Source organism: Idiomarina zobellii, from assembly GCF_900100855.1.
In the GTDB taxonomy this organism is placed as follows: domain Bacteria; phylum Pseudomonadota; class Gammaproteobacteria; order Enterobacterales; family Alteromonadaceae; genus Idiomarina; species Idiomarina zobellii.
Genome location: NZ_FNCB01000002.1, coordinates 1 through 115343, shown reverse-complemented (window position 1 = coordinate 115343; position 115343 = coordinate 1). Strand labels below are relative to the sequence as shown.

The following is a 115343-nucleotide window of genomic DNA, read 5'->3' as shown; positions in this document are numbered from 1 at the left end:
CAACAGGGTATGCGACGGAAGATTATGGCAACTGGGGCAGTTGGTCTCTGATGGTTTTCTTCTACCTTATGTTCATTGGGGGGTGTACCGGCTCTACGGCCGGAGGCATGAAGATATTCCGTTTCCAGTTGTCACAATTACTGCTCAAAAAGCAGTTTAGTCAGCTTATTCATCCAAATTTAGTCAGAGTAGAGACCTACCAGGAACGAAGAGTTAACGACTCTTTGCTTGGCTCTATGGTGGCGTTCTGCTTTATGTACTTTTTACTTATAGCGGTTATTGCGTTAGGTCTGTCATTGTTTGATCTCGATTTTCTAACCGCTATTTCTGGTGCTGCATCCGCTGTGGGGAACGTTGGTCCGGGGCTTGGCGAAATTATTGGACCCGCAGGTAACTTTTCAAGCCTGGACGGTGGTGCCAAACTATTGCTGATATTTGCTATGTTAGCGGGGCGTTTGGAAATTATGACGGTGCTTATTTTATTCCACAGACATTACTGGAAGCACTAAAATAAATTTCAGCGAACACTTGCACGCTGAAACCACATGAATTAAATTAAACGCATGTTTAAATCATGCGTTTATTTATATCATGGCAGCACGCATTACGACTCAACAAAAAATACTCAACGCCGCTGAAGCGCTGTTTGCGCGAGACGGCTTTGAACAGACCTCTTTACGGCAGATCACCCACGAGGCGGGAGTGAATCTGGCTTCCGTAAACTATCATTTCGGCTCAAAAAAGGCGCTGATACAGGCAGTCATTGCCCGTTACCTAAGTGTTTTTATGCCTGCTTTAGAGGAACAGCTAAACGAAGCTGAAGCCCAAAAAGACTTAAAAACACAGGCGTTATTTGAGCGTTTCAAACTTCCGCTTGCTAAGTTGACTCAAATCAACAAGCGCGGTCCCGATACTTTTTTACGATTACTGGGCTTTGCTTATTCTGAAATACAGGGGCACTTGCGTAAGTACACTCAGCAAGAGTACGGCAATGTATTACAACACTTACTGCAGCTTTTAAAGCGCACAAATCCGCATTTAGACGAGCAACAAATGTTTTGGCGTCTGCATTTTGTGTTGGGCTCTGTGGTCTTTGCTCAGGTATCCGGGCAAGCACTTATAGAAATAGCGCAGGCTGAGTTTAATCAGCAAATTGGCGCACAAGATGTTATTGACCAACTTATTCCGTTTGTGTCTGGCGGGCTCGAAAATTCGTAAATAAACTGTCGTAAGACTGAGATTTGACTACACTTTCATTGTGATGGTGCACTGGAGATAACCATGGAAATTCTCATTTTGTTGTTGGTTTTAGTAGTACTGGTATTTGCAGTCGGAGATATCCGTCGCAGCCTTATTACAAAACCTGTTTTTGCTATCTTTAAGCGTATTTTGCCACCAATGTCGGATACCGAGCGAGAGGCTATGGAAGCTGGTGACGTATGGTGGGATGGCGAGCTGTTTAAAGGTCGCCCAGACTGGCAGAAGCTGCTGGATATGCCTCAGCCGAAGCTTACTCAGGAAGAGCAGGACTTTATCGATAACCAGTTGAATACGTTGCTGGATATGATCGATGACTTCAAAATTGTGCAGCAAGACAGAGACTTGCCAAAACAAGTATGGGACTTTCTGAGAAAAGAACGTTTCTTCGCCATGATCATTGGTAAAGAGCATGGTGGTTTAGACTTTTCTCCAGCGGCTAACTCGTACATTGTGTCGCGTATTGCCAGCCGTTCAATTAGCGCCGCAGTGTCGGTTATGGTGCCTAACTCACTAGGCCCGGGCGAATTGCTGACGCATTATGGTACTAAAGAACAAAAAGAGTATTGGTTGCCTCGTTTAGCCGATGGTACCGATATTCCATGCTTTGCCTTAACGGGCCCTGAAGCCGGGTCTGATGCAGGCTCCATTCCGGATGAAGGCATTATCTGCAAAGGTGAGCATGAGGGCGAAGAAGTTGTTGGTATTCGTCTGAACTGGTCAAAGCGTTACATTACTCTGGCTCCTTCAGCCACGGTTCTGGGTCTTGCGTTTAAACTGTACGACCCGGAAGGTTTAATGGGCGACAAAAAAGACATAGGCATTACTTGTGCGCTTATTCCAACCAGTCACAAAGGTGTGGAAATTGGCGACCGCCACTTTCCATTGAATCAGGCGTTTTTAAACGGTACTACTTACGGTAAAGACGTATTTATTCCGCTGAAATGGATTATCGGTGGTGAAGACTACGCCGGTAAAGGTTGGCGTATGCTGGTCGAATGTTTGTCAGCGGGGCGCGGTATTTCACTGCCGGCACTGGCAACAGCATCGGGTCATGTTACTCAGCGAATGACGGGCGCATACGCCTATGTACGCCAACAGTTTGGTCTGCCTATTGGTATGTTTGAAGGCGTACAGTCATCAATGGGTAAAATTGGCGGTACGAACTATATTCTCGAATCAATGCGCCGCTTAACAATTTCATCGCTGTGTCAGGGTATGAGTCCATCGGTAGTAACGGCAATGACTAAATACCACATGACAGAAATGGGTCGTGAGGTTATTGAGCACGCTATGGATATTCATGCCGGTAAGGGCATTCAGTTGGGGCCACATAACTACCTGGGGCAGAACTACATGGCAACGCCGGTCTCTATTACGGTAGAAGGGGCTAACATTCTAACCCGTAACCTGATGATTTTTGGTCAGGGGGCGACTCGTTGTCATCCTTATGTGCTGAAAGAAATGCAAGCTGCCGCAAACCCGAATGAAGACGAAGGTATGCGAGAGTTTGACGGCTTGTTGATGAAGCACATAGGCTTTGCGGCCAGCAACGTATTTGGAAGTCTGTGGTTGGGTCTGACAGGCGCACGTTTTGGTGAGTCTCCGGTTAGCGGTGAAACGGCTCAGTATTACCGTAAACTTGGTCGTATGAGTCGCGGTTTAGCATTAGCCTCAGACATTTCAATGTTGATGATGGGCGGTGACTTGAAGCGTAAAGAAATGATTTCAGCTCGTCTGGGCGACGTTTTAAGTCATTTATATATGGGCTCTGCGGTGTTGAAACGCTTTGAAGACGAAGGCCGTCAGGTTGCTGACTTACCTTATGTGCACTATGCATTACAGCACCACCTGCATAGTATTGCTGAAGCTTTCTATGGTTTCTTCGACAACTTCCCGAACCGTGCCGTCGCCTGGATGATGCGTTTAGTGATATTCCCGCTGGGTAATCACTTTAAGAAGCCAAAAGATAACACCTTGCAGGAAATTAGCCTAAGCATGATGGAGCCGGGCGTCACGCGTGATCGCCACACCTTCCTGTGTTACTGGAAAGACGACAAGAACGACCCAACCGGTCACATGGAAAAAGCGTTTTTGTCCATGCTGGAAATGAAGTCGGTTTACAAAACGCTTCGCAAGGCTCAGAAACGCGGTGAATTGTCGGCTAACCTAAACGGTCAGGAACTTGCCGATGCCGCTTTAGAAAAGGGCTTAGTGGATAAAGACACTGCTGAGAAACTGGCAGAAACCGAAGAGCTGAGACTGCTTGCTATTGGGGTCGACAGTTTCGCGCCGGGCATTCTGGAAAACAATCAGTTTTACACGGCAAAAGGTGACTTGAGAAAAGCGGCGGTCAGAGACTGACCACCGCATTCATTTCAACTTAATAAAGTGTTCGACGTTTGTCTTTTAAGTTGAACACTGGGTCCACAAAAGAGCGCTGTTGAGCGCTCTTTTTCGTTTCTGCGCTTGCACTCGCTGTTGCCGGACAACTGCCTGTTTCAATATAGCTGTATGCAGCACCGGTCAGCGGATCTTGCTCGCTTCCCCAATCCGCAATAATTTGATCCTCAACCTCACAGGTAGGAGCCAAGCCGTCGTAATACTGACCCTCACCCTCAGCGTTTACTGTTTCAAAGTTAATAGCGAAAGTCACTTTGTCGCACAATTGTTCAGGCTGCTGGCCGACAGGTTTACCACAGGTATCTTCACCAATAGTGACAACATTCACGTAAGGTTTTAAAGAGTTAATGATAATTTCCGAAGAAGAGCAGCTGCTGCCAGTCGTTAAAACATAGACCGTATCTAAGTCGAGCTGCTGCGTGCCGTCGACTAAGCGAAACTGAAGGGTTTCGTTTTTATCGCTGTTTTGCTCATTAAAGCGGTAAGTTAAAAAGGTTTCGCCCAGTACGTTATTGCCCGCTGCCTGACTGGAGGTTTGATTGGCGTAACGAATTAAGCCACCACCGTTGTAACGCACATCGATAATTAAATGATCAACGCCTTCGTTAGCGAACAAGTCAAAAGCTTCGTTTAAGTCGCTGCCAGTACGATTAATGAAGGAGTCGAGAGTGAAGTAACCGGCGGTTTCTCCGTTATCGAGCGCTGTGGTTTGTGCGCCCATCACAGTGTTGGTTTCAACTTCAACTTTGCTCAGAACATCGGTTTGCTCGGTGCCGTCAGGCTTTTCCCAGGTGAGTGTTTTACTAATGCCTTCTTCGTTTGGTCCTAGGGCATCATCAAATTCACCGCTGGCGATTAGCTCAGCAACTGGCACATCGTCAATGGCTATTAGTTCGTCGGCGCGTTCTATGCCCGCCGTAGCAGCCGGAGAGTCGTTATAAACAAAGCGAATTTTCACGCGAGTATCGCTTATTTGCTCCATTGAAAAACCGAAACCGTAGTAGGTGGCGTTAACGTATAGCTGTTCGTATTCCTCTTCCGTTAAAATATAGCTGTACCGGTCTTCAGGAACACGTAACTCTTCGAGAACAGCGTAAACATCGTCAAAAGCTTCCGGGTCAATACTGTCCTGTAGCTGGTCTGCCCAAAAATAGTCCTCTTTCATGTAATTGAAAAAGCGTTGGTTTTGGTCTTCGACAGAGCAGGTGGCGTAGTTTGAGTCATCAGAGCCACCACAAGCGGAAAGCGTTGCGGCTATGCCAATAAGCAATAAGGATTTTTTAAAGGTCATACTGCGTCTCGCGTGTTGTAAAAATGTTAACTAACAATTTAGCACGGAAAACGAAAAGATGAACACCCAGCGTGGCGCTTTTTACCGCATCGTGGCACACTGCCGACACTGACTACTGACCGTTAAACACAGACGGAGAACAACGACGTTATGGCACAAGTCATGATAGACATTAAGGGCACCGAGCTAACGCCAGAAGACAAAAAGCTGTTGGCACAACCCTCTGTTAATGGACTGATACTGTTTACACGCAATTTTGAGTCGGTCGAGCAGTTGGTTCGTTTAACTCAGGAAGCTCGTATGGCTGCCGCTAAACCTCTACTTATTGCGGTTGACCACGAAGGCGGACGTGTACAGCGTTTCCGGGATGGCTTCAGCGCTATTCCGGCAATGGGCTCACTGCGTCGCATTGAAAGCGCCGATGAGCGCCATCGTGCGGCACGAGACTTAGGTTGGTTAATGGCAGCAGAAGTACAGGCTGTCGGCATAGATATTAGCTTTGCGCCGGTGCTAGATGTTGATGACTGTAGCGAAGTGATTGGCGACCGGGCATTTTCTGATGTCCCTTCAGAGATTTCTGAACTCGCCTCTGCGTTTATTGAGGGCATGCATGAAGCCGGTATGGCCTCTACCGGCAAACATTTCCCGGGGCATGGTTCGGTGCAGGCTGACTCTCACATTGCCATTCCAGAAGACGATCGCACACTGGAGCAAATTCGGGCACATGACTTAAAGCCGTTTTTGTCATTAAGCCAAAAACTTGAAGGCATAATGCCGGCACACGTTATTTACCCGAAAATTGACCCACAGCCAGCTGGCTTTAGTGAGTTTTGGCTACAACAAATACTGCGTAATGAACTGCAATTTAACGGCACCATTTTCAGTGATGACTTGTCGATGCAGGGCGCGACTGTCGCGGGCGACATGCAGCAAAGGGCGTTAGCCGCATTGAATGCAGGCTGCGATATGATACTGGTTTGTAATGACAGAGCAGGGGCTTTACAGGTACTCGACGCAGAGCTTCCGGCAACCGAGCCAGAAAGTGCTCAGCGTGTTCAACGTATGCTGATGAGCGAGTCTGCTGTTGGTCTGGAAGAGTTGAAGCGCACCGAGCGCTGGCAACAAGCACAGCGCTGGCTTTCAGTGGTTAATTAAGCTTCGTAAGGAATGGGGTCTTCAACGCCGTTGGCAGCGAAGGCCTCTAAACGTTCCACACAGGCACCACACTTACCACAGGCCTTGTCACGGCCGTTATAGCACGTCCAGGTTTGGCTGTAGTCCAGGCCCATTTTCAGGCCATCGGCTAAAATGGCGTTTTTATCGACGTCTAAATACGGAGCATGAACCGCCACCGGTTCGTAGTTGGCCATTTTACTGACCACATCCATTTGGCGCACAAACTCCGGGCGACAGTCCGGGTAAATGGCGTGGTCGCCTGAGTGAGCGCCGTAATACACCGCAGAAGCTTCCTGAGACACCGCATAACCAATGGCTAGCGACAACAAAATCATATTGCGGTTAGGTACCACCGTCGACTTCATCGACTCTTCTTCGTAGTGTCCCTCGGGAATTTCAATGTCGTCGGTTAATGAACTGCCGGACAGTAGTTGGTTAATGGCAGTAATATCGACTACTTTATGCGGAATTCCATGCTGTTTGCAGACGTTAGAAGCAACTTCTAGCTCCTTCACATGGCGCTGACCGTAGTTAAACGACAGTGCCAGCACCTCATTACCTTCCTGCAATGCTTTGTGCAGCACCGTAAACGAATCCATTCCACCTGAATAAATAACAACGACCTTTTGCGACATGCTGTAACTCTCCGTATAATCTGCGGTCTATCCACCTTAATAGAAGCCATTTTAACGAAAGCTATGTCTTATCGCATCAACGAAATTTTCGAGACTCTACAGGGCGAGGGCACCTTTACTGGTGTGCCATCCATATTTGTGCGCTTGCAAGGCTGCCCAGTGGGTTGTCCGTGGTGCGACACCCAACATACCTGGGAAACCAACGACAGCGACAAAGTCAGCACCAACGAGATGATGGCAAAAACCGAAGCCTCGTCAAAATGGGCAGAAATGGCCGCTGAAGACATAGTAAAACGCTTTGAGCAAGAAGGTTACGCCGCCAAACACGTGGTCATAACCGGCGGCGAGCCCGCTATGTTCGACTTGCTGCCGCTAGGTGAAGCCTTAGAAGCCAAAGGTTACCAACTGCAAATAGAAACCAGCGGCACCTTCGAGCTAAAAGTGACCAACAACACCTGGGTAACCGTGTCGCCTAAGTTAGACATGCCCGGCGGCTACCTGGTGCGCCCAGACTGCATGGCACGCGCTAACGAAATAAAACACCCGGTTGCCATGCAAAAACACATAGACGCTTTAGATTCACTGCTAAAACGTTGCCCACCCAAAGCCGACGCTATTATTTGCCTACAACCCATAAGCCAGCGCCCACGCGCCACCGAGCTTGCCATGCAAACCTGCATTGAGCGCAACTGGCGCTTGTCTGTGCAGATGCATAAATATCTTAATATTGAGTAAGACATTGACTACTTGTGCTCTGACCCTCTGAAAGTCGATCTATACTTCCTGTCCTAACTCGCCAAGCAAGGCAAATTTTGACAGGAGGTTTTATGAAACGGAAATTCATTTCACGCAGTCGCGGTCAGGGAATGACCGAATACATCATCATTGTTGCGCTTATTGCTGTTGCTGCAATTGGCGTCTACTCACTGTTCGGCAAAGCCATACGTAACCAAGTTGCTGGCCTGGCTCAGGAAATGACAGGACAGTCATCTAGTCAACAACTCAACAGAGCCAGACAGTCATCCCGCCGTGCAGGTACCGTTGCTAACACTGATGTAAACCTCGGCAATTATGACGAGGCGACCGAACAGGGCGACAACTAAAATGTTGGGCTTTCGAAAGAAGCAAACAGGGCAAACGTTGGTCATGATGACCGGCGTTTTGCTCTTGGTCGCAAGTTTACTGTTTGCTGTGACCGATATGGGCAAACACGCACGCCAACAGTTTTATCTGCAAAGTGTCGCCGACAACGCTGCATATAGTGCCGCAGTAGCCATGTCGCGACAGATGAATTTCATGGCCCTGACAAACCGAGCGCTTATTGGCAACCAAGTTGCAATTGCCCAGTGGGTTGGCCTGGCAAGTTATTTGGCCATGCTGGAACGCACTGCAGAAAACCTTGAAACCATTACCTCGTTTATTCCTTACGTAGCTCAAATAACCCGAGCTATATCGATGATTGTTGAACGCATTGAGGAGAGCTTTGCGGAAGTGGCTAGTCGGTTGGTTGCGTTTCAAACCTTTGTCATTCGGGGTATATCGTTTGCCCAAAGAGCACTGGATGCAAATTTTGTTATACAGCTACCTTTACTGATAAATGATGTGGTTTCAGAGCACTCCGAAGAATTAAATTGGAATGCTTTCCATGGTGGAGGAGTTCTACCCTTTCCCAGTTTGTGGTCGTTAAAAGCAGACTATAAGTCTACTGAAAATGAAGAAAACTCTCAGTTCCTTGAACGCCTGACTATAAAAAGCTTAGACCCTTTTAGCCTAACCAGAAGTTATGACTGGGTCGATTTATATAGCTTTAAAGTAGCTAAAAGCGGTGGAACAGAAGTAACCAGAAATAATAACGGTGGTTGGGATTGGCATGGACTTGATTCGGTGTCGCTTCATACGAGACGGTGGTTAATTGGTGGCTTCCGTGAAACGCTTCCTATGGGGTGGGGAGCAAAAGCCCAAGATCAGCGCAGATACCGTCGGTCAAATTATGGCGGAGCTTTTTCGGTTAACTCTATGTCCTCCAGTTTTGGGCTCTCTCAAATGGGATCTCTTAACGTGGAGCAGGATAGTTTTGGCTACATGAGGTTAAATAATTTACTAGTTTCTAGCATGGATTCGGTGATAGTGAAAATCGATAACGGAGAGCAAACTGCTTATGCCAAGGCGATGACCAAATTCACTAGGCCTAAGCATATATTTCCTCGCTCCGACTCAAGAGTCGAAATGGATAACTTATTTAACTCACTTTGGGAAGCTAGCTTGAAGCCTCTGAGTAGCATAGATAAGGCGGTGTTTGGTGGACAAGAGTTTATCTAGATATGTATTTGGCCAAAGTGCTACAGAATGCTTAGTGGCTCTTAGTTTACTTGTCGTTATTTTAGGATCGCTTAGTGGTTTATTAGTTCCAGCATCAGAAGACAGTGAGAAGTTGTTAAAACTATCCAGGCAGGTTGTGTGGGAGAAAGTTAGAGATCGTGAAAAAACTCAAGTAAGCGGGAACTATCGACTAAACAACTATTTGGGCAGTGTTATTGGACTTATTGATGACTTAGTTCCAGTTGAACTAGAAGGTACAAACTTAAGAATGACAAAGACAAACTATATTCCGAAGTTCGGGATGGTTCGACTGACTGATAGTTGGGAGCCTAAACATCGAGATGGCCTAGTAAAGCGTCCTGCTTCACTAGTAATTAACAACGTACTTTCTGGAGAGGTTATGGAAACAATTCAAGACGGTCTTGGAAGAGCCTTTTTAGCAAAAGAGTTAGAGTCTGACTCGTTAATATTTGGTCACATCGATCCAGATGTGGTTCCGGAAAGCTCGATAAGAGAGAGGTAGTTATGGATTTACCAGATGTATTTGATGATTGGTCGTGGAGCCAACAGTCAATCAGTTCCCTTGAAAGTATAGTTGCTTACCATCTTGAGGCTCCAAGTGAACCTAACTGGGATAAAATTGAGGCAGAATATCCTGGCTGCATAGGTGCAGAAACTTCCATGTGGATGTGCCTTCAAGAAGATTCCCATCTGACATTATTCGAGCCGACTGAGGGACGCTGGATATTGGCTTCAGTGCCATTAGTTTTCAAAGAAAACTCTATAGAAGGGCCAATGATGCCGCTGCACTTTGTGGAGCGTGACGATGAGAAAGTATGGGCCTATTACTCCCTTTTTAATATGCAAGGCACTAAATCGTTTATGCGCTTTGAGCACGGTAAAAATGTCGAGTCTGTCAAATCATCTGAAACAGAGGAAGATATTTGGTTGCTTAAAGGTGATTTGGGCAAGCTTACCTTCTCGCAGCAAGGCGAGTTAGTAATTGTTACGCATGCCGTGTCAGCTGATTCAACAGTTTACTCTGAGAACCTTCGTGATGAACAAACAGACGTTAAAAGAGACAAGCGGCCGTCCTTTTTTGATGACTGGTCATGGTCTCAAAAATCGATAAGTGCTCACGAAGAAATAATGGGGTACCACCTAGATAATCCTCAATATCCAGATTGGGAAGAAATTAGAAAAGACTATCCATGGTGTGTAGGTGGTGATGTTGTTCCTTGGATTTGCGACATCGACGGTGTGGAGTGGACTTTCTACGAAGGAAAAAATGGTCAGTGGGTGTTAGTTGCTAATAACGACTATATAGGGCCTGACGTAGTAGAAATGCCGAACATGAGGATATACCAAGAATCGAATGAAAAAGAAGATATCCGAGTGTACTTATCCCCTGGAGATATGGAGCTTTCTCAACAAGGACTGCTTTTTGTGAATAATCAAAAAATTGAGTCTTTCGAATCTTTTAAAGTAGATAACGATGTGTGGAATTTGCGGAATAACTTGGGAAGAGTAACTTTTACCCCAGCTGGAAAGTTTGTGGTAGTTGTTCATAGCGTTCCAAAAACAGCGAATTAACTTAGCGATAAAATAACGAGCAAACTAAGAGGGAACTAAGAGGGAACTTATGATTGCTGATATTCCAACAGGGTTTGATCAGTGGCAGTGGACGCAAATGCCAGTAGCAAATAATACCGGTGCGAAAGCCTACTTTTTACAAAATCCGAAAATACCAGACTGGGAACTTCTAAAAGACTTTTATCCATATTGCGACCGCAATAAGTTCGATTTTTGGTTATGCCAAATTGAGAATAAAAACTGGACCTTTTTTAAAGGAACAGATGACACATGGGTTCTTAGTAAAATTATTACTACGGATATTGAAGGGGCTAAGTTAGTTGGCCCATTTTTCGTGTTGTCGCAGACCGAACAAAATGGCAAGGAAGTTTGGGTTTATGTATCGCACTACAGTCTGGGTGATGTGCAAAAGATCTTAAAACTTAAATACAGCCAGAAGATACGTTCTTTTCGCTCCATAGAGATGCCGAATGATCTGTGGGAGTTTAAGGACGGCTTAGGTCGGTTGGTATTTTCTCAGCAAGGCGAATATGTCGTTATGGTTCATGTGATATGACTGCGTATCAACGCGGACAGGCATCGGTTGAATGGATGCTTCTTTCGATACTCGTCATGTTAGCGCTGGTTGTTGTAGAAGATAACTGGTCAGTTATTGATTATTTAATAGAGACAGGGAATAGAGTCAGGGAGTTTTACGATTTTATCTGGCGTCATTTAGTGCTCATTCCAGGAGGGGGTTCGTGAGTAAAAAAGCAAAAGGGATATTTGCAGTCATTTTTAGTTTAATTATTTCTTTAATTACTGTTTTCATGATTAATGAATACCTCAACACGGAAACTCAACGCCGTGTGGAGCAAGCATCAGCTGATACTCACTCTGTTGTGGTTTTCGCTAACGATTTAACTGCAGGAACAATTGTATCGGCAAAAGATTTGTTGGTTCGGCAATATCCTAGCCATCTAATTAATCATAATTGGTTCTTACAGAACGAAGCCGGTCTCATTATTGGTCAGGAACTTAGAGTAGATGGAAGTAAAGGAGAGCCTGTATCAAAGCGAGGTTTATTAAACCAGCAAAATACCGGTTTGTCGCGTCAGCTGCCCGATGGGCATTATGCAATTACAGTTAGCACCGATAACCTGGGGCTTCACAATGCTTTATTGAAGCCTGGAGATGTTGTTGATATCGCATTTGTGGGTGAACACTTTGAAAGCGGTATCGCGACCGAGTCGTTCGAGAATATTGAGGTGTTCGATATTCATGGGCTTAACGATGGCTATGGAAGCTACGCGTTGACTTTACTTATCAAGCCAGACGATGTTGACGAATTTACCCGGGCTATGGGCAGTGGAATGCTGGTCTGGGCAAGAAGTTCGTCGAGTTCGAGAGAAGATGTTTGGAACACGGAAAGTTTAACTTCAAAGGTGATGTCATGGACGGCATATTAAAGTACACACGAGCGCTAACTTGTCTGTTTTTAGTTTTATCGGCTTTTAATGTTCTAGCTAATAATATTGATAACCACGTTATTGAGCTTGGTGGTTCGACTTCAATTAATATTTCGCCAGGGACTAACGTGCTCGTTAGCGACGAAAATATCATAAAAGCGAAGCTCCTCAGTAATGAGCAAATTATTCTTAAAGCGGTGAGTGTAGGCAGTACAGATGTCTGGCTTAAGCATGGTGACAAAAGCAAAAAGATTTTAGTAACTGTCGCCCCCTCGAATAAAGGGGTATTGAAAGAGCGAATTAAAGCATTGTCTGCGGTTGAGAATGGGCTTCATTTAGAAGAGCGCAATGGTCTTATGGTCCTTTCAGGTTCGGTTTCTTCCAAAGCCTATAATCTCATTAAGGCGTTAGCTCAGGGGGAGTCGAATATAATGAACTTGACCTCGATGCAAGAGAGTGAAGAGCCGATGCTGACGTTGCGAGTAAATATACTCGAAACAAAGCGACAAGCTTTGGAAGATATTGGCATTCGCTGGCAAGGAGCATCAGAGGGGCCATCTATATCAAGCGCAGTTTCTGGTTTATTTGATTGGGAGCTTGATATCGCATCCCAGCTTATGTTTATGAAACGCCATGGTTTAGCGAAACTTTTGGCCAACCCAACGCTCTCTACTCAGAGTGGCGAGAAAGCCAGTTTTTTGGCCGGCGGTGAGCTTCCCATTCCTCAAGTTGTTGCCCAGGGTATGCAAGATGTGACTTTCCGTGAGTATGGCATTCGACTCATAGTTGAACCTGTTGTTTTAAAGGATGGGCGCATTAAAACAAAGTTAAGTGCCGAACTGAGTAATATTGATCCTGCGGTTTCTGTGGCGGGAGTACCCGGTATTTTGACCAGACGCACTGAATCTGTGTTTCTCTCTGAAGACGGCGACACTATGGTTCTGTCTGGCTTATTAAACGTGGATAAATCTAACCAGTCGGATGAAATGCCGGGTTTAGGAGAGCTTCCGGGGTTGAATCGAGTATTCGGGAGTCAGCAACACCGGGAGCAAACAACAGAGCTTGTGGTTATGGTTACTGCTGAAAAAATGTCATCGGCTGACAAACGACGTTTAGATAAAGAGCAAAAACGGGAAGAAAGAAATAACTGGTTCAAGGACGAGTCAGTATTACAACTAAGGGAGCTGGTTCATGAAAATACAACAAGCCATTGAAACTCTGCGAAACCGTCTTGATGTTCGCGACAGTCAAATTGAAGCATTGGACGAAACAGGGCTGCGTGAGTATGCGCGTCGCTTTCTACAAGAAGTCTCTGACTTCGACCCCAGAGTCATTGAAGACGCTATTGCTGAAGTTATTGGTTTAGGGCCTATAGAAAGGCTTTTAGCCGATGATTCCGTCAGTGAAATAATGGTCAACCGTTACGATAAAATCTTTGTCGAACGCAGCGGTAAATTACAAAAAGCGGTTGAGGTATTTACCTCAGAAGATGCACTAAGAAGAGCAATTGATCGCATTGTTTTGCCGTTAGGCCGACATATTGATGATGCTTCTCCTATGGTCGATGCCCGTTTGCCTGATGGCTCTCGTGTTAATGCTGTTATATCGCCCCTGGCGACAAAAGGTGCTTGTCTTACTGTTCGGAAATTTTCTAAACAGTCATTAGGAATTAACGATTTGGTAAACAGCGGCTCTTTGACTCAGCAAGCGGCTGACTTCTTAAAGCTGGCGGTACGTTGCAGGCAAAACATTATAGTGTCCGGGGGCACGGGAACTGGTAAAACGACGTTGCTCAATATTCTGTCGCACGAAATTCCTGAAGGGGAGCGCGTCTTAACCATTGAGGATGCTGCGGAGCTACAGTTAAATCATGACAATTTAATTGGCCTGGAGTCTCGCCCTAAGAACCAGGAAGGCACCGGCGATGTGGGTATTCGAGAATTGGTGATCAACGCTTTGCGAATGAGGCCAGATAGATTAGTGGTAGGTGAGTGTCGAGGTGCAGAAGCCTTGGATATGTTACAGGCAATGAATACCGGTCATGCTGGCTCTCTTTCCACAGTTCATGCAAATAGTGCCCGTGATGCGCTCAGACGGCTGGAAGTTATGGTTTTAATGGGTGGAATAGAGCTACCAGTCAGCGCTTTGAGGCAACAAATATCAAGTGCTGTAGATATTATCGTGCAAATTGCCCGAGCACCCGATGGACGACGGTTAGTTGTAAGCATTGATGAGCTCACGGGTATTGATGACGACGTTTTACAAATGTCGCCGTTGTTTAGTCGGGAAAGCGCAGAACATTCCTTGACCAGTAATCAAACGTTGTGTCGCTTTGCAGAGCAGCAGTCGGATGATATTCGAGAAAGCCTGTTTAAAACCCTGATGGGTGATGAATCATGTATATCGTCTTTTTAGTACTGCTTATTACTCTGACTGTATCTTGTTGGTTTTGGCTATTTTCACATGCGACACCAGACAAGTATCAGGAGTTCGAGAACAAGTTAAAGCTATCAACCGTTCGCTCTCTGGAAGACTTTTTTCTTAACCTTCCGGTTAGCTGGCTGGTTCGTGGTTACTTGCTATTGTTAGTTATTCTGCCAGTTATTGTTTGGCTTACTTCCCCGGTTTTGTGGGCTATTTGTAGTTTTGTTCTTACGTTAATTGCACCGCCTTTCATGTATCGCTTTCTTAAAAAGAAACGGTTCGAGAAGTTAGAGAAACAATTGCCCGGTATGCTCATTAGCTTGAGCAACCAAATCCGCAGCGGTGCCAGTGTCAGCACTGCTTTTAAAAGCTTTAAAGGCAGTATGCAACCTCCGCTTGGGCAAGAAGTTGATGAAATGCTTCGTCAGGAAAAAGTTGGGCGGCCTTTCATAGAGTGTCTTGATGACTGGCAACGCCGGGTCCCGATCTTTTCCGTCAAACTGGTTGCTCAAGCATTAAAGCTGGGGCTGAAAAGTGGCGGACAGCAATCCGATATATTCCTGAGGCTGGCGGAAAATATTCAACAGCAACAACATATAAAAGAGCGGCAACTGACATTAACGTCACAAGCAAGAATGCAGGCGAAGATACTCGTGTTAATGCCAGCTGGTTTGTATTTTTTATTAGGGTGGATAAAGCCTAATCACACTGCTGTTTTTACTGAGTCGTTTATTGGTATGGGAATGCTCGCTGCCAGTTTGTTATTGATGATTTTAGGCGGGTGGATGGTTAAGAAAATAATGAACCCGGATGATGATTAATGTTGTTACTTTTTATATTGATATTTTTTGTCAGTACAGTGGTGTTCTTCGGTACTTATAAATTATGGAGTTATCTTCAGTTAAGTTCTGTTCTGGACAGAGAAATAAACCACTTATGGCAAAGAGCACCGGATAAACTGAAAGTCGTTGTCGAACGTTATTTGGTTCTTAAGTTTGCAGGTAATAAAGCACACTTATCATTTTTTGTGTGGTTACTCCTGGCTACTATAAGTGCAGCTACTTCTATCACAAATAGAGAGCCTTTGGTGTTTATATTTTTTGCTCTCGTTTTATTGATGGTCTTCAACAAAAGACGAACGTTATGGCTAAAACGAAATAAAACCTTAGTGAAGGAATTACCGGACTTTTGCGACCTTATTTCTATGATGATGGCATCTGGAGTTCCGTTAATTCTTGCGTTGGAAAAAGTTGCAGACTCATGCAATGAAAGACTTTTAGCCTCTGAAATAAACGCTGTTGTACAGAGGTTACGTCGCGGCAATGGGTTTGATGCCTCAATGAAGGCTTTATCTGATGGTTGTGATGCTAAACCGATTAAAGAATGGGTAACAATGTTGGTTAAAGGGCATCAGCAGGGAGCCAGTCTTACTAAACCCTTAAGGTTTTTTGCGCACCAGCTACGTCAGGAACTGCTTAATAGCGCTGAAAAGAGAGCTCAGGAAGCACCGGTAAAGCTCTTGTTTCCATTAGTAACCTGCTTTTTTCCGGTTAACTTTTTGGTCATCTTAGGACCTATTATTTTACAAATGAGCCAGGGAGGGTTCACATGACGAAAGAGCAACCAGTCATTTTATGGACTGATGTTCGAAAAATGTCGAAATTTCACCAGAGGTTAATTGGGATGTTAGGAGAGGACCAGCCAACGTCGGATATGGCTTACTGGTTCCCTTATTGCAAATCGATTCATACCTGGGGGATGAAAGAGCCTATAGACGTTATCGCGTTAGATAAACAGCAATGCATAATGGAAGTAAGACGCTTCATCTGTCCCAACGAAGTTCATTGGTTTAAAGGAGCACACAGTCTAATAGAAACGGTGGCCAGTAGTTACTGGCCGTTAGAGTCCTGGCTAGGAAAGCCTGTCATATTTAATAAAAAGCAAGGAGCGCTTCGTGAAAATTATCACTTCGATTGCAGTATTAACCTTAATTGTTAGCCTCAGTGGTTGCAGCGCAACTGTTGCAGAGCAAAAGCAAAGCTTAAAAAGCTTTGAGAACGCTAAAAGCTGGTATTTATCTGGTGATCTCGATTCAGCTGAGCATCATTTACAGTGGCTTCACAGTAAAGGGCTGGCTAGTTCCCAAAGCTGGGCTTTACTAGGAAATATCTACTTTAGGCAATATCGCTTTGAAGCCAGTGAGCAGGCATATGTGCGTTCACTTGAGTTCGATTCATCAAATAACGATATCTGGTTTAACCTTGCTCTAAACCAGCTTAGGCAAACAACCAACACGTTAATGGATGCCCGGGTTCAGCTTAAAGAAACTGATGACCAATTAGATGGACTTCTGAAAGATCTTTTAGGCTTACAAAAACTGTCTATCGAGGATATAAAATAGGCGAGTATAAGCTCGCCTATTATCGAAAACCTTAACGCACCGAATGCTTCAGTATGCGTGACTTCTGGCGTTGCCAGTCACGCTCTTTCACCGTGTCGCGTTTGTCGTGCGACTTCTTACCTTTGGCCAGGTGTATTTCCAGCTTGGCCCAAGGGCCTTTCCAATACATGGCGGTTGCCACAATGGAGTAGCCTTCGCGCTCGGCGGCACCAATCAGTTTGTCGAGCTCTCGACGTTTTAGCAGCAATTTACGGCTACGGTCGGGCTCGCAGTATACGTGCGAAGACGCCTGGTTCAGCGGTTGTATTTCCGCACCCAGTAAATAGGCTTCGCCGTCTTTAATAATGACGTAGCTGTCGCTTATGTTCGCTTTACCGGCGCGTATACTTTTAATTTCCCAGCCTTGCAGACTAATGCCTGCCTCGAACTTGTCTTCGAGGAAATATTCATGGCGGGCTTTTTTGTTCAGCGCAATGGTATTAGACGATTGTTTTAGTTTCTTTTTGCTCATAAGGGCTATTATACCTATGCACACTGAAAAGAAAATTGCTTTAAGGGCTTCAAAGCATATCTGGTTGCGTTATTATTGCGCAGTCAAATTTTAGCGGTAGAGAAAAACATGCCCAGTATCGAAAAAAGTGCGTTAGTTTCATACAGTGCAGAGCAAATGTTCAACTTGGTCAACGACATTGACTCGTATCCGGAGTTTGTTCCCGGGTGCGCCGACTCGCGTGTGGTTGAGCAAAATGGCGACTATAAAGTAGCGTCGTTGCAAATAAGCAAAGCAGGCATTCAAAAAACCTTCACCACGCGTAATCGGTTAGTAAAGCCAGAGCGCATCGACATGGAGCTTGTTGACGGTCCTTTTAAAAAGCTGACCGGCGGTTGGGTGTTTAAACCATTGTCAGACGATGCATGTAAGGTAGAGCTCAAGTTGGACTTTGAGTTCTCCAGTCGGTTGTTAGGCATGGCCTTTGGCAAAATCTTTAGTGAAGTTACGTCAAAAATGGTCGATGCCTTTGTGAAGCGTGCAGACCAAGTATACGGAAGCTAACATGGCGAACACTCTGACGATAGAAGTGGCCTACGCCACACCCGAAAAGCAACTGATTCTGACGGTGCACCCGCAAGAGGGCGCAACGGTAGAAGAGTGTATTTTACAGTCGGGTATTAAAGAGCACTTTCCGGAGATTGATCTTAGCACTCAGAAAGTCGGTATCTGGAATAAGGCGTCAAAGTTAGATGCCACGCCGCGAGACGGCGACCGCATTGAAATTTATCGCCCACTTATTGCTGACCCGAAAGCGGTACGTAAACGCCGCGCGGAAGAAGCAAAACAGTCTGGACGAGCTGACAAAGTAACCGGTGGCAGACCGGATGCTAAGCGCAAAGCGCAGGAGTCGAAACCCGAATGAAGCTGTACATAATGCGTCATGGAGAGGCTCACTACCCGAAAGGAAGCTATTCAGACAGAGAGCGTCGCCTAACCCCGGAAGGCGAGCGTGAGGTACTCACTACAACGCGATGGCTGGTTGAGCGTCACCGTGAGGTAGACAGTGTGTTTGTGAGTCCGTATTTACGAGCGCAACAAACAGCAACGGTTTTGTTTTCAGAGCTGAAAACCAAGCACCGAGAGAATTGTGACGCAATTACGCCTGACGGTCACGCGGCGGCTGTAATTAGCTGGTTAGCGGCGGAAATAGAAACTCACGGCTATGAAACTGTAGTGTTGGTGTCTCACATGCCATTGGTTAGCTACCTGGTGCATGAGCTGGACGCCAGTGTACAACCACCTATTTTCCCAACGGCAGGCATTGCGGTTATTGAATTTTCGCCAGAAACCTTAACGGGTAAATTTCAGCAGTTAATGATTGCTGAAAAATGCGCGGGTTAATTGTCATTGACGCGAAGTAACACCAGTAACGACGCGTCGCCGCCCCATTCACGAGGAGCCTGATGAAAGGCTCTGACTAACGGGTGTTGCACTAACCAGTGTGGCACCTGTTGTTTTAATTTGCCGCTGCCGTGTCCATGCATAATGCAGCAACAATCAATGCGCTCTTTCTCACAGGCGATAAGCAAAGCGGCAAGCTCCTGGCGGGCGGTTGCCAAGTTCATTCCGTGTAAGTCGAGCAGCAACTCGGGTGTATAGTCGCCACGCCTTAGCTGTTTGGTTAAGTAAGTCGACTCACCATCGGCAGTAAATTGCATAGCGCCTTCGCTAAAATATGCTTCAAAACCGTCTGAAAAATACTGGCTGGCTTCGCGGCTGGCTGCGGCTATGTCCTGGGGACTGTTGCCTTGTCTTTGTGTATTCCGTCGCTTTAATTCAGAAACTTTGGGTGGCTCTGGTGGTCGCTTGTCCTGCTCAATAGGAGCTGCACCCTGAGCTGCCTCGCGAAAAAGCGCGATGTCGTCTTCTGACAATGAGGATGAAGAGCTTTTCTTTGCGACCATGACTAATGAAAACCGAGTGAAATTAAGGTATCTTTAACACCAATAAAGACCATCAGTATAAAACATTCGTTGTTCAGGAGACAGCCCTTGCACGTTCGAAATCGGGAACAAGCCATTGAAGAACTTCATAGTATCGATGATTTGATACGCTGGAGTGTCAGCCAACTTAACCAGTCTGACGTGTATTACGGGCATGGCACGGACAATCCTATTGATGAGACTCGCGCGCTTTTAAGCTATGCCTTGCAACTGACTACTGAACAGTTGGCCGCTATGGGACACTGCCGTGTGCTGACAAGCGAAAAGCATGAATTCATTGAGCTGTTAAACCAGCGCATTGAGCACAAAATGCCAGCCGCGTATTTAACGCACCAAGCGTATTTTGCGGGGTTACCGTTTTACGTGGACGAGCGAGTTCTGGTGCCACGCTCACCCATAGCCGAACTTATTGAGAACGGCTTCCAGCCTTGGTTAACCGAGCAACCTAAGCGTGTACTGGACCTGTGTACAGGCGGTGGTTGTATTGCTATTGCGTGCGCTTATGCATTTCCGGACGCAGAAGTAGACGCACTCGACGTGTCGACAGAAGCGCTGGAAGTGGCTGAATTCAATATTGAACAGCATGGTTTGCTGCATCAGGTAACGCCTATTCAGTCAGACTTATTTGAGGCTGTACAAAATGAAAAATACGACCTCATTGTGACGAACCCGCCTTACGTCGATGCAGAAGACATGGCCGACTTGCCGGATGAATATCATCACGAGCCTGAACTAGGTCTGGCAGCAGGCGAGGACGGTCTCATTTTGGTCGATAAAATGCTTATGGAAGCGGCGGACAAACTGAACGATAACGGACTCTTTGTTTGCGAAGTGGGAAATTCAATGCCAGCGCTGGCGCAAAAATATCCGCGCACGCCATTTACCTGGATAGAGTTTCAACATGGCGGCGATGGTGTATTTTTGCTGACCAAAGAGCAGCTTGAAGAACATAAGCAGCGTCAACTAAATAACTCAAAGTAGGGCTAGCGCATGCCGGGAAATTCGTTTGGACAACTGTTTCAAGTTACAACCTTTGGTGAAAGCCATGGTCCGTCATTAGGTGCGGTGGTTGATGGCTGCCCACCAGGCCTTGAGCTGTCTGAAGCGGACTTGCAAGAGGCGTTGGACAGACGCCGCCCGGGGCAAAGTCGTTATACAACAGCGCGTCGCGAAGCCGATGAGGTACGTATTCTTTCCGGTGTGTTTGAAGGCAAAACCACAGGTACTCCTATTGGCTTGCTTATTGAAAATACAGACCAACGCAGCCAGGACTATTCGAAAATTAAAGATACCTTCCGTCCCGGGCACGCAGACTATACCTATGAGCATAAATATGGCATTCGGGACTACCGTGGTGGTGGGCGTTCGTCAGCGCGTGAAACGGCAATGCGTGTGGCGGCCGGTGCTATTGCAGAAAAACTGTTAGCGCAGCAGGGCATTAAGATTCAGGCCGCGTTGACGCAAATGGGCGATATTAAAGCGAAAGACACAGACTGGCAGGAAGTGAGAAATAACGAGCTGTTTTGTGGTGACGTTAATGCCATCGAGCCTATGCAAGCGCTTATTAAACAGCTATTAAAAGAAGGTGACTCCGTGGGTGCCCGCATTCGAGTGCAGGCAACTGGGGTGCCGCCGGGCTGGGGAGAGCCAGTGTTTGATCGTCTGGATGCCGACTTAGCTAAGGCGCTTATGAGCATTAATGCAGTAAAAGCGGTAAGTGTCGGTGACGGCTTTGATGTGGTGACCCAAAAAGGCTCTGAGCACAGAGATGAAATGACAAAGAAGGGCTTTTTGTCGAACCATAGTGGCGGTGTTCTGGGTGGTATTTCCAGCGGTCAGCCCGTTATCGCAGACATTGCGTTGAAACCAACGTCAAGCATTTCAATCAGTGGGCAAACCATAGACAAATGGGGCAATGATCAACCCGTTGTCACAAAAGGGCGTCATGACCCTTGTGTGGGGATTCGGGCAGTACCCATTGTTGAGGCGATGACATCACTGGTATTGGTCGACCATTGGTTGCGACAGCGGGCTCAGAACGCGCAGGTAAAAACAGAAACACCCGATATCAGTCGTTAACCAGTAGCATTTAAGACGTATGCCAAACGAATTGACACATCATTATTCTCGTTTAATTGAGATATTTAACGACTGCTTTCGTACCCGTTATAACACGGTGTTGGTGGCGGGTGATGACGAGCCGTATTACGAACCGGGGAAGGGCGGCGAGCCTAATAAGATTGTATTTGCTCATGGCTTTTTTGCGTCGGCGTTGCATGAGACCGCGCACTGGTGCATTGCCGGTGAAAAGCGCCGGCAACAGTTCGATTACGGCTACTGGTACGAACCCGATGGCCGCAATGAACAGCAACAGCGCGAATTTGAACAGGTTGAACGAAAGCCTCAGGCGCTGGAGTGGCTATTTTCACTGTGTGCAGGTTTTAAGTTTGATGTGAGCGTCGACAACTTAAGTGGTGTTGAGGTCGACAGGCATGCATTTAGTGAGGCTGTCGCCAAACAGTTAGAGAGCTATCTGGCAACCGACACCTTGCCGCCCAGAGCAAAGATATTTGCAAAAGCGCTGTGTAAGGCGTTTAATTGTGAGTGGCCAAGTTGCCAAATGATTCAGGATTAACAAGGAGTTACTTATGTTTTTAAGAGCACTATTGGTTACTGTTGCTATTTTAGGGCTTAGCGCTTGTGAGACGATTGAAGGCGCAGGCCAAGACTTAGAAAAAGCCGGTGAAGCCATTCAGGACGAAGCAAACGAAGAGTAACAATGACAGCAGTAAACCGTTTAACGGTTGGCCTGGTGGTTAATCCGTACGCAGGTATTGGCGGCGCCATTGCTTTAAAAGGAAGTGATGGCGCCGATATTCGTGAAAAGGCATTAAAAGCCGGTGCAGAGCGCAAAGCAATGCAGCGTGCAGAAACCGCGTTAAAAATCCTCCAGAATTATCAAAAACAGCTCGACTTTGTCACTTGTGGTGGCGAAATGGGCGAAAATGTATTGAAGTCTCTAGGGTTTTCTTACCAAACCGTATTTAACCCGAATACTCAGGAAACGTCATCGGACGACACCAAACAAGCCGTAAAAGCGATTATTGATAAAAACGTCGATATCCTGCTGTTTGCTGGTGGTGATGGCACCGCTCGTGATGTTTACTCTGTGGTTCCTGATAACCAATTGGTTTTAGGTATTCCGGCCGGAGTGAAAATTCATTCGGGTGTTTACGCTATTAGCCCAACAGCAGCGGGGCGTGTTATTGAGAAAATTCTCAAAGGTGAGCTTTCGAGTATTCACGATTCAGACGTGATGGACATTGATGAAAGCGCCTTTAGAGAAGGCGTCGTCAAAGCGCGGCGTTATGGTGAAATGTCGGTGCCGGCCGAGCTTGAATATGTTCAAGCCGTGAAAATGGGCGGTAAAGAGAGCGATGAGTTGGTGCTTGATGACATAGCGGCAGAAGTTATTGAGCGAGTGGACGACGAACTGTTAGTGATGGGGTCGGGTTCGACCATTGCTGCCATAATGGACGATATGGGTATTGAAAATACGTTATTAGGTGTCGATCTCGTTCAAAATGAAACGCTGGTTAAAAGTGACGTTACCGAGAAAGAGTTGTTTGAAGCCGTCTCTAATGCACCCAATTCAGTCAAACTGGTTATTACGCTTATCGGCGGACAGGGGCACTTGTTTGGGCGCGGTAATCAGCAGCTTAGTCCGCGAGTTATTCGGGCCATTGGTAAAGACAATATGTGGGTTGTCGCGACTAAGGCAAAGCTGAAGTCATTAAATAACCAACCGCTTCGAGTCGACACTGGCGACAGTGAACTCGACAACGAATTGTCGGGAACAATTCGGGTCATTACCGGCTACCACGACGAAGTACTCATGCCCGTGGCAGCCGTCAGTTAATTTAAAACTGTGACTTAGGTAAATGAACGACTAAGCCGTCTAGCTCGTCAGTGACTTCAATTTGGCAGCTCAGACGGCTGTTATCCTGAGGCTCCATGACCATATCTATCATGTCTTCTTCCTGCTCAGATGGCTCAGGAATTTTATCCTGCCACTCTTTTGGAATGTAGCAGTGGCAAGTGGCGCATGACATAACCCCACCACACTCACCAACAATACCATCGATAAAATTATCGACAGCGGCTTCCATGACGTTGGTTCCGGCTTCGACATCGGCTTCAAATTGGTTTCCGTCGGCATCAACAAAATAAACTGTAGGCATGGTTAATTGGGTTTCCTGTAAATTATTTAAAAAGTGAACAACAAATTTTGTGCCAATTAGGATAAAATACCTGCCTTTTAACCACAACGCCAAACTTCAAGGTTTCTCATGTTGGAAAAACTGTTTTCGATAAAAGCCAATGGCAGCTCCATAAAGTCGGAAGTCATTGGTGGCTTCACGACCTTCCTGACCATGGCTTACATTATTTTTGTAAACCCCTCCATTTTAAGTGAAACCGGAATGGATTACGGTGCGGTCTTCGTGGCGACTTGTTTAGCTGCGGCTATTGGCTGTCTAATAATGGGCTTCTGGGCAAACTACCCCGTCGCACTAGCACCAGGTATGGGTCTGAATGCGTTTTTCACTTACACCGTTGTTTTCAGCATGGGCTATACCTGGCAAACCGCATTAGGTGCAGTATTCTTCTCAGGCTGTATTTTCTTTTTATTGTCGGCATTTCGCGTCAGAGAGTGGATTATTAAGTCCATTCCACCGACGCTTCGCTTAGCGATAGCGGCCGGTATTGGTGCGTTTTTGGCGTTAATTGGTTTGCAAAACGCCAATATCATCGTTGCTAATGACGCGACTATGGTGGCGTTAGGTGAATTAGGTGAACCGTCAGTATTACTTGCTGCGGCGGGTTTCTTTTTAATTATTGGTTTGGTTGCACGCGGAGTTCAGGGTGCTGCTCTAATTAGTATTTTAGCGGTCACTTTTATTGCCTGGTTGACAGGGTTAGTTGACTATAATGGCATTGTTTCTGCACCGCCGAGCTTAGCGCCAACGTTCCTGCAAATGGACTTAGCTGCCGCTTTTGACTTAGGGATGTTGTCGGTTATTTTTGCCTTTTTATTTGTCGACTTATTCGATACATCTGGCACGTTGTTGGCTGTTGCACAGAAGGCCGGTCTGGCGAAAGCCGACGGTCATATGCCTCGCTTAAACAAAGCACTTATGGCAGACAGTACAGCGACAGTAGCCGGTTCAATGCTGGGTACGTCGACCACCACGAGCTACATTGAATCTGCGGCTGGCGTTGCCTCTGGCGGCAAAACCGGATTAGCGGCGGTTGTGGTTGGTATTTTATTCTTATTAGCTATGTTTTTTGCGCCATTAGCGGGCATGATTCCAGCCTATGCAACCGCTGGGGCTATTATTTACGTAGCTGTATTAATGCTCTTCACGCTAAAAGACGTGAAGTGGGACGACATTACTGAAGCAGCTCCAGTAGCTGTGGTTTTATTAATGACGCCGTTGACGTTTTCAATAGCGGACGGTATTGCTTTAGGCTTCATCAGTTATGTGGTCGTGAAGCTTTTAGGTGGCAAATACAGTGACTTAACGCCTAGTGTGGTGCTTTTAGGTGCTTTATTTATCGCAAAATTCATTTGGTTAGGGTAGTAACATTATGGGATGGCATTCAAATCGCGAATTTTTTGTTTCTTGGGAAGAATTGCACCGCGCGACACGCGAGTTAGCGCGTCGGCAATTGCCAGCTGAACAGTATAAAGGCATTATCGCGGTAAGCCGTGGTGGTTTGGTTCCGGCCGCTATTGTGGCTCGTGAATTGAATATTCGTGTGGTTGACTGTGTTGCTGTCAGCTCGTACGACCATGACGAACAGCGTGACGACTTGCAACTATTGAAAGACGTTACAGCCACAGGGGACGGTGAAGGCTTCCTGGTTGTTGATGACCTTGTCGATACCGGCAACACATTGAAGTTCCTGCGTGATCGCTTGCCAAAAGCCAAGTTCGTTACCGTTTATGCAAAACCAGCCGGCATGGACTTAGTCGACGACTTTGTTGCGGACTTAGAGCAAGATACCTGGATTCACTTCCCGTGGGATATGCACCTGCACTATGTTGAGCCATTGGCAGGGCAAGAATCTTAATTAGCGTTTATAAATCGTTAAGAAACAAAAAGGCCTGATTGAATCAGGCCTTTTTAGTGTCAGGAGCTTGTGGTCGAAACTAAGCGAATTGCTTAAGGACGAAGTCAACGCACTGATCAAGATCGATTTTTTGCTTCTCGCCACCGGCTCGTGACTGGTATTCAACCTGGTTTTCATCAAGGTTACGCTCACCAACAACGACTTGATGGGGTACGCCAATAAGCTCCATGTCGGTAAACATGACCCCAGGGCGCTCTTTACGGTCATCAAATAATACATCGACGCCTTTAGACTTTAATTCTTCGTAAAGCTTCTCAGCGGCCGCCTGAACGCGTGCAGATTTGTGCATGTTCATTGGCACAATAGCAACCTGGAACGGCGCTAATGCGTCTGGCCAGCGAATGCCTCGGTCATCGTTATGTTGCTCAATAGCCGCAGCAACAATTCGCGAAACACCAATACCGTAACAACCCATGGTCAGAGTTTCGTGCTTGCCTGTTTCAGACAACACACCGACTTTCATTGCATCGCTGTATTTTTTGCCTAACTGGAAAATATGGCCAACTTCTATACCGCGCGCAATTTTCAACGTGCCTTTGCCACACGGGCTGGGGTCGCCTTCAACCACGTTCCGGATATCAACGACATCAAAATCACTAACATCGCGTTCCCAGTTGACGCCGGTTAACCACTGGCCATTTTCGTTGGCTCCACAGGCAAAGTCCGCCAGCTGTGCGGCACTTCTGTCGACTAGCAGTGGTAGCTTGCTAGCTACCACTCCAACGAAGGCAGCTTCTACACCCGTTGCTTTCTCGGTTTGAGTTAACACTTCTATGGGGGTTGCTATCTGAGGTAGTTTTTCTGCTTTCACACTGTTGAATTCATGGTCCGCGCGCAATACTAATTGAACGTACTCGGCGTCAATTTCGTCAGACGCTTTAACAATGATGGACTTAACGGCTTGCTGGCTCTCGACTGACAGAGGTTGCAACACAGCGGCTAATTCATCGCCGTGCACTTCGTGTTTAGCCATGTCTTGAGTTGCTGCAGGGCGTTCGCCTGCTGGCGCCAAAGCTTCTGCCATTTCCACGTTTGCAGCGTAGTCTGAACCGTCCGAGAAGGCGATAGCGTCTTCGCCCGAGCTTGCTAACACGTGAAACTCGTGAGAGCTATTACCACCAATAGAACCAGTATCGGCAATAACTGGACGGAAATCTAAACCTAAGCGCTCGAATATACGGCTATACGCTTGGTACATAGCGTCATAAGTTGCTTGCAGCGACTCCTGACTTAAGTGGAACGAGTACGCGTCTTTCATGATGAATTCACGCGCACGCATAACCCCAAAGCGAGGTCGAATTTCGTCACGGAACTTTGTTTGTATTTGGAACAGAGTCAACGGCAGTTGCTTGTAACTGCTGACTTCTTTGCGCACCAATTCACTGATGATTTCTTCATGAGTTGGGCCCAGTAAAAAGTCACGTTGGTTACGGTCTTTAAGGCGCAGTAGCTCAGGGCCGTAGTCATCCCAACGACCAGACTCTTGCCAGAGATCAGCAGGCTGAACCATTGGCATTAGTATTTCTAACGCATTAATGGCTTCCATTTCTTCGCGAACAACCGCTTCAACTTTACGTAAAACGCGCAAGCCTGTTGGTGTCCAGTTATAAAGCCCGGCAGCGACTTTTCGTATCATACCGGCTCTAAGCATCAACTTGTGGCTCACAATTTCAGCGTCAGACGGAGTTTCTTTTAGCGTTGATAATAAATATTGGCTACTGCGCATAGTCTGGCAATTCTCTGCAAGTTGTAGTGGTCAAAAATTAGGGCGAAGTTTAGCAGTGTCTGTTGAAGGTCAAAAGTCTTTTACAGAGTATTTTGTGCAATTTCTTCCACAAAAACCGTATTTTCTTCAACGTACCAGCGAATATTATAGTCAAAAAGCGCAGTTCCGTAGATTCTCCTGGCAGCTTTCGCCTTATGGTAGGCAGGGCGGGGGTCTTGCTGCAGTACGTCAATAATGGCTTCGCGTAGTTCTTTATTCCGGCCGGACAGTTGCTCTAATTGCCGCGCAGCTTCTTGTGAAAACTCAACGCTAAGTTGCTCTGGCTGATTATCGGCAAAACCTCCTTTAGCATCCTCTATGGCGTCGACATAAGGTATGTAAGGTTTAATGTCGACTATGGGCGTGCCGTCGACAATATCGGCACCACGCACTTTTAAGCACACGCAGGGCGTTGTTTCAACGCCAATAAGCTCGACGACAGACAGACCCAACTGGTTGGGGCGAAAAGGGGCTCGTGATGCGAAAACACCGACAGATTCATTGCCTCCCAGTCTCGGTGGACGCACTTTTTCCTGCCAGTCTGAATGTTGGTGAAACTCAAAAACAAGCCACAGGTGTGAGAATTGCTCAATGCCTTTTATTGCCTGGGCATGATCATAATCGCCAGCTAACTCAACTGTCGCATAAACGTTAGGCGTAAGCCGGCTTTGTCTGGGCACGCTGAATTTCTCAGGGTAGGGCGTTTTGATATATGCGATAGGTGTCAGTTTTTGTTGGCTTTTCATGGTTCACACTTTTACCTGGCGATAATAGCCAATTTGACCACATTATTGCGATTTTGCCTAACCTGAGATTTGTTAGTTTTTTAACTATTTGAAATTTAAAGAGTAATTATTTTGGCACGCTGATTGCTGTCTAACCGTAACCATTTGAGGTTATTACTGACTAATCATGAACTGGTGCTATCAAAAAAGGAAAAGCAAAATGATGAAGCATAAAATTTGGCCGTTAACACTGGCCTTTATTGGTTTGGTGACCCTAAGTACAGCGGCTTTTGCAAAAGAAAAGGAATTAACCGAGAGTTATATTGTTGACTTAGAAACAGAGATTCATTTGGAAGCAACGGTTGGGACAGTTGAACTAAGGCCGTCAGACAATGACGCAGTAGAAATAGAGTTGCGAGTTGAATCAGACGGAGACAGTTGGTTTACCAGTGGCGGCGATATTGATGCCGTTTTAATAAAAGGCGAAAGAAAAGGAAATAAACTCGTAGTATCGGCAACACCGGCGGACGATATGGTTCAGCATTGGGTCATTAGAGTTCCGAAAGTTAACCATCTGGACTTAGAGTTAGGCGTTGGTGAAATCAGCGGAGTATTGCCTTTTATTAACAGCGATATTGAGCTCGGCGTAGGAGACCTGGATTTAGATTTGGCCGCTGGAGACTACAAAGAGGTAACGGCGTCAGTTGGTGTCGGCGATACTCGTTTGGATAATTTTGATAACAGCAATAACGAGCGCATGATGGTAACTTCAGAGTCTACCTATGAAGGCACAGGGTCAGTTCGTGTTGATGTAGAAGTAGGTGTGGGTGACGTGCGCTTGAGTAAATTGAGTAACTAAGCGCTTAGTCGACCCACTGAATGGCTCGCCCGACGCAACTGACTTCGCTATAGCAAATGGAGTCTGCGTCGGGTTTTAAATTAAAGCATTGAGTTTCAATAACAGCATCGGCTTCAAAGCGAGCCGCATCTGCTCTTAAGGCCTTTAAAGCGTCTGACTCTGACGCAGGGGCCGCTTTATATTCTCGCTGGCAGCTTTCACCATTAACAACACTGATAACCTCATAGTTAGAGCTTGGTAAGTTGCCTTGACGGTAAATGTCAGCAGAGTGTGATGACCAATTCATAGGCGAACTTGAGCCGCCCGGAAGTATCGAGCAGCCCGTCAGTGTTAGTAATGGTAAAGCTATAAATAATGGAAAGCGCAATTTGTGTCCTTGCGTTTTTGTTTTTTTATAGCCTAATCAAGCTTTAGAGTTTGTTCAACAAAAAGCGCTACTTAATTAGGAAAGACTCTAACGGCTTACCGTTATCTAAAGCTGTTTTCATTGGCTTAGGCATTCTGCCTTGGCCAGTCCAGGTTTGCCGATTACCTTCGTCGTCAGTGTATTCGTATTTAGGAGGCTTGGGCGCGCGTTTCTTCGTGGTTTTAACGATAGGCTCGCCACCCAGTTCTTGTTCGAGAATATCCGATAGTTCAATACCAGCATCGGCCATTGCTGCTTTAAACTCTTTTATTTTTTTCGCTTTCTCTTGTTGTTCACGAAGCTTTTCGGCTTCTTCTTCTCTGCGTTTTGCGACAACCGAATCGAACTTTTCTTTTATTGATTCTAACTCTTCAATTGAAAGAGACTTTAATGCCGACTTTAAACGTCTTTCGTGACGAATAATATTTAAAAACTCACTCATATTAATTTCCCTAATTCCTATATTTAATTGCTGGGAATAATAACGCTTGATTAAAATAACAGCAATAAAATACGGCTAAAAACAGAAAAAGAGCGATAGTCGCTCTTTTTCTCTATTTAATATCTGTGTTGCTTAAGAGATATTATTGCCGTCGTTGTTGTCATCGTCATCAGAGTCATCGTCAGAGTCGTCTTTTTTATCTTTCAGAGACTGACGCTTCTCTTTCATTTCGGCTTTGCGCTTTTCTTTTTCAGCTTTCCACTTTTCTTTTCTGTCTTTTTTATCGTGCTTTCTTTTTTCCTTTTCTAATTTATGTTCTTCTTTCTCATATTTCCGTTCTTCCTTGCGTTCTTGCATTTCGGCTTTATGCTCTTCCTTACGCTGCATCATCTCAGCCTTGTGCTCTTCGCGCATAGCTTCCATCTCGGCTTTGCGCTCTTCCTTCATTGCTTCCATGTCAGCTTTCATCTCTTTCTTGTCCTGCTTCATTTCTTTTGCTTCTTCAGACTTTTGCTGAGCAAAAGCCGCTCCGTTGAAGATTAATAAAGCAGCCACGAGTGATGTTATTCCTAAATTGATGTGTTTCATAAAAGTCACCTCATTGCATTTCTTTGTATTAGGTTTAGTTCAGAAAATTTGTTTCTACAAGCCATAAAAAATAAAACACCCAGACATATAGCATGCCTGGGTGTTTCTATCTGGTGCCTTTACAAAACAATTACATATTAGGGTAAGTTGGGCCGCCGCCACCTTCTGGAACCACCCAGGTAATATTTTGACTGGGGTCTTTAATGTCACAGGTTTTACAATGTATGCAGTTTTGAGCATTTATTTGGAAAACTTGCTTTCCGTCTTCCTCAACAACTTCATAAACTCCGGCCGGGCAATAACGTTGCGCTGGCTCAGCGTATTCCGGTAAATTAACCTTAAGCGGAATATCGTCATCTTTGAGTTTTAGATGACATGGCTGATCTTCCGCATGATTCGTATTAGATAAAAATACTGAAGACAGACGATCAAAGGTGAGTTTATTGTCAGCTTTAGGATACTCAATAGGCTTAAAGTTATCGGCTTTACCTGTTGCTTTATAGTCTGGTGTCCACTCTTTAAATTTAAACGGTAGTTTTCCGCCAAACCAATTCTGGTCAACCATATTATAGGCGCCACCAAGCATTGTACCGAGCTTATGAACCGCGCCACCGAAGTTTCGTGAACGATAAAGCTCGTCGTACACCCACGACGATTCAAAACGTTCGGTGTATTGCTTCGCCTCAGTGTTTGCGTTACCGGCTTTTAGTTCGTCAAAAAGCGTTTCAGCGGCAATCATGCCAGACTTCATTGCCGTATGGTTGCCCTTAATTTTAGAGAAGTTCAATGTGCCCGCATTACAGCCAACGATTAATCCGCCGGGGAAGGTCATTTTCGGTAATGAGTAATAACCGCCTTTAGCAATAGCCCGAGCGCCATAAGAAACACGTTTGCCATTTTCAATAATTTGTTTAATGGCAGGGTGGGTTTTGAAACGCTGAAACTCCTGGAAAGGGTTCATGTATGGATTTTCATAGTTCAGGTCGACAATAAGCCCCAGGTACACCTGACCGTCTTCTGCGTGATAAAGGTAACCACCACCGTTGGCATTGCCTTCTAAAGGCCAGCCCGCGGTATGAACCACTTTACCCGGCTCATGTAACTCTTTGGGAATATCCCATATTTCTTTAAAGCCAAGGCCGTAGTGTTGTGGTGTGGCGTCTTTGTCCAGTTCGAATTGGCTAATCAGTTGCTTGCCCAAGTGTCCGCGGCAACCTTCAGCAAATACGGTATATTTTGCTCGCAACTCCATGCCGGGCATATAACCGTCTTTTTCACTACCGTCTTTGGCGACACCCATATCACCGGTTTGTACGCCTGCTACTGAACCGTCTTCGTTGTAAAGTAGCTCGGCCGCTGAGAAGCCGGGGAAAATTTCAATGCCTAGCTGTTCTGCTTGCTCAGCCATCCAGCGACACAGGTTGCCCATGCTGGCAATATAGTTACCTTTATTGTGAAAGGTTTTAGGAACCGAAAAGTTGGGTAAGCGACTGAAGTTTTCTTTGTCTTTTAGTAACAGAATATCGTCACCGGTAACCTCTGTGTTAAGTGGGGCTCCGCGATCTTTCCAGTCTGGGAATAATTCATTTAATGCACGAGGCTCAAATACTGCACCCGATAAGATATGGGCACCAATATCAGCACCTTTTTCAACGACACAAATCATCAGCTCTTGCTCGTTCTCTTGAGCCAGCTGACCGAGTCGACACGCAGTTGCTAAGCCCGCAGGACCTGCACCAACAATGACGACATCAAATTCCATGCTTTCGCGTTCCACGTGAACCTCCACTTTATTCAGGCTATTTGTATTGGTATTAGCCCGTTGTACTGCTGTAATAATTGAGTGACTTGTTGCGCTGGAACCGGCTTACTGAATAAGAAACCTTGTCCCGTTGCACACTCTCTATACAGCAGAAATTCAACTTGCTCTTCTGTTTCAATACCTTCAGCAACCAACTGGATATTTAGGTTGCGCGCTAAACTTATAATTGTTTGAGTAATTGTCGCATCATCTTCATTATCTGGTAAGTCTTTCACGAATGAACGGTCAATTTTCAGCGACGTTACCGGGAAATTCTTCAAATAAGAAAGTGACGAGTAACCTACACCAAAGTCATCAATGGCTAAGGACATACCGTACTCGCGCACGGAATGCATGAATCTTGTGTGCGACTGTATGTTTTCAATAAAGACTTGTTCGGTAAGCTCCAGTTCGACTTTACTCGGTGGTACTTTGGCTTCGTTAACTTTTTCAATGACATCGTCGGCAAAGTCCGGCAAATGCAATTGCTTACCCGAAATGTTGATAGCAATACTTAATTCGGTAAAACCAAGCTCATGCCACTGCTTTAGCTGCAAGAAGGACTCGCGCATAACGTATTCAGAAATAGGAATAATTAAGCCGGTATCTTCAGCCAGTGGAATGAATTGGTCTGGCGGAATAATAGAGCCATCTTCGTCGACCCAGCGAACCAAGGCTTCAAAGCCTGTGATACGGCGGCTACTTAACTCAACTTTCGGTTGATAGTAAACGGTGAGCTGCTGCTTATTTACGGCATGTCTCAGGCGTTTAACCAGTTCTAGTTTTTTGGTTAAGTCCTTGTGTATGGCTTTGTCGTATATTTTATAGGTGTTACGACCTTGTTCTTTTGCTTGATAAAGTGCGGTATCAGCGTTACGAATAAAGTATTCAGCGTTGAAGTCGGCGTCTTCAGCAAAGGTGATGCCAATCGAAGCGCTTATGAAGAGCTCATAAACATCAACAAAGAAGTGCGCATCTAACGCCTGCAATAAGCGTTCTGCCAGGGTAACGACTTGCTGTCGCTTTTCTGTGCACTCAATTGCGAGCAAGAATTCATCACCGCCAACACGAGCGAGTTGGCTGCTGTTAGGCGCCAGTTTATTAATACGGCGAGCAACACGCCTGAGCAGTTCATCGCCTACAGTGTGTCCCAGAGCATCGTTCACTTCTTTAAAGCGGTCGAGGTCGATAAACAGCAGGGCAGAGTTGTTTTTAGCATCACTTTTCTCAAGCCATTCACCCAAAATACGTTTTAACGCATTGCGGTTAATAAGGCCGGTGAGCGCATCGTGCTCAGCCAAATAAGCCATTTGTTTTTCAACTCGTTCGCGCTCATCTATTTCGCTGTATAGCTCAATGTTAGCGTCAGCGAGTTGCTGCGCTTTGAAGCGACTTTGACCGAGAATATAAAGTACAAAAGTAAGAGCCGCAGTAATGAATAACCCGGCCATTAAAACCGCAGTAGAAACTGAGCCTCTAAGATCACTCATGTGTTCAGCAGTTGGCCAAACAGCTAACTCCCAGCTGTTTCCGACAAGCTGTAAGCGGCGGTTGTGTGTCCACTCCGCTTTTAAAGATGAGTCTCCGGCAAATTCATAAAGTATGCCAGTGCCATTACTAATGCTAACCTGAAAACCTTCGCTGATATTGGTGCGAATGACATTGTTGAACATACTTTGAAGGCTGATAACAAAGCCGATAAAGCCCGGAGTATCAGAACGCTGAACGCGAACAAAAATGGCAATATCGCTACTGAGGCGACCAAGGTTTCCAGCGGGCCCCATCATCGCATGACGGTTGTTTTGAGACTGACCTAGTTGCGCGCGCAACGGACTGTCAGAAAACGGTGTTCCTATGAGTTCATTTTTCTGATTTTTAGGATACAAAAACTGTATTTTTTGGGTGGCATCCAGCCAAACCACGTTTTGCACGTTGGGGTAATAAAGCGTGACAATGTCGGCGTCTGAGTCGCGGCGAGAGTTTAAGCTTATTTCGCTGCGTTCCCACTCCCGCGCAAGTAACTCTGCAACGAATAGGTGTGACACAAGACTTTGGCGGATATCGCGCTGCAGGCTATAAGCCTCAGCTTCCAAAGCCTCATGTGCTTTTTCGTTTTCAGTGTATCGCAGATAGAAAAATGCTGTGAGAGTGACTGCCACCCCCACAACTGCCGCGATAACGGCTTGCCGCGACCCCTGAATAAACATCATTGCTTAGCGTAACTCCTCTCTGTCCCTGAAATATTCGAGTGCTTCAGGGTTCGCTAATGCGTCTGTATTCTTAACGGGCTCACCATGAACCACGTTACGCACAGCCAATTCGACAATTTTACCACTTATAGTACGGGGTATATCGTCAACCTGCAAAATAACGGCTGGCACATGCCGCGGCGTTGCATTTGCACGAATGGTTTTGGCAATAGTTTGCTTGAGCTCGTCGGTAAGCTCAATACCTTCGCGTAATTTAACAAAAAGAACGACGCGTTCGTCGCCATCGTATTGTTGGCCAATAGCGATACTTTCAAGGACTTGGTCTACTTTTTCCACTTGGCGATAAATTTCGGCTGTACCGATACGAACACCGCCAGGGTTAAGCACAGCGTCTGAACGGCCGTGGATTATAACGCCATTGTGCTCGGTTAACTCAGCGAAGTCACCATGCGCCCATGTGTTGTCAAAGCGAGCAAAGTAAGCGTTAAAGTAACGTTCCCCGTTGTCATCGCCCCAAAAGCTTACGGGCATACAAGGGAATGATTTCTCGCAAACTAACTCGCCTTTTTCGCCGCGTATCGGCTTGCCACTGTCGTCATAGATATTGACTGCCAGACCGAGGCCCCGGCACTGAAGCTCACCGCGATAAACCGGCAGAATAGGGCAGCCGAGCGCAAAACATGAAATGATGTCAGTACCACCGGAAATAGAAGACAAGCAAAGATCTTTTTTGATGTCCCGATAAACGTAGTCAAAGCTTTCAGGGGGTAATACTGAACCCGTGGTCAGAATGCTTCTTAGTTTTTCAAGTTGGTGACTTTCTCTGGGTTTCACACCGGCTTTTTCAAGTGCAGCAAGGTATTTAGCACTGGTTCCAAAAACAGTAATACCTTCTTCGTCAGCAACGTCCCATAAGAACTCAGGCTCTGGCGCGAACGGAGAGCCGTCAAATAAGGTTAAGGTTGCACCAACGGCTAACCCGCTGACCAACCAGTTCCACATCATCCAACCGCAGGTCGTGAAATAGAAGAGGTTGTCTTCGGTATCGAGGTCAGTGTGTAAACCGTGCTCTTTCAGATGTTGTAGTAATGTTCCTCCGGTGCCATGCACAATGCATTTAGGAACCCCGGTTGTACCGGATGAGAACATAATATAGAGCGGATCGTTAAAGTTGCGCTCGACAAACTCAATTTGGGTAGCGCTACTGTCGGAAAAATCGTCCCATGAAACGACGTTATCGCCGGTGAAGGTTTCTTGTTGGTCACTGAAGTTAACAATGACAGTTCTTTCAATGCTCGGGATTTTTTCAACGATATCGGCGGTTTTGTCTTTAATATTGAGGTTTTTACCGTTGTAGAAATAGCCGTCGACGGTAATTAAGACTTTCGGCTCTATTTGACCAAAGCGATCCAGCACGCCTTGCACACCAAAGTCGGGAGAGCAGGACGACCAAATAGCTCCTATGCTGGTGGTTGCCAACATGCCAATAATGGTTTCTATGCAGTTTGGCATCATAGCCGCAACGCGGTCGCCAGCTGTTACGCCTTGCTTACGAAGCCCCGCAGCAAGGCCTGCAACTCTTTTATACAGCTTGGCATACGTAAGTTGCTGTCGGGCACCGTTCTCACCGCGGAAAATTAACGCAATTTTATTATCTTTATGTCGCAGCAAGTTTTCTGCAAAATTAAGCTTTGCTTCGGGAAACCATTTGGCGCCAGGCATCTTTTCTTTATCGGCGACAACGGTGGAGCCTTTTTTGCCAATAACATCAAAATAGTCCCAAATCATTGACCAGAAGCTTTCATCATTATCAACAGACCACTGATAAAGGTCGTGATAATTCGCCAACGCTAAACCTTTTTCCGTGTTTACCTGTTGCAGGAAGTCGGTCATGCGGGCGTTGGCAATAGTGTCCGCTGACGGTTGCCACAATGCTTCTGAAGTCATTTTATTCCCCTCGTTTTGCTAATTCTGCAATGGCTACCTGTGAGCGAGGCCCGTGACTTAAGTGTTCACAAATACCTGCGCCCGCTGCGATTAGCTTATTCAAATCAATGCCAGTTTCTACACCCATACCGTTCAGCATGTAGACCACATCTTCGGTGGCAACATTACCACTTGCGCCTTTAGCATAAGGGCAGCCACCAAGGCCAGCAACGGCAGAGTCAATAGTCGCAACACCTAAGGGCAGGCAGGCCATGATATTGGCTAATGCTTGTCCGTAAGTATTATGGAAATGCAGAGCGAGTTTTTCCATGGGTATTTGCTCAGCTACCGCTGCCAACATTTTCTGAGCTTTAAGCGGGGTGCCTACGCCTATGGTGTCACCCAGAGACACTTCATAACATCCCATGTCATACAGGGCTTTTGCGACTTTAACCACATTATCGAGTGGCACTTCACCTTGGTATGGGCAGCCCAGCACGCAAGAAACGTAACCACGAACAGGAATGCCTTTATCTTTTGCCGCTGCAATGACAGGTTTGAATCGCTCCAGCGACTCGTCAATGCTGCAGTTAATATTCTTTTGTGTAAAGGCTTCAGAGGCAGCTCCAAATACAGCTACCTCATCCATATTAGCTGCCACTGCAGCCTCGAAGCCTTTTAGATTTGGGGTGAGGCCCGCGTAGGTGATTCCCGAGCGGCGGGTCACTTTTTCCATAACCGCTGTGCTGTCAGCCATCTGTGGAACCCATTTTGGACTGACGAAACTTGCACTCTCAATATACGAAAGACCCGCATCCGCCAGAGCTTCGATAAGAGTGACTTTAGCGTCTACAGAAACAGCGGATTCATTCTGTAAGCCGTCTCGAGGACCCACTTCAACAATTTTAATCTGCTCTGCAATAGCCATAACTACTCCGCTTCGCTAACTGCGATGAGTTCATCACCGTCGCTGACAAGGTCACCTGCGGCAAAGAATATATCTGTGACTTCGCCATCATGACCTGCGCGTATGGTGTACTCCATTTTCATGGCTTCCATAATGACAAGCGCTTGATCTTTTTCCACGGTATCACCTTTAGTCACCAGGACTTCCATAATAGTGCCGTTCATCGGCGCAACGTGTCCGCCATGCGCTGTATCATCAGAAAGGGTATCAGCGACACGGTGACGATGGAAAGTGACAGGGCCATTGTCGGTAAAGACAGTAATTTGTTGGTCGTCCGCACTGACGTAGCGTGAATAACGCATGTCACCCGCTGTTAAGGTCAGCTTGTCATCGGTCAGAGATACTTGCCAATGAATACTCTCTTCATCGATGTGTTGAGTAAACTCACCCTTTTCAGTCTCAACCAGCGCAATGGTGTAATTGTCATCATTGAATTGCAACGGAATGCTGTGCGTAGCTGCTGAATTCATTCTAAATGCGTTACCACTTTGCCACGGAGAGCTGCCACGTTGTTGCTGGCGTTGAACAATATCGAACAGCGCAGCTTCCGTCGCAATTTGCTGATAATTCACTGAGCTGTCAGGTGCCAGGGCGTCCTGATGCTGCTGAATAAACTCAGTGGTCAAATTCGTATTCACAAATTCCGGGTGCGATGCTAAACGGTGCAAGAAGTCGACATTGGTTGTCAGCCCTGTTAACCGGTATTCGCGCAATGCTTTTTGCAGACGAAGTAGGGCACGGCTTCTGTCGGTATCCCAGACAATCAGTTTGGCAATCATGGGGTCGTAGAAAGCAGAAATTTCATCGCCTTCTTCAATGCCAGTATCGATACGTACACCGTTTATTTCAGCGGGTGTGCGCAAATGGTTGATGGTGCCGGTGCACGGTAAGAAGTCGTTGTCTGGATCTTCCGCGTAAATACGTGCTTCGAACGCATGGCCGTTAACCTGAATATCGTTTTGAGCAAGCGGTAACGGTTGGCCTGAAGCGACCAATAACTGCCATTCTACTAAGTCTTGCCCAGTGATCATTTCTGTAACAGGGTGTTCAACCTGAAGCCGGGTATTCATTTCCATAAAGTAGAATTCGCCGCTTTGATCAAACAAGAACTCCACGGTGCCCGCGCCAACATAATCAATCGCCTGAGCCGCACGAATGGCAGCCTCGCCCATGTCCTTACGAGTCTTTTCAGTCAGCGCAGGTGCCGGTGCCTCTTCAAGTACTTTTTGGTGACGGCGTTGCACAGAGCAGTCACGTTCAGCCAGATAAACGGCGTTGCCGTGTTCGTCAGTAAACACCTGAATTTCCACGTGGCGTGGATTTCGAATAAAGCGCTCCAACAGCACTTTGTCGTTACCGAAAGAGGACTTGGCTTCGCGCTTAGCTGAGCTTAAGGCTTCGTCAAACTCACCCATGTTTTCGACGACGCGCATGCCTTTACCGCCACCACCGTATGCGGCTTTCAAAAGCAGTGGGAAGCCAACTTTTTCGGCCTCTGCTTTTAACGTGTCGGTGTCCTGCTCGCTACCATGATACCCAGGAACTAAGGGCACTCCGGCGTCTTGCATTATGGCTTTGGCGGCGCTTTTCGAGCCCATTGCGGCGATAGAAGCAACCGGAGGCCCAACAAAGATGATGTCATTTGCCTGGCATGCGTCGGCAAAGTCTTCGTTTTCTGATAAAAAACCATAGCCGGGGTGTATAGCCTCGGCACCGGTTTGTTTAGCTGCGGCAATAATTTTGTCGCTGCGCAGGTAACTTTCTGTGCTAGCGGCAGGGCCAATGTGAACGGCATTGTCAGCTAACTTAACGTGGCGGGCGTTGCGGTCGGCATCGGAATAAACGGCGACTGTTCGAATGCCCATTTTCTTTGCCGTTGAAATAATACGGCAAGCGATTTCACCACGGTTCGCAATCAGTAATGTGTTGATCATAATGGGACCTGTTTTTAATTCTTATTGAGCCAGGCAGCAGGGCGTTTTTCTAAAAACGCACTTAAGCCTTCCTGACCTTCATCCGATACGCGAATTTCCGCAATGGCTTTAATAGTATGTTCGCGTACGTCTTTATTAATAGGACGCGAACCAACGTTGCGAATAAGTTCCTTACAGGCCGTTACGGCTTGAGGACTGTTAGCTAACAGCGCATCGAGTAAATTATTTAGTGGTTCTTCAAAGTCGTCGACAACGTCATTCACTAAGCCTAGTTTCTGTGCTTCGTCAGCGAAAAAACGCTCTGCTGTGAGCATGTAACGACGAGACTGTCTTTCACCAATAGTGCGGACAACATAAGGGCTAATAACCGCTGGTATGAGTCCAATTTTTACTTCACTTAAGCAAAAGCTGCTGCGTGGTTGCGCCAGGACAATGTCACAACAAGCGGCTAAACCGACGGCACCGCCGAAAGCGGCTCCCTGGACTAACGCAATACTTGGCTTGCTGAGCAAATCTAAACGCTCCATTAATAAACCAAGCTCACCGGCGTCTTCAACGTTTTGTTGGTAGTTTTTATCCGCCATAGAGCGCATCCAGTTAAGGTCCGCACCGGCAGAAAAGTTTTTGCCCTCAGAGCGTAATACCAGAACGCGAGCTTGCTCACTATCTTCGACGTCTTTTAACGCTTGAAGTAACTCTGAAATCATCACATCGTCAAATGCATTGTGAACCTCAGGACGGTTCAACGTCAGGGTTGCAATGCCTTTGTCGTCAATGTTGAGGCTGGTGTATTTTGCCATGGTTCATAACCTCCGATTACATACGGAAGACGCCGAAGCGGCTGTCTTCAATCGGTGCATTTAATGAAGCGGCAAGGCTTAGTGCCAGAACTTCGCGCGTTTGTGCCGGATCAATAATGCCGTCGTCCCATAAGCGAGCAGACGCATAATACGGATGACCTTGTTTCTCGTACTGCTCAACAATTGGCTTTTTCAGCGCTTGTTCTTTCTCTTCACTCAGACTTTCGCCTTTACGGGCTAAATTGTCTTTGGTGACCTGCGCCATAACGCCTGCAGCTTGCTCACCACCCATGACCGAGATACGCGCATTTGGCCACATGAACATCATGGTTGGGTCATAAGCGCGACCACACATGCCGTAGTTACCGGCGCCATAGCTACCACCAATTAAGACGGTAAACTTAGGAACTTTCGCACAGGAAACGGCCATAACCATTTTCGCGCCGTGTTTGGCAATGCCTTCGGCTTCGTACTTTTTACCGACCATAAAGCCGGTAATGTTTTGTAAGAACACCAGTGGAATTTTACGCTGTGCACAAAGCTCAATGAAGTGGGCACCTTTTTGCGCCGACTCGGAGAACAAAATACCGTTATTCGCGACAATACCAACGGGGTAGCCGTCAATGCGGGCAAAACCTGTCACCAGCGTATTACCGTAGTTGGCTTTAAATTCATCAAAGTCAGAATCATCAACAATGCGCGCAATGACTTCGTGAACGTCATAAGGCTTACGCAAATCGGTACCAACAATGCCGTACAGCTCTTTGGCGTCGTAACGCGGTGGCTTTGATGGTTGGCGGTCCAGCTGAGTTGGCTCACCTCGGTTAAGGCGTGCTACCGAGCGGCGTGCTAAAGCTAAAGCATGCTCATCGTTGTGAGCAAAATGGTCGGCAACACCGGAAATGCGAGTGTGCACGTCGGCGCCGCCAAGCTCTTCGGCGGAAACTTCTTCACCCGTTGCAGCTTTAACCAAAGGTGGGCCTGCCAGGAATATGGTGCCTTGTTCTTTAACAATAACGCTTTCATCGGCCATTGCGGGTACGTACGCACCGCCGGCGGTACACAGGCCCATAACCACTGCAATTTGCGGAATGCCTTTGGCTGACATGTTGGCCTGATTAAAGAAAATACGCCCAAAATGTTCTTTGTCAGGAAATACTTCATCCTGGCGGGGCAGGTTAGCGCCGCCAGAGTCTACCAAGTAAATGCAAGGTAGGTGACAGCGCTCGGCAATTTCCTGAGCACGCAAATGTTTTTTAACGGTCAGGGGGTAGTAGGTGCCGCCTTTCACGGTGGCATCGTTGGCGATAATCATGCACTCGGTGCCTTCGACCTGACCAATACCAGCAACAACGCCGGCAGAAGGTACATAGTCCTCGTAGCAGTCCCATGCCGCAAACTGACCCACTTCTAAAAATGGCGAGCCAGCGTCCAATAATTTATTAATACGGTCACGAGGCAGTAATTTACCGCGAGATAAGTGGCGCTCCTGATACTTAGGACCACCGCCTTGGTGTATTTGTGCTGCTTTTTCCTGCAAGTCGTCAACCACAACCTGCATCGACTCGTAATTTGCAGTGTACTGCTCATCACGAGTGTTTACTTTACTCGATAAAATTGCCACAGCGCAGCCTCCCGTTATTTGGATTCGCTGAAGATTTCACGACCTATCAGCATGCGGCGAATTTCTGATGTGCCCGCGCCTATTTCGTACAGTTTTGCGTCACGTAACAAACGACCTGTTGGGTACTCATTAATGTAACCGTTACCGCCTAATAATTGAATGGCGTCTAAGGCTAATTGAGTGGCTAACTCAGCGGCGTATAAAATTGCGCCGGCTGCGTCTTTACGAGTGGTTTCACCACGATCGCAAGACTGGGCTACTGCGTAAACGTAAGCGCGAGCTGCATTAGTACGAGTGTACATATCAGCAACTTTACCCTGCACTAATTGGAACTCGCCAATTTCTTTGCCGAACTGCTTACGGTCGTGAATATAAGGGACGCAAGCGTCTAAGCATGCTTGCATAATGCCTAATGGCCCTGCTGCAAGAACTGCGCGCTCGTAGTCCAGACCGCTCATTAGTACAGCGACACCTTCGTTAAGCTCACCCAAAATGTTCTCTTCAGGAACTTCAGCGTTTTCGAATACCAGCTCACAGGTATTTGAACCGCGCATACCAAGCTTGTCGAGCTTTTGCGCCTGGCTGAATCCAGGGGTGTCTTTTTCAACGATAAACGCAGTAATACCCCGAGAGTTTTTCTCAGGTTCCGTTTTTGCGTAAATGACGAAAACATCGGCATCCGGACCGTTAGTGATCCACATTTTGTTGCCATTCAGAACGTATTTGTCACCTTTTTTCTCAGCACGCAGCTTCATGCTGACAACATCCGAACCGGCGTTAGGTTCGCTCATAGCAAGAGCACCAACATGTTCACCGGTACACAGCTTTGGTAAGTATTTTTTCTTCTGCTCTTCGTTACCATTACGGTGAATTTGGTTCACACAAAGGTTTGAATGTGCACCGTAACTCAGACCTACTGACGCTGAAGCACGGCTAATTTCTTCCATAGCGATAACGTGCTCAAGATAGCCCATACCCGAACCACCGTACTCTTCAGCAACGGTTAAGCCAAGTAGACCCATGTCGCCAAGCTTACGCCATAAATCGCTTGGAAATTCATTTTTCTCGTCAATGTCTGCAGCGCGTGGTGCAATTTCATCACGAGCGAAAGCATTAACTTGCTCACGGATCATGTCGGCCGTTTCGCCGAGGCCAAAATTAAAAGTGGTGTATTGACTAATCATAACGACTCCTGAGAGTGAACTTTGGATGTTGACTGCTGAATGGCTTCAAGTTCGTCCTGGCAACGTTGTTCCAGACCACTGAGTTCCGTCAGCAATACATTAATATCTTCCATTTGTTGTTTGAGTGAGACTTTCTTCTCACTGATAAGCTCAAGTACCTTTTGTAACTGCGCAGCGCTGCTGTTGTCTGCGTCATAAAGCTCAAATAAGCGACGCGTTTCAGCCAAAGAAAAGCCTAAACGTTTGCCCCGTAAAATGAGTTTTAAACGGACTCTGTCTTTATTGGTATAGATGCGCTGCTGGCCCTGTCGCTTTGGTGAAAGCAGGCCTTCGTCCTCGTAAAAGCGGATGCTACGAGTGGTAATGTCAAATTGCTTTGCCAGTTCACCAATACTGTAGGTAATTTTATTGTTCATCGGTACTTGCTTTTTGGTTGCTCTGGGATCTAAGCTTAGAGGAAGTTTACGTTAACGTAAAGTGCATTTGGAGGAAAGATGTCAAGCGATTCCATCGTTATTGTGGCGGCCAACCGCACGCCAATGGGCGGTTTTCAGGGCAGTTTGAGTGATGTGTCAGCACCCAACTTGGGCGCGACAGCGATAAAAGCAGCTCTTAGTAACAGCGGTTTAACTGCCGATGATATTTCAGAAGTTATCATGGGTAATGTATTACCCGCTGGCTTAGGTCAGGCTCCGGCTCGCCAGGCGATGCTATACGCAGATTTACCTCGCTCTACAGGCGCGACTACCATTAACAAGGTGTGTGGCTCGGGCTTGAAAGCGGCAATGATGGCGCACGACTTAATTAAGGCTGGTTCGGCCGATGTCGTTGTTGCAGGTGGCATGGAAAGTATGTCAAACGCACCTTATATGCTACCAAAAGGTCGTAGCGGTTACCGAATGGGGCATGGGCAGGTCCTTGATCATATGATGCTTGATGGGTTGGAAGACGCTTATGAGCATAAAGCAATGGGCGTTTATGCTCAGGGTACTGCTGATGAATACGGCCTTGACCGTGAAGCAATGGATGAGTTTGCCATTAATTCATTAACCAAGGCACAGGCAGCTATTAAAGATGGACTATTTGACGGTGAAATTACGCCGGTGACTTATTCGACTCGCAAAGGCGAAGTCACGGTAGACACTGATGAACAACCTGGTAAAGCGCGCCTGGATAAAATTCCACAGCTTCGCGCAGCTTTCAAAAAAGACGGCACTATTACTGCGGCTAACTCCAGTTCTATTTCCGATGGTGCGGCTGCACTTATTTTAATGCGTGAAAGTGAAGCTAAAGCCAAAGGCCTGCAACCGCTGGCGCGAGTTATGGGCCACACGACGCACTCGCAAGCTCCGTCTGAGTTTACTGTCGCTCCTATTGGCGCAATGAACTCTCTGCTTGGCAAGTTAGACTGGACAAAAGACGATGTCGACTTATGGGAAATTAACGAAGCCTTTGCCATGGTCACTATGTTGGCTATTCAGGAAATGAAATTAGACCCAGCTAAAGTCAACGTGCATGGCGGCGCTTGTGCATTAGGGCACCCAATTGGTGCAAGTGGTGCTCGCTTATTAGTAACTTTGCTGCATGCGTTGAAGCAAAAAGGCCAGAAGCGCGGCATCACCTCGCTGTGTATTGGTGGTGGCGAAGCCGTCGCTCTGGCAGTGGAAATGATGTAACTGGCGTATGCCTATATGAGTTAGCCGGCGGGCTTCAATTTGTGAACGCGCCCGGCTAACCAAACAGCAAGTACGATAATTAAAGCGCCACTAATAAGTCGGGTATAGTCGAAAGACTGCTCCCAAAATAAGACATTAACTAGAATTCCGGCAGGAATGAGCGCATTGTTCATGGTGGCAAGTTGCCCTGTGTTAACCCATTTGCTGGCCAGATTCCAGCCAAGGTAGCCGAGACCGGAGGCAATAATGCCCAACCAGAGCAAGATACCCCACTGAAGCTTAGTGGTTGGCAATAGGTTAAAGTCGGCGAAAAATAATACGCCAAGCCCGGCAATGACACTGGCGCCAAAGAAAAAGGCGGCAAACTGCTGACTTTGGGCGAGGGTTTTACCTGTGGGTAGACGTTTGTAAGCAACTTGACCTAAGGCAAAGCACGCATTGGCGGCTTGAATTAAAAAGAAGCCAGTGATGAAGTCATCGGACAATGGTTGATAGCGAATAATGGCAGCGCCACCGACAGAGACCGCTGCTGCTACCCACCATAGTAGGGGTAAGTGCTTGCGGTTGAGTATAAGCTCATCAATAAGAGTAATGTAGAGCGGCGTAAAAATAGTGAACAAAAGCACTTCAGCGACGCTCAAATACAAAAATGCGTGATACAAAAATAAATACATGGCGCCAATTTGCACGGCGCCAATAATGGCCAGCTTAGTCAGTTGAGGTAGCTGCCCACTTTTGGGCGATAAATGCCGCCAACGGAACAAGGGTAGAACGGTTAATAGTGCTAAAATCATGCGCACAAAAACAACAATATAACCGTCAACTTGTCCGGCAAGGTAAACGCCAATGAGAGAAAAACTGGCGGCCCAAAGCAAAGTAATCAGAATTAAGAGGGTCACGTTAAAGGCTCACTTAACTAAATTCGTTCATTATGATGTGAACAAAATAACACAACAAGAAGGTGAATTATGTCTAAGAAAGTGCCTCTGTACATAGATGGCGAATTTGTCGCCTCGAAGTCGGAACAGTGGATTCCTGTCACCAATCCAGCGACACAGGAAGTTATCGCCGAAGCGCCCGTTGCCACTCAAAGTGAAATGGAAGCAGCGGTTGAGAGCGCGCGCGAAGCGTTTAAAACCTGGAAAGAAGTACCTGTATCAGAGCGTGCTCGCGTAATGATGCGTTATCAAGCACTGCTTAAAGAGCATCAGGAAGAAATTGCTGAAATCCTGGCTCAGGAAACCGGCAAGACATTTGAAGACGCAAAAGGCGATGTCTGGCGCGGTATTGAAGTGGTTGAACACGCAGCTAATATCCCTTCGTTATTAATGGGCGAAACGGTTGAGAACGTTGCTCGCAAAATTGATTCATACAGCTATACGCAGCCGCTAGGCGTCTGCGCTGGTATTACACCGTTTAACTTCCCGGCAATGATTCCGCTTTGGATGTTCCCGTTGGCAATTGCCTGTGGCAATACCTTTATTCTTAAGCCGTCTGAGCAAGATCCTTTAACACCAACGCGTTTGGTCGAGCTGTTTGAAGAAGCGGGTGCTCCAAAGGGCGTTCTGCAGGTCTTACATGGTAATAAAGAGCAAGTCGACTTCTTGCTCGATCACCCCGATGTCCGTGCATTGTCATTTGTTGGTTCGGTACCTGTTGCTGAATACATTTACCGCCGTGGTACGGAAAACGGTAAGCGCGTTCAGGCGTTTGCCGGTGCGAAAAACCACTGCGTTATTATGCCGGATGCAAACAAACAGCAAGTTATCAATAACTTGGTTGGTTCGTCGGTTGGCGCCGCCGGTCAGCGTTGTATGGCAATTTCTGTCGCCGTGTTTGTTGGCGCTGCGAAAGAGTGGATTCCAGAAGTGGCTGAAGCTATCGCAAAAGTTCGCCCGGGTGCCTGGAATGACGAGAATGCAGCCTATGGTCCGGTTATTAGCCCACAGGCGAAAGAGCGTGTTGAAGCCTTAATTACTCAAGGTGAAAAAGAAGGCGCGAAGCTTTTAGTCGACGGACGCAACTGTGAAGTTGACGGCTTACCAAAAGGTAACTGGGTAGGGCCGACTGTGTTTTCTAGTGTCACACCTGATATGGAAGTGTATAAAACTGAGATTTTTGGTCCGGTTTTATGTACGACAGAAGTTGATAGCCTGGATGACGCGTTAGAGCTGGTTAATAACAACCCATACGGTAACGGTACGTCTATCTTTACGGCCAGCGGTGCGGCTGCTCGTAAATATCAGCACGAAGTTGAAGTGGGTCAGGTCGGTATTAACATTCCAATTCCGGTACCTCTGCCATTCTTCTCGTTTACTGGCTGGAAGCGTTCATTCTTCGGTGATCTCCACGCTTATGGCAAACAAGCGGTGCGTTTTTATAGCGAAACGAAAACTGTGACGGCGCGCTGGTTCGAGAGCGACATTGATGAAGTCGCCGGTCCAAATATGTCGATTAACCTTAGGTAGTAGGGGACAACGATGAACTTTGAACTGACAGAAGATCAACAAGCCTTTGTCGATACGGCAAAGGCGTTTGCTGAAAAAGAGCTGGCGCCGAATGCGGCAAAATGGGATGAAGAGCATCATTTCCCAATAGAAGTGTTTCGTAAAGCCGGTGAAATGGGCTTTATGGGCATGTACACGCCGGAAGAAGCTGGCGGCTTTGGAATGAGCCGTTTAGATTCAGCGTTAATTTTTGAACAACTGGCTGGCGGTTGTACCGCAACAACTGCAATGATGACCATTCACAACATGGTCACCTGGATGATTGGCTCGTTCGGCCAACAGTCTGTAATTGACCAGTGGGTACCAGAGTTGGTTACCGGTGAGAAGTTGGGCTCTTACTGCCTGACAGAGCCTGGTTCAGGTTCAGATGCGGCCAGCTTACGCACCAGCGCGAAAAAAGATGGCGACGAGTACGTTCTGAACGGCTCTAAAATGTTCATTTCGGGTGCCGGTGAAACCGACGTACTGGTCGTTATGGCACGCACTGGCGAAGACGGTCCTAAAGGCATTTCTGCCTTTGCAGTGCCGGCCGACGCAGAAGGTATTGTCTATGGTAAAGCTGAAGACAAAATGGGCTGGAATGCCCAGCCGACTCGCTTAGTGACCTTTGAAGACGTTCGCATTCCGGCAGAGAATTTGCTGGGTAAAGAAGGCGAAGGCTTTAAGTTTGCCATGATGGGCTTAGACGGCGGACGTATTAACATTGCGGTTTGCTCTGTCGGTACCGCACAAGCGGCGCTGAATACGGCTAAAGCTTATATGCAGGAACGTACGCAGTTTGGTAAGCCGTTGGCAGCCTTTCAGGCGCTACAGTTTAAGTTAGCTGATATGGCCACGGAGCTGGTAGCAGCACGTCAAATGGTGCGTTTAGCGGCAAGCAAAGTCGATAACAATGATGCGGATAAAACGACGTACTGTGCAATGGCTAAGCAGTTTGCGACAGACGTTGGCTTTAAAGTATGTAACGATGCGCTACAACTGCATGGTGGCTATGGTTACATTAAAGAGTATCCGTTAGAGCGCCATGTGCGTGACGTTCGTGTACACCAAATTTTAGAAGGCACGAATGAAGTCATGCGTATGATTATCGGCCGCCGTATGCTGGCGGATAACGATCGCGAAATCTTGTAAGGAGATTCCATGCAAGACGTTGTACTTTTTGAAGAACTGAGCGCCGGTGACAAAGTCATCGGCGTTGCTACATTAAATTCCGAGAAATCGTTGAATGCCTTAAGTTTGGCAATGGCGGAAAAGCTATTACCGAAGCTTAACGAATGGGCAAAGAACGATGACGTAGCTTGTGTTTGGCTGCAAGGAGCGGGCGAAAAAGCATTTTGTGCTGGCGGCGATATTGTCGCCATGTATAAAGCCATGCAGGCAGAGCCCGGTAAATTAGTAGAGGAGGTTGAAAACTTCTTTACTCAGGAATACAAGCTGGACTATCTCATTCAGACCTACCCGAAGCCTCTCATTTGCTGGGGTGACGGCATAGTGATGGGCGGCGGTATGGGCTTAATGAATGGAGCCAGCCACCGTATTGTGACCGAACGCTCGTTATTGGCTATGCCGGAAGTCACTATTGGCTTGTATCCAGACGTTGGCGCGACTTACTTCCTAAACCGTATGCCGGAAGGTTGTGGGTTATTCCTCGGAATTACCGGCGCAACCATCAATGCCAATGATGCGCTTTATTTGAACTTGGCCGATCACTTCGTTGGTCACGAGAGTAAAGACGTTATACTGACTCGTCTCAAAGAGACTGAGTGGGGCAATACAGCCGCGCTTAATAAACAAAAAGTGACTGACTTACTGAGCGCAGTAGCGAGTGACGACACAACGGCACTGCCAGCGCCTCAGGTAGAACCGCATCAGTCTCTTATTTCTGAGCTCACAGCAGGTAATGACATTGGTGACATTGCTGAACGCATTGTTAAGGATGAAACTGATGACAAATGGTTAAGCCGGGCACGGAAAAACCTGGCGAACGGTTGCCCGTTCACCTCTCATTTGGTCTGGAACCAGTTACAGCAAGGCTCTGACCTGTCGTTAGCTGACTGCTTCCGGTTAGAGTTGACGCTGTCGTGTAACTGCGCGGTTCGCGGTGACTTTGCTGAAGGCATTCGAGCTTTGCTGATTGATAAAGATAAAAATCCACAATGGCAGCACAGTTCAGTGGCGGACGTACCCGCAGAAGAGGTTGATGCATTCTTTTTACCTCCGTGGGGTGACAGAACGCATCCGCTGGCCGATCTCGATAAATAAAACGAATGAACAAGAAGGAGTGCCGACATGGCAACCGTAGGATTTATTGGACTGGGTAACATGGGTGGCCCAATGGCCAGCAACCTGGCTAAAGCAGGGCACAAAGTTAAAGCGTTCGACTTGTCAGAAGAGGCGCTAAAAGCCGTTGTCGCAGATGGTGCACAAGCCGCGAAAACCGCCGAAGAAGCTATTGATGGCGCTGAGTTTGTGGTTTCAATGTTACCGGCAGACCGCCACGTTAAAGGTGTTTATTTAGGTGACAACGGACTTATTAACAAACTGTCTAAAGACCAATTAGTTATCGATTGCAGCACAATTTCTTCAGATACAGCGATGTTTGTGGGTGAAGAACTTGAGAAAGCGGGTATCGCTTTCATTGATGCACCAGTGTCTGGTGGCGTGGGTGGCGCGAAAGCCGGTACATTAACCTTTATTTGCGGTGGTACTGAAAGCAATGTAGACCGTGCACGCACTGTATTGAACGACATGGGCAAAAATGTGTTCCGTGCAGGCGATGTCGGAGCCGGGCAAATTGCTAAAATTTGTAACAACATGCTGCTTTCTGTATTGATGGTTGGCACGTCAGAAGCTCTGCAATTGGGCAAGGCAAATGGTCTTGACCCGAAAGTTTTATCCGAAATAATGCTGGCAAGTTCAGGTCGCAACTGGACGCTGGAAGTGTATAACCCATGCCCAGGGGTTATGGAAAACGTGCCTTCCAGTAACGATTATCAAGGTGGCTTTTTGGTGGACCTAATGGCGAAGGATTTAGGTTTAGCCCAGCAAACGGCCCTGGAAAGTGGTGCCGCAACGCCAATGGGCTCGCTGACGCGTAATCTATACCACAGTTGGTCTGAACAAGGCCATGGTCGTCAGGACTTTTCCAGTATCTTTAACTATGTGGCGCCTAAGTCACAGAAGTAACTTAAGAATTGAGGAAACACATGCAAATTAAAGACAGTGTGATTGTAATTACCGGTGGCGCTCAGGGACTGGGTCTTGCAATGGCTGAAGACTTTGCCAAGCAGGGCGCTCAGTTAGCGCTTATCGACATTAACGGTGACGTATTAGGTGACGCTCAAGAACAGTGCGAAAAATTAGGCGCAGCCAAGGTTATTGGCTATGAAGTCGATATTACTGACGAAGAGTCAGTAGAAACCGTGTTTGAGCAAATTCAGCAGGAATTTAACGGCATTGATGTATTAGTCAATAATGCCGGCTTACTGCGCGACGGTTTATTGATTAAATACAAAGACGGTGAACTGAAACAAAAAATGCCTTTGCAACAGTTCCAGTCTGTATTAGACGTTAACCTAACCGGTACCTTCCTGTGTGGTCGTGAGGCGGCAGCACAAATGGTGAAAGCCGGTAAAAAGGGCGTCATTATTAATATTTCTAGTGTAGCTCGTGCTGGCAACATGGGTCAGACCAACTATTCCGCAACGAAAGCCGGTGTAGTTGCAATGACAGTAACCTGGGCGCGGGAGCTTGGTCGTTATGGCATTCGCTGTGGAGCTATTGCCCCTGGCTTTATTGAAACGCCAATGACAGCTCAAATGAAACCCGAAGCGGTCGAGCGTGCGTTGTCTATGGTGCCGTTGAAGCGCTGGGGACAGCCCAATGAAATTGCCCACAGCGCACGTTACATTATTGAAAATGACTTTTTCAGCGGTCGAGTCGTCGAAATTGACGGTGGCGTACGACTGTAAGTCGCATTAGATAAAGTAATGTAAATAGCCGAATGAAGGGCGTCTCTGTTATAGTAGTGAGTAACTAAAAAACAGAGACGCTTTTTTGTATCGGCATGCGCAAATTACCTCCCTTAAATGCACTAAAATCTTTTGAAGTGGCCGCACGCCACCTTAGCTTCACCAAAGCAGCCGAAGAGCTGTTTGTTACCCAAGCGGCAGTGAGTCATCAGGTTAAAGCGTTAGAAGACTTCCTCGAACTTAAGCTGTTTATTCGTCGAAACCGTTCGTTATTGCTGACTGAAGAAGGTCAGGAGTACTATTTAGAGCTTCGGGAAATTTTTGAACAGTTGGCGCAAGCGACCGACAAATTGCGACTGGTATCAGAGCGCGGAGCTCTGACTGTATCGGTGCCTCCCAGTTTCGCAATTTTATGGTTTGTGCCGCGGCTAAGCAGCTTTCGCGAAGCACACCCAGACATGGATATTCGTATAAAAGCAGTTGATGAAATTAGCGGTTCACTGACTGATGATGTCGACGTAGCCATTTATTACGGTGACGGTCGCTGGCCCGGAGTCAAATCCTATCAGCTTCATGAAGAATACTTATGGCCAGTGTGTTCGCCTTTATTGTTGAATAAAGCCGACATAACAGAGCCGGCAGATTTATTTAAACAAACACTGTTACATGATGAAACGCGTAATGCCTGGAAAGACTGGTTTCAGTTAGTTGGTTTGCCACAATATAAAGGCGATAACGGCCCGGTGTTCAGTCACTCGAGCCTGGCGCTGCAAGCAGCGGTACATGGGCAAGGGGTGGCCTTAGCCAATAACGTGTTAGTAAAGCCTGAAATTGACAGTGGTCATTTGGTGAGAATATTTCCCCAAGCGTTGCAGCGGAATAAAGCCTTTTATTTGGTTTGTCGTGACAACCAGGCCGAAATCGGTAAAATCGCGACCTTTCGGCAATGGCTGCTGGACATAGTGCAGCAGGAAGAAAGGGAATTTAAGGAATGATGCGTTATCAGCGGCAAAATCCAGAAGGTGCTATGAGGATTATCTTTCTGCATGGCTCTGGCGGAGGTCCCGATACTGCGTTTATGAATTATTTCGCTGAGCAATGTGTGGCTTTTGGCGCTGAAGTGGTTCGCCCGGACTTTCCGTACTGGGAAAAAGTAAGAGAAACCGGTAAGCCCAGGCCACCTAACAGAATGCCAACCCTTGTTGAGGCAGTCGAGTCTCTACTGCAAGACCTGCAGCAGGACAACAAACCGTTAGTTTTAATGGGGAAGTCGCTGGGCAGCCGGGTGATGTTGCGCGTGGCGGACAAGTTCAATGCTCAAGCGTCTATTGCATTAGGTTTTCCGTTCCACCCTCCGCAAAAACCAGAAAACTCGCGGTTGGATGAGTTAGCAATGAGCCGAGCTCCGGGGCTTATTTTACAGGGAACTCGAGACCCCTTTAGTAAACCGTTAATGAAGAAGAAAGAGCAGGGTGAATGTGTAACGTTACCTGACAACTGGTCATTGCGTTGGCTGGAAGGGGCTGATCACGGCTTTGAAGCAACTAAAGCAAAATCGGCAGACACGCCCGTTATTTGGCAGCAAGCGGCTACGGCAATTAAGGAGTTTATTTAGTGAGTCAGTTATTTTTAATCGTTGCGGCATTTTTAGGCGCAACGGGTGTTATGTTAGGCGCCTTTGCTGCGCATGGTCTTAAGTCGAAATTGAGTGAGAGTTTGCTGAGTGCTTTTGAGACCGGTGTAACCTATCAGTTTTACCATACACTAGCGCTACTAGCGTTAGCCTTATGGCTTAAACAGACAACGTCTGGATGGTTTGTGGCAAGCGGTTATTTATGGATAGCCGGTGTCATTTTGTTTTCTGGTAGTCTATACGCATTAGCGCTTACCGGTATTAAGTGGTTCGGGCCTATAACTCCCTTAGGTGGTTTGCTATTTATCGCAGGCTGGATAAGCTTGCTTATTGGCGCAATAAAGTTAGGAGCAGTGAGTTAATGAGCGGAATTATTTTATTGTGTCGCGCTGGTTTTGAAGGCGACTGTGCCGCTGAAATTCAGGATAAAGCGACCGAGCTTGGTATTTACGGATACTGCCAGACACAGCCTAATCAGGCTTATGTCACTTATAATTGTCAGGCTGAAGAAGCGGAGCATATTGCCAGAAAGCTTCCGTTGAAAGACTTGGTGTTCGCGCGCGAAATGTTCGCTTTGCTTAGCCCAATTAAATTAGCCGGCGTTGAAGACCGAGCCAGTGAGGTGATAAAAGCGTTAAAGCCGCATCAGGAAACCTTCGGTTTGGCTGGCGAGCTCCGGGTGGAAACACCTGATACAAACGAAGCTAATCAGTTATCAAAGTTTTGTCGGAAGTTCAGTGTTCCGCTTCGTCAGGCTTTGCGAAAAGAAGAGCTGTTAAGTAATAAACCGTTGGCAAAGCGTCCTTTACTGCATGTACTTTTTGTTAATTCAGCACATGCCCTGACCGGGTATTCATACAGTTATAACCAGACACCTTATGACGGCGGTATTTTGCGTCTAAGAATGCCGAAAGACGGGCCTAGCCGTTCGACGTTGAAGCTCGATGAGGCTTTTCAAGTGTTTGTTCCTGAAAGTGAGCAGGAAAAACGCATACATCCCGGTATGAAGGCCGTCGACTTAGGTGCTGCGCCAGGTGGCTGGACGTATCAGTTAGTGCGTCGGGGTATGATGGTACAGGCTGTTGATAACGGCCCTATGGCTGAGGCGTTAATGGAAACCGGGCAGGTTCAGCATATAAAAGAAGATGGCTTTAAGTTTCGCCCAAAACGCAAAAACATTCACTGGCTAGTTTGTGACATGGTTGAAAAGCCAGCACGAGTCGGTGAGTTAATGACAAGCTGGTTGCTTGAAGGCGACTGTCAGGAAGCTATTTTTAACCTGAAGTTACCCATGCGTCAGCGCTATGCTGCGGTGAAAGAGTATCTGGAGCAAATAAAAGACCAGCTACAGACACAAGGCACTAAGCCATTCGAAATTCAGGCCAAGCACCTGTATCACGACCGTGAAGAAATAACAGTTCACTTGCGCTGGCTACCGAAGCAGTAAAGGGACGAGCAGGCTTTCACCGGGAAAGCCTGCTGTAAACTGATTACAGACGGTCAATAACCGCTTGTGTAAAGTCTGTTGTGCCGTGCGAACCACCGAGATCGCGGGTGGTGCGATCACCGGACTCAATAACGTCTGCCAGAGCTTTGGTGATTTTTTCAGCTTTATCGGCCATGCCTAAGTATTCCAGCATTTGAATAGAAGCCAGAATAACAGAGCTTGGGTTAGCCAGGTTTTTACCCGCAATGTCTGGTGCAGAGCCGTGAACCGCTTCAAAGATAGCGCAGTCTTTACCAATGTTAGCGCCTGGCGCCATGCCCAAACCACCGACTAAACCTGCGCAAAGGTCAGACAGTATGTCGCCAAACAGATTGGTAGTGACAATAACGTCGAACTCTTCCGGGTTCATAACCAAGCGCATACACGCCGCATCGACAATCATCTCAGCAGATTCGATATCTGGGTATTCTTCGGCAATTTCGCGAGCTACTTTCAGGAATAAACCAGAAGTGGATTTCAAAATATTGGCTTTATGTACTGCCGTTACTTTTTTACGGCCTTCGCGACGGGCTGTTTCGTATGCAAAACGCACGATACGCTCAGCACCTTCACGCGTGATTTTGCTCATAGCCTCGGCTTCGTTACCGTCTTCTGAGATTTTCTGACCAAGACCTGAGTACATGCCTTCGGTGTTCTCGCGGATAGTAATGATATCAATATTTTCATAGCGTGCCTGAGTGCCTTTGAACGACAATACGGGACGCATATTTGCGTATAGCCCGAAGTGCTTGCGAAGGCTGACATTAATCGAGGTAAAACCTTCGCCAACGGGGGTGGTTAATGGCCCTTTTAAAGTAACACCGTTACGAGCGATAGCATCAAGTGTATTCTGTGGCAGAAGCTCGCCAGTTTTTTCTAAAGCGGTTAAACCGGCTTCTACATATTCGTATTCAAAGTCGCAACCTGCTTTGTCGAGAATGGCTGTTGCCGACTTAACAATATCGGGACCAATACCGTCGCCTGGAATAACTGTGATTGTCTTGCTCATTTAAAGAGTTCCTTCAAACCGTGTTACAACTAAATACAGGCAGTAATTCTACCACCCCTACAGTTTATGTGACTAGAAAAGCATTATTCACCAAGTGAATAGGTGCTATAAGGGAGAGTGACAATGACTCTCAAACGCTGCTATCTGCTGCACTTTTTGAGCACTCGTTGGTGTTGCGCCTAATGCTTCATAGCAAGAGTCTAGCAGCTTCTGAGCCGAATCGCTTAATTCTGCTTGTGGGTGATACACCTTAACCGCCAGAAAATGGGCAACGTAGAATAGGGCGGTTAACTTTTTGTCAGTTGTTTGTTCTGGATCAAGCAGTAAGTGTGTCTTCTCGGGCAGTTGCCAGCGAGCAACCAACTGACGACTGCGTCTAAAGTCAGCCGGATCTAACGCTGAGCCGACCCAACTACTGCAATAAAAGTGCTCGATAACCGATACTTTTGGCCATTTAGATGACTTTAATAAATCCGGATGGCGGAACAGGTCGGCACCTGACAGCAATGCTAATAGCGGAGCGGGCGTGGGAAGTTTAATACCGCTACTTTGGCTGAGCTTTTCCAGTAAGGTACACAGCAGGTTAATGCGTTGCATGAGCGCTTTATGCAACGGTATGCTATTTAGCGAAAATTGGTGCTGCAAAAAAGCCGTCGCAAGAATAATGGAAGCGCGTTTGGCGCCCAACCATAGATACGCCTGCTTAATATCCATTTTAGCGGCTTCATCATTATTAATGCGTTCATTCTCTATGACGGACTGATGCACCGACTCGCTTAAATAGGGCACTTTTCTGATTTGCTGTATCACCGCATTGAGTGAACCAGACGCATTAGCGTATCGATTAATGGCTGTAAGCAATGCTTTCGGCGTTTGCAAAGTAGAGGGTCTGGCCTCAAGTAAAAAGTCCCGGTGTTTCACTAATGACTCGAGAATGTCTGAGGCTGTTGGTTCGTTAGTTGGCTGCCACTGCTCTAGCTGCTCTGCACTCACATAAAATGGCGTATGCAGCTTATGAGGAAATGCCAATAAAAACTGACCTTTTTGATAATCCATCAGTAGTGCGGAACGCGATTTTTTAGTGTGCTTAAAGCGTTGGCCCGTGAAATAACGACAAAAGCCGGCGCTTTGCTTCATTAATGGCCAGAACTTGTATCGGAAAACACTGTTTAGTTGAGGTGCGAACTCAACTTCCGGAGGCACACGCTGTTGCTGAACCCGCGATATGAGCGCCACCCAATGCCGATAAAACGCAATATCATGTGAGTTAAAACTCAAGGGCTTCAATGCTTCTAACCAAAGCGCCTGGCGCAGTTGCTTAGAACGCCAGCAATCCACACTCTCATTAATACAGGCACTCAGACAAGCGGCTGCTAACACCCGCCGGTAATGGGTGTGCAAAGCCAGAGTTTTTCCTAACTTTAATGCGTTAACAGCCTGAGCAAGGAACTCAACGAGCTTATCGTTATTTTCGAAACGGGCCTGAGCGTAGCAGGGAAGTAATTCAGGCCAGCGATACTCTTGAAACTCTTCATCAAGCGACTTCACAAATTGATACAGCTGGCGAATGTCATGCTTGTCCATTAGCCCGTAAGCTTTAGCACAACAGTTAGCGAGCTTGTTCATTGTCGCCTCTGAGTGTTCTGGTAGTCTTGGTAAGAGTCATTACCCCAGGCAATAAGTTCATTATCTTTGAACACCAAAGGGGTGCATTCGTCTTTGGTTGTAATGCCGTCAGAAGTAACATGATGGGTACGGTAAAACAGGACTTGCATGTCGCCTTGCTCAGACGATTTAGCTTCGTTGATATCGGGAGAGCCCAATATTCGAATAACACTGTCTTTCGACATGCCTAAGTCGAGTTGACCAATTTGACGTGCATTATAGGTTTCACGTTCCTGCCATTTAAGATCGGCCGGATCAGCCTGATACAACATCAGGACTAATCCGACAATTGCCAAGTAGCTAACAGCGCCTATGGCTAAAATGACAAAAACTTTGTTCTTCATAACCCGCTTAATCAGTAACGACTTTATAGCAAGGATAGTACACCGAACCCGGTAACTTCATACGGCCCTGTTCGACGAACGCTTGCAATAATACGTCCAGTCGCTTCATTAACTGGGTTTCACCGTGAATGGTGAATACGCCTTTTTCACGAATGCGGCGAATACCGTCGTCTTTCACATTACCGGCAACAATAGATGAGAAGGCGCGACGCAAGTCAGCGGCTAACTCTTCTTTTGGCTGGTCAGGGTGCAAGTTCAACGCGGCCACATTGTCGTGTGTTGGTACAAATGGACGCTGGAAATTGTCGTCAATAAACAGTGTCCAGTTGAAGTAATAGGCATCGCCCGAGTCGCGGCGATACTGCTTCACCGAAGCCATACCGGCACTCATATGCTGAGCGACACTGGCCGGGTCTGCAATAATAATTCGGTACAGTTGACGAGCTTCTTCACCCAATGTCTCGATAATGAATTCATCTAAGGCTTCGAAATAGTCACGTGAACTTTCAGGCCCGGTTAAAATGACCGGTAAGCTTTGCTGCTGGTTTTTCGGGTGCATTAAAATGCCCAGTAAATAAAGCAGCTCTTCGGCAGTGCCTGCGCCACCGGGGAATATTACAATGCCGTGTGCACAACGAATAAAGGCTTCCAGACGCTTTTCAATGTCCGGTAAAATGACGAGTTCGTTGACAATAGGGTTAGGTGGCTCAGCGGCAATGATGCCTGGCTCTGTTAACCCTAAATACCGACCGCCACTGATGCGCTGCTTAGCGTGACCAATAGTCGCGCCTTTCATAGGACCTTTCATAGCGCCGGGGCCGCAACCTGTACAGATATTCAAACCACGAAGGCCCAGCTGATAACCTACTTCCTTAGTATACTTGTACTCTTCTTCACTAATTGAGTGACCACCCCAGCATACCACCATGTCAGGCTCTTGCATGGCCTGAACGGTACGAGCGTTGCGGAGAATATCGAAAACGACATGGGTTAGGGTGGCGCTATCTGCGTCTTTAAGCTCTTCTTCTGAATAACGCTCGCCGGTAAATAGAATGTCCCGAAGCACAGACTCCAGTAACTCGCGAATACCAACAATAAGCTCACCGTCGACAAACGCCTCTTCCGGCGGCTCAATAAGTTCGATTTTTATGCCGCGCTCTTTGCGAATGATATTAACGGAGAAATCTTGGTACTTGTCGTAAATTTCTGCGCTGCTGTCGGTTTTACTACCGGCATTCAGTACGGCAAGGCAGCAGTTTCTGAAAAGCTTATAGAGTTGGCTGTTTGAAGATTTTTTTAGTCGTTCTATTTCTAGTTGTGACAACAGAGACATTGTGCCTCTGGGAGAAATACTTGCTCTCATTATTATTTAATACTCCTTTACAAAGGGTGACCCTTGTCACCTTATATGGCACCTCATCATTAGTATCCGTCCGGTGCCAGAATAACGTTGTTTCGTCCGTTTTCTTTTGCTTGATACAGTGCTTTGTCAGCACGTTCAAAAACAGACACTGTGGTGTCGTTGTTATTTTTAAAAGACGCCACGCCTGCCGATACAGTAATGCGAATATCGTCAGTTTTAAACTTAAATGGGATATTAGCGACTTTTTCTCGGGCTAATTCCATCTTCTCTTTCACTTGATTCTCATCAAGACAAAAGATAATAGCAAATTCTTCACCGCCATAGCGACACACAAAACCATCATTTTTTAGTGTTTTGTTTAAGGTGCCGGCAATGACCTGTAGAGTTTTATCACCCGCAATATGTCCGAAGTTGTCATTGACGTCTTTAAAAAAGTCGACATCAGCAATGGCGATGGTGAGGGCGGTTTGCCCTTTTTGCCAACGTGCAAACTCCATATTCAGTCGTTCTTCAAACGCAGAGCGGTTAGGCAACTTTGTTAACGCATCCTGTAAACTGCGGAATTTTTGTTGTGCCAGCTCCCGCTTGTAACGCTCAACTTCCGCTTCTGTCTGGCGTAATTTATCTTCAAGCTCACTAGTATTTTTAGTGAAATTTTCACGCTCATGGTTTTGCAGCAAAATATGCTGCTCCAACGTAGCACCTAGTTGCTTTAACTTGCTGCCAACCGTTTCCTTCAGCTCGAAAACTTCTGAAGCACCATGAACACAGTCAGAAATATCAGATACGCCCAACTTTAGCTTTTCATTAAGGACGTCGCGCTGTTCTGCAAAATAGCCCGACGCGCCTACCGTATTGCCCAGTATGTTATTGACTGATTCGAGTGACGCATTGAGTTGCTGTAAAAAGCTCTGAGCCGACTTACGTTCTTCATTCACGCTGTTGAAAATAAGTCGCATAACTTTGAGGCTGATGGTCATCAGGGTGTCGAGGCTTTGAGGTTTTTGCAGCGCTGTTTTAACTTGTTGTAATGCTTCTGCGGAGTTACCGCTAAATTCAACTTCGCTTAACAGATCAAATAATTGAGCTTGATAGGTCTCAGTAGCAACGGCATCTGCTTTGGGTTCGTTTTTAGTGACAGCGCATTGGTGTGATAAATTCAATAAGCGATTAACCAGCGGCAAATAGTGGGTAAGCGCCATGGTCGGTTTTTCAAACGCTTTTTCAATGCTGGCCAGTTCTTTTTCAGCTTGCTTTGTTGAGGGTTCGAGTTTCGCCAAAGCGTTTGAGATAGTGTCAGTGGTTTGCTTAGTTTGCTGCTGAAATTTAATGGTGTAATTAGCAATGGCGTCACTGAGTTTTTCAATCAGCGGGTCAAGTATTGCCGCCGATGCATTTTGCTGAATTTGGCTACGAAGTTGGTGAATAATGGAGTCTAAATCGTTGTCAACACCATTAAGTGCCAGACACAACTGATTAACAAACTCAGAGTAACGTTCTGAGTCCCGACGATAATCGTCCTCAATCTGTTTTCTGGACTGAATGCTTTGCTGCAACTTCTTGCTTAGATGCTGCACCTGCTCTTGCGGCGTTTCAGGTATTGACACTACTCACCTTCTTACTTTCTTACTGACAACTCATACTAGTACGAGTCTTAGGGTGACAAAGTTTATCGGTTTCTGCATTAAATACTATTCACAGATTGTGGTAGTCTTTGCATTTATTTCCTAACAAAAAAGTCGAAAATAGCGGGGACGTACTGTGCGTAAAAGCGTATTAGCATTATCGATTCTATTAACATCTTCAGCGGCCTGGGCAGATACTGAGTATAAAATTGATCTGACTCAACCGGAGCACCAGCGAGGGGACGTTAGTATCACGTTTCCTGAAACTAATGAGCAGTTTCTGGACATTAAAATGCCTGCCTGGCGCACGGGATATTACCGTATTTTAAATTTGGCCAATGGGATTAGGGACTTTACCGCGAAAACTAATGGCCAGAACCTACGCTGGGAAAAAGTGGATAAAAGTACCTGGCGTATCCACTTACCGAAAAACGTGGGTGAAGTGACGGTGAATTATGAAATCTACGCTGACCAGCTGGGCCGCAGAAGCCGTCATATTGACGACAGCCACGCCTATTTAGACGCCTCTGCGGTGTTTATGTACGCCGACCAATGGCGTAACGAACCAGTAACGGTATCGCTAAATGTGCCTGACAACTGGCGCAGCTATTCCGGTATGGAGCGCGAGGGTGATCATAGCTTTGTCGCCGATAACTGGGATGTATTGGTCGACTCGCCAATAGAAACGGGTATTAATAAGCACTTTGCCTTTGAGCAGGGCGGGCGTGACTACGAAGTGGTGTTTTGGGGCGAAGGCAACTACGACGCTGAACAGACAGTTGCAGACCTGGAAAAATTAGTAGCTACCGGTGACTCTATTTGGAGCAGTTACCCTTATGAGCGCTACGTTTTTATGATTCACGCAACCTCCGGGGCCGGTGGTGCAACGGAACACAAAAACTCCACGGTTATTCAACGCCCACGTTATAGCTTTGCCAGTCGAGATGACTATTTGTCGTTTATGTCGACAGCCTCTCACGAATTTGTACATACCTGGAACGTGAAGGCTTATCGACCAGACGGTCTGGTGCCTTACGACTACCAAAAAGAGAACTATACAGATTTATTCTGGATAGCCGAAGGCTCAACAAGCTACTTCCAAAACCACTTACTGCTACATGCGGGAGTTATGGAACCTGACGAATACTTCGAGCGCTTGGCTAGTGGTATTGACCGTTATAAAGCTAAGCCTGGCCGCAAGGTGATGTCAGTGGCAGAGGCTTCTTTTGAAGCCTGGATTGATCAGTATGGCGACCGTGCTCACAACGACTCAGTAAGTATTTATTCGGAAGGTGCGTTAGTCTCCTGGATGCTCGATAATGCGTTACTTGAGGCAACGGACGGTGAAGTTAGTTATCGCGATGTACACAACGAACTTTACAAGCGCTTTGATGCTGACGAAAAGGGCTTTAAGGCCAGCGATGTGCTCGCAATTCTTAATGACTTAACTGGTGACTCGTGGCAGCAATGGTGGCAGAACAATGTTGAAGCACCAGCAGCCGATATTCCATTTGAGAAAATGCTGAACGATGCGGGCTTAGAGCTGGTCTACGAAGAAAATGATGAGCCAGAAAACTGGACAGGTTGGCGTGCATCGAAAGTAGACGGTGGCATGGAGTTGACTCAAGTCAGCCGCGGTAGCCCGGCATGGGAAGCCGGTTTTAGACCGGATGATGTCATTGTTGCGTACGACGGCTATACGGTTATGCAGGGTCGTTTTAAGGAAGCGCTTCAGGAGTATGAAGCGGGTGACGAAGTTAAGGTCACTTTCTTCCGCCGCAATCAATTGCATGAGAAAACGCTGAAGCTCGAGCAGGCACCGGCAACTGATGCCTCGATTAAGCCAGTAGACGCGCCTACTGCACAACAGAAAGCGCGCTTCTTACAGTGGTTGCAAATTCCGCACCCAAACGCGTAATTTGCTGAGAATTTACTGACGGGCCAAGCGTTGCATTTGCGGCGCTGGCTCGAAGTTGGAGCGAAATGGGTTGATGTCCAGCCCACCTCGTCGTGTGTAACGTGCGTATACACTCAGCTTCTTAACACCAAGAGCGAGTATGTCCTGAAAAATTCGCTCGACACATTGCTCATGAAACTCATTGTGGCCGCGAAAAGACACCAAGTAAGCTAACAAGGCCGCTTTGTTGATTTTAGGCCCTTGATAATGAATGAAGACTGAGCCCCAGTCAGGCTGGTTGGTGATTAAGCAGTTTGATTTTAGTAGGTGGCTGTGCAGCTTTTCTTCGACCTCTTTAGCATTGTCTTCAAGCTTCAACAGCTCCGGGCGATAATCATAATGTTCAATATCGATATCCTGCGAGTCTATACATTCGCCCTGAAAGTCAGCAATAGCTTCATGAGCCACACGACTTAATGGGGTCAGCTGGACAGACACGGAGTCGCCTGCACAGGCTGACAAATCTTTTTTCATAATGCTTTGAACGTCGCCCCAAGTGTCGAAACGGCTTTCATTAAAACTGTTCAGGTATAACTTGAAAGACTTTGATTCGACCAGGTTAGGGCTGGCAGCAGGCACTTCAAAATAACCGATAGCTACTTGCGGTAAGCCTTTGGCATTTAGCCATGAAAGTTCATAACCGGTCCATTGATCAACTCCGCTAAAGGGCAGTTCACCTGAAATGCCTATTGGCTCCCGGTTCAACGAGCGCGGAACAGCCTGTAACTGACTTGAGTCGTATTGGCTTGGGTATTCGGTTTGCTGGCCAAGGCTTAAATGGCCGAGTGCATCCTTTTTTGGCATTTGTGTCACTCCGTACGTACAATGAGGCCATTGTAAAATGTCTGAGTGAGCAGTACCAGATGCAGAATTTAGAAAGTGTGTTAGATAACCTCATAGAAAGCTACGTCGAGAAATTGCCGGTTCGTTATACCGAGTATGTTTCGGAGTGGGATAGTCCTATTTATGGCACTGTAATAGATGATGACACGGTAGAGTGGAGTCCCGTTAAGCAGGCGTCGCCGTTGTCTTTTGAGGACTTAGAAAAGGCTCTTGAAACAACTTTCCATGACAGTATAAAAACCGTCTTTGGACGTTGGTTTGCCGGTGATTTAGCGCTGGAATACGACGGGCATCCGGTAACTTTATTACAAGTGCAAAGCCCTGAGGACGGTGAGCGACTATTGGCAAATCTGACCGGTCATATCCTTATGAAGCGTCGTTTAAAACAACCTGAAACGGTGTTTATTGGTTTAGGTGTTGAGAATGATGACTTGTTGGTGTCTATCGATAATTCGACCGGGCAAGTTGGTTTAGAGTGGGTTGGCAAAGAGCAACATGAGTGCCTTGCTGACTCTCTGGAAGACTGGCTGATAAAGTGCCAACCAAAGGACCCTTCTTCTGCAATTGAGTGACTCGACAGTCTGTTAAAAAAAGGTTAGCTTGATGTTTATCAAGAATAACAAAGAGGTTGTCCGGGATGCAGGGGCTAACAGAGGCTACAGAGCAGGAAATACAACACGCCAGTGAACAAAGCAGTGGCGAGGTGCAGGGGGAGTTGACCTATCTGGTTGCTGAAGACCTGAAGGTTGCAGCCTCGTTACTTTTTCAGACTTACTATGACGACGAGCTGTTGCAAAAGATTTTCCGCGCCGACAAAGCGGACTATGATAAACGGTTAAGAGCCGCTATTCGGGAAGATCTCACCTCATTTTGGGAAAGCGGGCAGTCAATTATCGGCATTAGAGATGGTGGTACCTTACTGGGCGTAGCCTGCCTGACCCGACCGGGAAAAAGCTTTGGCCCCGGGCGCTTTTGGCATTGGCGCATAAGCATGTTGTTGACGGCGGGCTTTTTAAGTACTAAACAAGTCATGGAAAAAGAGCGCCGTATTCAGGAAGCGATGCCCGATGTTCCGTACCATATGCTGGCGTTTATTGCGGTGGCGCCACAGTATCAACAGCAGGGCATTGGTCATTTATTGGTGGAGGCTGCTAAGTCAGCTTTTCAGGAAGACCCGGAGTCTCAGGGAATTGCAGTCTTTGTGACTCGTGCAGACTATCAGGCCTTTTTCAAAAAGCGTGGGTATCGTCTGCAAGCGCAAATCGAATTTGAAACACTGTCCGGTGAGCTGCTGTTTTATCCAAAGGAGGAGGCTGAATAATGAGCTACTCCAGTTTTAAAGAGTTTTACCCTTACTACTTACAGGAGCATTCCGACACGCGTTGCCGAGCCTTACATTATATCGGCAGCACTCTGGTACTCATTGTACTTGCCTATGCGCTGTTCACTCAAAGCTACTGGTGGTTGCTGGCTGTGCCTGTTATTGGTTATGGCTTTGCCTGGCTTGGGCATTTTATTTTCGAGAAAAACAAACCGGCGACCTTCAAATACCCACTGTACAGCCTGATGGGCGACTGGGTTATGTACAAAGATGCTTGGGTTAACTTACTGACCGGGCACTCTAAAGGGCGGTAACTCCACACCAATTAACCGCTGATTGTGTAGTGTTAAATCGCCCTCGTAGCGGGTTTCACCGTCACTGGAAAAGCCCAGTTTAAAGGTACTGCGCCAACCTGGTTGACTGCCTTTAAACGACCAGTGCGTTTTATCTCGCCGAATGTCTAAGAACTGCAAACCTTGTTGCTTACAGTAATAAATGGCGTGTTTTTGGGCGCTTTCCGATTGCTGCCGGTGTTGCCAAAACACCCAAACCGCAAGCAGTAAAACCAGAAAGACTATGACATCGAGTAAATTCATGCGGTTACTTCACCTGCGACTTTAAACGGTTCAGTGCCTGTTGTACCGGCTCTGAAAGTTGCTGCTGCGCAATGAGAGACAGTAACTGTGGACGCACAGTTGGCAGTGCGATGATGTCCTGGAAAAGCGCATCGAATAAGGTGACGTCCAGTTTAGCAATAGCGTTGAGGTAGCTATTTAGGATTGTCGGCTCTGCCAACACACGCCATAAACGAGCCGCAATAACGACCAGTTGGTCCGCATTGGCGGTCTCAATCAGTGACGCAACTTGTTTTTGCACTCTTGGCTCATCTGACGCGCTTGCCAATGCTCTCAACGCGTCTGTTGTGAGCTCTGAATCTGCTGTGTTTATCAGCTCCAGTAACGCGTTGCGTAAGTGCGCCGGTATAGACTGATGCTCGAGCGCTGCGGCCAGAGGCGAACGCACACCGTTGGGGTAGCTCGCAAAGTGTTCAGCAATGGCCGTGCTAATATCGTTGCGCTGCATTAAACGTGCAGCTACATCATGAAGCCCTTGTAAGCCGATATTTTGCCAATTCTGACTGCCATTTGGTTTTAGCAAATAAGCTTCAGCCGCTTCAAAGTGGATAGACGGTGATAAGTTATGTTGGCATTGAACATGAGCGTGCAAAGCTGCTCGCTGTGTTTCTGAGGGCGTGAGTAAATAAGGGTTCTGCTGCAACTGCTCTTGCTGTTCCTCAGTGAGCTCGCCGGTAATCTCGTGCCCCAGCGCGTTAATCACATACTCGAGATATTGATTTCGCGCTGCCAGGTTAAGTAGACCACGCTCGTCTAATGGAAACTGCAGAAACCATAAATAGGGCGGTTGTTCAGCGCTTTTGTGTTGAAACAGAACGGCAATTTGAGCCTGACGGGCAATTGGATAAGGGTATGGCTGTTGCTGATGTTCAACAGCGTTGAACTGCTCCTGAGAGAGCTCGGTTAAGCAACGGCCAATGTCAAAGACCTGATACTCGGTTTGGCCTGCTTTTAGAAAATCGCCCAGGGTTGTAATGCTCTGCTCTGACACAAAAACTCCATTTCACTTGAATTTTGGAACGTATTAAACCACTATTGCGCCATTATAACGATTAATAACCTCATGTGGTAACGGAGTCTGATATGGAGCAGTATCAGAAAGCGGCTCGATTATTAGATAGGATTGAACGCGAGCTCAATAGTTTAGGTCTTTGGCAGTCTCACCAACCGCCGGTTCAGGCACTCGAAAGTCAGCAACCTTTTGCGGTTGATACCCTGGAATTTCATCAGTGGCTGCAATTTATCATGATACCTAAAATGTGGTCACTCATTGACGGGCAGCGGCCGCTCCCAGAAGGCACTTCTATAAGCCCCATGGCGGCTCACACCTACCGTAATGAACTCGAACAATATGAGCAACTCATAGGGCTTATTCGCGAGTTCGATGTTCTGCTAAGTGGCACTGACCCTTTGCAGGATGATCTTTAATGCGACCACCTTTGGATATTATTTATCAGGACGATGATTTAGCCGTTATTAACAAGCCCAGTGGCTTATTGGTTCACCGTAGCCGCATTGCTAGTGAGGCCCGGGAATTTGCCATGCAAATGCTGCGCGACCAAATTGGCCAGCATGTTTACCCTGTACACCGCCTCGACAGGCCTACCTCCGGACTTTTAATCTTTGCGCTCAGCAGCGAAATTGCGACCAAAATGTCGGAAAGCTTTGCCACTAGCCAGGTAGAAAAACAATATCATGCGGTTGTCCGTGGCTATTTACCTGAGGAAGGAACTGTCGATTATCCGCTAAAAGAAGAGCTTGATAAAATTGCTGACGCACAGGCGGATAAAGACAAAGAGGCACAGGAGGCTGTGACGCATTTTCGCTGCCTGGAAAAAGTGGAATTACCCTTTAAAGTCAGCAAAAAGCACGATACAACGCGTTATTCCTTAGTTGAGTTAACGCCTGAAACAGGGCGCAAGCACCAGCTCCGTAGACACATGGCACACCTTCGTCATCCTATTATTGGTGACACGAACCATGGTGACGGTCGCCATAACCGGTTCTTTCGGGAACATTTTGACAGCCATAGATTGCTGTTAGCGGCAACGGGAGTGGAATTTAAACACCCGGTAAGTGGCGAAACCATTTCATTAACAGTGCCACTTCCGGATGAGTTTCTTAAGGCCTTTCAGGCAGATTAAGCCTATTGTTGTTTATTCAGCGCCTCGAAGTAGGGCGTTGATACCCACTTTGGCGCGCGTTTTCGCATCAACACGCTTAACGATAATAGCGGCATAAAGACTATGAGTCCCATCTGCTGCAGGCAGTGAGCCCGGTACAACAACGGCACCGGCTGGAACACGGCCGTACAGAATACGGTCATTCTCCCGGTCATAAATGCGGGTGCTTTGGCCAATGTAAACTCCCATTGAAATAACCGCACCTTCTTCCACGATAACGCCTTCAACGATCTCAGAGCGCGCACCAATAAAGCAGTTGTCTTCAATAAGGGTTGGGTTTGCCTGTAATGGTTCTAATACACCACCAATGCCGACGCCACCCGACAAATGCACGTTTTTACCGATTTGCGCACAAGAGCCGACGGTAGCCCAGGTATCAACCATGCTGCCTTCACCAACGTAGGCACCGATGTTGACATAAGATGGCATGACAACAACGTTGCGACCGATATAAGCGCCTTTGCGCACCATAGCGGGCGGCACGACACGCATACCCTCAGCACGGAAGCGGGCACTGTCGTAGTCAGCAAACTTCGCAGGCACCTTGTCCCAGAAGCGAGTTTCGCCGCCTTCAATTAAATCGTTGTCGTTCAAGCGAAAAGACAACAGAACCGCCTTTTTAAGCCATTGGTGTACGACCCATTCGCCTGACACTTTTTCGGCAACGCGCAGTTCACCGCGATCAATTTCGTCAATGACGTAGCGTACAGCTTCACGCAGCTCATCGTCGTCTGTGTTGGCGTTGATTTGGTCGCGGTTGTCGAAAGCATCAGTAATTAATTGTTTAATGTGTTCCATGGTTCTAATTTAAAACTCCAAGTCTTCGATAATCTGTTGTTTAAGCGCTTGTTTTTGTTGCTCATCCAGCGACGTGTTGTCTTCCGAGGTTACAATGAACAAATCTTCTGCCTGCTCACCAATGGTGGTGATTTTTGCGGCCAACAAGGTGACGTTTTGCTGTTGTAAAATAGCCGCCAGTTTAGCAATAAGTCCCGGCCTGTCTAGTGTTATCAGCTCAAAAGTCGTTCGTCCCTGATGCTTGCTTGGTATAAAAGACACTTCGGTTTTTACCGAGAAATTTTTCATACGGCGGGACAACGGGCGATTGGTTTTAGGGACAGGAACGCGTTTATGCAGTACGTCCAGTAACTGCTGCTTCACTTCTTCAATGCGTTGCGGCTCTGTTAACGGTTTGCCGTCTCGCTGCAAAACAATGAAGGTATCCATGACAAAGCCGTCGCGTGTTGCCAGTATTTGTGCATCCAGAATGCTGAGTTGCTGACTGTCCAGAACGCCGGCAACAGATGCAAATAAATGGCTTTCCTCATGATGATAAATAAATAACTCGGTGGTGCCATAGTTATTTTCATCGCCAATCAGAATAAGCGGCAGCTGATCGGTCGGCAAATTCAGAATGTGCTGCGAATGCCAGCTAATTTGCTCAGCGGTATGGCGAAAGAAGTAATCTGCTGTAAAGCGTCCCCAAAGGGCGTTAATGTCGCTTTTATCAAAGCCGGCGCTTAATAAAAGCGCCATAGCATTAGCTTTGTTTTCTTTTATTTTCTCCCGCACATCCAGTGTGGGTTGGCTGCTGTCTTGTTGCAGCAAATAAGCGGTCGCATTGTAGAGTTCTTCTAGCAGCGTCGCTTTCCAGTTGTTCCAAAGCGATTGATTGGTGGCTCGAATATCAGCAACCGTCAGGCAATAGAGAAAGTCTAACCGTTCTACCGTTTGTACCTGATTAGCGAATTCCTGAATCACTTCCGGGTCGTGAATGTCTCGCTTTTGTGCGGTGACTGACATGGTCAAGTGGTGTCGAACCAACCAGGCGACCAGCTCTGCATCGTCTTCGGAATATCCGTGCTGATGACAGAAGTTGCGAGCATCCATTTCACCCAGCTCTGAATGGTCGCCACCGCGGCCTTTGGCAATATCGTGAAAGATACCGGCTAAATATAGGCAGTACTTACGCTCCATTTGCTGCACAATTTTTTCGCACAGCGGAAATTGTTCGGCGTATTTCTCGTCGCTATAGCGATACAAGTTTCTGACTAAGCGGAAGGTGTGCTCGTCTACTGTGTATGCATGGAAAAGATCGAACTGCATTTGCCCGACAATTTGCTGCCACTGTGGCAAGTAGCTGGCCAATACACTGTGATGATGCATTAACGAAAATGCCAAACCGCATCCACGCTTATGTTGAATAAGCTGGTTAAACTTATTTCGACAGTCTGGGTTGTGACTGAGTGGCTCGGTCAATTGCGCACGGGCGTTACGAATCAGCCTGATAGTATTCGAGTGAATGCCGGTTATTTGCGGGTACTCGGCAATACAAACAAAGGCTCGAATTAAGTTAACCGGGTTGTCAAAAACCTCGTCATGACGTGCCGTTAAAAGTGTATTCGAGATAGCAAAGTCGCGGTCAATGAGCTCAGCATCCTGAAGGTCTTGCGTGCCCAAAATTGCCTGATGAAAGAACTGCAATAACATTTGGTTGAGTTCACTGACTCGAAGAACCACTTTGAAGTAATCCTTCATCATTGTTTCGACGGACGACTTACCTTCGTTTCCATAACCTAACCGGACCGCCACTCCAGGTTGGAAGTCGAATAGTAGGCGATCTTCACGTTTTCCAGCTTCGATATGCAGTGCAAAGCGTATCCGCCAAAGCCAGTTCATACAGTCTCTTAACTCAACAAACTCGTCAGCGGTCATGTAACCATATTCAACCAGGTTTTCATCGGAATGAGTCTGAAAGTGACGCTTCGCAATCCAGCCTATGGTCTGAATATCACGTAGTCCACCCGGGCTCGACTTAATATTGGGCTCAAGGTTATAAGACGTACTGTGGTATTGCTGATGCCGCTGCCGCTGCTCATCCAGCTTTGCCTGATAAAAATCGCGGCTGCTCCAGGGAAAGTCATTAATTAGGTGTTGATGAAACTCGTTGAATAGTTCCTCTGAGCCAGTGAGAAATCGGCTTTCAATGAGGTTGGTTGCAACGGTAATATCATCATCGGCCTGCTGAAAACACTCATCTATGGAGCGAACAGAATGACCAATATCCAGGTGCAAATCCCATAAAAAGGTAATGAGTCGACTGAGCTTGTCTTCAACCACGCGAAGGCTATCGCTCTTTTCATCAACCAGTATCAGTAGATCGATATCAGAGCCAGGGTGCAGAGTTTCCCGACCATAGCCGCCTACCGCAATTAACGTGGCGGATTCCTCATTCAGTTCAAATTGCGACCACAATTGTTCGAGTAACTGATCAAAAAAGTTGGCTCGGTGATGAACCAGTTCGTCAATATCAGCGGTAACAAAACGGGTGGCTGACCAGTTTTGGTAACTGGTCAGTAACTCTTTATAGTCTTTTGTTTCAGGTGGGCTGTTCCGGCTGGGCCAATGGCCGTGAAAGTCTTTATCATTGTCAGCATTGGCCATAAGCGTACACCTTTAGTCGTTGTGTTCAATGACGCGTTGTAAGTCAGTCTCATCGTTACGTAACGTAAGCACTTCAACGCCGTTGTCAGTCACCAGTAACGTATGTTCCCACTGCGCACTTAAACTGCGGTCTTTCGTTAGCACTGTCCAGCCGTCTTTCATAAGCTTTGTTTGGCGTTTTCCGGCGTTGACCATAGGCTCTATAGTAAAGCACATGCCGGGTTTTAACTCCTCACCAGTACCCGCTTTGCCGTAATGCAGAACTTGAGGGTCTTCGTGGAACACTGCACCAATGCCGTGCCCGCAATATTCACGAACGATTGAATAGCCGTGTCCTTCCGCATGTTTCTGAATGACTTCAGCAAAGTCTCCAAGACGAATACCCGGCTTAACCATTTCAATGGCTTTATACAGAGACTCCTGGGTTACTCGGATAAGGCGCTCAGCTAAAATGGAAGGTTTACCAACGACGAACATTTTTGATGTATCACCGTGATAGCCATCGAGTTTCACTGTGACATCGATATTCATGATATCGCCGTCTTTAAGCTTCTTCGGTCCCGGAATACCATGGCAGACACAATGGTTAACTGATGTACAAATAGACTTAGGAAACCCATGATAATTAAGCGGTGCAGGGTAGGCGCCGTGGTCGGTAATGTATTTGTGGCAAATATCATCAAGCTCTTCAGTGGTTACGCCAGGCTTTACATGCTCACCTATCATTTCCAGTACACTGGCGGCGAGCTTGCCCGCTGCGCGCATCTTTTCAATTTCTTCCGGAGTCTTAATAGATATGCTCATTTTGTTATTCGTCCATACCGCTCATAAAAAACGACAGTTTAACAGCCGCAGCAAAACTTCGCTATGTTCACTCACTAAGGGCTTATAAAAACACGATTTAAGTGGTTTTTAGTTGTTGTTGCAGCGGCTTTATGGTATAAAACGCACGCTTTTTCGGTTGGCCGGATATTCTCTTAATAAATGGTCGTCGCAAATAGCAACTCAATAAACAATTGTATAATCCACACATACACCGGCACATAAGGCGGGGTGCTTAGCTAGACTAAGTCGGCTTATGGGGTGTATGGAGGCTTAACCCCTTACAAAAGGAAAATATTATGGCTAACGTGTCAATGCGTGACATGCTGAAAGCAGGTGTCCACTTCGGTCACCAAACTCGTTTCTGGAACCCGAAAATGAAACCTTACATTTTCGGCGCTCGTAACAAGATTCATATCATTAACCTCGAAAAGACTGTGCCAATGTTCAACGATGCGTTGAGCTACATGCAGCACGTTGCTTCAAACAAAGGTAAAATCCTGTTTGTTGGTACTAAGCGCGCAGCGTCTGAAGCGGTTAAAGAAGCAGCTAACAACTGTGGTCAGTACTACGTTAACCACCGTTGGTTAGGCGGTATGCTGACTAACTGGAAAACAGTACGTCAGTCTATCAAGCGTTTGAAAGACCTTGAAACAATGAGCCAAGACGGCACTTTCGACAAGCTGACTAAGAAAGAAGCGTTGGTTAACACCCGCGAAATGGAAAAGCTTGAGAAAGGTTTAGGCGGTATCAAGAACATGGGCGGTTTGCCTGACGTTCTTTTCGTTATCGATGCTGACCACGAGCACATTGCAATTAAAGAAGCGAACAACCTGGGGATTCCTGTTGTTTCTGTTGTTGATACCAACTCAGATCCAGACGGCGTTGACTACATTGTTCCAGGTAACGATGACGCAATCCGTGCGGTACAGTTATACCTGAACTCAGCTGCTGATGCGATTAAAGAAGCGCGCGTAGCACAGGTTGAAGCGAAAGACTCTGACGACTTCGTCGAAGCAAGTGAATAATCGAGGATAGAGATCATGGCAATTACAGCAGCTCAAGTTAAAGAACTGCGCGAGCGCACAGGCGCTGGCATGATGGACTGCAAAAAAGCATTGCAGGAAGTCGACGGCGATATGGAAGCCGCAATTGAACTGATGCGTAAAAGTGGTCAGGCTAAAGCCGCTAAGAAAGCGGGCCGTGTTGCCGCTGAAGGTGTTATTTTAGTTAAGTCTGAAGGCAGCCAGGCAACGTTAGTTGAACTGAACTGTGAAACTGACTTCGTTGCTCGTGACGAAAACTTCTTAGGCTTCGGTGAGAAAGTTATCAACGCTGCGTTTGCAAACAAAGAAAACGACGTTGAAAAACTGAAAGCAACCGACATTGGTGGCGAAACAGTTGAGAAAACTCGCGAAGACTTAGTGGCTAAAATCGGCGAGAACATGAATGTTCGTCGCGTTCAAACGATTGAAGCTGGCGACGTTGTTGCAACTTACACGCACGGTGCTCGCATCGGTGTTGCTGTTGCATTAACCGGCGGCGACGAAGACTTAGCTCGTGACCTGTGTATGCACGTTGCAGCAAGCAGCCCTCAGTTTGTTAAGCCTGAAGACGTAGACGCAGAAGTTGTTGAAAAAGAGCGTTCTATTCAGGTTGATATCGCTATGCAAAGCGGTAAACCTAAAGAAATCGCTGAGAAAATGGTTGAAGGCCGTATGCGTAAGTTTACCGGCGAAATCAGCCTGACGGGTCAGCCTTTCGTTAAAGATCCATCAATGACTGTTGGTGAATTATTGAAGAAAGCTGGCGCTGACGTTGTTACTTTCGTGCGCTTTGAAGTGGGCGAAGGCATTGAGCGTAAAGAAGAAGACTTTGCTTCTGAAGTTCAGGCTCAAGTGGCAGCAGCGAACAAAGGTTAATCTAGTGGTTTCGACCAACTTGATAACATAAAATACAACCGCGTCTTGAGCGTTCAGGACGCGGTTTTTTTTAACCTAAAAAAGAGTAGAGGCAATAATGACTACCCATCCTAAACCCAGTTATCGACGCATATTGTTAAAGCTCAGTGGTGAAGCGCTTATGGGCGATGAGCCATTCGGTATTGACGCCAAGGTCTTAGACCGTATGGCGCAAGAAATTAAAGAACTGGTTGAACTTGGGGTTCAGGTCGGTTTGGTCATTGGTGGCGGTAATTTATTCCGCGGAGAAGGCCTTGCTAAAGCCGGTATGAATCGGGTTGTGGGCGACCACATGGGTATGTTGGCAACGGTCATGAACGGTCTTGCTATGCGTGATGCATTGCACCGGGCTTTCGTTAACGCTCGCCTTATGTCAGCAATTGAATTGACCGGCGTGTGCGATAGCTACAACTGGGCGGAAGCCATTAGTTTGCTTAAATCAGGCCGCGTTGTTATTTTCTCTGCGGGTACGGGAAATCCGTTTTTCACCACAGATTCCGCAGCATGTTTACGCGGTATCGAAATAGAAGCTGAAATGGTTCTTAAGGGAACCAAAGTTGATGGTGTCTATTCAGATGATCCGGTGAGTAACCCGGACGCCACATTATATAAGCACATAAGCTACAATGATGTGCTGGAAAAACAACTGAAAGTCATGGATTTAGCGGCATTTACGCTAGCCAGGGACCACGGCTTGCCAATTCGGGTATTCAACATGAATAAGCCGGGCTCTTTACGATCAGTGATTCTTGGTGAAGAAGAAGGTACACTGATCAGTCACGATGCAGAATGAAGACAGATTCTAAGATTAAAGGGTATAAACAGTGATAAAAGAAATTATTGAAGATGCAAAATCGCGCATGGAGAAGAGTGTAGAATCGCTGCGCAGTCAAATGTCAAAAGTACGCACAGGTCGTGCTCACCCAAGTATTCTTGATAGTGTCATGGTTAATTATTACGGTACTGACACGCCGCTTAAACAGTTGGCAAATATCACGACTGAAGACTCTAGAACTCTGGCTTTGACTGTATTTGATAAATCATCATCGCAGGCCGTAGAAAAAGCGATTATGGATTCAGATTTAGGCTTGAACCCAGCCTCGGCTGGCGCTGTCATTCGCATTCCGCTGCCGCCGCTAACAGAAGAGCGCCGTAAGGATCTAGTGAAAATTGTGCGCGCTGAAGCTGAACAAGGGCGTGTAGCGGTACGTAACATTCGCCGTGACGCAAACGGCGATATTAAAGATTTGCTGAAAGAAAAAGAAATAACAGAAGACGAAGAGCGTCAGGCGGAAGATGAAATTCAAAAGCTGACTGATAAATACGTGAAGCAAATTGACGAAGCACTGAAAGCGAAAGAAGAAGACTTGATGGAAATATAATCATCAGGTGATGAGTTCATTGGTGTATGACGCCGTGTCAGGTATACTCGCACGGCGTTTTTTAATGTTCATGGCTGATACATGAAAGAGCTACCGTCAATAAAACAGTTAGTACCCAAACACGTCGCTATTATAATGGACGGTAATGGGCGTTGGGCGAAACAACGTGGCAAAGCACGGACATCGGGTCACAAGGCCGGAGCTGAAGCGGTGCGTCGCGCGGTTGCCTTTGCAAGGCGTAATGGCATAGAGTCGTTGACGCTTTTTGCATTCAGTAGTGAGAACTGGAACAGACCTGCGACAGAAGTTTCTCTGTTAATGGAGTTGTTTATGTCGGTGCTCAAAAAAGAAGTGGTGAAGCTGGACGAGAATAATATTCAGCTGCGCATCATTGGTGATAAAAGCCGCTTCTCGAAAAGGTTGCAAAAGCAAATTGCGCAAGCAGAAGAAAAAACAGCAGGGAACGACCAATTAACTCTGAACATTGCCGCCAACTACGGCGGGCAATGGGATATTACCCAAGCCTGCAGGACATTGGCCAAAAAAGTTGAAGATGGCGACTTAACCGCAGAAGAAATAGCAGAAGAGGCGCTGGCAGATAATTTAATGTTGTCTGACCAAGCCACACCTGACTTATTGATTCGCACAGGTGGCGAGCACCGCATCAGCAATTTTCTGTTATGGCAACTGGCGTATGCAGAGCTGTTCTTTACGCCGGTATTATGGCCAGATTTTGACGATACAACCTTTGCAGAGGCCATTAACGATTTTGCGCAGCGTGAACGTCGGTTTGGGCTGACAAGTGAACAGCTAACTATGCTAATGCAAGACATAGATACTCGAACAGAGGAATAACACTTGCTAAAACAACGAATTATAACGGCATTATTACTCATTCCAATTGCGCTTTATTGCGTCTTTTTGCTCCCGCTTTGGGGCTTTTCATTGTTTATTCAGGCCGTCATTATGATGGGCGCCTGGGAATGGTCTCCGCTAATGGGGGTACGTCGTAAATCGGCAAGAATTGCGTATGTTGCCTTTATAGGGGCCATAATTGGTGTGTTGTCTTGGCTGGTTCCCTTAGGCGATTTATGGGGAGATGACGGCGCATTAAACAGCGTGACTTATTACACGATAGTATTTGGCGGTGTTTGGTGGGTGATAGCACTGGCGTTAATCGTTAACTACCCATCAAGTCGTCGTGTCTGGTCCCGAACTCGTGCAATTGTTGGCGTGTTTGGAGTGCTTATTTTCATTCCGACCTGGGCAGCCTTAATGACTGTTCGCTCAATTAACTTTGAAGACAATCCTTATTTTGGTGGTTGGGTCGTTCTGTTTATTCTCTTACTGGTGTGGGCGGCTGATGTAGGGGCTTATTTTGCCGGTGTGCGTTATGGTCGTAATAAAATGATGCCCGCGGTCAGCCCAGGCAAGACAATGGAAGGCCTTTGCGGTGGCGTGACTTTAGCTTTTGTCGTCATGATGGTTGTTGCGCATTGGACAAAAGTGCCGGCTGATCAGTTTACGGGCTATTACCTCACGGGACTTTTTACTGTGGTTGCCTCAGTGTTTGGTGACTTAAATGAAAGTATGTTCAAACGTAGTGCCGGTGTGAAAGATAGTGGCTCAATTTTACCCGGACACGGTGGAATTTTAGACCGAATAGACAGTCTTACAGCTGCGGTTCCTGTATTTACTTTAGCTTACCTGGAGTTTTTGCACTAATTCTATGCGCACAATAACCATACTTGGAGCAACCGGCTCTATCGGTCAGAACACGCTGGACGTTTTGTCGCGGCATCCGGGAGACTTTTCGGTATACGCACTGACGGCGCACAGTCAGGTTTCTGCTATGGCTGAATTGTGCCTTACTCACCAACCCAAGTACGCTGTAATGGGGTCCAGTCAGGCTGCTAATGACTTGAAAGAACAACTTAGCGGCAAAGTTTCAACCGTTGTTTTACACGGACTAGAAGCTCTAATTGAAGTCAGTCAAAGCAGCGATGTTGACACGGTAATGGCTGCTATTGTCGGTGCAGCTGGCTTGAAACCAACCTTAGCAGCCATAGATGCGGGTAAAACCGTTCTCTTAGCCAACAAAGAAGCCTTAGTTATGAGCGGGCAGCTGTTTATTGACCACGCGCAGCGTTCTGGCGCAAAAATACTGCCCGTCGATAGCGAACACAACGCTATTTTCCAGTGTTTGCCTGAAGCCGCCCAAGAGCAAGTTGGCGCAATGAGCCTTAACGAGCACGGCGTTGACTACTTATTATTGACCGGCTCGGGGGGACCTTTTCGTGATTTACCCGTCGATAAATTGGAGCAGCAGACACCAAAAGCGGCGTGTAACCATCCAAACTGGTCAATGGGACAGAAAATATCTGTGGACTCGGCAACCATGCTGAACAAAGGGCTTGAATATATTGAAGCACGCTGGCTATTCAATTGTACCGAGCCAGAGTTAAAGGTGGTTATTCATCCGCAAAGCGTGATTCACTCAATGGTTCAGTTCACCGACGGTTCGGTTTTAGCACAAATGGGACAACCGGATATGCGTACACCCATTGCGCACACTCTCGGGTATCCAGAGCGTCTCAAAAGCGGCGTCGGCGGTTTAGATTTTGCAACGCTTAATGAGCTTACTTTCAGGCAGCCAGACTATGCTCGTTATCCTTGCTTGAAGTTGGCTATTCAGGCGTGCTGGGACGGTCAGTGGGCGACCACAACGTTAAATGCAGCTAATGAAATTGCTGTACAGGCGTTTTTAGATGGACATATTCAATTTACGGATATCGCCAAAGTGTGTGACTCGGTATTGCAGAACAGCACTCCAGTTTCTGCTGACAGCCTTGAAGTGCTTTTCAATTTAGATACCCAGTCTCGTGAGAAAGCGTCACAGTGGGTGAAGGAGTACGGTTTATGTTAGATATTTTGTGGTATGCCTTATCCTTCGTTGTTACGCTTGGAATTCTTGTTGCTTTTCATGAGTTTGGACACTTTTGGGTCGCTCGGCGCTGTGGTGTGAAGGTCCTTACATTCTCTATCGGTTTCGGGCGTCCTCTTTGGCAGAGACAAGCGAAAGATGGGACCGTTTATCAGGTAAGTGTCATACCGTTAGGGGGTTATGTTCGCATGCTTGATGAGCGTGTCGATGACGTCCCGGACGCTTTAAAAAGTGTGAGTTTTAATGCCCAGTCGGTTTATAAGCGATTTGCTATTGTGGCGGCGGGCCCCATTGCTAACTTTGTCTTAGCTGTGGCTGTATTGTGGTTAATGTTTGGTATGGGAGTGCCAACTGTTAAGCCTGTCGTGGGTGAGGTTGAACCAGGTTCGATAGCGGCCGAGGCTGGCATTCAGTCAGGCAGTGAAATACTCTATGTCGATGACGTCGAAGCTTATGACTGGCAGCAGGTTCAGTTAGGCCTGATGTCGGCGATAGGTAATGAGCAGGCAACCATAAAGTTGCGCACGAGTGATCAGCAGGAAGTTAGCCGAACCTTAAATATTGAAAACTGGACATTCGATCCGGAGACTGAATCGACTTTTGGAAGCTTAGGTATTTCGGTCTATCAACCAGAAGTGTATACCGCTTTAGCTCGGGTCGAAGCGGACTCTCCGGCGTCTAGGGCAGGGTTGCAGGAAGGCGATGAGATTCTTGAAATTGATGGTCGAGCGATTGATAACTGGCGGTCGTTGCAGCAGCAAATTGCCGAGTCTCCGGGAACATCGCTGGATATGCTGATTCTACGAAACGGGGAAAAAACAACCATCCCCGTCAAAATTGGGGAACGTGATACTGAAAATGGTGTCATAGGCTATCTTGGCGTTGCTCCAAAAACGGACCCATTGCCGGACGGGTATATATACAACCACCAGTACGGCTTGTTTAGCGGACTCTCTAAGGGTATTGAAAAAACTTGGGAGTTAATGGTTGTTAGCGTCAAAATGATAGGTAAACTGCTGACCGGTGATGTGTCAGTTAAAAATTTAGCAGGGCCATTAAGTATTGCTGAAGGGGCTGGCGTTAGTGCGAGCAACGGATTTGTTTACTTTTTGAGTTTTTTAGCTCTGCTCAGTGTCAATTTGGGGATTATAAATTTATTACCGTTGCCGGTTCTCGACGGTGGTCATTTGATGTTTTATTGCATTGAATGGTTTAAAGGGAAGCCGGTATCCGAAAGAGTGCAAGATATTTGCTATAGGATAGGCGGGGTGTTGGTATTCGCGCTGATGGCGTTGGCAATATCAAATGATATCATCCGTTTTGCATTCTAAATCACGAATTAAACAATAAGTAGCTAGTGATAATGACGTTTAAAAAGCTGTTAGTAAGTGCAATGATAGCGAGCGCTGTTGCTCCGGCTTATGCACAAGACGAATTTGTTGTAGAAGATATTGAAGTTAAAGGGTTACAGCGTGTCGCTTTAGGGGCTGCGTTAACCTATATTCCGGTTCGGGTCGGTGATGAAGTCAGCGAGCTGCAAATTCGCAGCGCAATTCGTTCACTGTATTCCTCCACGCACTTTGATTATATCGATGCTCGACGTGACGATAATACGCTTATCTTTTCCGTCAGTGAGCGGCCCACTATTGCAGATATTACCTTTGACGGTAACAGCGACATAAAAGACGAACAGCTGCAAGGTAGCTTAACCGACAACAACATTATTGTTGGCGAGCCGCTCGACAGAACGACCATTGCAGGCATTGAAAAAGGTCTTGAAGACTTTTACCACAGCGTGGGTAAATACAATGCGTCTGTCGAAGTTCAGGTGGTGGACTTGCCGCGTAATCGGGTTGAGCTACGTATGACCTTTGAAGAAGGGGATGCCGCAGAAATTGCCCAAATTAATATCGTCGGTAATAAAGCGTTCTCTGACGCTCAGCTCCTGGATACTTTCGAGTTACGCGATGATTTGCCCTGGTGGAACGTTATTGGTGAAAAACGTTATCAGAAGCAGCAACTTAGCGGCGACCTTGAAACCCTTGAGTCCTTTTATCGTGACCGCGGTTACCTGCGCTTTCAGGTCGAGTCTGTACAAGTGTCAATGACACCGGATCGTGAGGGTGTATACATCACTCTTAACGTCAATGAAGGTGACAAATACAATGTCAGCGAAACGGATGTTATCGGTGACTTAAAGGGTCACGAAGAGATGATTACGCGTATCGCCCAAATTGAAGAGGGAACGCTTTATAACGCCGCACAAGTGACTTACATTGAAGACATGATAAGCCGCTTTTACGGTCGCTACGGTTATGCTTACCCTGAAGTACGTGCTATTCCCGAACATAACGAAGACGATAAAACGGTAAAAATCACGTTTTCAGTGAATCCGGGTAAGCGTGTTTACGTGCGCCGTATTAAGTTTGAAGGCAATAGCGCAACCCAAGACCGCGTACTGCGTCGTGAAATGCGTCAATTAGAAGGTGCCTGGCTGTCAGACAGTAACGTAGAGCAGGGTAAAGTGCGCCTTGAGCGCTTAGGTTTTTTTGAAACTGTCGAGACCTCTACCGAACGGGTCGAGGGCAGCGACGACGAAGTAGATATTACTTATAAAGTTAAAGAGCAGCCTTCAGGCTCATTTAATGCTGGCATTGGTTATGGAGACTACTCGGGACTTCAGTTAAACGCTGGTGTTCAACAGAATAACTTCTTGGGAACGGGTAACCGGGTTGGCTTTAATATCAGTACCAGCCGTTTTAATAAAAATGCAAGTGTTTCCTATACAGACCCGTATTTTACAATTAACGGCGTTAGCCTGTCTGGTCAGATTTACATGAGTGAGTTTGATGCAGGTCGTGCGGAAAACTTGGTTCAATACAACCAGAGGACCTATGGTGTGTCGTCGGGCTTAAGCTTCCCAATTGACGAAATTAACCGTCTGAACTTTGGTGTTGGTTATAAGAACCAAGAAGTGGCGGCAGCGAATACCGACTCTTACGAACAAATTAGTAATTTTTTCCAACCGTTTTTAGACCCGACAGCGCCGGATGAAGCCGTTGGCTTTGACATTTATGAAGTGAATGCCGGTTGGTCACGAGTGACTCTGAACCGAGGTACTTTCCCAACCAGCGGTTCATCGCAACGCTTTGCTGTAGATGTTGCAACGCCATTGAGTGATGTGCAGTACTTCCGCTTTAATTACGATTATAAACATTACTTTCCAATTACCCGCGACCAGCAATGGACATTCCTAACTCGCCTGAATTTAGGCTATGGTAATGGTTATGGCGAAAGTGATGACGGTAACGAATTTTTACTGCCTTTCTGGGAAAATTTCCGTGTAACAGGTCAAGGTGACTTACGAGGCTTTGAACCTAACACAGTAGGCCCTAGAGCCGTTCAGCTTGGCGGCGGCATGGCGACGCCTCCAGGTGTCGATGGTAGTCCCGGTGGTATTCCGTCGACGAATGAGAGTGTTTTTGTCAGTCAATATGCTGTGGGCGGTAACGCAAAAGTTGTCGGTGGTCTGGAGCTTATTGTACCGACACCGTTTATCGACGAAGGCATGCGTAATAGCGTAAGAACCAGTGTCTTTGTTGACTTTGGTATGGTTTGGGATACAGAATTCAATTACGATACCTATAAAGATCTACCGATGAGCCCAAACAGTCGCTATGAATTAAGTGATTATAGCTCACCGGGAGACTTCCGAGCTTCTGCTGGTGTTTCAGTACAGTGGATTTCACCTATGGGGCCATTAACGTTCTCGTTAGGTCGAGCGCTTAAAGAAGTGGCAGGTGATGAAACTCAGGTGTTCTCATTTAACATTGGTACGACATTCTAATAATAAAGCTAAAATAGCAATTTGAAGGAGTAATATTTTGAAAAAGTTAATGAAATCAACAGCAGCAGCTGTCGCTATTTCAACCGCACTGTTTGCTGGTGCCGCTCAAGCGCAGCAGAAAATTGGTGTTGTTGACATGATGAACGTGTTTCAGCAACTGCCACAGCGTGAGCAAATTTCTGAAAAACTGCAAAATGAGTTTCAGGATCGCTTTGAAGAAATGCGTCAGCTAGAGCAAAAAGTTCAGGAGCTTCGTCAGAAGCAAGAGCGTGATGCTTCAATTATGTCAGAAGCAGAAAAAACTCAGTTGGCTCGCGAGCTTGAGCAAACAATTTCTCAGGCGCAGCTTAAGAGCAAAGCGCTGCAAGAAGACACGCGCGCTCGTCAAAACGAAGAGCGTAACAAGCTGCTAGCCAAAGTTCAGGGCGTTATTACTGACGTTGCAGAAGAAGAAGGCTATGATATTGTTTTAGAAAGCAACGCTGTTGCATACATGAAAGCTGATAACGATTTGTCAGACGAAGTTGTCGAGAAAATGTCTTCAGGAAATTAATATGTCCGAATACACATTGCAGCAGTTGGCTGACCATGTGGGTGGGGAGGTGCGAGGAAACTCGCAGCTCCCCATTTTGCGCGTGGCAACCTTGCAATCAGCGAGCTCCGATGCCATAGCGTTTTTGGCAAACAGCCGCTATAAAAAACAGTTAGAAACCACTCAGGCCGGGGCGGTTTTAGTCAGTCCGAAAGATGACAGCGACGAGGTGGATAACGCCATTATCGTTAATAATCCGTATGCGGCATTTGCTCACATAGCTCAATTACTCGATACCACCCCAAAACCGGCAGAAGGCATTGCGGAAACAGCCGTCATCGCAGACTCTGCTCATATTGGCAAAAACGTGAGTATTGGTGAGTATGCAGTAATTGAAGAAGGAGCTCATATTGGTGATAACACCAGTATTGGTCCACACTGTTATGTCGGGCGCGAGACCACTATTGGCTCGGACTGTACTTTGTGGTCCGGAGTTAAGGTTTACCACCAGTGTGTCATTGGTAACAACTGCTTATTCCATTCTGGGGCCGTTATTGGCGCCGATGGTTTTGGTTGGGCGCCAGAAGGCGGTAAATGGGTTAAAATACCTCAGTTGGGCCGTGTGGTCATTAAAGACAACGTCGATATTGGTGCCAGCACGACTATCGATAGAGGCGCGTTAGATGACACCATCATAAGCTCTGGCTGTATTATCGATAACCAGTGTCAAATTGCTCATAATGTCTTTATTGATGAAGACACTGCTATTGCCGGCTGTACCGTACTAGCGGGAAGCTGCCATATCGGTAAACGCTGCATGATAGGTGGCGCCTCGGCTATTAACGGGCACATCAGTATTTGTGATGACGTGCAAATAATGGGCTTTGCTATGGTGATAAAAGAGATCACCGAGCCCGGCGTGTATGCGTCAGGCATACCGGCAGCCAGCCATCGCGAGTGGCGGCGCAACGGTGCTCGCTTTAGACAGCTTGATGATTTATTCAAGCGTGTAAAAGAGCTCGAGAAAAAAGCAGATTAACTTTCAAGGTGAATGATTTGAAAATAAAGGACTCAGGATTTGATATTCAGGGCGTACTTGAGTTACTCCCGCATCGCTATCCATTTTTGCTCATTGACAGAGTTGTTGAAACAAATTCAAAAGACTCGTTACATGCCATAAAAAATGTCAGCTTTAACGAGCCAATGTTTAATGGACACTTCCCGGAAAAGCCTATTTTCCCGGGCGTCTTGCTGTTAGAGGCGATAGCACAAGCCTGTGGTCTACTGGGTTTCAAAATTACCGAAAGTAAGAAAAACGCTAACGACTTATACCTTTTTGCTGGTATTGATAATGCGCGTTTTAAGCGTCAGGTCGTGCCTGGTGATACAATCGACTTTTACGTTACTTTTGAAAAAGAGCGTCGTGGTATTTGGAAATTTAGTGGTCGTGCAGAAGTAGATGGTGAAGTTGCGTGTACGGCTGAGATTATCTGCGCAAGAAGAGAAGTGTAGTGATTCACGAAACAGCAATTATCGATCCGAAAGCACGTATTGGCGAGAACGTCAGTGTTGGTCCGTGGACGGTTATTGGTCCTGATGTTGTTATTGGCGACAACTGCGATATTCGCTCGCATGTTGTCGTTAAAGGCCCGACGACGATAGGGAAAGGCAATACTATCTATCAGTTCGCGTCCGTTGGAGAAGACTGTCAGGATAAAAAGTACGCAGGTGAGCCGACTGAACTAGTTATTGGCGATAATAACGTTATTCGTGAGTCAGTCACTATTCACAGAGGTACCGTTCAGGATAACTCTCTGACTAAAATTGGCGACAATAACTTGTTCATGGCCTATGTGCATGTGGCGCACGATTGTATGATTGGCGACAACAATATTTTTGCTAACCAGGTGAGTTTAGCGGGGCATGTGCATATTGGTGACTGGGTTATTCTTGGCGGTATGACAGGCGTACATCAGTTCTGCCATATTGGTTCTCATGCTTTTGCGGCGGTAAACTCCATCGTTGTTCAAGATATTCCTCCTTTTGTTATGGCGCAGGGGCATAACGCCCGTCCCCGCACTATCAATGCAGAAGGTCTAAAGCGCCGCGGCTTTACCCCGGAACAAATTCAAAATATCCGCCGGGCTTATAAGTTGCTGTACCGTGCCGGACACACAACTGAAGAAGCGTTAGAGCATATTGAAGCGCTGGGCGAACCGGCGTTGGATGGCTTTACTGACTTTGTTCGCCAGAGCAGCCGTGGAATCATTCGCGGCTAAATAGTCCTTAGTTAGCGAGCCCGTAATGACAAAAAGCATAAAAGTTGCCTTGGTTGCCGGCGAGCATTCCGGTGACCTACTGGGGGCCAGCCTTATTAAAGCGCTAAAACAGCGCCACACCAACATCGAGTTCATTGGTGTTGGAGGGCCGCTCATGCAAGAGCAGGGGCTCAAGTCATTTTTTCCAATGGATGATCTTGCCGTTATGGGCATTGCAGAAGTGCTTAAGCAGCTTCCTAAACTGCTTAAGCACCGAAAGCAGCTGGTTCAGTATCTTATTGATGAACAGCCCGATGTCATGGTGGGAATAGACGCTCCAGACTTTAACCTTACGGTCGAAAAACGCTTAAAGAAAGCTGGTATTCCTGCCATACATTACGTTAGTCCGTCGGTTTGGGCCTGGCGTGAAAGCCGTATAAAAGGCATTAAGCAGTCGGTTAACCATGTATTGTGTTTGCTACCGTTCGAAAAAGAGTTTTACGATAAGCATCAATTGCCGGCCACCTTTGTTGGTCACCCCCTGGCTGATGATATTCCTCTTGAATGGAGCAAAAACGACGCAAGAAATGAGCTGAACATAGAGCCACACGGAAAGTACTTAGCTATTTTACCGGGGAGCCGTTCTGGCGAAATTGAGCGCATGGCTCCGCTATTTCTAAATGTGGCTAAGCGCCTCTTTGCAAAATTCCCAGAGCTTAAGTTCGTCGCCCCGATGATAAGCGAACAAAGAGCAGAGCAGTTTAATCACCTGGTGAAGCAGCATGCGCCGGAGCTGACAATTAATACGCCTATCGGTAATAGTCGATTGACTATGGCAGCATCCGACTACTTGCTGTTGACCTCCGGCACTGTTGCATTAGAAGCGTTATTAATAAAACGGCCTATGGTCGTTGCTTACCGCTTTCATTGGTTGAGCTACCAAATTATTAAACGTCTTTTCCACGCGCCATTTTTCTCACTGCCTAATTTATTGGCAGGTCGTAAAATTGTTCCTGAACTGGCTCAAGCACAGGCGTCAGAGAATAACATTGAGCAAGAGTTGTCTGTTCTTATCGAATCGGACAATCATGCGCTTTTAGAGCAGTTCACTCAAATACATCAGCAGCTTAAAGTTACCGCCAGCGAAAAAGCCGCAGACGTTGTTGACTCCTTTCTATAATTTAGAATCTTAGCGTCGATAATCTAAACTCTTCTTTTGCCGTAATAACTTCTATTATTAGCGTATCGCTTTTTAAAGGAGTTTATTATGGGTTTATTAGTCGATGGTCAGTGGCACGATAAGTGGTACGACACCAAAAAGCATGGTGGTCGTTTTGTTCGTAGTGAGTCACAGTTTCGCTCGACCATAGAGACGGGCGGTGAGTTTGAGCCTGAATCAGGGCGTTATCACCTTTATGTATCTTATGCGTGTCCGTGGGCGCATCGAGCGCTCATTTTCCGCAAATTAAAAGGCCTAGAGCCTCATATTGACGTATCTGTCGTTAAGCCACTGATGGTGGAAAATGGTTGGGAGTTTGGCGAAGCACCGCTGAATGAGCCTTTGTATGGACTCGACTTTATGTACGAGCTGTATTTGAAAGCGGATAGCAACTACAGCGGCCGTGTCACAGTGCCTGTGTTGTGGGACAAAAAAACGCAAACCATTGTAAATAACGAGTCTGCGGAAATTATCCGCATCTTCAATTCAAGCTTTAATGAGTTGACCGGTAATACAGAGGACTTTTACCCACAAGACTTACGTAGCGAAATCGATGATGTTAACGAATGGGTGTATAACAGCATTAATAATGGCGTATATAAGAGCGGTTTCGCAACGACGCAAGATGCCTACGAAGAAGCTTTCGATGAGCTTTTCACCGCGCTTGATCGCGTTGAACGTATTCTATCTAAACAACGCTACCTGGCAGGAAACCAACTCACAGAAGCCGATTGGCGATTATTTACCACATTAGTGCGTTTTGATGCGGTCTATTTTGGGCACTTTAAAACCAATAAAAAGCGCATTGTTGACTATCCTGCTATGTGGAATTACCTGCTGGAGTTGTATCAGTATCCGGGCGTTAAAGAGACGGTCGTCATGGACCATATTAAAACGCATTACTATGCCAGCCATAAAACCATTAACCCAACACAAGTAGTACCCAAAGGACCGGATATCGACTTTGAACAGCCACATGACCGGGAGGCTTTAAAATGAGTGTTATTAAGAGCAGACATCGCGGTATGCCGGCGCAGGATGGCGCCGGTGTTAAGCTGACTCGAGTCATTAACCAGCCTGGCTTGCGGCATCAGGACCCGTTCCTGATGCTGGATGAATTTAGGTCTGACAACCCGGACGATTATATTGCCGGCTTTCCTCCGCATCCGCATCGTGGTTTTTGCACGCTGACCTACATGTTGGCGGGCACTATGGAGCATAAAGACTCAGTGGGGAATACGGGGGAAGTGGAAGCCGGTGGCGTACAATGGATGAAGGCGGCAAAAGGTATTATTCACGCCGAAATGCCCAAACAGGTAGAAGGCCTTATGTGGGGTTTTCAGCTGTGGGTTAATTTACCTGCTTCGGAAAAAATGAGCGACCCTGAGTGGTTTGACTTTCCTTCAGCGAAAATACCGGAAGTGCAAGCCGGTAACACAACACTTCGCTTAATTGCGGGGAATTACGCTAAAGAGAAAGGACCGGTACTCTTGTCGGGGCGCGATTTTTTCATGGCCGATGTAAAGCTGCATGGCGAATTTGAGTTAAAGTCACAGCAACAGGAAAAACGTTTAGCTTATGTCTACGAGGGAGAGCTGGAATTAAACGGTGAAGCAGTGTCTCGTGGTGAGCTGCTGCAACTCGACAGTAGCACAGATTTAGCGCTTAAAAGCGATGCAGGTGCAGGGGTTATTGTGTTGGCCGCAAAACCTATTAACGAGCCTATCGCACAGTATGGCCCATTTGTGATGAACACGTCTGAGGAACTGGATGTGGCAATCAAGGACTATCAAAGCGGAACGCTGGCAGCGAATCAGAAGCTTTAGCGCAAACCCAGCTCTTCGGTTTCCTCTAACAACTGTTCGTAGCGTTGTGTGTGGCTATCGGAGAGCTGCAATCCTTCAAGTACCTTAAAGCATTGCTCGCATTCTTTTTTCAGAGAGTTTGTATTGGTGGCTTTAGGGTTTTCTTCTGTATACCGAACGGCAGCCTGAATGAAGTTCAAGGCAGCGCCACTGTTTAGCGGTGCCAGCTCCATCGACTGACGAAAGTCATTTAATGCCTGTTGGTAAATGCCTGCTTGATACGCTTCAGCACCTTGCCGATGAATTGTGAAGAATTCGTCCTGCTGTTTTTGAGCAGCCGCCATGCGGGATTTGAGGATTTTCAGCGTGTAACTGTCAAGTTTCACTTTTTCTGCTTGTTGGCCGGCAAGCATATTCGCTTTTTCGTATTCACCAACATCCAGTAAAACTGCAATAACGTCCGGTAATAGGTTCCGATCGATTTCACGGTTGTTGGCTAGGTCATCGCCGACGACTTCATTCAAACGATGCTGAGCCTCTCGTAAGCGTCCGTTGAATGAGTCAATGCGAGACAGAAGAATAGACTCGAGATCTTCAAAAGAAATGTCGGCGTGCAGTAAGTGCTCGTCGTAGCGCGCGCGTTGAAGCTCCATGGTGGCTTCAGTTTGATACTTACTAATTTGTTGCGGTGTATCACTGTTCTCAGCGGCATCGAGAATACTGCGCAGGTAGTTACACAGGTGCTCAGCATTACGAAATACTGACTTACGCGCTATTTGCAACACGTTATTCATGGCCTGCTTTGCTAAGTCAAAGTCGCCGTTGTCGCGAGCAATGTGAGCCAGTCGAGTTTGTCTGTCGATTGAAAATGGCGCCATAGTAATGGCGTCGCGAGCGCTGTTTAACGCTTCTTCAAGCTGCTGCTGTTGTAAATAGCACTCGGTTTTTAAATCCTGAGCTTCTATCGCATGGGGCATGCGTTTGAGAATATGATTAATAATGTTCAGTGCTTCTTCCGGCGAGTTTTGCAAGAGTCGGGTTTCGGCTAGCTTCAAAAATACCCAGCTGTGTGAGTTATCTTCCAACAGTTCTTTTATCGCCTTCTCTGCTTCGTGCAGCTGGCCAGTCTTATTGTAGAGCTCTATTTGCAGCTTGCGGCAGTAGTTACTGTAGCGGCTGTTCGTCGCAATGTGTTTTTCGCACGCCTTAATGCAGTCTTCGTAATTATGAGAGGTGAGTGCCTGAAACACATCTTTTAGCCACATTCGGCGCTTGTAGGCGCGAGTAAGGCGCGAGCGGAGCACCCGATGCGAGAATGGCTTCATTAAATAGTCATCGGGCTGAAGCTCGAGAGCACTCAGCACCATTGGGCGTGAATTGTCGCCGGTAATAATAAAAAATAGAGTATGCGGTTTCATCAGCCCGCGCACTTGCAGCTCTTCTAAAACCTGACGGCCGTTTTTACCGGAGCCGAGATTATAGTCAACCAACAGAATATCGTGAGGGTTCTTCACGTAGGCGGCAATACCCGCCTCACCAGTGCTTTTTACCTGAACCTCTTTTGCGCCCAAATTGAGCAGGGAGCCTTTAAGCATGACTTGAAAGGGCTTCTGATCATCAATCAGTAGCACACGCTTATTATTGAGCTCCAGAGTTTTATCCATTCTTGCGGCCAAACACCCTTTAATTAACGACTTAGCAACAGCATACTGTCTAAATTCAATAATGTTAAGCAGCAACAGGGTGATATATGCAAGCTTTACAACTGTCTAAAGGAAAAATGCGCTGGTCTGAAATCAACTCATTGCCAAATCCCTCTGCCAATGAGGTTACCGTAAAAGTGTCGGCCGCCGGTGTGAACCGGGCAGACTTAATGCAAATAGCCGGCAAGTATCCACCGCCACCCGGTGCATCTGATATACCCGGTTTAGAAGTAGCAGGAACTGTCGCAGAGGTTGGCAGCTATGTTAGTGGTCTGCAAAAAGGGCAACGGGTTGCTGCCTTGCTGGCAGGCGGAGGCTTTGCTGAATACGTTAATGTGCCAGCTGAACAAGTCCTCCCTGTACCTGATAACTGGACTGATGAAATGGCTGCAGGGTGGTTAGAAACCTTCGCTACGGCCTATTTAAATGTTTTTATGCTGGCAGATCTGCAACCGAAGGAGTCGGTTTTAACACACGCCGGGGCCAGCGGGGTGGGGTCTTCACTTATTCAGCTATGCCGGGAAAGTGGTAATCCAATAACGGCTGTTGTCGGCAGCTCTGACAAGGAGAGTTTTTGTAAAGAGCTTGGCGCCACAGACACCATAAATCGTTATCAGCAGGATATTATTGAAACGATGAAAGGTATTGGCGGTGTTGATGTGGTGCTTAATCCGGTAGCAGGTGACTCCATAGGAAAAGATCAGCACTACTTAAACCAAGACGGTCGTATTATTCTTATCGGCCTAATGGGTGGTCGCGAGGGTACGGTCGACTTTGGACGCATGCTTATGAAGCGCCAACGCATTATTGGCTCTACGCTACGTTCGTTAATGCCGGAGCGTAAAGGCGAAATACTCACACAAATGTGGCAACAGTTTGGCTCTCAGTTTACGAGTGGCGTAATACAGCCCATTATTGATAAAACGTTTGAACAGAGAAATGTTCAGCAGGCATTTGATTATGTTGCTGCTAATAAAACGCAAGGGAAAATCGTCGTTAAAATTGGCGAGTAACCTTAAGAAAAATGGTGGAGGGGGCAGGATTCGAACCTGCGAAGGCTGAGCCGTCAGATTTACAGTCTGATCCCTTTGGCCACTCGGGAACCCCTCCACTCAAGAGGCGCGTATAATAACAGCCAGAACTGGGCTGTAAAGAGAAAACTTAAACTTTCCTGACTTTGGACGATAACAAAAGTATCTAAGGTTATTTTCCAGGGTCGGTATGAGCCAAGTTCAGTCGGTTCAGCAAAGAGCATCAGACATTTTTGAGCAGCACGCGAGTGAAGCCGTTAATCATGGCTTCGCGGGTGAGTTTGCTTATTGGGTGTCAGCACTGGGTGCTGATCCGGTTATTGATGATAACCAATATGACCAAACTAATTGGCAAAGAGCTATAGGCGCTGCAAGAGCTCGACCGTTAGAACCGGCAGAAAATGTTGTTTTAGCGAGCGGTGTTTATAAGTCAGTCAGCCAACTGTCTGACTTTAAGCTGCAAGATGCTACACACCCTCAACCGCTCGTACCTGATGCAAGCCCTGACCGCTTGCCTATTGAGTTGCTTCATAATTTAGACTGGCGTGTACGTCAACGTGTCGAAAAGAAAAAATCGAAGCAAGAAGAGCCAGAGCTTAATGATTATCGTAAACGAGGTCCGGCGGGGCTTTACGATGTGCTACAAAAATTAGGTATTACGCACTAAGCATTTCATCGTTTCTCTGCTTCGGGCATAATGGCTTTGATGTTTCGCAACCAATAGTCTTGCAGCCACATGAAGCAATTACCTCCAGAAGACGAAGATCGCATTGATGCGTTTACTGAGCATTTATGGCTGCACCATGGCTCCAGTGAAAATACCCAGGCGGCGTACCGTAGTGACTTACGTCGATTCTGTGAGTACCTGCTTCCCCAAAAAACTCCGCTACTTGAGGTTGATGAGTTAATCCTTCAAGACTACTTGCTGTGGCGCCGGACTCAGGGCTTGTCTCCTCGAAGTACCTCTCGCTTTTTAAGTTCTGCGAAAAAATTTTTCCAGTTTGCGGTGAAGCAGAAGTGGCTTGCTCATGACCCGACCGCCAAGCTGAAGCGTCCGAAGCTCCCGCAAAGCATTCCGCATTCATTAAGCGAAGCCGATGTTGAAAACCTACTGCAAGCTCCGGAAACTGACACTCCAATTGGCCTGCGTGATCGCACCATGCTGGAAGTACTGTACGCAACTGGTTTGCGCGTCACGGAGTTGGTTCGTTTGCAATATGACCAAGTTAGCCGGCAACAGGGCCTGGTGCGAGTGGTTGGTAAAGGCGATAAAGAGCGACTGGTTCCGTTAGGTGAGGAAGCCCTGGAATGGCTGGAGCGTTACTTAAAGCATGGGCGCCCAGCATTGACAGACAAACAAAGCCCCTGGGTGTTTGTGACTAAGCGAGGCTCATTACTGACACGTCAGGCGTTCTGGTATCGGTTACGACATTATGCTGAAACCGCAGGCATATACGCTCATTTATCGCCACATACGTTACGCCATGCGTTTGCTACTCACCTACTGAACCATGGCGCCGATTTAAGAGTCTTACAGCTACTTTTAGGTCACAGTGACTTATCGACTACGCAAATTTATACGCAGGTCGCAAGAGAGCGGTTACAGGCCCTGCATGCCCAGCACCACCCTCGCGGATAATTGCATTTTAAGCGGTAACAGGGTAGGGTTCGCTCATCAATAATAAGAGGTGTTTATGCAGTATTTGACGACGTTATTGGCTGTATCGGCTATAGGTTTTTCGCTATTTTCAGCGCCCATTTCCGCTGACGAATTAAATACCAAGCATTTGAACAAAATAGGTATTGAGGTTATTTCAACCGAGCCGGGCGAAATTGACGGCTATGTTCGTGTGGTCACTAATCAGGGTATGTTTTATGTGTCAGAGGACGGCAAAAAGCTGATTAGCGGTAATGTCTTTGATATTACAAATTCAGCGCCTGAGAACCTGACGGAAAAGGGCAATGGAGCGGTTCGCAAAGAAATGCTAACCGACTTTGTAGACGATATGATCGTTTACAAAGCCGATGACGAGAAATACAAAGTCACTGTATTCACGGACACGACTTGTGGTTACTGCCAAAGACTGCATGAAAACCTCGACAGCTACTTAAGTGCCGGTATTACTATTCAGTACTTAGCATTCCCGCGTGGCGGTCTGGATAGTAAAGGCGGACAGGAGCTGCAAGCGGTTTGGTGTGCAGACGACAAAAAAGCTGCGATAAGTGCTTTTAAAGACGAAGAAAGCTATCGTGGCAACAGTTCGTGCAGCAATCCCGTCGAGCAACATTACTCGCTGGGTAAGTCGTTCGGCGTTACCGGAACGCCCGCAATTATTTTGCCTGATGGCCGTTTAATTCCGGGGGCGGTGCCGGCACGTCGCCTGTTGTCTGAATTAAGAAAGTAGTTCAGCAGCTGCAATGACAGATTACACAATACGCCGTTACCCTAAGGTTAGTGACGAGTTTCTGCCGCAAAATGTTCCGCCATTGTTGCGGCAAGTTTATGCGCGCCGTGGTGTCAGTGATGAACGAGAGTTGTCTTTAAAAGCGGCCGGTCTGACACACTTTTCAAGTTTAAAAGATATTGACGCTGCGGTCGAAATACTGGCGGATGCGCTGGATAAGCAGTGGCCTGTGTGTATTTGCGGCGACTTCGACGCTGATGGTGCGACTAGTTCAGCGCTTATGGTGTCGGCCTTAACTGCTTTCGGTTTCGCGAATGTCGGATATCGTGTTCCCAATAGAATGACTGACGGCTATGGGTTGTCGGTATCTATGGTAGAAGAGCTCGCCGCTAAAGACATTAAAGTGATTGTCACTGTTGATAATGGTATAGCGGCTCACGAGGCCATTGAACGGGCCAACGAACTGAATATCAAAGTGATTGTTACCGATCACCATTTACCTGCGAAGACTCTGCCTAATGCAGACGCTATTGTGAACCCGAACCAGCCCGACTGCTCGTTTCCCAGCAAAAACTTAGCCGGTGTTGGCGTTGCCTTTTACGTACTGCTGGCTTTGCGCGCCCATTTAAGAGAAAAGCAACCCACACCGAATTTAGCCGACTGGCTTGATTTAGTTGCGCTCGGTACGGTGGCAGATGTTGTGCCACTGGACTACAACAACCGAATTTTGGTCCATCAGGGGCTTGCACGAATAAAGCAGGGACTTTGCCGTCCGGGCATTCAGGCACTACTGGACGTGTCTAACCGCAATGCCGCGCAGCTTAATGCCAGTGATTTGGGGTTTGCCCTGGCTCCCCGAATTAATGCGGCTGGGCGACTGGATGACATAAGCCTCGGTATTGAGTGTCTGCTTGCTGAAAAAGAGCATGCGCAGCGGTTGGCGCAGCAATTGAACGAACTGAACCTGCAGCGTAGAAATATCGAGTCTGATATGCGCGAACACGCTGAAGCTGCCGTTGCAAAATTGCAGTTCGATACGGGTCAGGTTCCAGACTTAGTGACTTTGTACCAACCCGATTGGCATGCCGGCGTTATCGGTATTGTCGCAGGTCGGGTGAAAGAACAGGTAAATCGTCCGGTTATTGCGCTGGCGCATGAAGATGACGACATATTGAAAGGTTCTGCACGCTCTGTCAGTGGTTTACACATGCGAGATTTACTTGAACGCGTTCATACCCTCGAGCCTAATATTATGGAACGCTTTGGGGGCCACGCGATGGCAGCAGGTTTAACCCTAAAGAAAAGCAATTTAGAACGGTTTTCGGAGTTAGCTCAACAAGTTGCCGGGGAGTGGCTGACGGAAGAGCAAAAGCAACGTGTCTATTGGTCTGATGGTGAACTGACCTTACCGGAGCTATCGATAAGTCAGGTTGAGATGCTGCAAAACGCAGGCCCCTGGGGACAGCATTTTCCGGAGCCGATGTTTGACGGTGAGTTTGACATTGTCGACCAGCGTATTGTTGGCGAGAAGCACTTAAAATGTGTGCTTAGGCATCCACAAGGCGATGTGCTAGATGCTATTGCATTCAATGTCGATACCAACGAATGGCCAAATAATAGCGCTCAGCGGGTTGAGCTATTATACAAGCCGCAACTAAATCACTTTCGCGGTAAAACTTCTGTGCAGTTGCTGGTAGAGCAAATTCGCGCAATACGTTAAACTACGCCCCTTTCAAAATTCAAAGAATTAGGTAGTCGAATGTTTGAGACCAACGCAACCTACAACAACATAAAAGAAATGCGTGAGCGCAGTGATGCGCTTAGGGGGTATCTTTGACTATGATGCTAAAGTAGAGCGTCTGGAAGAAGTTACCCGTGAAATGGAGCAGCCCGATGTCTGGGATGATCCGCAAAAAGCGCAAGCTCTTGGGAAAGAGCGAGCCAGTCTTGAACAAGTGGTCGAAACCTTAGACAAGTTACAGCAAGGTCTGGATGATGTAGAAGGCTTAGTCGATTTAGCGGTAGAAGCTGAAGACGAAGATACCTTCAACGAAGCTCAGGATGAATTGTCTGGCCTGTTAAAACAGTTGGAAACCTTAGAATTCCGCCGGATGTTCTCGAAAGATAATGACAGTGCTGACTGCTACCTGGATATACAGTCGGGCTCTGGTGGCACTGAGGCTCAGGATTGGGCCAATATGTTATTGCGGATGTATCTGCGCTGGGCAGAAGCTCATGACTTTAAAGCAGAAATTACCGAGCTGTCAGAAGGTGATGTTGCCGGAATAAAATCAGCAACGGTGCGCGTGGCAGGTGAGTACTCTTACGGCTGGTTACGTACCGAAACAGGTGTACACCGTCTGGTTCGTAAGTCTCCGTTTGACTCGGGAAACCGTCGTCATACATCGTTCGCTTCTGTGTTTGTTTATCCGGAAGTCGACGACGACATCGATATTGAAATTGATCCGTCAGATTTACGCGTTGATACCTATCGGGCTTCTGGCGCAGGTGGTCAGCACGTTAACCGGACAGATTCTGCGGTTCGCTTAACACACGAACCGACAGGCATTGTGGTGCAATGTCAAAGTGACCGTTCACAACACAAGAACCGTGACTCGGCAATGAAGCAACTAAAAGCGAAGTTGTATGAGTTTGAGTTACAGAAGCAAAACGAAGAGAAACAAGCGCTGGAAGACTCTAAAGCGGACATTGGCTGGGGCAGCCAAATTCGCTCGTATGTATTAGACGACGCCCGCATTAAAGACTTACGCACCGGCGTTGAAAATCGTAATACACAAGCCGTGTTAGACGGCGCTTTAGACCCATTTATTGAAGCCAGCCTGAAAAGCGGGCTGTAAGTTTAATTTAAGTATCCCGACAGAGGAAAATCGATAATGACTGATAAATCGCAAGCACCCGAAGTAGATGTAAACGAGCAGATCGCGCAACGAAAGGCGAAACTGTCGGCGCTTCGCGATAAGGGCATCGCATTCCCGAACGATTTTCGTCGGGACTCGCTGGCAGCAGATCTGCACGCAGACTACGACAGTGTTAGCAAAGAAGAGCTGGCAGAGAAAGGTATTCGTGTAAAAGTTGCCGGTCGTATGATGACCCGCCGTATTATGGGTAAAGCGAGCTTTGCCACCATTCAGGATATGAGTGGCAAAATTCAATTGTACGTTGCTCGAGACAACTTGCCTGAAGGTTTTTATAACAGCGAATTTAAGAAATGGGACTTAGGCGACATTATTGGTGCGTCAGGAACTCTGTTCATTACAGGTACCGGTGAGCTGAGTGTGCAGGTTGATGACATTCGCCTGTTAACCAAAGCTTTGCGTCCATTGCCTGACAAATTCCACGGTTTGGCAGATCAGGAAACGCGTTATCGCCAGCGCTACTTAGATCTGATTACTAACGACGAGTCGCGTAATACCTTTGTCGTTCGTTCTAAAGTCATTGATTATATCCGTCGCTTCTTAAGTGAACGCCAGTTCCTGGAAGTTGAGACGCCAATGATGCAGGCAATTCCTGGCGGAGCTTCGGCGCGTCCATTCAGTACGCATCATAATGCGTTAGACATGGAACTGTTCCTGCGTATTGCACCTGAGCTTTACTTGAAGCGTTTGGTTGTGGGTGGCTTCGAAAAAGTCTTCGAAATTAATCGTAACTTCCGTAATGAAGGTTTGTCGACTCGTCATAACCCAGAGTTCACTATGCTGGAGTTCTACTGGGGCTATGCGGACTATCATGATCTAATGGATCTGACTGAACAAATGCTTCGTGGTGCAGCCGAAGCTGTTCTTGGTTCTGCTCAGTTTACCAGTCAAGGCGTTGATTATGACTTTGGTAAGCCGTTTGAACGCATGACCGTGCTGGAAGCTATTTTGAAGTATATGCCGGAAGTGAAGGAAGAGCAGCTGAAGCACATGGATAGTGCGGTGGAAATTGCTGAGCAGGTTGGTGTGAATGTGCAGTCTTCATGGGGCTTAGGTAAGGTTCAAATCGAAATTTTCGAAACTGTTGCCGAGCACCGTTTGATTCAGCCTACTTTTATTACTGCATATCCGGCGGAAGTATCGCCACTGGCACGTCGTAACGATGATGACCCGTTTGTGACTGATCGCTTCGAGTTCTTTGCCGGCGGTCGTGAGCTGGCGAATGGATTCTCGGAGCTTAACGATGCAGAAGATCAGGCTCAGCGTTTTCGTGAGCAGGTCGAGCAGAAGGAAGCAGGTGACGACGAAGCCATGTTCTATGACGAAGACTATGTTACTGCACTAGAGCACGGCATGCCGCCAACGGCGGGTGAGGGCATTGGTATTGACCGCTTAGTTATGTTGTTAACCGACTCTGCATCGATTCGTGACGTCTTACTGTTCCCGCATATGCGTCCAAAAGCAGATTAAGCAATAGCTTAAAAATTGCTCGAAAAGCGCATTGGCTGCTATAGTCAGTTAATGCGTTTTTTTATGGGCGGCTTGTATGTACTACTCTGAGTTTTCAACCCCGTTGGGCACTATGTACGCAGTGGCCGACAGCCAGCATATTCTTGGTCTTTACTATCAAGGGCAAAAACACTGCCCAGACATGCAACAGTACCAGTATGCGCCGGAGCAATGGTTATTAGAAGCTGCTACGCGGCAAATTCATCATTACTTTTCGCAGCCGGATTACGAGTTTGATCTTCCACTTAACCCCAAAGTCACATCATTTCAAAAGAGTGTCCTGGATGTACTTCAACAAATTCCTTCAGGGGAGACGCTGAGCTATCAGCAGGTGGCCTCGAAGCTTGGCAAACCAACCGCAACCAGAGCGGTAGCCAGCGCTATTGCAAAGAACCCGGTTATTATCGCTATTCCTTGTCATCGGGTTATTGGGCAGGATGGTTCATTAAGAGGTTTTGCGGCAGGGTTAGAGCGTAAGCAAGCATTACTGGATAGAGAAAAGGCGAGTCGGAAAATAGCGGCCTAAAACGAAAAAACCCGGCAAAAGCCGGGTTTTTTACAATGCTGTCAGCGACTTAGTGATCTTCGCCGTCAGTGTGCACGTGACCGTGCTCAAGCTCTTGTTCAGTCGCTTCACGAACTTCAACAACTTCTACGTCAAAGTTAAGGTTAACACCCGCTAATGGGTGGTTACCGTCTACAGTGACTTCGTCGTCTTTTACGTCAACGATAACAACAGACTGTTCGCCTTGGTCAGTGCTTGCGCGGAACTGCATACCAGGCTGTACTTCGTTTTCGCCGAATAAGTTACGTGGAACGGTCTGGATTAAACCGTCGTGACGTTCGCCGTACGCTTCTTCTGGCTTAACTTCAGCAGTGAAGCTATCGCCAGTTGCTTTGCCTTCCAGTGCATTTTCAAGACCAGGAATTAGCATTCCGCGGCCGTGAATAAAGCTAAGCGGATTGCCTTCTTTAGACTGGTCCAGGGTCTGGCCATCTTCTGTTTTCACAGTGTAATGGATAGCCACGACTTTGTTCTGTGCAATGGTTTCGCTCATAAAATTTAACCTAATTGATAAGGCAGTGAGTGTATTTCCAGTAGACTTGCGTCGTCACCCTGAACTCGAATAGCGGTGTCAGCGTCAATGTCGCTGGGTAAAACCGCTAATAAGTCCGTTTGTGTGTCGGTGCGGTTCACTGCCATAATGACCGTACCTGCACGACGCCAGTTTTCACCAATGGCTTTCTCTAGTTGCTGCCCCGGCTCCACAGCTTGCGCTACGTTACCTGACAATCGAAAGAGTGCCCGTTTCTGTTTGCCCAAATACTTCATCCGGGCAATAGTCTCCTGGCCGATATAACATCCTTTGTCGAAACTGACTCCGTCCCACGCTTGTATATTCAGCATTTGTGGTACAAACGCTTGACTGTTTTCTACCGTCAATTGTGGACGAACTCGTTCAATTTCCAGCGCATCCCAAAAGGGCTGCGGATAGTCCGTAGAAACTGCTTGCCGACTCAGCACAATAAATTGATCAGGTTGTTGACCAACGTGCAATGTCATACTGTCAGTAGGCAACGCCTGTTTTGCTTTGTTGCCAATAAAACCAGCGATATGCCAGTCTTCGCTAACATCCTGAATGTCGACTTTACTAAAAACACCGTACTTTTTCAGTTGTGTTAAAGAGCCTTCAAGGGCACTTTTATGCATAACAAATAATGCTGCATTGTCATGACGAAACAACCAAAAATTACTGAATGCCTTCCCCGTAGGGTCACAATGTGCGCCATATAACCAATCTTCTTGGTCGAGTTTGCGCACATCGCATGTCAGCTGTCCTTGTAAAAAGCTGTCAGTGTCTTCGCCAGAAACCGACAGGATACCATAGTCCGCTAGTTGAACGGAAAGGCAATCCTCATTCGAATCCATTAAAGCTTGTTTTAACTCGACCACAATGACTCCTTATTGGATAGCTTACATGCTAATATTAGGGCACTGATTGAAATTACAAGGGCAATTGCTGCGGAGATCTTATGTTCCCGAAACAGTCTGAAGAAGTTTTAAAGGACAAACGTCGTTTAATATGGGCCTGCCGCCGGGGCATGCTGGAGCTTGACGTACTTTTTGAACCTTTTGTGAAAGAGGCTTACGACGAGCTTAGCGACGAACAAAAAGCGGTGTTTCGTCGCTTGGTCACATGTGATGACCCAGATTTATTCGCTTGGTTTATGGGACACAAAGAATGTCCAGATGAAGAACTTCAGGGCATGGTTGATTTTATGCTGTCACGCGTAAAGGTATAAGTGCTGGAATTTTATTTACTCAAGTGGCCTCAACAGCCCTTGTCCGGTTCGCCTTGCGGATATAACTGGTGGTGGCAGGAAGAAGCATGCAAACTGTTTAGCAAACCACTGGTTATTGGCAATATACTAACGTTATTACCGCTGGAGTCATTACCTGACTCAGACGTTCAAATTAAGTCCTGGGTGTGGATCTGGTGGTTTCGTCTGCCGCCCGAGCAGCAAGCACAGCTCAGACGGCAACTTTCTCAAGTCAGTTAGTAACCCGCTAATGCGAAGGTGTTAGTACGGTTGGTTCGGCTTTTTCCATGGTATTCGGATAATCCAACGTGTAATGAAGCCCACGGCTTTCCTTGCGCTCTAAAGCGCTTCTGACAATAAGCTCGGCCACTTGCACCAAGTTACGCAACTCCAGCAGGTTATTACTGACCCGGAAGTTTGCATAGTATTCATGAATTTCCCGTTGTAGTAGTTCAATTCGATGCAGGGCGCGCTCTAAGCGCTTTGTGGTGCGCACGATGCCAACATAGTCCCACATAAACAAACGCAGTTCGTGCCAATTATGCTGAATGACGACTTCTTCGTCTGAGTTACTCACCTGGCTTTCATCCCAACTTGGTAAGTGTGTTTGTGGTGCTTTCGAAGACTGCTTAGCTAAAATATCCTTCGCCGCAGCCCGGGCAAAAACCAGACATTCTAACAGCGAATTGCTGGCCATTCGGTTAGCGCCGTGTAAACCAGTACAAGCGACTTCACCAACAGCGTATAAATTGGGTACGTCTGTTTGGGCATGTAAGTCAGTGCGCACGCCACCACAGGTATAGTGTGCAGCCGGTACGACCGGAATAGGTTCGCTACTCATATCGATACCGAGCGATAAACACTTATCCATAATGGTAGGGAAGTGCTGTTCGATAAACTCTTTCGGCTTGTGAGAAATGTCCAGGAACATGCAATCGGCGCCCAAGCGCTTCATTTCATAGTCAATGGCGCGGGCAACAACGTCACGGGGGGCTAATTCAGCGAGCTCATGGAAGTCTGGCATAAAACGGGAGCCGTCCGGACGTTTTAGAACAGCCCCCTCACCACGCAACGCTTCTGTCAGCAAAAAGCTTTGCGCATTTGGGTGAAATAAACACGTTGGGTGGAACTGATTAAACTCCATATTGGCAACACTACAACCGGCGCGCCATGCCATGGCAATGCCATCACCACTAGCGATATCCGGGTTACTGGTGTATTGATACACTTTACTGGCGCCACCGGTTGCCAAAACCACGAAGTTTGCCGCAATGGTCTCTACCTGTTCTTCCATGCGGTTCCATATATAGGCACCGTAACAGCCAGGATCTGCGTCAATATGTTGCCCGGTAATTAAGTCGACGGCGTTGTAGCGCTCTAATACGGTAATATTTGGGTGCTTCAGAACTTGTTCTTGTAATGTGGTCTGTACCGCACGACCTGTCGCATCGGCGGCATGCAGAATACGCCGATGGCTATGCCCACCTTCACGGTTTAAGTGATACGTAGGGGACTGTCCGTCGCTCTCAACTTTGTCGAAGCCGACTCCTGCGTCAATCAGCCATTGTAGGCTGTCGCGCGCATTTTCTGTGGTAAGCTTAACAGCTGCTGGGTCACAAAGGCCTGCACCAGCGACTAGGGTGTCCTCAATATGGCTTTCAATGCTGTCGTTTTTATCAAACACAGCGGCAATGCCGCCTTGAGCATAAAATGTCGAGCCTTCAGTTAAGGCGCTTTTACTTAATACCGTGACTTTTAATGTGTCGGCAAGTTGCAGGGCGGTGGTTAAGCCAGCAGCTCCTGAGCCAACAACCAGCACATCGCATTGATAATTTGCTGCAGGTTCCATAAAGTACTCATTAAGAATTTTGGATGATTTTACGCATTTGCTGAAATATTTGCGAACTTTTTACAAGCGGTCTGGTCACAGTCTGTACAAACAGGACGGGCCGCCAGTTCCAGCAGTTCCTGGGTAAAGGGAGAACAGGCTCGGATGAGCGAACAGGTGAACGACCAGCAACTGGTCAAAAAAGTACAACAAGGTGACAACCGGGCTTTTGATCTGCTGGTAAAGAAGTATCAGCACAAAGTCATGAGTTTGATATCCAGGTATGTAAAGCAACCGGGAGATGTTGCAGATGTCGCACAAGAGGCGTTTATCAAAGCGTATCGTGCATTACCCAACTTCCGCGGAGATAGCGCTTTTTATACTTGGTTGTACCGAATAGCGGTTAATACGGCGAAAAACCATTTGGTTTCTCAGGGCAGAAAACCACCCGCGTCAGATATCGACGCTGAAGAAGCTGAATATTACGAAGGTGCCGCTGCTTTAAAAGATGATGCATCACCGGAAAGCCATATGCTGACGGACGAAATCAGAAATGTGGTGATAAAAACAATTGAGGGGCTGCCGGATGACTTAAGGCAGGCTATCACGTTAAGAGAAATTGAGGGGCTTGGCTACGAGGAAATAGCGCTCGAAATGGACTGTCCAATAGGTACTGTTCGTTCACGTATTTTTCGCGCCCGAGAAGCCATAGATAACCAACTGAGACCGTTGCTGGAACGGTAAATCGAAGAGGGGCTTATGTCTCGAAAATTATCAGAAGTTACATCAGCTTTGTTTGACAGTCAGGATGTCGACGCAAAAGAGCTTGATGAAGTATTAAATGATGAGCAGTCAGCTCAAACCTGGCATCGCTACAGTGTGGCGCGGGCTGCTTTGAAAAATGAATTAGGCGCAAGTGTCGACCTGGATATTAGCCAGCGCGTTAGTGCTGCTATTGAAAGTGAAGGCTCTAACGTTATTAAACCTGGGTTCGGACAGTCGAAAAGCCAGAATAAAGCAGCGTCGAAATGGTTCCAGCCTTTGGCGAAGGTAGCAGTAGCAGCGAGTGTTGCTGTAGTGGCTGTTATGACGGTTCAGGTTTACCAACAGCCAGCCGGAGCGGACGGAGCCAGTGCCGAGCCCGCATTATTAACGAATCCAATTGGTGGGCGTGAGCCAGTAAGCCTGAATCATGTCGAGCCAATGTCTCAAGTGAGCGACCAGCAGCGTCGTCGCCAGGTGCAGTCGTATTTAATCGACCATCAGCAGCAGTTAATGCTGCAGCAAAAAGAAAGCGATGATAAAGAAGAGCAGGAGCTCAACAAAGGTAATTAATTCGATGATAACTCGGTTGTACCAGTCACTGATAGCCGCTGCCGCTGTGTTATTTCTGTCGGCAGCAAGTGCTCAGGAAACGCAAAAGGAAATTGACGGTGAGGGCTGGTTTGACCGTATGTCAAAGGCACTGACATCCCTCAATTTTGAAGCCTCTCTAGTTCATGTTCATGGTGACCAAATAGAACCTTATCAGTGGTTCCAGGCGGTCGGTGAACCACAAAGTCAGGAACTGCTCATTCGCATGAATGGTCCTGACTTTCGTATTTTGAGAGTAGGCAACCGTGTTGCTCACTTTCATACCTCAGCCAGTAACTTTTCATTAATTGCAGATTCAGTGTCGACCATTTTGCCTGTCGCTTTTACTGAGCCTTTCGCAAATATAAAGGATACTTATCAAGTCACTATTAGTGGCGGCGCGCGTGTACTTGGCCGTAATGCTCAACACTTGCGTATTATCAGCCGTGATAACCAGCGTTACAGCTATTCGCTTTGGGTCGACAGATCGTCCGGTATGTTGCTCAAAATGATGATGCATGATCAACGCGGTGACATTGTTGAACAAATGCAGTTGACCAGTCTCTCTATTCGTGAGGACTCTCCCGGCGTTTTAAAAGAAGTGTCAGATTTGGAAATGCCACCATTACTAAGTGACCTTCGCATATTGAACAAACCGGGGTTTCCCGTAAAACCCGGCTGGCAGCCTCAGGGCTTTGAACTTATTACCAAACAAAGCCATAACCTGGTTGCTGAATCGACACTGGTTGACCATTATTTATTTTCAGATGGTGTGACGGAGTATTCGATTTACATTGCAAGGCTTACCGATGATATGGAAACCGATGTGGCGCTGTCTTCCTCACAAACCTTATTCACAATGCGTTATAATGACTACTTAATTACTGTTGTCGGGCAGGTGCCACTCAGCATCGCCCAGCGAATAGCGCAAGAAGTGAGATAATGAAAGAATTGGCAGAAGTGGTTGCCGTTGACGGTAACCGAGTCACAGTAACCACGCAATTAAAAACCGCTTGCTCAGGCTGTGCCCAGGTTTCTACTTGCGGTGCGGGTATTCTTAGTAAAGTGTTTGCCGACAGAAACGCCCAGTTTCATGTGGTGACAGACGAGTCTGTTACCGTTGGTGACCGAGTAGAACTCGATGTGCCAGAGCAAGCCGTTACTCAATTCGCTCTCATGCTTTATGGCTTGCCAATTTTAGCCTTGTTGATTATTGCTATTGCGCTACAAAGTTCCGAGGCTGTTCATGAAGGTATTACCATTTTATTGTCTTTTGCAGGCTTTGCGCTGACGTTTTTAGGCTTGCGGGCGTGGTTTCGGCGCCGAGACATTAAAATAAACCAATTGGTACGAATAAAAACCGTATAACGTGGCTTTTTCAATTCTCGCCAAATAAACCATAAAAACCTTTGTTCTTGCGCCTAACATGAGTATGATCGGGGCTAATTTTTGAAAGTCAGAATTTAAGTTTTACAGAGGTATCATCAATGCCGGATAAGGCGTTCAAGCAAAGTAATATTCGCAACTTTTCTATTATCGCTCATATCGACCACGGGAAGTCCACACTGTCTGACCGGCTCATACAGCATTGCGGGGGGTTAACCGACCGCGAAATGGCCGAGCAGGTCCTTGATTCCATGGATCTTGAGCGCGAGCGCGGTATTACCATTAAGGCGCAAAGCGTCACGCTTTATTATACGGCACAGGACGGTGAGACCTATCAGCTTAACTTCATCGATACCCCGGGACACGTCGACTTCTCATACGAAGTCTCGCGTTCTCTGGCAGGTTGTGAAGGTGCGCTACTGGTTGTCGACGCGGCGCAAGGCGTTGAAGCACAGACACTGGCGAACTGTTATACCGCTATTGAGATGGACTTGGAAGTGGTGCCGGTTCTGAACAAAATTGACTTGCCTCAGGCTGATCCAATGGCTGTAGCGCAGGAAATTGAAGACATTGTGGGTATTGAAGCTGTCGATGCTGTTCAATGTTCAGCAAAAACAGGAATTGGCATTGACGACGTACTAGAGCGCATTGTTCGTCAAATACCGCCACCAAAAGGTAGCGAAGAAGAGCCTTTGCAAGCCCTTATTATTGACTCATGGTTTGATAACTATCAGGGCGTTGTGTCTTTGGTTCGTGTGCGTAATGGCACATTGCGAGCGGGCGAAAAAATGACGGTGATGTCGACCGGTCAGTCGTTCCAAATCGATAAAGTGGGTTACTTTGATCCCAAACCGCATGAAACCGGCATATTGCACACTGGCGAAGTGGGCTATGTTATTGCGGGAATTAAAGATATTTTGGGTGCGCCAGTGGGCGATACGCTAACAAATACCCGAGCTCCGGCCAAAGAGCCCGTCCCCGGTTTCCAAAAAGTGAAACCACAGGTTTATGCGGGTATGTTCCCAATTAGTTCAGACGATTACGAAGCTTTTCGTGACGCTCTGGGTAAATTGGCATTGAATGACGCTTCGTTATTCTATGAGCCTGAAAACTCAGCAGCACTGGGTTTTGGTTTCCGTTGTGGTTTCCTTGGCATGCTGCACATGGAAATCATTCAGGAGCGACTCGAACGCGAGTACAACATTGACCTTATTACTACCGCACCAACAGTAGTCTATGAAGTTGAAAAAACAGACGGCGAAATCGTCAAAGTCGACAATCCGGTAAATCTACCGCCAGTCAACGATATTGAAACAATTTACGAGCCTATCGTGGAAGCCAGCATCCTGGTTCCACAGGAGTTTTTAGGTAATGTCATCACGCTCTGCGTTGATAAACGTGGTGTGCAGACAGGCATGACCTACCATGGCAAGCAAGTCTCCGTAACTTATGAAATCCCGATGGCTGAAGTGGTGATGGACTTCTTTGACCGCCTGAAATCGTGCAGTCGTGGTTATGCGTCGCTCGACTATCAGTTCAAAAAGTTTGAACCTGCGGACATGGTTAGGGTCGATATACTGATTAATGGTGACCGAGTGGATGCGTTGGCAATGATCACGCACCGCGATCATGCGGAAGGGCGTGGTCGCATGTTGGTGGATAAAATGAGAGAACTGATTCCACGACAAATGTTTGATATTGCTATTCAGGCCACTATCGGAAACCACGTTATTGCGCGTTCTACGGTAAAACAGCTACGTAAAAACGTAACCGCTAAGTGTTACGGTGGCGACATAAGCCGTAAGAAGAAACTCTTACAAAAACAAAAAGAAGGTAAAAAACGCATGAAGAACCTGGGTAACGTTGAAGTACCTCAGGAAGCTTTCCTTGCGGTTTTAAAAGTAGGCAAATAGGAAATGGCCAATTATTTTTCATTAATTTTAACGGTAGTTACTATCGTATCGGGGCTGCTTTGGCTATACGATGCGAAGTTTTTAAAACCTAAACGTCAGGCAATAGTTGCTGAGGTTGAAAAAAAGACCACCAGCCCGCTGACAGAAGAGCAAGTAGAACAGTTAGCACCGCAACCCAAGCTAATGGAGCTGGGGCAGTCGATATTCCCGGTTATCGCTTTGGTGTTGATCGTTAGAACAATATTGTATGAGCCATTTCAAATTCCGTCGGGCTCAATGATGCCAACGCTGCTACGCGGTGACTTTATACTGGTGCAGAAATTTGACTACGGTATTAAAGAGCCGTTATTTCAAAACACCATTATTGAAACAACCGAGCCCAAACGTGGTGATATCGCAGTTTTCAAATATCCAGTAGAACCAAATATTGATTACATCAAACGTATTGTCGGTTTGCCTGGTGATCGTATTGTTTATCGCAATAAAACCTTATACATTCAGCCAGCTTGTGAAGAAGGGCGCAGAGATTGCCCGGAGATGGAAGTCATTAAAACGCAACTGAAGGACGATGGCGCATACTTTTCTGGCTCTTCGCCGCTTAAAACCTACGAAGAAAGTTTAGGTGACGTTAAACATGATATTTTAGTTGATCCCAGAGTGGCGTCACGTCGTGCATTTTTCTATGACCAACCGGGTACTCAACGTGATGAGTGGGTTGTACCCCAAGGCCAGTATTTCGCTATGGGCGATAACCGCGATAATTCACGTGACAGTCGTTATTGGGGCTTCGTAGATGAAGAGCATTTAGTCGGTAAAGCTGTCTTTATTTGGATGAGTTTTGAAATGGACCGGGGACAAGACAGTTGGCTGCCTTCGTGGGTACCAACGGGGATTCGATTTGAAAGACTGGGGAGTATCGAGTGAGTTTACCCAAACCACCGTTAACTGAACTAGAAAAAATTGTCGGACATCAATTTCAAAAACAAGAGGTGTTGCGACAGGCTCTCACGCACCGTAGTGCCTCATCCACCCATAACGAACGCCTGGAATTTCTGGGCGATTCTATTTTAGGGCTGGTAATAGCTGAAGCTTTATTTAAGAAATTCCCGAAAGTCGCCGAAGGTGATCTAAGCCGCATGCGGGCCGCTATTGTTTGCGGCCGTTCGTTGGCGAAGCTGGGAAAAAAAATGGGGCTGGGTGACTTCCTGTCGTTAGGTCAGGGCGAGCTAAAAAGTGGCGGCTACCGTCGGGAATCGATATTGGCGGATGCAGTAGAAGCCATTATCGGTGCCATTTACCTCGACAGTGACATGGACACAGTTAGAGAAGTCATTTTGAAGTGGTTTGAACCACAGCTCGATGACATTAAGCCGGGTGCCAGCCAGAAAGATCCCAAAACACGTCTGCAGGAATGGTTACAGGCAAGACAGCAACCGCTGCCAGAATACGATGTGATTGCTACACAAGGGCAGGCGCATAATCAACAATTTACAGTTCACTGTGTTATTGAAGGGCAACAAGAGCCATTCATAGGCAGTGGCACAAGCCGTCGCAAAGCAGAACAAGCTGCAGCGACCTCGGCATTAGAACATTTGCAGGAGCGTAAATGACGCTTGATATAGAACTCGACGACAACAAACACAGCGGCTTTGTCGCTATTGTTGGGCGCCCAAACGTGGGTAAGTCGACGCTGATTAACCGTATACTCGGTCAGAAAATCAGCATTACCTCGAATAAACCACAAACAACACGCCACCGCATTCTGGGCGTAGACACCGACGGTGACTGCCAGGCGGTTTATGTTGACACGCCGGGTATGCATATTGAAGAGCCGCGGGCAATTAATCGAGTAATGAATCAGACGGCATCTTCCGCGTTAAAAGACGTCGATTTGGTCCTGTTTGTTGTCGATAGTTTGAAATGGCTGGAAGACGACAAAATGGTGCTTGAGAAAGTGCAGCGCAGCAAGGTACCGGTGGTCTTACTGGTCAATAAAGTCGATCAGGTTAAAAACAAAGAGAAGTTACTGCCGCATTTGCAGTGGTTGAGTACACAGCACGACTTTGCAGAAATATTGCCGATATCAGCCACCCATGGTGACAACCTCGACGAGCTGCGCAAAATTGTGCGTGGTCACTTACAACCTGGTTTTCATTACTTTCCGGAAGACTATGTCACTGATCGTTCAGTGCGCTTTATGACCGCTGAAATTATACGTGAAAAGTTGATGCGCTTTACCGGTGATGAGCTGCCGTATGAAACAACGGTGGAAATTGAGCAGTTCGGTCACTCAGAAAAAGGTACGACGCATATACATGCACTTATTTTGGTTGAGCGCGAAGCACAGAAGCGAATGATCATCGGAAAGGGTGGTGAACGCTTGAAAACTATAGGCACAGAAGCTCGTCGTGACTTAGAGCGTTTGCTCGACAACAAAGTACTCCTTAAACTATGGGTGAAAGTGAAGTCGGGTTGGTCTAATGACGAACGAGCCTTAAAAAGTTTAGGGTACCGCGAGGACTAAATCGTGATTCAGCGAGCCTTAGTGTTGCATCGCTGGGATTTTCAGGAAACCAGTCTGCTGCTGGATGTGTTCACAGAGCAAAACGGGCGCGTCCGGCTTATTGCTAAAGGCGCTAAACGGTCCAAAAGCCCATGGCGTGGATTAGCTCAGCCTTTTGTACCAGTGAAAATAGAGTACAAAGGGCGCAGCGACTTAAAAACGCTGACACTACTTGAACAAGACACCCAATCAGCCCAAATAAGACTTACCGGCAATGCACTTTATAGCGGCTTCTACCTCAATGAACTGTTGCAACGCCTGCTGCCGGCAGAAGCTGAAGCACAGGAGCTGTTCCAGCATTACTGGTCGGCGATAGCTGCGTTGTCCGAAGCGAAACATGTAGAACCAGCACTCAGACGCTTCGAATGGCAGCTACTTGAACATTTGGGGGCAGCCTTTGACTGGTATCATGATGCTGACACTGGACAGCCGCTAAAAGATCTTGAGTACTGTTACTTTGTGCCCGATCATGGGTTAGTGTCGACGCCCCGGCATAAAGACGACAAAGCTTACCCAGTCAATGATATTGAACGAATAGCAGACTGGGACATAAGTGACGAACACCGCTTAAAACAGTTAAAGTGGATAATGCGCGAGGCGCTTCACGTGTATTTGGGTGACAAACCGCTGCGCAGCCGTGAACTGTTTCAGCAAAGAAGGAAGTAACCATGAGAGAATTACGCTTAGGGGTAAACATTGACCACGTCGCAACACTTCGAAATGCGCGTGGCGTACGTTACCCAGACCCGGTAGCTGCGGCCAGCATTGCTGAACGTGCAGGAGCTGACGGTATCACCATTCATTTGCGTGAAGACCGCCGGCACATTACCGATCGCGACGTGGCGATGCTGAAGCAAACTCTGAACGTGCCAATGAATTTAGAAATGGCCGTGACCGATGAAATGATCGACATTGCAGTAAAAACACGGCCAACGTTCAGTTGCCTGGTACCGGAAAAGCGTGAAGAGCTGACCACTGAAGGCGGTCTAGATGTTGCTGGACAAGTTGAAAACATTGCCAATGCGACCAAGCGTTTAACGGATGCAGGCATTCAGGTGTCGCTATTTATTGATGCTGATCACAAGCAAATTGATGCAGCAAAAGAAGCCGGAGCTCCTATAATTGAATTGCATACAGGCCAATACGCTGAAGCTGACACTGAAGAAGAACAGAAAAAAGAATTGGCCCGCTTAATGGAAGCGGCGGAGTACGCGCACTCTATTGGTTTGCAGGTTAATGCGGGTCATGGCCTTCACTACCACAACACATTAGACGTTGCGCAAATTCCGCAAATGGTCGAACTGAATATTGGTCACTCTATTATTGCCCGGGCAGTTTTAGATGGTCTGGATAAAGCTGTCCGCGATATGCGGGAAATACTCGATAAGGCAAGATAATGGCAATAGTAGGACTGGGTACGGATATTATTGAAGTGTCCCGTATCGAGAAGTCGTTAGCGCGTGGCGACAGCTTAACTAAGCGCGTACTGACTCCCAAAGAGCAGGAAGAAATGAGCGCGTCGGTTGACGAAGCTGCGTATTTGGCGAAGCGGTTTGCCGCTAAAGAAGCTTGTGCTAAAGCGTTTGGGCGCGGTATTTCTGCGGGACTATCTTTTCAGCATATGCAGGTTGTCCACGACGACTACGGAAAGCCCAGTTGGCATTTTACCGATACCGCTGCCCAGTGGATTAAAGAAATGGGGGTTGTTGCCAGCCATTTATCCATCAGTGACGAAAAGCATTACGCCGTGGCAACGGTTATTTTAGAGTCTGAATAAAATAGGTTAAACACAACCCAAATGGCGCAATTTTTTAAGCCGCAAAAGCGTGGCAAAGCCGTTAGTAAAACTCTCAAAGCTCAAGTCTCCGGGCTTGATCATCAGGCGCGAGCGGTTGTTCGTGGCTCTGATAAACAAGCGGGTCGAAAACCTCAAACACGTTTCATTATTGGTGCGTTACCCGGCGAGGTCATTCAGTACAAAACCACCGGCAAACACAGCGGTACGCTTGAACGTATTCTGGAGCCAAGCGCAGACCGTCGCGATGCTCCCTGTAAATATTATGAGCAATGCGGTGGTTGCGACTTTCAGCATGTCGATGAAAGCTATCAGTTGCGCCACAAACAGCAAGTGGTGGAAGAGCTGTTTCAGAAGTTCGGTGTGTTTGACGCTGCGACTGAAAGCCTGCCCTGGCAGGCACCATTAGTCAGTGAGCCGACTCGATATCGTCGGCGTGTCCGCCTGGCCACCCGCTGGCTCGGTAAAGAACAAAAATTACTTATTGGTTTTCGGGAAGCGCAAAGTCATCAGATTGTGCCAGTTGAAGACTGCTTAGTGGCTGAAGAAAGCTTATTGCAAGCGGTGAATAGGCTGTATCCAGTGCTAAACACCTCAAGTATTGCGACTAAGCTGGGGCATTTAGAAGCCATTCACACCAATAAGCCAGTTATTTTACTGCGTATAACGGACAGCTTGCCAAAGGACGCTATACAGTCACTTGAGAACTGGCAGGCAGAGCAGAATATCGATATTTGGCTGCAAAGCGACAGCGAATTAACGCCTCTGAACAACGCAAGTTTACCTTTTGATACTTCCATAGACGGCGACAAGCTGTACTTTCAACCCGGAGATTTTTTGCAGGTTAACGGCGGTATTAATGAACGTATGGTTCAGCAGGCTATAGACTGGCTTGCGCCGGAAAAAACGCAACGCGTGTACGACTTTTTCGCAGGTATTGGTAACTTCAGCATCCCGTTAGCGCGTCGAGCCAAGTCGGTACTGGCAGTGGAAGGTGTGTATCGCATGGCGGAACAAACGCGCAATAACGCTGAAACCAATAGTCTTACTAACTTGAGTTCCTTAGCGGCTGAACTAGATGATATTACCGCGTCTGAATTAGGTGAACCGGCTGACTTATGGTGTTTAGACCCGGCTCGGCCCGGAGCAGAAGGGGTGATGACGTTACTTAAAAAGCTCAAACCCGAGCAACGCCCTAAGCGAATTGTGTACGTTTCTTGCGCGCCGGATACACTCGCGCGAGACGTTGCCACTATTTTTGGTCTAAAAAGCAATAAAAAGACCTCCGACTACCGTATTAGCAAGCTCTGCACAGTTGACATGTTCCCGCAAACGCATCACATTGAAACCATGGTTTGTCTGGAGCGAGCGTCGTAAGTCATGGTCCATGTACGCAGTACCCACGTGGATGATCCCAAGTACAAAGACAGCGAACAGCATTGGCTGAACGCTGTGAGTGATCCTGAGCCACTGGAAACTACCTTAGAGCAGCTAAAACAACGATTTCCAAAAGAAGAAGCTGCACTGCTAAAAGGCCAGGAAATGGTAGAGATTCTGGCACCGCTTAAGCTTGACGCGGAATCGCTACTGGCGGCTTTGTACGTACCACTGTTGGAATCCGGTAAGCTCGACCTCGACAAGCTCACCGGCAAACAGTCAAAAACGCTCATTGTGCTGTTGCGTAACGTACAGCAAATGCAAAGCATTAGTGACTTACAACATTTTCAGCACGGCCAGCCTGACGGTACTCAAATAGACAATGTACGACGTATGTTGCTGTCTATGGTGGAAGACGTGCGTGCGGTGCTCATTAAGCTTGCAGAACGTATTTGTTACCTGCGTGAAGTGAAAAACGCCGACGAAGAGACACGAGTCTTAGCAGCCAAAGAGTGTTCGGAAATATACGCGCCTTTAGCCAACCGTTTGGGCATAGGTCAGCTTAAATGGGAACTGGAAGACATAGCTTTTCGGTATTTGCACCCGAATACCTACAAAACCATTGCCAAGCGCTTGCATGAGCGTCGTACAGACCGAGAGCAATACATAGAGAACTTTGTTGCTGACTTGCAAAACGCGTTGGACGAGCAGCAAATACAGGCCGAAGTTTATGGCCGCCCCAAACATATTTACTCTATTTGGCGCAAAATGCAGAAAAAACATCTGCAGTTTGAGCAACTGTTTGACATACGTGCGGTTCGTATACTCACGCACAACTTAAAAAATTGTTATGCCGCGCTGGGCGTTGTGCATTCGCGGTGGCGACATATTGCTTCAGAATTTGACGACTACATAGCGACGCCAAAACCTAATGGTTATCAGTCCATTCATACGGTGGTAGTCGGGCCGGAAGACAAAAGTGTTGAAATTCAAATTCGCTCGCATGATATGCACGATGACGCTGAACTGGGTGTCGCCGCACACTGGATGTACAAAGAAGGCCCGGCAACCGGCAAACGTCACGGTTTTGAGGATAAAATTGCCTGGCTGCGTAAGCTGCTGGCCTGGCATGAAGACATGGCCGGTAGCGAAGGCTTGGTCGATGAAATTCGCTCACAGGTCTTTGAAGACCGGGTGTATGTGTTTACGCCGAAAGGTGAGGTTATGGACCTGCCGATGGGCTCAACGCCGCTCGACTTTGCGTATTACATTCATAGCCAGGTTGGACATAAGTGCATTGGCGCCAAAATTGATGGCCGCATTGTGCCCTTTACCTATCAGTTGCAAAACGGCGATCGCGTTGAAATCCTGACTCAGAAAAGCGCACAGCCGCGTCGTGACTGGCTTAACCCACAACTGGGGTACTTACATTCCTCGCGGGCAAGAGCCAAGGTTCATACCTACTTTAAAAAAGAAGACCGGGATAAAAACCTACACGCGGGCAAAGAGCTGCTGGAAAATGAGCTACAGAAGTACGGCATTTCGCTGCATAAAGCCACAGACGTTTTAGCACGCTTTAATGTCAGTAATCTAGACGACCTATTAGCTGCCATTGGTGCCGGTGATGTGCGCTTGCATCAGGTTGTTAACCAGCTCAAGCCGGAAACAACCGAAGCTGATAAAGTTGAGCAAATTAAGAAGCGCACTAAAGTCACCAAGCGCAAAGTTGGTAGCACGTCGGAAGTGGTTATTGAAGGTATTGGTAACCTCATGATGCAATTTGCGAAGTGTTGCGAGCCATTACCGGGCGAGCCTATACGAGGCTTTATTACGCAAGGGCGTGGCGTGTCTGTGCACAGACGTGACTGTGAGCAGTTAGCGCATTTGCTGAATCAGCACCCTGAACGTGGCATTGAAGTCAGTTGGCCCCGTCAGACGCATCAGGACTATCGAGCGGAGCTACGCATTTCAGCGTTAGACCGCAGCGGATTGCTGAACGACATTACCAGCGTGTTAGCGAATGAAAAAGCCGCCGTCATGCAAATGGACAGTGACGCTGACAGCCAGTCTCAAACCGCCACAGTAGTATTGGCTTTGGCTGTAAAAGATAACGAGAGCCTACAGCGAATTAGTCAGCGCTTGCGGCAAATTAACGGAGTTGAACAAGTACAACGGGTGTAAGCCCTAAAGGTTTTTATAAATGACGAGTGAATTTAACGGTGTCGCCGAATTAACAGGTGTCATGCGTCGGTTGCGCGACCCCGAGGGCGGTTGCCCCTGGGACTTAAAGCAAAGCTTTGAGTCACTTCTGCCGTATACCATAGAAGAAACCTACGAAGTGGTTGACGCGATTCAATCGGGCGACATGGCCGCGATTAAAGACGAGCTGGGTGACTTGCTGTTCCAGGTGGTGTTTTATGCTCAGCTGGCGAAAGAGCAGGGCGACTTTGTGTTTGACGACATTGCAGCGCATACCGCCAATAAGTTGATTAGCCGCCATCCTCATGTATTTGGCAGTGATGCCGAATGCAACTTGTCCGATGCCGAAATTAAAGCCCAGTGGGAACAGATAAAGCAGCAAGAGCGTACTGAGAAAAATGCCCGTGGCTCTGTATTTGACGACATACCCAGTCAGTTGCCGAGCATTTTAAAAGCCGCCAAACTGCAAAAGCGTGCGGCCTCCGTCGGTTTCGACTGGCCAGAAGCTGAACCGGTATACGACAAAATTGAAGAAGAAATACAAGAAGTAAAAGAAGCAACAGACCAAGAGCACATTGAAGAAGAAATTGGCGACTTGCTGTTCGCTGTTGTTAACCTCGCACGTCACAAACAAGTGAACCCTGAAGCTGCGCTGCAACGGGCCAACGAAAAATTCAAAAGCCGCTTCCAAAACATAGAGCAACGCCTAAGCGAGCAGGGCAAACATCCCACTGACTGCAATTTAGATGAGCTTGAAGCTTTGTGGCAACAAGCTAAGAAGGCCTGACTGAGCTCTCATGTCTAAACTAACCGAAGCTATTTCTTTTAGACTGACGCAAGACTTGTCTAAATCAGCCGCAATCACTTACGACAATATGCGCTCGTATTACGAACATTACGGAGTTGGTTGGCAAGAATCTAAAATACTGGAACAAATTGTCGACTTAGATAATTGGGATATTTTGTGTGACGGTCAGCTAATTGGAGCGTTGCGCCTTTCATTTGATGGTGACTCTTGCTGGTTAAGAGATCTTCAAATTATCAAGGACTTTCAGAACAAAGGTATTGGCGGGGCGGTGTTGGCCGAAGCAAAACGAAGAGTTGAAGAGTCTGGAGCTTACAGGCTAATGTTGAAGGTATTCAAAATTAGTCCTGCATATCGCTTATATGACAAGTTCGGCTTCACGCTGACTAACGAGGATGACCGGTTTTATTATATGGAGTTAGATGTAATCAAAAAGTCAGAGAAGCTATAAAAGCTATTATTGAGTATTCATACAAGCTTCAATAAGCTGCTTCAAATGCATTGATAAAGGGATAGTTAAGTGTTTTACATGGAAGTTTTATTGCTTGTTTTGTTCGTTATGCTGTTAGCCGCTGGGTATAAGAAAAATAACCGAAATATGAGGTAGTGTTCAGAATTCTGTGTCATTTCGTTAAACTAAGCAAAAAAGAGATGACATATGACCAAAACCAATTTCGACATGGATGCCGCTTTAAAGCAGTTGCGTGAAGGCAAAGACCTCACCGGCAAAGACGGCATCCTGACACCGCTTATTAAACAACTCACCGAAGCCGCGATGCAGGCTGAGCTTGAAGAGCATCTCAGTGATAAAGAGCAATCTAACCGCAAGAACGGTTCGACGTCAAAAACAGTCAAGAGTCCGGCCGGCAGCTTTGAACTTGATACGCCCCGCGACAGAGCCGGCTCGTTTGAGCCGC

Annotated in this window: 121 protein-coding genes and 1 tRNA gene (1 of these 122 running past the window's edge); 86 read left to right on the top strand and 36 right to left on the bottom strand. The window is 47.0% G+C overall.

Going from position 1 to position 115343, the window contains the following annotated elements:
- The 3 genes from BLT32_RS02680 to BLT32_RS02670 all read left to right on the top strand — a co-directional run.
- Window positions 1-509, top strand: partial view of a TrkH family potassium uptake protein gene (locus BLT32_RS02680; protein WP_053952766.1) — the 3' portion only. It extends 985 nt beyond the left edge of the window; the window shows 509 of its 1494 coding nt (coding positions 986-1494); its start codon lies off the left edge, out of view; it ends in the stop codon at window positions 507-509.
- 82 nt (window positions 510-591) lie between these two features.
- Window positions 592-1218 (top strand): TetR/AcrR family transcriptional regulator, encoded by a 627-nt coding sequence (locus BLT32_RS02675; protein ID WP_053952765.1) that lies wholly within the window; start codon window positions 592-594, stop codon window positions 1216-1218.
- Between the two features lie 63 nt (window positions 1219-1281).
- A complete protein-coding gene (locus tag BLT32_RS02670) occupies window positions 1282-3621 on the top strand; it encodes an acyl-CoA dehydrogenase (protein WP_053952764.1) in 2340 nt (779 codons plus the stop codon).
- Between the two features lie 19 nt (window positions 3622-3640).
- On the opposite strand, the gene BLT32_RS02665 is transcribed toward BLT32_RS02670, so the two are convergent.
- A complete protein-coding gene (locus tag BLT32_RS02665; RefSeq protein ID WP_053952763.1) occupies window positions 3641-4951 on the bottom strand; it encodes a S41 family peptidase in 1311 nt (436 codons plus the stop codon).
- A 150-nt stretch (window positions 4952-5101) separates the two neighbouring features.
- Here BLT32_RS02665 and nagZ point away from each other — a divergent pair, with 150 nt between their 5' ends.
- Window positions 5102-6106, top strand: coding sequence for a beta-N-acetylhexosaminidase (gene nagZ, locus BLT32_RS02660; RefSeq protein WP_053952762.1), 1005 nt, complete (start codon window positions 5102-5104; stop codon window positions 6104-6106).
- Here nagZ and queC read toward each other — a convergent pair.
- Window positions 6103-6762 (bottom strand): 7-cyano-7-deazaguanine synthase QueC, encoded by a 660-nt coding sequence (queC, locus tag BLT32_RS02655; protein WP_053952761.1) that lies wholly within the window; start codon window positions 6760-6762, stop codon window positions 6103-6105. The genes nagZ and queC overlap by 4 nt on opposite strands.
- A gap of 63 nt (window positions 6763-6825) precedes the next feature.
- Here queC and queE point away from each other — a divergent pair, with 63 nt between their 5' ends.
- From queE to BLT32_RS02585, 13 genes are all read left to right on the top strand, one after another.
- Window positions 6826-7497 (top strand): 7-carboxy-7-deazaguanine synthase QueE, encoded by a 672-nt coding sequence (queE, locus tag BLT32_RS02650; RefSeq protein WP_053952760.1) that lies wholly within the window; start codon window positions 6826-6828, stop codon window positions 7495-7497.
- Between the two features lie 92 nt (window positions 7498-7589).
- Entirely contained in the window at window positions 7590-7865 is a 276-nt protein-coding gene (locus BLT32_RS02645) for a Flp family type IVb pilin (protein ID WP_053952759.1), read from the top strand.
- Between the two features lies 1 nt (window position 7866).
- Window positions 7867-9081 (top strand): TadE/TadG family type IV pilus assembly protein, encoded by a 1215-nt coding sequence (locus tag BLT32_RS02640; RefSeq protein WP_053952758.1) that lies wholly within the window; start codon window positions 7867-7869, stop codon window positions 9079-9081.
- Window positions 9062-9604: a hypothetical protein gene (locus BLT32_RS02635; RefSeq protein ID WP_053952757.1), complete on the top strand. Its 543-nt coding sequence runs from the start codon at window positions 9062-9064 to the stop codon at window positions 9602-9604. Before BLT32_RS02640 ends, BLT32_RS02635 begins: the two co-directional genes overlap by 20 nt.
- A gap of 2 nt (window positions 9605-9606) precedes the next feature.
- A complete protein-coding gene (locus BLT32_RS02630) occupies window positions 9607-10674 on the top strand; it encodes a hypothetical protein (protein WP_053952756.1) in 1068 nt (355 codons plus the stop codon).
- A gap of 49 nt (window positions 10675-10723) precedes the next feature.
- The gene (locus BLT32_RS02625) at window positions 10724-11230 is read left to right on the top strand and encodes a hypothetical protein (protein ID WP_053952755.1); all 507 of its coding nucleotides are present in this window, start codon (window positions 10724-10726) and stop codon (window positions 11228-11230) included.
- Window positions 11231-11414: 184 nt separating this feature from the next.
- The gene (gene cpaB, locus BLT32_RS02615; RefSeq protein WP_053952753.1) at window positions 11415-12122 is read left to right on the top strand and encodes a Flp pilus assembly protein CpaB; all 708 of its coding nucleotides are present in this window, start codon (window positions 11415-11417) and stop codon (window positions 12120-12122) included.
- Window positions 12107-13336 (top strand): type II and III secretion system protein family protein, encoded by a 1230-nt coding sequence (locus tag BLT32_RS02610; protein WP_053952752.1) that lies wholly within the window; start codon window positions 12107-12109, stop codon window positions 13334-13336. The genes cpaB and BLT32_RS02610 overlap by 16 nt, the downstream gene beginning before the upstream one ends.
- The gene (locus BLT32_RS02605; RefSeq protein WP_053952751.1) at window positions 13314-14537 is read left to right on the top strand and encodes a TadA family conjugal transfer-associated ATPase; all 1224 of its coding nucleotides are present in this window, start codon (window positions 13314-13316) and stop codon (window positions 14535-14537) included. Before BLT32_RS02610 ends, BLT32_RS02605 begins: the two co-directional genes overlap by 23 nt.
- Window positions 14519-15367, top strand: coding sequence for a type II secretion system F family protein (locus tag BLT32_RS02600; RefSeq protein ID WP_053952750.1), 849 nt, complete (start codon window positions 14519-14521; stop codon window positions 15365-15367). Before BLT32_RS02605 ends, BLT32_RS02600 begins: the two co-directional genes overlap by 19 nt.
- A complete protein-coding gene (locus BLT32_RS02595) occupies window positions 15367-16158 on the top strand; it encodes a type II secretion system F family protein (protein ID WP_053952749.1) in 792 nt (263 codons plus the stop codon). The genes BLT32_RS02600 and BLT32_RS02595 overlap by 1 nt, the downstream gene beginning before the upstream one ends.
- Window positions 16155-16544, top strand: a complete 390-nt coding sequence (locus tag BLT32_RS02590; RefSeq protein ID WP_053952748.1) for a DUF192 domain-containing protein — start codon at window positions 16155-16157, stop codon at window positions 16542-16544. Before BLT32_RS02595 ends, BLT32_RS02590 begins: the two co-directional genes overlap by 4 nt.
- On the top strand, window positions 16501-16947 hold the full coding sequence (locus BLT32_RS02585) for a hypothetical protein (protein ID WP_053952747.1): 447 nt from the start codon (window positions 16501-16503) through the stop codon (window positions 16945-16947). The genes BLT32_RS02590 and BLT32_RS02585 overlap by 44 nt, the downstream gene beginning before the upstream one ends.
- 31 nt (window positions 16948-16978) lie before the next feature.
- Here the strand turns inward: BLT32_RS02585 and smpB are convergent, their stop codons facing one another.
- A complete protein-coding gene (gene smpB, locus BLT32_RS02580; protein ID WP_053952746.1) occupies window positions 16979-17458 on the bottom strand; it encodes an SsrA-binding protein SmpB in 480 nt (159 codons plus the stop codon).
- 108 nt (window positions 17459-17566) lie between these two features.
- Here smpB and BLT32_RS02575 point away from each other — a divergent pair, with 108 nt between their 5' ends.
- From BLT32_RS02575 to sixA, 3 genes are read left to right on the top strand one after another with little or no spacing between them, the layout of a single operon-like run.
- On the top strand, window positions 17567-18001 hold the full coding sequence (locus tag BLT32_RS02575) for a type II toxin-antitoxin system RatA family toxin (protein ID WP_053952745.1): 435 nt from the start codon (window positions 17567-17569) through the stop codon (window positions 17999-18001).
- 1 nt (window position 18002) lies between these two features.
- Window positions 18003-18362 carry an RnfH family protein gene (locus tag BLT32_RS02570; RefSeq protein WP_053952744.1) on the top strand — a complete coding sequence of 120 codons (360 nt, stop codon included), beginning with the start codon at window positions 18003-18005 and terminating at the stop codon, window positions 18360-18362.
- Window positions 18359-18841: a phosphohistidine phosphatase SixA gene (gene sixA / locus BLT32_RS02565; RefSeq protein ID WP_053952743.1), complete on the top strand. Its 483-nt coding sequence runs from the start codon at window positions 18359-18361 to the stop codon at window positions 18839-18841. The genes BLT32_RS02570 and sixA overlap by 4 nt, the downstream gene beginning before the upstream one ends.
- Here sixA and smrB read toward each other — a convergent pair.
- A complete protein-coding gene (smrB, locus tag BLT32_RS02560) occupies window positions 18838-19374 on the bottom strand; it encodes an endonuclease SmrB (protein ID WP_407716536.1) in 537 nt (178 codons plus the stop codon). The two genes, sixA and smrB, sit on opposite strands and share 4 nt — an antisense overlap.
- Before the next feature lie 117 nt (window positions 19375-19491).
- Between smrB and prmB the strand changes: the two genes are divergently transcribed.
- The 5 genes from prmB to BLT32_RS02535 are packed head-to-tail and all read left to right on the top strand — an operon-like array spanning window position 19492 to window position 23362.
- On the top strand, window positions 19492-20424 hold the full coding sequence (gene prmB / locus BLT32_RS02555; RefSeq protein ID WP_053952741.1) for a 50S ribosomal protein L3 N(5)-glutamine methyltransferase: 933 nt from the start codon (window positions 19492-19494) through the stop codon (window positions 20422-20424).
- 9 nt (window positions 20425-20433) lie between these two features.
- Window positions 20434-21522, top strand: coding sequence for a chorismate synthase (gene aroC, locus BLT32_RS02550; RefSeq protein ID WP_053952740.1), 1089 nt, complete (start codon window positions 20434-20436; stop codon window positions 21520-21522).
- Between the two features lie 19 nt (window positions 21523-21541).
- Complete coding sequence (locus BLT32_RS02545) at window positions 21542-22078, top strand: elongation factor P hydroxylase (RefSeq protein WP_053952739.1); 537 nt, start codon at window positions 21542-21544, stop codon at window positions 22076-22078.
- 13 nt (window positions 22079-22091) lie between these two features.
- The gene (locus BLT32_RS02540; protein WP_074668867.1) at window positions 22092-22220 is read left to right on the top strand and encodes an entericidin A/B family lipoprotein; all 129 of its coding nucleotides are present in this window, start codon (window positions 22092-22094) and stop codon (window positions 22218-22220) included.
- A gap of 2 nt (window positions 22221-22222) precedes the next feature.
- Entirely contained in the window at window positions 22223-23362 is a 1140-nt protein-coding gene (locus BLT32_RS02535) for an ATP-NAD kinase family protein (protein ID WP_053952738.1), read from the top strand.
- Window position 23363: 1 nt separating this feature from the next.
- Here the strand turns inward: BLT32_RS02535 and BLT32_RS02530 are convergent, their stop codons facing one another.
- Window positions 23364-23684: a 2Fe-2S iron-sulfur cluster-binding protein gene (locus BLT32_RS02530; RefSeq protein WP_053952997.1), complete on the bottom strand. Its 321-nt coding sequence runs from the start codon at window positions 23682-23684 to the stop codon at window positions 23364-23366.
- A 108-nt stretch (window positions 23685-23792) separates the two neighbouring features.
- On the opposite strand from BLT32_RS02530, the gene BLT32_RS02525 reads away from it, so the two are divergent.
- Together BLT32_RS02525 and gpt are read left to right on the top strand one after the other, a co-directional pair.
- Entirely contained in the window at window positions 23793-25085 is a 1293-nt protein-coding gene (locus BLT32_RS02525) for an NCS2 family permease (RefSeq protein ID WP_053952737.1), read from the top strand.
- Between the two features lie 7 nt (window positions 25086-25092).
- A complete protein-coding gene (gpt, locus tag BLT32_RS02520; protein ID WP_053952736.1) occupies window positions 25093-25578 on the top strand; it encodes a xanthine phosphoribosyltransferase in 486 nt (161 codons plus the stop codon).
- 79 nt (window positions 25579-25657) lie between these two features.
- Here gpt and BLT32_RS02515 read toward each other — a convergent pair whose 3' ends face one another.
- Window positions 25658-27364, bottom strand: a complete 1707-nt coding sequence (locus BLT32_RS02515) for a proline--tRNA ligase (RefSeq protein WP_053952735.1) — start codon at window positions 27362-27364, stop codon at window positions 25658-25660.
- A gap of 80 nt (window positions 27365-27444) precedes the next feature.
- Complete coding sequence (tsaA, locus tag BLT32_RS02510; protein WP_053952734.1) at window positions 27445-28149, bottom strand: tRNA (N6-threonylcarbamoyladenosine(37)-N6)-methyltransferase TrmO; 705 nt, start codon at window positions 28147-28149, stop codon at window positions 27445-27447.
- Window positions 28150-28348: 199 nt separating this feature from the next.
- Here tsaA and BLT32_RS02505 point away from each other — a divergent pair, with 199 nt between their 5' ends.
- The gene (locus tag BLT32_RS02505) at window positions 28349-28987 is read left to right on the top strand and encodes a hypothetical protein (RefSeq protein WP_053952733.1); all 639 of its coding nucleotides are present in this window, start codon (window positions 28349-28351) and stop codon (window positions 28985-28987) included.
- A 4-nt stretch (window positions 28988-28991) separates the two neighbouring features.
- Here BLT32_RS02505 and rcsF read toward each other — a convergent pair whose 3' ends face one another.
- The 12 genes from rcsF to BLT32_RS02445 form a co-directional block, all read right to left on the bottom strand.
- Entirely contained in the window at window positions 28992-29273 is a 282-nt protein-coding gene (gene rcsF, locus BLT32_RS02500) for an Rcs stress response system protein RcsF (RefSeq protein WP_053952996.1), read from the bottom strand.
- Window positions 29274-29421: 148 nt separating this feature from the next.
- Window positions 29422-29835, bottom strand: coding sequence for an H-NS family histone-like protein (locus tag BLT32_RS02495; RefSeq protein WP_053952732.1), 414 nt, complete (start codon window positions 29833-29835; stop codon window positions 29422-29424).
- Window positions 29836-29967: 132 nt separating this feature from the next.
- Entirely contained in the window at window positions 29968-30423 is a 456-nt protein-coding gene (locus tag BLT32_RS02490; RefSeq protein WP_053952731.1) for a hypothetical protein, read from the bottom strand.
- A 130-nt stretch (window positions 30424-30553) separates the two neighbouring features.
- On the bottom strand, window positions 30554-32200 hold the full coding sequence (locus BLT32_RS02485) for an electron transfer flavoprotein-ubiquinone oxidoreductase (RefSeq protein WP_053952730.1): 1647 nt from the start codon (window positions 32198-32200) through the stop codon (window positions 30554-30556).
- A 17-nt stretch (window positions 32201-32217) separates the two neighbouring features.
- Complete coding sequence (locus tag BLT32_RS02480; protein ID WP_053952729.1) at window positions 32218-34434, bottom strand: putative bifunctional diguanylate cyclase/phosphodiesterase; 2217 nt, start codon at window positions 34432-34434, stop codon at window positions 32218-32220.
- A 3-nt stretch (window positions 34435-34437) separates the two neighbouring features.
- Window positions 34438-36381 carry an acetoacetate--CoA ligase gene (locus tag BLT32_RS02475; protein ID WP_053952728.1) on the bottom strand — a complete coding sequence of 648 codons (1944 nt, stop codon included), beginning with the start codon at window positions 36379-36381 and terminating at the stop codon, window positions 34438-34440.
- A 1-nt stretch (window position 36382) separates the two neighbouring features.
- Window positions 36383-37288, bottom strand: coding sequence for a hydroxymethylglutaryl-CoA lyase (locus BLT32_RS02470; RefSeq protein WP_053952727.1), 906 nt, complete (start codon window positions 37286-37288; stop codon window positions 36383-36385).
- 2 nt (window positions 37289-37290) lie between these two features.
- Window positions 37291-39261: an acetyl/propionyl/methylcrotonyl-CoA carboxylase subunit alpha gene (locus BLT32_RS02465; RefSeq protein WP_053952726.1), complete on the bottom strand. Its 1971-nt coding sequence runs from the start codon at window positions 39259-39261 to the stop codon at window positions 37291-37293.
- Between the two features lie 14 nt (window positions 39262-39275).
- Window positions 39276-40061, bottom strand: coding sequence for an enoyl-CoA hydratase-related protein (locus BLT32_RS02460; RefSeq protein WP_053952725.1), 786 nt, complete (start codon window positions 40059-40061; stop codon window positions 39276-39278).
- Between the two features lie 16 nt (window positions 40062-40077).
- Window positions 40078-41685, bottom strand: coding sequence for a carboxyl transferase domain-containing protein (locus tag BLT32_RS02455; RefSeq protein ID WP_053952724.1), 1608 nt, complete (start codon window positions 41683-41685; stop codon window positions 40078-40080).
- Window positions 41686-41699: 14 nt separating this feature from the next.
- Entirely contained in the window at window positions 41700-42869 is a 1170-nt protein-coding gene (locus tag BLT32_RS02450) for an isovaleryl-CoA dehydrogenase (protein ID WP_053952723.1), read from the bottom strand.
- Entirely contained in the window at window positions 42866-43285 is a 420-nt protein-coding gene (locus BLT32_RS02445; protein WP_053952722.1) for a MerR family transcriptional regulator, read from the bottom strand. Before BLT32_RS02445 ends, BLT32_RS02450 begins: the two co-directional genes overlap by 4 nt.
- A 78-nt stretch (window positions 43286-43363) precedes the next feature.
- Between BLT32_RS02445 and BLT32_RS02440 the strand changes: the two genes are divergently transcribed.
- Window positions 43364-44545 (top strand): acetyl-CoA C-acyltransferase, encoded by a 1182-nt coding sequence (locus BLT32_RS02440; RefSeq protein WP_053952721.1) that lies wholly within the window; start codon window positions 43364-43366, stop codon window positions 44543-44545.
- Between the two features lie 20 nt (window positions 44546-44565).
- Here the strand turns inward: BLT32_RS02440 and BLT32_RS02435 are convergent, their stop codons facing one another.
- Window positions 44566-45444 carry an EamA family transporter gene (locus BLT32_RS02435; protein ID WP_053952720.1) on the bottom strand — a complete coding sequence of 293 codons (879 nt, stop codon included), beginning with the start codon at window positions 45442-45444 and terminating at the stop codon, window positions 44566-44568.
- A 69-nt stretch (window positions 45445-45513) separates the two neighbouring features.
- On the opposite strand from BLT32_RS02435, the gene BLT32_RS02430 reads away from it, so the two are divergent.
- The 9 genes from BLT32_RS02430 to rlmM all read left to right on the top strand — a co-directional run bounded on the left by BLT32_RS02430 (window position 45514) and on the right by rlmM (window position 54103).
- Complete coding sequence (locus tag BLT32_RS02430; RefSeq protein WP_053952719.1) at window positions 45514-47013, top strand: CoA-acylating methylmalonate-semialdehyde dehydrogenase; 1500 nt, start codon at window positions 45514-45516, stop codon at window positions 47011-47013.
- Between the two features lie 12 nt (window positions 47014-47025).
- Entirely contained in the window at window positions 47026-48183 is a 1158-nt protein-coding gene (locus tag BLT32_RS02425) for an acyl-CoA dehydrogenase family protein (RefSeq protein ID WP_053952718.1), read from the top strand.
- 9 nt (window positions 48184-48192) lie between these two features.
- A complete protein-coding gene (locus tag BLT32_RS02420) occupies window positions 48193-49314 on the top strand; it encodes an enoyl-CoA hydratase/isomerase family protein (protein WP_053952717.1) in 1122 nt (373 codons plus the stop codon).
- Between the two features lie 27 nt (window positions 49315-49341).
- A complete protein-coding gene (mmsB, locus tag BLT32_RS02415; RefSeq protein WP_053952716.1) occupies window positions 49342-50238 on the top strand; it encodes a 3-hydroxyisobutyrate dehydrogenase in 897 nt (298 codons plus the stop codon).
- A 20-nt stretch (window positions 50239-50258) separates the two neighbouring features.
- On the top strand, window positions 50259-51023 hold the full coding sequence (locus BLT32_RS02410; protein WP_053952715.1) for an SDR family oxidoreductase: 765 nt from the start codon (window positions 50259-50261) through the stop codon (window positions 51021-51023).
- 95 nt (window positions 51024-51118) lie between these two features.
- Window positions 51119-52018, top strand: a complete 900-nt coding sequence (locus tag BLT32_RS02405; protein ID WP_053952714.1) for a transcriptional regulator GcvA — start codon at window positions 51119-51121, stop codon at window positions 52016-52018.
- Complete coding sequence (locus tag BLT32_RS02400) at window positions 52015-52638, top strand: alpha/beta family hydrolase (RefSeq protein WP_244887040.1); 624 nt, start codon at window positions 52015-52017, stop codon at window positions 52636-52638. Before BLT32_RS02405 ends, BLT32_RS02400 begins: the two co-directional genes overlap by 4 nt.
- Window positions 52638-53018, top strand: coding sequence for a DUF423 domain-containing protein (locus BLT32_RS02395; RefSeq protein ID WP_053952712.1), 381 nt, complete (start codon window positions 52638-52640; stop codon window positions 53016-53018). Before BLT32_RS02400 ends, BLT32_RS02395 begins: the two co-directional genes overlap by 1 nt.
- Complete coding sequence (gene rlmM, locus BLT32_RS02390) at window positions 53018-54103, top strand: 23S rRNA (cytidine(2498)-2'-O)-methyltransferase RlmM (RefSeq protein ID WP_053952711.1); 1086 nt, start codon at window positions 53018-53020, stop codon at window positions 54101-54103. The genes BLT32_RS02395 and rlmM overlap by 1 nt, the downstream gene beginning before the upstream one ends.
- A 43-nt stretch (window positions 54104-54146) precedes the next feature.
- Here the strand turns inward: rlmM and BLT32_RS02385 are convergent, their stop codons facing one another.
- The 5 genes from BLT32_RS02385 to BLT32_RS02365 all read right to left on the bottom strand — a co-directional run bounded on the left by BLT32_RS02385 (window position 54147) and on the right by BLT32_RS02365 (window position 60130).
- Entirely contained in the window at window positions 54147-55151 is a 1005-nt protein-coding gene (locus BLT32_RS02385; protein WP_053952710.1) for an isocitrate dehydrogenase, read from the bottom strand.
- A 105-nt stretch (window positions 55152-55256) separates the two neighbouring features.
- The gene (locus tag BLT32_RS02380; RefSeq protein WP_053952709.1) at window positions 55257-56777 is read right to left on the bottom strand and encodes a hypothetical protein; all 1521 of its coding nucleotides are present in this window, start codon (window positions 56775-56777) and stop codon (window positions 55257-55259) included.
- On the bottom strand, window positions 56774-57160 hold the full coding sequence (locus BLT32_RS02375) for a DUF3192 domain-containing protein (RefSeq protein ID WP_053952708.1): 387 nt from the start codon (window positions 57158-57160) through the stop codon (window positions 56774-56776). The genes BLT32_RS02380 and BLT32_RS02375 overlap by 4 nt, the downstream gene beginning before the upstream one ends.
- Before the next feature lie 7 nt (window positions 57161-57167).
- A complete protein-coding gene (gene ppnN / locus BLT32_RS02370; protein ID WP_053952707.1) occupies window positions 57168-58523 on the bottom strand; it encodes a nucleotide 5'-monophosphate nucleosidase PpnN in 1356 nt (451 codons plus the stop codon).
- A gap of 59 nt (window positions 58524-58582) precedes the next feature.
- Window positions 58583-60130: a GGDEF domain-containing protein gene (locus BLT32_RS02365; protein ID WP_053952706.1), complete on the bottom strand. Its 1548-nt coding sequence runs from the start codon at window positions 60128-60130 to the stop codon at window positions 58583-58585.
- A gap of 154 nt (window positions 60131-60284) precedes the next feature.
- Here BLT32_RS02365 and BLT32_RS02360 point away from each other — a divergent pair, with 154 nt between their 5' ends.
- Window positions 60285-62066, top strand: coding sequence for a M61 family metallopeptidase (locus tag BLT32_RS02360; RefSeq protein ID WP_053952705.1), 1782 nt, complete (start codon window positions 60285-60287; stop codon window positions 62064-62066).
- Between the two features lie 12 nt (window positions 62067-62078).
- Here the strand turns inward: BLT32_RS02360 and queF are convergent, their stop codons facing one another.
- The gene (gene queF / locus BLT32_RS02355; protein ID WP_053952704.1) at window positions 62079-62909 is read right to left on the bottom strand and encodes an NADPH-dependent 7-cyano-7-deazaguanine reductase QueF; all 831 of its coding nucleotides are present in this window, start codon (window positions 62907-62909) and stop codon (window positions 62079-62081) included.
- 59 nt (window positions 62910-62968) lie between these two features.
- Between queF and syd the strand changes: the two genes are divergently transcribed.
- The 3 genes from syd to BLT32_RS02340 all read left to right on the top strand — a co-directional run bounded on the left by syd (window position 62969) and on the right by BLT32_RS02340 (window position 64583).
- Window positions 62969-63520: a SecY-interacting protein gene (syd, locus tag BLT32_RS02350; RefSeq protein WP_053952703.1), complete on the top strand. Its 552-nt coding sequence runs from the start codon at window positions 62969-62971 to the stop codon at window positions 63518-63520.
- Between the two features lie 65 nt (window positions 63521-63585).
- On the top strand, window positions 63586-64269 hold the full coding sequence (locus BLT32_RS02345) for a GNAT family N-acetyltransferase (RefSeq protein ID WP_053952702.1): 684 nt from the start codon (window positions 63586-63588) through the stop codon (window positions 64267-64269).
- Window positions 64269-64583: an Mpo1-like protein gene (locus tag BLT32_RS02340; protein ID WP_053952701.1), complete on the top strand. Its 315-nt coding sequence runs from the start codon at window positions 64269-64271 to the stop codon at window positions 64581-64583. Before BLT32_RS02345 ends, BLT32_RS02340 begins: the two co-directional genes overlap by 1 nt.
- Here the strand turns inward: BLT32_RS02340 and BLT32_RS02335 are convergent.
- Window positions 64554-64865 carry a DUF3301 domain-containing protein gene (locus tag BLT32_RS02335; RefSeq protein ID WP_053952700.1) on the bottom strand — a complete coding sequence of 104 codons (312 nt, stop codon included), beginning with the start codon at window positions 64863-64865 and terminating at the stop codon, window positions 64554-64556. The two genes, BLT32_RS02340 and BLT32_RS02335, sit on opposite strands and share 30 nt — an antisense overlap.
- 4 nt (window positions 64866-64869) lie before the next feature.
- Entirely contained in the window at window positions 64870-65895 is a 1026-nt protein-coding gene (locus BLT32_RS02330) for a DUF3549 family protein (protein WP_053952699.1), read from the bottom strand.
- Window positions 65896-65987: 92 nt separating this feature from the next.
- Here BLT32_RS02330 and BLT32_RS02325 point away from each other — a divergent pair, with 92 nt between their 5' ends.
- Both BLT32_RS02325 and truC read left to right on the top strand, forming a co-directional pair.
- Complete coding sequence (locus BLT32_RS02325; RefSeq protein WP_053952698.1) at window positions 65988-66332, top strand: YqcC family protein; 345 nt, start codon at window positions 65988-65990, stop codon at window positions 66330-66332.
- Entirely contained in the window at window positions 66332-67048 is a 717-nt protein-coding gene (gene truC / locus BLT32_RS02320) for a tRNA pseudouridine(65) synthase TruC (protein ID WP_053952697.1), read from the top strand. The genes BLT32_RS02325 and truC overlap by 1 nt, the downstream gene beginning before the upstream one ends.
- Window positions 67049-67060: 12 nt before the next feature.
- On the opposite strand, the gene dapD is transcribed toward truC, so the two are convergent.
- The 3 genes from dapD to map are packed head-to-tail and all read right to left on the bottom strand — an operon-like array spanning window position 67061 to window position 71335.
- Window positions 67061-67885: a 2,3,4,5-tetrahydropyridine-2,6-dicarboxylate N-succinyltransferase gene (gene dapD / locus BLT32_RS02315; protein WP_053952696.1), complete on the bottom strand. Its 825-nt coding sequence runs from the start codon at window positions 67883-67885 to the stop codon at window positions 67061-67063.
- A gap of 9 nt (window positions 67886-67894) precedes the next feature.
- Complete coding sequence (gene glnD / locus BLT32_RS02310; RefSeq protein WP_053952695.1) at window positions 67895-70531, bottom strand: [protein-PII] uridylyltransferase; 2637 nt, start codon at window positions 70529-70531, stop codon at window positions 67895-67897.
- Between the two features lie 12 nt (window positions 70532-70543).
- Complete coding sequence (gene map / locus BLT32_RS02305; RefSeq protein ID WP_053952694.1) at window positions 70544-71335, bottom strand: type I methionyl aminopeptidase; 792 nt, start codon at window positions 71333-71335, stop codon at window positions 70544-70546.
- 317 nt (window positions 71336-71652) lie between these two features.
- On the opposite strand from map, the gene rpsB reads away from it, so the two are divergent.
- The 16 genes from rpsB to BLT32_RS02225 all read left to right on the top strand — a co-directional run bounded on the left by rpsB (window position 71653) and on the right by BLT32_RS02225 (window position 87322).
- Window positions 71653-72381 carry a 30S ribosomal protein S2 gene (gene rpsB, locus BLT32_RS02300; protein WP_053952693.1) on the top strand — a complete coding sequence of 243 codons (729 nt, stop codon included), beginning with the start codon at window positions 71653-71655 and terminating at the stop codon, window positions 72379-72381.
- Between the two features lie 15 nt (window positions 72382-72396).
- Window positions 72397-73275 (top strand): translation elongation factor Ts, encoded by an 879-nt coding sequence (tsf, locus tag BLT32_RS02295; protein ID WP_053952692.1) that lies wholly within the window; start codon window positions 72397-72399, stop codon window positions 73273-73275.
- A gap of 97 nt (window positions 73276-73372) precedes the next feature.
- Complete coding sequence (pyrH, locus tag BLT32_RS02290; RefSeq protein WP_053952691.1) at window positions 73373-74107, top strand: UMP kinase; 735 nt, start codon at window positions 73373-73375, stop codon at window positions 74105-74107.
- 31 nt (window positions 74108-74138) lie between these two features.
- Window positions 74139-74696: a ribosome recycling factor gene (frr, locus tag BLT32_RS02285; RefSeq protein WP_053952690.1), complete on the top strand. Its 558-nt coding sequence runs from the start codon at window positions 74139-74141 to the stop codon at window positions 74694-74696.
- Window positions 74697-74777: 81 nt separating this feature from the next.
- A complete protein-coding gene (gene uppS, locus BLT32_RS02280; protein WP_053952689.1) occupies window positions 74778-75551 on the top strand; it encodes a polyprenyl diphosphate synthase in 774 nt (257 codons plus the stop codon).
- Window positions 75552-75554: 3 nt separating this feature from the next.
- Window positions 75555-76421, top strand: a complete 867-nt coding sequence (locus BLT32_RS02275) for a phosphatidate cytidylyltransferase (protein ID WP_053952688.1) — start codon at window positions 75555-75557, stop codon at window positions 76419-76421.
- Window positions 76422-76425: 4 nt separating this feature from the next.
- Window positions 76426-77622 carry a 1-deoxy-D-xylulose-5-phosphate reductoisomerase gene (gene ispC, locus BLT32_RS02270; protein ID WP_053952687.1) on the top strand — a complete coding sequence of 399 codons (1197 nt, stop codon included), beginning with the start codon at window positions 76426-76428 and terminating at the stop codon, window positions 77620-77622.
- Window positions 77616-78971 (top strand): sigma E protease regulator RseP, encoded by a 1356-nt coding sequence (gene rseP, locus BLT32_RS02265; RefSeq protein ID WP_053952686.1) that lies wholly within the window; start codon window positions 77616-77618, stop codon window positions 78969-78971. Before ispC ends, rseP begins: the two co-directional genes overlap by 7 nt.
- A 32-nt stretch (window positions 78972-79003) precedes the next feature.
- Window positions 79004-81487: an outer membrane protein assembly factor BamA gene (gene bamA / locus BLT32_RS02260; RefSeq protein ID WP_053952685.1), complete on the top strand. Its 2484-nt coding sequence runs from the start codon at window positions 79004-79006 to the stop codon at window positions 81485-81487.
- Window positions 81488-81524: 37 nt separating this feature from the next.
- Window positions 81525-82040: an OmpH/Skp family outer membrane protein gene (locus tag BLT32_RS02255; RefSeq protein WP_053952684.1), complete on the top strand. Its 516-nt coding sequence runs from the start codon at window positions 81525-81527 to the stop codon at window positions 82038-82040.
- Window position 82041: 1 nt separating this feature from the next.
- On the top strand, window positions 82042-83058 hold the full coding sequence (lpxD, locus tag BLT32_RS02250; protein ID WP_053952683.1) for a UDP-3-O-(3-hydroxymyristoyl)glucosamine N-acyltransferase: 1017 nt from the start codon (window positions 82042-82044) through the stop codon (window positions 83056-83058).
- 17 nt (window positions 83059-83075) lie between these two features.
- Window positions 83076-83531: a 3-hydroxyacyl-ACP dehydratase FabZ gene (gene fabZ, locus BLT32_RS02245; protein ID WP_053952995.1), complete on the top strand. Its 456-nt coding sequence runs from the start codon at window positions 83076-83078 to the stop codon at window positions 83529-83531.
- Window positions 83531-84298: an acyl-ACP--UDP-N-acetylglucosamine O-acyltransferase gene (lpxA, locus tag BLT32_RS02240; protein WP_053952682.1), complete on the top strand. Its 768-nt coding sequence runs from the start codon at window positions 83531-83533 to the stop codon at window positions 84296-84298. Before fabZ ends, lpxA begins: the two co-directional genes overlap by 1 nt.
- A 25-nt stretch (window positions 84299-84323) precedes the next feature.
- Window positions 84324-85457: a lipid-A-disaccharide synthase gene (gene lpxB / locus BLT32_RS02235; RefSeq protein WP_053952681.1), complete on the top strand. Its 1134-nt coding sequence runs from the start codon at window positions 84324-84326 to the stop codon at window positions 85455-85457.
- An 87-nt stretch (window positions 85458-85544) separates the two neighbouring features.
- A complete protein-coding gene (locus tag BLT32_RS02230; protein ID WP_053952680.1) occupies window positions 85545-86495 on the top strand; it encodes a glutathione S-transferase family protein in 951 nt (316 codons plus the stop codon).
- Entirely contained in the window at window positions 86492-87322 is an 831-nt protein-coding gene (locus tag BLT32_RS02225; protein WP_053952679.1) for a pirin family protein, read from the top strand. The genes BLT32_RS02230 and BLT32_RS02225 overlap by 4 nt, the downstream gene beginning before the upstream one ends.
- Here BLT32_RS02225 and BLT32_RS02220 read toward each other — a convergent pair.
- The gene (locus BLT32_RS02220) at window positions 87319-88965 is read right to left on the bottom strand and encodes a tetratricopeptide repeat-containing response regulator (RefSeq protein ID WP_053952678.1); all 1647 of its coding nucleotides are present in this window, start codon (window positions 88963-88965) and stop codon (window positions 87319-87321) included. The two genes, BLT32_RS02225 and BLT32_RS02220, sit on opposite strands and share 4 nt — an antisense overlap.
- A gap of 86 nt (window positions 88966-89051) precedes the next feature.
- On the opposite strand from BLT32_RS02220, the gene BLT32_RS02215 reads away from it, so the two are divergent.
- Entirely contained in the window at window positions 89052-90017 is a 966-nt protein-coding gene (locus BLT32_RS02215; RefSeq protein ID WP_053952677.1) for an NAD(P)H-quinone oxidoreductase, read from the top strand.
- 12 nt (window positions 90018-90029) lie between these two features.
- On the opposite strand, the gene BLT32_RS02210 is transcribed toward BLT32_RS02215, so the two are convergent.
- Window positions 90030-90114, bottom strand: a tRNA-Tyr gene (locus BLT32_RS02210).
- A 111-nt stretch (window positions 90115-90225) separates the two neighbouring features.
- Here BLT32_RS02210 and BLT32_RS02205 point away from each other — a divergent pair.
- From BLT32_RS02205 to BLT32_RS02175, 7 genes are all read left to right on the top strand, one after another.
- Window positions 90226-90702, top strand: a complete 477-nt coding sequence (locus BLT32_RS02205; protein ID WP_053952676.1) for a VC2046/SO_2500 family protein — start codon at window positions 90226-90228, stop codon at window positions 90700-90702.
- 69 nt (window positions 90703-90771) lie between these two features.
- Window positions 90772-91674 carry a site-specific tyrosine recombinase XerD gene (gene xerD / locus BLT32_RS02200; RefSeq protein ID WP_053952675.1) on the top strand — a complete coding sequence of 301 codons (903 nt, stop codon included), beginning with the start codon at window positions 90772-90774 and terminating at the stop codon, window positions 91672-91674.
- Between the two features lie 55 nt (window positions 91675-91729).
- Window positions 91730-92440, top strand: a complete 711-nt coding sequence (dsbC, locus tag BLT32_RS02195) for a bifunctional protein-disulfide isomerase/oxidoreductase DsbC (protein WP_053952674.1) — start codon at window positions 91730-91732, stop codon at window positions 92438-92440.
- A 13-nt stretch (window positions 92441-92453) separates the two neighbouring features.
- Window positions 92454-94160, top strand: a complete 1707-nt coding sequence (gene recJ, locus BLT32_RS02190; protein ID WP_053952673.1) for a single-stranded-DNA-specific exonuclease RecJ — start codon at window positions 92454-92456, stop codon at window positions 94158-94160.
- 39 nt (window positions 94161-94199) lie between these two features.
- Window positions 94200-95298, top strand: a protein-coding gene (prfB, locus tag BLT32_RS02185; protein WP_143020935.1) for a peptide chain release factor 2 whose coding sequence is annotated in 2 segments (ribosomal slippage) — window positions 94200-94274 and window positions 94276-95298 — 1098 coding nt in all. Because the reading frame shifts where the segments join, the coding sequence is not laid out codon by codon here.
- A gap of 36 nt (window positions 95299-95334) precedes the next feature.
- Window positions 95335-96846, top strand: coding sequence for a lysine--tRNA ligase (gene lysS, locus BLT32_RS02180; protein WP_053952672.1), 1512 nt, complete (start codon window positions 95335-95337; stop codon window positions 96844-96846).
- A gap of 76 nt (window positions 96847-96922) precedes the next feature.
- The gene (locus BLT32_RS02175) at window positions 96923-97411 is read left to right on the top strand and encodes a methylated-DNA--[protein]-cysteine S-methyltransferase (protein WP_053952671.1); all 489 of its coding nucleotides are present in this window, start codon (window positions 96923-96925) and stop codon (window positions 97409-97411) included.
- Window positions 97412-97460: 49 nt separating this feature from the next.
- Here the strand turns inward: BLT32_RS02175 and BLT32_RS02170 are convergent, their stop codons facing one another.
- Both BLT32_RS02170 and ygfZ read right to left on the bottom strand, forming a co-directional pair.
- Window positions 97461-97943, bottom strand: coding sequence for an FKBP-type peptidyl-prolyl cis-trans isomerase (locus tag BLT32_RS02170; protein WP_053952670.1), 483 nt, complete (start codon window positions 97941-97943; stop codon window positions 97461-97463).
- A gap of 5 nt (window positions 97944-97948) precedes the next feature.
- Window positions 97949-98839: a CAF17-like 4Fe-4S cluster assembly/insertion protein YgfZ gene (gene ygfZ / locus BLT32_RS02165; protein ID WP_053952669.1), complete on the bottom strand. Its 891-nt coding sequence runs from the start codon at window positions 98837-98839 to the stop codon at window positions 97949-97951.
- Between the two features lie 80 nt (window positions 98840-98919).
- Here ygfZ and BLT32_RS02160 point away from each other — a divergent pair, with 80 nt between their 5' ends.
- Together BLT32_RS02160 and BLT32_RS02155 are read left to right on the top strand one after the other, a co-directional pair.
- Window positions 98920-99189, top strand: a complete 270-nt coding sequence (locus tag BLT32_RS02160) for an FAD assembly factor SdhE (RefSeq protein WP_053952668.1) — start codon at window positions 98920-98922, stop codon at window positions 99187-99189.
- A complete protein-coding gene (locus BLT32_RS02155) occupies window positions 99190-99447 on the top strand; it encodes a hypothetical protein (protein ID WP_053952667.1) in 258 nt (85 codons plus the stop codon).
- A gap of 7 nt (window positions 99448-99454) precedes the next feature.
- Here the strand turns inward: BLT32_RS02155 and nadB are convergent, their stop codons facing one another.
- A complete protein-coding gene (nadB, locus tag BLT32_RS02150; RefSeq protein WP_053952666.1) occupies window positions 99455-101056 on the bottom strand; it encodes an L-aspartate oxidase in 1602 nt (533 codons plus the stop codon).
- A 144-nt stretch (window positions 101057-101200) separates the two neighbouring features.
- Between nadB and rpoE the strand changes: the two genes are divergently transcribed.
- The 16 genes from rpoE to BLT32_RS02070 form a co-directional block, all read left to right on the top strand.
- Window positions 101201-101779, top strand: a complete 579-nt coding sequence (rpoE, locus tag BLT32_RS02145) for an RNA polymerase sigma factor RpoE (RefSeq protein WP_053952665.1) — start codon at window positions 101201-101203, stop codon at window positions 101777-101779.
- A 15-nt stretch (window positions 101780-101794) separates the two neighbouring features.
- Window positions 101795-102370: a sigma-E factor negative regulatory protein gene (locus BLT32_RS02140; RefSeq protein ID WP_053952664.1), complete on the top strand. Its 576-nt coding sequence runs from the start codon at window positions 101795-101797 to the stop codon at window positions 102368-102370.
- Between the two features lie 4 nt (window positions 102371-102374).
- A complete protein-coding gene (locus tag BLT32_RS02135; RefSeq protein ID WP_053952663.1) occupies window positions 102375-103331 on the top strand; it encodes a MucB/RseB C-terminal domain-containing protein in 957 nt (318 codons plus the stop codon).
- The gene (locus BLT32_RS02130) at window positions 103331-103756 is read left to right on the top strand and encodes a SoxR reducing system RseC family protein (RefSeq protein ID WP_053952662.1); all 426 of its coding nucleotides are present in this window, start codon (window positions 103331-103333) and stop codon (window positions 103754-103756) included. Before BLT32_RS02135 ends, BLT32_RS02130 begins: the two co-directional genes overlap by 1 nt.
- A 119-nt stretch (window positions 103757-103875) precedes the next feature.
- Window positions 103876-105687, top strand: coding sequence for a translation elongation factor 4 (lepA, locus tag BLT32_RS02125; RefSeq protein WP_053952661.1), 1812 nt, complete (start codon window positions 103876-103878; stop codon window positions 105685-105687).
- 3 nt (window positions 105688-105690) lie between these two features.
- Window positions 105691-106611: a signal peptidase I gene (gene lepB / locus BLT32_RS02120; RefSeq protein ID WP_053952660.1), complete on the top strand. Its 921-nt coding sequence runs from the start codon at window positions 105691-105693 to the stop codon at window positions 106609-106611.
- A complete protein-coding gene (rnc, locus tag BLT32_RS02115) occupies window positions 106608-107297 on the top strand; it encodes a ribonuclease III (protein WP_053952659.1) in 690 nt (229 codons plus the stop codon). The genes lepB and rnc overlap by 4 nt, the downstream gene beginning before the upstream one ends.
- Window positions 107294-108211, top strand: coding sequence for a GTPase Era (gene era, locus BLT32_RS02110; protein WP_053952658.1), 918 nt, complete (start codon window positions 107294-107296; stop codon window positions 108209-108211). The genes rnc and era overlap by 4 nt, the downstream gene beginning before the upstream one ends.
- 3 nt (window positions 108212-108214) lie before the next feature.
- Window positions 108215-108916, top strand: a complete 702-nt coding sequence (gene recO, locus BLT32_RS02105) for a DNA repair protein RecO (protein WP_053952657.1) — start codon at window positions 108215-108217, stop codon at window positions 108914-108916.
- Between the two features lie 2 nt (window positions 108917-108918).
- Complete coding sequence (gene pdxJ / locus BLT32_RS02100) at window positions 108919-109647, top strand: pyridoxine 5'-phosphate synthase (protein ID WP_053952656.1); 729 nt, start codon at window positions 108919-108921, stop codon at window positions 109645-109647.
- Complete coding sequence (acpS, locus tag BLT32_RS02095; protein ID WP_053952655.1) at window positions 109647-110027, top strand: holo-ACP synthase; 381 nt, start codon at window positions 109647-109649, stop codon at window positions 110025-110027. The genes pdxJ and acpS overlap by 1 nt, the downstream gene beginning before the upstream one ends.
- A gap of 21 nt (window positions 110028-110048) precedes the next feature.
- Window positions 110049-111422, top strand: coding sequence for a 23S rRNA (uracil(1939)-C(5))-methyltransferase RlmD (gene rlmD / locus BLT32_RS02090; RefSeq protein ID WP_053952654.1), 1374 nt, complete (start codon window positions 110049-110051; stop codon window positions 111420-111422).
- Between the two features lie 3 nt (window positions 111423-111425).
- The gene (gene relA, locus BLT32_RS02085) at window positions 111426-113603 is read left to right on the top strand and encodes a GTP diphosphokinase (RefSeq protein ID WP_053952653.1); all 2178 of its coding nucleotides are present in this window, start codon (window positions 111426-111428) and stop codon (window positions 113601-113603) included.
- Between the two features lie 19 nt (window positions 113604-113622).
- Window positions 113623-114408, top strand: coding sequence for a nucleoside triphosphate pyrophosphohydrolase (mazG, locus tag BLT32_RS02080; RefSeq protein ID WP_053952652.1), 786 nt, complete (start codon window positions 113623-113625; stop codon window positions 114406-114408).
- Between the two features lie 10 nt (window positions 114409-114418).
- Window positions 114419-114877 carry a GNAT family N-acetyltransferase gene (locus BLT32_RS02075; RefSeq protein ID WP_053952651.1) on the top strand — a complete coding sequence of 153 codons (459 nt, stop codon included), beginning with the start codon at window positions 114419-114421 and terminating at the stop codon, window positions 114875-114877.
- A gap of 207 nt (window positions 114878-115084) precedes the next feature.
- On the top strand, window positions 115085-115343 hold a 259-nt coding region (locus BLT32_RS02070), incomplete at its 3' end, for a transposase (RefSeq protein WP_176764939.1).

Bases quoted from the DNA above. Each gene is read 5' to 3' on its own strand.
- BLT32_RS02675 (WP_053952765.1), top strand. From the start codon at position 592: ATGGCAGCACGCATTACGACTCAACAAAAAATACTCAACGCCGCTGAA.
- BLT32_RS02670 (WP_053952764.1), top strand. From the start codon at position 1,282: ATGGAAATTCTCATTTTGTTGTTGGTTTTAGTAGTACTGGTATTTGCA.
- BLT32_RS02665 (WP_053952763.1), bottom strand. From the start codon at position 4,951: ATGACCTTTAAAAAATCCTTATTGCTTATTGGCATAGCCGCAACGCTT.
- nagZ (WP_053952762.1), top strand. From the start codon at position 5,102: ATGGCACAAGTCATGATAGACATTAAGGGCACCGAGCTAACGCCAGAA.
- queC (WP_053952761.1), bottom strand. From the start codon at position 6,762: ATGTCGCAAAAGGTCGTTGTTATTTATTCAGGTGGAATGGATTCGTTT.
- queE (WP_053952760.1), top strand. From the start codon at position 6,826: ATGTCTTATCGCATCAACGAAATTTTCGAGACTCTACAGGGCGAGGGC.
- BLT32_RS02645 (WP_053952759.1), top strand. From the start codon at position 7,590: ATGAAACGGAAATTCATTTCACGCAGTCGCGGTCAGGGAATGACCGAA.
- BLT32_RS02640 (WP_053952758.1), top strand. From the start codon at position 7,867: ATGTTGGGCTTTCGAAAGAAGCAAACAGGGCAAACGTTGGTCATGATG.
- BLT32_RS02630 (WP_053952756.1), top strand. From the start codon at position 9,607: ATGGATTTACCAGATGTATTTGATGATTGGTCGTGGAGCCAACAGTCA.
- BLT32_RS02625 (WP_053952755.1), top strand. From the start codon at position 10,724: ATGATTGCTGATATTCCAACAGGGTTTGATCAGTGGCAGTGGACGCAA.
- BLT32_RS02610 (WP_053952752.1), top strand. From the start codon at position 12,107: ATGGACGGCATATTAAAGTACACACGAGCGCTAACTTGTCTGTTTTTA.
- BLT32_RS02605 (WP_053952751.1), top strand. From the start codon at position 13,314: ATGAAAATACAACAAGCCATTGAAACTCTGCGAAACCGTCTTGATGTT.
- BLT32_RS02600 (WP_053952750.1), top strand. From the start codon at position 14,519: ATGTATATCGTCTTTTTAGTACTGCTTATTACTCTGACTGTATCTTGT.
- BLT32_RS02595 (WP_053952749.1), top strand. From the start codon at position 15,367: ATGTTGTTACTTTTTATATTGATATTTTTTGTCAGTACAGTGGTGTTC.
- BLT32_RS02590 (WP_053952748.1), top strand. From the start codon at position 16,155: ATGACGAAAGAGCAACCAGTCATTTTATGGACTGATGTTCGAAAAATG.
- smpB (WP_053952746.1), bottom strand. From the start codon at position 17,458: ATGAGCAAAAAGAAACTAAAACAATCGTCTAATACCATTGCGCTGAAC.
- BLT32_RS02575 (WP_053952745.1), top strand. From the start codon at position 17,567: ATGCCCAGTATCGAAAAAAGTGCGTTAGTTTCATACAGTGCAGAGCAA.
- BLT32_RS02570 (WP_053952744.1), top strand. From the start codon at position 18,003: ATGGCGAACACTCTGACGATAGAAGTGGCCTACGCCACACCCGAAAAG.
- sixA (WP_053952743.1), top strand. From the start codon at position 18,359: ATGAAGCTGTACATAATGCGTCATGGAGAGGCTCACTACCCGAAAGGA.
- aroC (WP_053952740.1), top strand. From the start codon at position 20,434: ATGCCGGGAAATTCGTTTGGACAACTGTTTCAAGTTACAACCTTTGGT.
- BLT32_RS02545 (WP_053952739.1), top strand. From the start codon at position 21,542: ATGCCAAACGAATTGACACATCATTATTCTCGTTTAATTGAGATATTT.
- BLT32_RS02540 (WP_074668867.1), top strand. From the start codon at position 22,092: ATGTTTTTAAGAGCACTATTGGTTACTGTTGCTATTTTAGGGCTTAGC.
- BLT32_RS02535 (WP_053952738.1), top strand. From the start codon at position 22,223: ATGACAGCAGTAAACCGTTTAACGGTTGGCCTGGTGGTTAATCCGTAC.
- BLT32_RS02530 (WP_053952997.1), bottom strand. From the start codon at position 23,684: ATGCCTACAGTTTATTTTGTTGATGCCGACGGAAACCAATTTGAAGCC.
- BLT32_RS02525 (WP_053952737.1), top strand. From the start codon at position 23,793: ATGTTGGAAAAACTGTTTTCGATAAAAGCCAATGGCAGCTCCATAAAG.
- gpt (WP_053952736.1), top strand. From the start codon at position 25,093: ATGGGATGGCATTCAAATCGCGAATTTTTTGTTTCTTGGGAAGAATTG.
- BLT32_RS02515 (WP_053952735.1), bottom strand. From the start codon at position 27,364: ATGCGCAGTAGCCAATATTTATTATCAACGCTAAAAGAAACTCCGTCT.
- tsaA (WP_053952734.1), bottom strand. From the start codon at position 28,149: ATGAAAAGCCAACAAAAACTGACACCTATCGCATATATCAAAACGCCC.
- BLT32_RS02505 (WP_053952733.1), top strand. From the start codon at position 28,349: ATGATGAAGCATAAAATTTGGCCGTTAACACTGGCCTTTATTGGTTTG.
- rcsF (WP_053952996.1), bottom strand. From the start codon at position 29,273: ATGAATTGGTCATCACACTCTGCTGACATTTACCGTCAAGGCAACTTA.
- BLT32_RS02495 (WP_053952732.1), bottom strand. From the start codon at position 29,835: ATGAGTGAGTTTTTAAATATTATTCGTCACGAAAGACGTTTAAAGTCG.
- BLT32_RS02490 (WP_053952731.1), bottom strand. From the start codon at position 30,423: ATGAAACACATCAATTTAGGAATAACATCACTCGTGGCTGCTTTATTA.
- BLT32_RS02480 (WP_053952729.1), bottom strand. From the start codon at position 34,434: ATGATGTTTATTCAGGGGTCGCGGCAAGCCGTTATCGCGGCAGTTGTG.
- BLT32_RS02475 (WP_053952728.1), bottom strand. From the start codon at position 36,381: ATGACTTCAGAAGCATTGTGGCAACCGTCAGCGGACACTATTGCCAAC.
- BLT32_RS02470 (WP_053952727.1), bottom strand. From the start codon at position 37,288: ATGGCTATTGCAGAGCAGATTAAAATTGTTGAAGTGGGTCCTCGAGAC.
- BLT32_RS02465 (WP_053952726.1), bottom strand. From the start codon at position 39,261: ATGATCAACACATTACTGATTGCGAACCGTGGTGAAATCGCTTGCCGT.
- BLT32_RS02460 (WP_053952725.1), bottom strand. From the start codon at position 40,061: ATGGCAAAATACACCAGCCTCAACATTGACGACAAAGGCATTGCAACC.
- BLT32_RS02450 (WP_053952723.1), bottom strand. From the start codon at position 42,869: ATGATTAGTCAATACACCACTTTTAATTTTGGCCTCGGCGAAACGGCC.
- BLT32_RS02445 (WP_053952722.1), bottom strand. From the start codon at position 43,285: ATGAACAATAAAATTACCTACAGTATTGGTGAACTGGCAAAGCAATTT.
- BLT32_RS02440 (WP_053952721.1), top strand. From the start codon at position 43,364: ATGTCAAGCGATTCCATCGTTATTGTGGCGGCCAACCGCACGCCAATG.
- BLT32_RS02430 (WP_053952719.1), top strand. From the start codon at position 45,514: ATGTCTAAGAAAGTGCCTCTGTACATAGATGGCGAATTTGTCGCCTCG.
- BLT32_RS02425 (WP_053952718.1), top strand. From the start codon at position 47,026: ATGAACTTTGAACTGACAGAAGATCAACAAGCCTTTGTCGATACGGCA.
- BLT32_RS02420 (WP_053952717.1), top strand. From the start codon at position 48,193: ATGCAAGACGTTGTACTTTTTGAAGAACTGAGCGCCGGTGACAAAGTC.
- mmsB (WP_053952716.1), top strand. From the start codon at position 49,342: ATGGCAACCGTAGGATTTATTGGACTGGGTAACATGGGTGGCCCAATG.
- BLT32_RS02410 (WP_053952715.1), top strand. From the start codon at position 50,259: ATGCAAATTAAAGACAGTGTGATTGTAATTACCGGTGGCGCTCAGGGA.
- BLT32_RS02405 (WP_053952714.1), top strand. From the start codon at position 51,119: ATGCGCAAATTACCTCCCTTAAATGCACTAAAATCTTTTGAAGTGGCC.
- BLT32_RS02400 (WP_244887040.1), top strand. From the start codon at position 52,015: ATGATGCGTTATCAGCGGCAAAATCCAGAAGGTGCTATGAGGATTATC.
- rlmM (WP_053952711.1), top strand. From the start codon at position 53,018: ATGAGCGGAATTATTTTATTGTGTCGCGCTGGTTTTGAAGGCGACTGT.
- BLT32_RS02385 (WP_053952710.1), bottom strand. From the start codon at position 55,151: ATGAGCAAGACAATCACAGTTATTCCAGGCGACGGTATTGGTCCCGAT.
- BLT32_RS02380 (WP_053952709.1), bottom strand. From the start codon at position 56,777: ATGAACAAGCTCGCTAACTGTTGTGCTAAAGCTTACGGGCTAATGGAC.
- BLT32_RS02375 (WP_053952708.1), bottom strand. From the start codon at position 57,160: ATGAAGAACAAAGTTTTTGTCATTTTAGCCATAGGCGCTGTTAGCTAC.
- ppnN (WP_053952707.1), bottom strand. From the start codon at position 58,523: ATGAGAGCAAGTATTTCTCCCAGAGGCACAATGTCTCTGTTGTCACAA.
- queF (WP_053952704.1), bottom strand. From the start codon at position 62,909: ATGCCAAAAAAGGATGCACTCGGCCATTTAAGCCTTGGCCAGCAAACC.
- syd (WP_053952703.1), top strand. From the start codon at position 62,969: ATGCAGAATTTAGAAAGTGTGTTAGATAACCTCATAGAAAGCTACGTC.
- BLT32_RS02345 (WP_053952702.1), top strand. From the start codon at position 63,586: ATGCAGGGGCTAACAGAGGCTACAGAGCAGGAAATACAACACGCCAGT.
- BLT32_RS02340 (WP_053952701.1), top strand. From the start codon at position 64,269: ATGAGCTACTCCAGTTTTAAAGAGTTTTACCCTTACTACTTACAGGAG.
- BLT32_RS02335 (WP_053952700.1), bottom strand. From the start codon at position 64,865: ATGAATTTACTCGATGTCATAGTCTTTCTGGTTTTACTGCTTGCGGTT.
- BLT32_RS02325 (WP_053952698.1), top strand. From the start codon at position 65,988: ATGGAGCAGTATCAGAAAGCGGCTCGATTATTAGATAGGATTGAACGC.
- truC (WP_053952697.1), top strand. From the start codon at position 66,332: ATGCGACCACCTTTGGATATTATTTATCAGGACGATGATTTAGCCGTT.
- dapD (WP_053952696.1), bottom strand. From the start codon at position 67,885: ATGGAACACATTAAACAATTAATTACTGATGCTTTCGACAACCGCGAC.
- glnD (WP_053952695.1), bottom strand. From the start codon at position 70,531: ATGGCCAATGCTGACAATGATAAAGACTTTCACGGCCATTGGCCCAGC.
- map (WP_053952694.1), bottom strand. From the start codon at position 71,335: ATGAGCATATCTATTAAGACTCCGGAAGAAATTGAAAAGATGCGCGCA.
- rpsB (WP_053952693.1), top strand. From the start codon at position 71,653: ATGGCTAACGTGTCAATGCGTGACATGCTGAAAGCAGGTGTCCACTTC.
- tsf (WP_053952692.1), top strand. From the start codon at position 72,397: ATGGCAATTACAGCAGCTCAAGTTAAAGAACTGCGCGAGCGCACAGGC.
- pyrH (WP_053952691.1), top strand. From the start codon at position 73,373: ATGACTACCCATCCTAAACCCAGTTATCGACGCATATTGTTAAAGCTC.
- uppS (WP_053952689.1), top strand. From the start codon at position 74,778: ATGAAAGAGCTACCGTCAATAAAACAGTTAGTACCCAAACACGTCGCT.
- ispC (WP_053952687.1), top strand. From the start codon at position 76,426: ATGCGCACAATAACCATACTTGGAGCAACCGGCTCTATCGGTCAGAAC.
- rseP (WP_053952686.1), top strand. From the start codon at position 77,616: ATGTTAGATATTTTGTGGTATGCCTTATCCTTCGTTGTTACGCTTGGA.
- bamA (WP_053952685.1), top strand. From the start codon at position 79,004: ATGACGTTTAAAAAGCTGTTAGTAAGTGCAATGATAGCGAGCGCTGTT.
- lpxD (WP_053952683.1), top strand. From the start codon at position 82,042: ATGTCCGAATACACATTGCAGCAGTTGGCTGACCATGTGGGTGGGGAG.
- lpxB (WP_053952681.1), top strand. From the start codon at position 84,324: ATGACAAAAAGCATAAAAGTTGCCTTGGTTGCCGGCGAGCATTCCGGT.
- BLT32_RS02230 (WP_053952680.1), top strand. From the start codon at position 85,545: ATGGGTTTATTAGTCGATGGTCAGTGGCACGATAAGTGGTACGACACC.
- BLT32_RS02225 (WP_053952679.1), top strand. From the start codon at position 86,492: ATGAGTGTTATTAAGAGCAGACATCGCGGTATGCCGGCGCAGGATGGC.
- BLT32_RS02220 (WP_053952678.1), bottom strand. From the start codon at position 88,965: ATGGATAAAACTCTGGAGCTCAATAATAAGCGTGTGCTACTGATTGAT.
- BLT32_RS02215 (WP_053952677.1), top strand. From the start codon at position 89,052: ATGCAAGCTTTACAACTGTCTAAAGGAAAAATGCGCTGGTCTGAAATC.
- BLT32_RS02205 (WP_053952676.1), top strand. From the start codon at position 90,226: ATGAGCCAAGTTCAGTCGGTTCAGCAAAGAGCATCAGACATTTTTGAG.
- xerD (WP_053952675.1), top strand. From the start codon at position 90,772: ATGAAGCAATTACCTCCAGAAGACGAAGATCGCATTGATGCGTTTACT.
- dsbC (WP_053952674.1), top strand. From the start codon at position 91,730: ATGCAGTATTTGACGACGTTATTGGCTGTATCGGCTATAGGTTTTTCG.
- recJ (WP_053952673.1), top strand. From the start codon at position 92,454: ATGACAGATTACACAATACGCCGTTACCCTAAGGTTAGTGACGAGTTT.
- lysS (WP_053952672.1), top strand. From the start codon at position 95,335: ATGACTGATAAATCGCAAGCACCCGAAGTAGATGTAAACGAGCAGATC.
- BLT32_RS02175 (WP_053952671.1), top strand. From the start codon at position 96,923: ATGTACTACTCTGAGTTTTCAACCCCGTTGGGCACTATGTACGCAGTG.
- BLT32_RS02170 (WP_053952670.1), bottom strand. From the start codon at position 97,943: ATGAGCGAAACCATTGCACAGAACAAAGTCGTGGCTATCCATTACACT.
- BLT32_RS02160 (WP_053952668.1), top strand. From the start codon at position 98,920: ATGTTCCCGAAACAGTCTGAAGAAGTTTTAAAGGACAAACGTCGTTTA.
- nadB (WP_053952666.1), bottom strand. From the start codon at position 101,056: ATGGAACCTGCAGCAAATTATCAATGCGATGTGCTGGTTGTTGGCTCA.
- rpoE (WP_053952665.1), top strand. From the start codon at position 101,201: ATGAGCGAACAGGTGAACGACCAGCAACTGGTCAAAAAAGTACAACAA.
- BLT32_RS02140 (WP_053952664.1), top strand. From the start codon at position 101,795: ATGTCTCGAAAATTATCAGAAGTTACATCAGCTTTGTTTGACAGTCAG.
- BLT32_RS02135 (WP_053952663.1), top strand. From the start codon at position 102,375: ATGATAACTCGGTTGTACCAGTCACTGATAGCCGCTGCCGCTGTGTTA.
- BLT32_RS02130 (WP_053952662.1), top strand. From the start codon at position 103,331: ATGAAAGAATTGGCAGAAGTGGTTGCCGTTGACGGTAACCGAGTCACA.
- lepA (WP_053952661.1), top strand. From the start codon at position 103,876: ATGCCGGATAAGGCGTTCAAGCAAAGTAATATTCGCAACTTTTCTATT.
- lepB (WP_053952660.1), top strand. From the start codon at position 105,691: ATGGCCAATTATTTTTCATTAATTTTAACGGTAGTTACTATCGTATCG.
- era (WP_053952658.1), top strand. From the start codon at position 107,294: ATGACGCTTGATATAGAACTCGACGACAACAAACACAGCGGCTTTGTC.
- pdxJ (WP_053952656.1), top strand. From the start codon at position 108,919: ATGAGAGAATTACGCTTAGGGGTAAACATTGACCACGTCGCAACACTT.
- acpS (WP_053952655.1), top strand. From the start codon at position 109,647: ATGGCAATAGTAGGACTGGGTACGGATATTATTGAAGTGTCCCGTATC.
- rlmD (WP_053952654.1), top strand. From the start codon at position 110,049: ATGGCGCAATTTTTTAAGCCGCAAAAGCGTGGCAAAGCCGTTAGTAAA.
- relA (WP_053952653.1), top strand. From the start codon at position 111,426: ATGGTCCATGTACGCAGTACCCACGTGGATGATCCCAAGTACAAAGAC.
- mazG (WP_053952652.1), top strand. From the start codon at position 113,623: ATGACGAGTGAATTTAACGGTGTCGCCGAATTAACAGGTGTCATGCGT.
- BLT32_RS02075 (WP_053952651.1), top strand. From the start codon at position 114,419: ATGTCTAAACTAACCGAAGCTATTTCTTTTAGACTGACGCAAGACTTG.